Below are 114,246 nucleotides of genomic sequence, written 5' to 3' on the forward strand. Positions count from 1 at the left end.
TCATGCGCTCGATGGCCTTCTCGATCACGCGCTCGGGGAAGCGGCCCTCGAGGATCTGGCGCGCGGTGCGCTCCTTGACGTGGCCGACATAGCCGGTGTGCTTGTAGTACGTCTTCTGCTCGCGCTTGCGGCCGGTCAGCACGGCATGCGCGGCATTGACGATGATGACGTTGTCGCCGCAATCGACGTGCGGGGTATAGATCGGGAGGTGCTTGCCGCGCAGCCGCATCGCGACCAGCGTGGCGAGACGACCGACGACCAGACCCTTGGCGTCGATGACGACCCACTTCTTCTGGACCTCGGCCGGCTTTGCCGAAAAGGTTTTCATGAGAGATATCCGTGACAGGGAGAATGCGGCGCGGGTGACGCGCCGAACTGGTCGCAGCTTCTAGAGAAGCGGCCTGCATTCGTCAACGCCATCCACGCGAAATTAATACAATAAAAACAGCTACTTACAAATATGGTGCAATAATACCATCAAAAACCCTACGCATTCGGAATGGAATAGGTCGCCGTGACATGGGCGATCGGATCAGGCGATTCCCCTGACAACAGCGTGACTTCGCCGACCGCAAGCCGCTTGCCGAGCTTGAGCAGCCGCGCCTCCGCCAGCACGTCGGCGCCGGCCGCGCCCTTGCGCAGGAAGTTGATGTTGAGATTCGTGGTCACGGCGAGCCCGACCGGGCCGATCGCCGACAAGAGCACCACGTACATCGCGAAATCGGCCAGCGCCATCAGTGTCGGCCCGGAGACGGTGCCGCCTGGGCGCAACATGCGCTCGTTGAAGCGCTGGCGCATCCGGCAGCTCTTGCCATCGGCGCTCTCGATCGAAATGTCGCCGCCGGTGCGGAACGCCTGGGGAAATTCCGCGTGCAGGAACGCTTCCAGCTCCGCGATGGTCATCTTCGCCGTCATGTCTCCCCCTGCTCTCGTCGTCGCTCATCTGTTACATTAGCTGCATCGACGCGCCCATATGGAAATCGCAATGTCCGCCCCTGCCCTCGCCGACGCCGCCGATACGCCGATTTTGTTGCGCGAGATGGCGGGCGCCGTCGCCGTGCTCACGCTCAACCGCCCGGCACAGCGCAACAGCCTGTCGGAGCCGCTGATCGCAGAGCTGCATCAGGCCCTGGCCGAGATCGGCGCCGACAAGGCCGTGCGCGCCGTGGTGATCGCAGCAAATGGCCCGGCGTTCTGCGCCGGCCATGACCTCAAGGAACTCACCGCGCATCGCGGCGACGCCGACCGCGGCCGCGCCTTCTTCGCCAAACTGATGAATGCCTGCAGTGCGATGATGCAGGCGATCGTGCATCTGCCGAAGCCCGTTGTCGCGTCCGTGCAGGGCATCGCCACCGCCGCCGGCTGCCAACTGGTCGCGAGCTGCGATCTCGCCGTCGCCTCCGAGCGCGCCTCGTTCGCCACGCCCGGCGTCGACATCGGCCTGTTCTGCTCGACGCCGATGGTGGCGCTGTCGCGCAACGTGCCCCGCAAGCAGGCGATGGAGATGCTGCTGACCGGCGAGCCGGTTCCCGCCCCGCGCGCCCGCGAATTGGGCCTCGTCAACCGCGTGGTCACGGCCGGCACGGAGCGCGACACCGCGGTTGCGCTGGCACAACAAGTGGCGCGCAAATCGGCCTATACGATCAAGCTCGGCAAGGAGGCATTCTACCGCCAGGCCGAGATGAGCCTTGCCGACGCCTATCGCTATGCGGCAGAGGTGATGACGCAGAACATGCTCGCCCGCGACGCGGAGGAAGGCATCGGCGCCTTCATCGAAAAGCGGACGCCGACGTGGCGGGATGAGTAGTTGACCCTGCTCTTTCCTGCGCCATTGCAAGCGAAGCGAAGCAATCCAGGGTCCCACCCGAGCCCCTGGATTGCTTCGTCGCAAGTGCTCCTCGCAATGACGCGTCACAGTAACCTTGTCATTCCGGGGCGCGCGGAGCGCGAGCCCGGAATCCATACTCCCGATCGTGGTTATGGATTCCGGGCTCGCCCTTACGGGCGGCCCGGAATGACGGCAACTAACAGATTGCACCGATCATGAATCACGATACCTATCCCGACGACTATATCCGCGGCATTCTCAACGGCGTGAAGGTGATCGCGATGGTCGGCGCCTCGCCGTCCGAGATCCGGCCGAGCTTCTTCGCCTTCAAATATCTGGTGCAGCGCGGCTACGACATGATCCCGGTGAATCCCGGCCATGTCGGCAAGAGCCTGATGGGCCGCCCCTTCGTCGCCTCGCTCGCCGACATCGGCCGCCCGATCGACATGGTCGACATCTTCCGGAGCTCGCAGCACATCATGCCCGTCGTCGACGAGGCGCTGAAGCTCTCACCTTTGCCGAAGGTGATCTGGATGCAGCTCGGCGCGCGTGACGATGCGGCGGCCGGAAAGGCCGAGGCTGCCGGGCTGAAGGTCGTGATGAACCGCTGCCCCAAGATCGAATATGGCCGGCTGTCGTCGGAGATCTCCTGGATGGGCGTCAACTCGCGCACCATCAGCGCAAAGCGCGCGCCAATCCCGACCCAGGGCATGCGCCTGTCGCTGAACCGCACCAGCGTCGGCGGCGGCGCGACGGCCGCGGCCGACCGCGCCGCGAAGGACAGAAGCGATCCGACCTGACGCATCTGCGAAAGGAACGTATCGCGACGACGGCGCGACACAGCAGCGCATTTCAAATCGGAGCGATCGGCGCCGGCAGCCTTGACGCCATCCTGGCCGCTGGCAAATGTCCTCCGCCGGGATGACGCGGAGGCGCACGATGCGCGCTATCGACACCGTCTCCCATCATCGATCCCTGCGCCAGCCGGCGCCGGCGCGCAACGGATCAAGCCAAGAGGAAACACCATGACCGAACGTCCCCCGGGATTTGCCACCCTCGCCATTCACGCCGGCGCCCAGCCCGACCCGACCACGGGCGCGCGAGCGACGCCGATCTACCAGACCACGTCCTTCGTGTTCAACGACGCCGACCATGCCGCCTCGCTGTTCGGGCTGCAGGCGTTCGGCAACATCTACACCCGCATCGGCAACCCGACCAATGCGGTGCTGGAGGAGCGCGTCGCCGCGCTCGAGGGCGGTACCGCCGCGCTTGCCGTTGCCTCGGGCCATGCCGCGCAGGTCGTGGCGCTGCAGCAGTTGCTGTCCCCCGGCGACGAATTCATTGCCGCGCGAAAACTCTATGGCGGCTCGATCAACCAGTTCACGCACGCGTTCAAGAGTTTCGGCTGGAACGTGGTGTGGGCCGACACCGATGACGTCGCGAGCTTCGAGGCCGCGGTGAGCCCGCGCACCAAGGCTGTATTCATCGAGTCGCTCGCCAATCCCGGCGGCACCATCACCGACATCGAGGCGGTCGCGCAGGTCGCGCGCAAGGCCGGCGTGCCGCTGATCGTCGACAACACCTTGGCCTCGCCCTACCTGATCCGCCCGATCGATCACGGCGCCGACATCGTGCTGCACTCGCTGACCAAGTTCCTCGGCGGCCACGGCAACTCGATCGGCGGCGTCATCGTCGATGCCGGCACCTTCGACTGGGCCGGCAGCGGCGACAAATATCCGATGCTGACGCAGCCGCGTCCCGAATATCACGGCATCCGCCTGCACGAGACGTTCGGCAATTTCGCCTTCGCGATCGCCTGCCGCGTGCTGGGCCTGCGCGACCTCGGCCCGGCGCTGTCGCCGTTCAACGCCTTCATGATCCTGACGGGCATCGAGACGCTGCCGCTGCGCATGCAGAAGCACTGCGACAACGCCAAGGCGGTCGCCGAATATCTCAGCAGGCATCCCGCCGTGGCATCGGTGAGTTACGCCGGCCTGCCCGAGGACAAGTATCACACGCTCGCCCGCAAATACTGCCCGAAAGGCGCCGGCGCCGTGTTCACCTTCTCGCTCAAGGGTGGCTACGATGCCGGGGTCAAGCTGGTGTCGAACCTGAAGCTGTTCTCGCATCTCGCCAATGTCGGCGACACCCGCTCGCTGGTGATCCACCCGGCCTCGACCACCCACAGCCAGCTCGACGATGCCGCCAAGATCAAGGCCGGCGCCGGCCCCGACATCGTCCGCATCTCCGTCGGCATCGAGGACAAGGAAGACCTGATCGCCGACCTCGAGCAGGCGCTGAGCGCGTAGGCGGGTCGGCGGCTGCGCTGAACGTGCGACGATCTCAGACGCGAGTTGCGCACGCACATCGCCATCGACGTCATGCCCGGGCATGACGAACGGCTGAGACCGAGATGGCGATCCGGCCTCGAAGACAAAGAGAGCGCGACAGGCCTCCCCTGGCCTTGCGCGCTCTCTTTCGTCCCACGGTCATGCCGTTGCCGGCTTCTCGGACCGCGCCCTCGTTAACTCCGGATCTAACTCAGCAGCACCAGAAGGCTCGCCTGCGCGGAGCTCGTCAGCGGAAGCGCGGCGGTCGCGATCGACCGGCGCACCGTCAGCGCCTCGCGACAGGCGGCGACCTCGTCGGCGATGGCAAGATGCGGTTGCGACGCTTCAGTCCTGGACAGCAGCCTGAGACGTGCGGACGCCGACATCACGATGACCGACATGCGCGAACCCTTCTGGTCTGACACTCTGATGGAAATGCAGCAGAGATTTTCATCCCGGACGCAGACAGTGCTGGTTTGCGTCCAGCCGGCCTTCAAAATCGCCGGCACCCGTAACCTTGCACCCGCAGAACTTAACGAAAGCTGAAAAAACCCGTCCTTCTACGGGTGATTGCAGCCCCGCTCCGCGCGCTGGAAGGTTTTCGTTAACCATACAGGGCCCATCCTGCCGGCCATGGAATCGCTCCGGTGCAGCCATCAGCGCCGATGCCGCATGGCATCACGCCGGCCGTCCCGGAGAGGCAAGGAGAGCAGAATGCGAACGTTGGTGATCATGATGCTGCTGGCGGCCATCGCGGCGAATGGCGTCGTGCTCGCAGCCGACCTGCCGGCCGTCCACGACAAGCTCGTCCACTACAAGGCCCGCCGCGCCGTCAAGGCGCCGCCCACAATCGTCGTCGTCAAGGACCAGGACTCGCTGATCTCCCCGATGTGGCCCTCGACCCCGCTCCTGCTCGGCCGCCAGGAACTCCCCGGCTACTACGGCCGCGCCTTTTCCTACGACTACCAGGGCGCGTATTACGGCGGCGAAGGCTACACCAACTACATGTTCCGCCTGCCTTATGCCTGCGGCGTGTACGGGTATTGTTGAGGGAGCACTACGCCACCGCACTCTCGTTGATCGCCTTGATGGTCTCGAACAGCTTGACCACCCTGTTCTCGTCGAACAGGTGCTCCGGCCCTGTCGGCGCGATGCCGGTGAACGGCGGCTCGTAGAGCAGCGCCGGGTCCATCACGCCCTGATCGGTCAGGTGCTCGATCACCATGTCGATGAACTCGATCTGGGCCGCTGACGCCGTGCCGCCGGCGATGAACTCGCCGAAGGCCGCGCTGACCGCGGCGCGGTCGAGCCCGACCAGCGAGCGCACGAAGCGGCCGAAGCCGTGGCTGACCTCTCTCGCCCGGGCGATGTCGCCGGCTTCGCCGATGCCGGCCTCGAGCAGCATCCGCTCCAGCTCGGTGAGGTCGTAGGCCGTCAACGGCTTGCCCTGGCGCAGCTTGGCAAGCGCCAGATTGTCCTGATGCGCGCGCAGGAAGTGTCGCGCCTTGGCTTTGAAGCGGGCGAAGTCAGCCTCGCCCACCTGCGGCAATTGCAGCTCGACCCCCTCGCCGATCTCGTCGGCGAAGTTCGAATAGACGACGGTCTTGCGTCCCTTCTCGATGTGCTGGATCAGGTCGCGCAGTCGCAGGCGCACCAGCTCCAAGAGCGGCACGGTGACGCCCTCCCACCATTGCTCTGTCTGGATCTCCTCGATCAGCTCGGCATGCCTGGCAATGGCCGGAATGCCGGTCTGGTCCTCAAGGGCTGACGCGATCTCCAGGAGCTGCTTGCGGAGATTGTCGAAGCGCTTGGAGCCCTTGAGCAGCGCCAGCTCGAGCTGGAACATCAAGAGGTCGAAGCGCTTGGCGTCCTCGGTGCCGAGCATGTGGCTCGACGGCAGCGGCGCGATCTCCTCGACCAACTCCTCGCGCTTGTGCTCGTCGATCGCGTCCCACTCCTTGGGCTCGCGATACTTCTCGACCGCGCGGCGATGCTTCCGGACGATGAAATTGTCGGTGTTGAGGCCGCCGACGATCGCCTGCAGGGTCGCGGCAGCGGACGCCCGAATCTCCGGCTCGCTCGGCGGTTCGTCTTGGTCACCCTCATAAGGCGCTTGCTCGCCGGCCGAAAAACCGCCGCCAGCCGCCTTCGACAGCTTCTCATCCAGCGCCCGCACCAGGTCGAGCCGGCCGGCGAACAGCCGCTCCGAAAGCGACTTCGCTGCAGAAGCTTCCTTCAGCTCCGGGTTGGCACCGAAGAACTCGATGTTCTGGCAGTAGTCGAAGACGCAAAACTCCTCCTTGTCCTGCCCCGGACCGAACAGGTCCGGACACAGCCGCGTACCGCGCCCGATCATCTGCCAGAACTTGGTCTTCGAGCGCACCGGCTTGAAGAACACGAGATTGACCACCTCGGGCACGTCGATGCCGGTGTCGAGCATATCGACCGAAATCGCGATATGCGGCACCTTGGTCTTGATCGAGAAGTCGTCGATCAAGGTCTGCGCATAGGCGCCGGTCTTATGGGTGATGACGCGGGCGAAATGCCCGGCCAGCGCCGGATAGGCCACGTTGAAGCGGGTCTCGATATATTTGGCGTGGTCCTCGTTCTTGGCGAAGATGATGGTCTTGCCGAGCCGGTCGCCGCCTTCGACCTTGATGCCGTTCTGCATCAGATGCGCGATGACGAGATCGACCGTCTCCTCATTGAACAGCCGCTTGTTGACCTCCGCCGCTTCGACCGTATCGGGGACGTCGTCCTCGCCCCATTCCAGCATGTCCCACTGGTCTTTTTCCTCCGCCGAGAGGTCGTCATAGCGCAGGCCGGAGCGGACGATTTTCAGCGGCACGGAGATCGTCTTCGGCGGCACGAGGTGCCCCTCGGCCACCGCCTCCTCCAGCGAATAGGCATCGGTCGGCACGCCGTCTTCGAGATCGAACAGCGAATAGGTGTTGCGGTCGATCTCGTCCTTCGGCGTCGCCGTCAGCCCGACCAGGAAGGAATCGAAATACTCGAAGATGGCGCGATAGCGCTGGTAGACCGAGCGGTGCGCCTCATCGATCACGATCAGGTCGAAATGGCCGGGGCCAAATCTGAGCTTGCCCTCCTGGCGTCCGTCGATCAGCCCCATCATGGTCGGATAGGTGCAGATGAACACGCGCCCATCGGCGGTGCGCTCGGTCACCAGATTGACCGGTGCGGCGTCCGGCAGATGCGTCTTGAACGCGCCGGCCGCCTGGTTCACCAGCGCGACGCGGTCGGCCAGGAACAGCACCCGTTTGACCCAGCCGGCGCGCATCAGGAGGTCAACCAGCGCGATCACGGTGCGGGTCTTGCCGGAGCCGGTCGCCATCACCAGCAGCGCCTTGCGCTCGCGGTCGTCCTCGAAATGCTTGGCGATCGAGCGGATCGCCCGGTGCTGATAGGGCCGCTCCACGATCTTGCGGCTGATCGCCTCCGCGGCCAGCGACTTGCGGCCGGTGCGGCGCTGAATCAAGAGCTCCAGCTCGTCGCGCTTGTAGAAGCCGCCGATCTGCCGCGGCGGATAGCGCGTATCGTCCCAGATCCAGTGCTCGTAGCCGTTGGAATAGAAGATCACCGGCCGCTGGCCGTAGCGCGCCTCCAGACGGTCGGCATAGAGCTTGGCCTGCTGCTGGCCGGATCGCGCATCCTTGCGCGTGCGCTTGGCCTCGACCAGGCCGAGCGGCTTGCCGTCCGCGCCCCAAAGCACGTAGTCGACAAAGCCCACGCCCTCATTGTTCGGCATGCCCTCGACGCGAAACTCGCGATCATCAGATTTGTCCAGCGCCCAGCCGGCCTCGCGCAGCAGAAGATCGATGAAACGGTCGCGGGTCTCGGCCTCGTCGTAATTGTGCCGGTCCGGCGTCGCCTCGGCTGCCTTGCGCGCGGCGGCGACCTCGGCGCGCAGCTTCTTCAGCTCCGCATCGAGGTTGTCCTTGTCGAGCAACAGTTTCGTCAGCTCGCCGTCCTTGGCGTCGAGCTCGGCCTGCTGGGTCTTGAGCTGGACGAACGCCTTCTTCAACACCTCGTCGCGGCGCGACAGCACGGCCGGGTCGAAGCTCAGCCCGTCGGCCGGCTTGGCCTTGGCATAGGTCCGGGCGAACCAGAAGCAGACGTGGAACAATTCCTTGACCGCGCCGGTGGCATCGCCGGCGCTGATCCGGCGCGCCTCATGAACGGCCCGGTTGCGCAGCGTGTTGATGTATTTCGCCTTGGCAAACACCGCCTCGCCCGCGGCACGGCGGAAGCTCGGCTCGTGCAGCAGCGCCGCGATGTTGTCCTGATAGGGCAGCTTAAGCGCGGGATCGGACTTGAACGCCCATTTCACCGCGACCTCGACGGTCTTGCCGGCAAAGAACGCGGCCGCGGTCGGCGACACCGCCGCCTGGCGCTCGGCCTCGACCGCCGCCTCGTGCACGGCCGGAAATTCAGCGGCGAGAAAGGCGAAGTTGGACATTCAGCTCCTCTGGCGTTCCCCTCGCGTGACCGCCATCCTGCCGGATCATCCGCGTCTGCCCAGACCGATCCGGCCATACCGGATCACCTTCAACCATCGGATGCATTGCCCCGGTCCGTCAAGCCGCTCCGCGGCGTCACACGGGAAACCCACGCAGATTGCCGGCTGTGTCATAGGGTGGTACACTGCCTCAAACGGGGCCGCCCATGATCGTGAGCTTCCGAGACGATTGGCTGCACCGGTTCTTCGTCGACGACATCAGATCGAAGAAGATCCCGGCGGACCTGGAGGACCGGCTGTTCCGCAAGCTGCAGCTGATCGACGACGCCACCACGGACGCGGATTTGCGGTCACCGCCCAGCAACCATTTCGAGAAGCTGCGCGGCCATCTGGACGGCTTCCATTGCATCCGCGTCAACAAGCGCTGGCGATTGGTCTTCCGCTGGCACGGCGGCCGCGGTGAGGCGACCGATCTCTATCTCGACGACCACAGCTACGAGTGAGGCACGTCCATGCTGATGACCAAACGCAAGCCGGCAACGGTGGCCGAAATCCTGGTCGAGGAGTTCATGCAGCCGCTCGGGCTGACGCAGACCGCGCTGGCCACCGCCATGGGCGTGCAGCGCAAGCACGTCAACGAGCTCTGCAACGGCAAGCGCAATGTCACCGCCTCCACGGCCCTCATCCTCGCCCGCGTCTTCGGCAACAGCCCGGAGTTCTGGCTCAACGTGCAGCGGCGCAGTGACCTGTGGGAGGCCCTGCATTCCCCGCGCGAGCGCAAGCGGATCGAGCGCGCGAAGCCGCTGAATTCGGCGGCGTGAGTCATTGCGAGTGACTACCACGTAGTAGGTAAAGCGTAAGGCGCCCAAGGTCCACGCGTAAGAGTCTTGCCCGGGGGCATACTGCACTTGGGCCAGTATACCTATTTTTGAAGCGTCGCCTCAACGGAATGTCGGCCATCAAAACCTTCCCGAAAAGGCGCGTTGCTGTAGAGACTTGAAAAGTGCATCCTGCCTCGTGGCGGCTGCGGCAGCGTCTTCTTGGAGCCCTCGTATGGTTTCGGCCTGCTGCACAAAGGCTTGCATTCGTGCTATCGGAGCAAGCGGAATTCTAGTTTCTGAAATCTGTTTGATATTCAGAGTTGGCTGGCTGACGGTACGCAGTTCCTTCCTGAAATACTCCTGAACCGACGATGATCGTAGATACTCTGCGACATAGTCCCGCAAGACGCGATCCTTAATAGGGACCCGGGCTACAGCTCGTGCAACGTTGAAGCCCTTTTCGGCTTCAGTTGCAACCGCAATCCCACCTGTCGATCCCACACAACTTATGAGAATCTCGTACCCTAGAAGCAACGACCGACGGTGTTTGTTACTAACCTCGCAAGCCACCTTCCGCAACTGCGCATGGCTCACCTTTCCATTCTGCAGGTCTGAGACACGAACCAAGAAAACGCCATCTGGATCATTATCTCCCGGCTGAACGACGCCGTAGTTAATTTTATCATCAGGGTCTATCAATTCTGCAAGCGACACTTCTGGCAGGCCAAGCGATCGTCCGAACATCTCTCGAAACGCGGAGCTAGAGAGACACTCGCCAATTTCGATCGCCCGTCTCCGCTGCCGCCGCAGTGCGTCGGCCTTGTCCAGGATCGCCGCGATCCGCCGCTGCTCGTCAAGCGGAGGAAGAGGGACTTCCAGGCGCTTTAGGAAGTCTGCTGGAACACGTTTCTGACCGGCGCTGCCGGTCATGTTTTTTGTCCCAAGCTCCCTCAGTTTCGAGTTCCAGATCAAGTGAAACAGGTAAGAAGAGTCGATCTCTCGTCCCGCCCGAAGCACATGAAATTCCGTTGAGCCAAATCCAATCGGATTGCTCAAATAAGTTGTCCGAGCAGCTTTTCCGTTCTCGAAACAAGGGGTGATCTTTGCAACGAGAACGTCACCTCGCTCAAAGTAGGTATATCCTTTTTTGACTTCTCCGGCCGCCCTCTCCTCCTCAAAGTTGATGCACCCGTTCTCAGAAACACCAGCCATTGGCAGAAAAGATACGAGCTCGTCATCCGCCAACACTTTGGGAGCGCGCGGATTCATCTCGCACACATCTCCCAGTCGAGCGACGCGCACACTCACAGCATGGCCTCCAGCTCGGCCAATCCGTCCGTAATCTCCTGCTCCAGCGCCTTTAACTCCGCAATAATCTCCTTCGGCGACCGGTGCTCGGCGGCCACGTGCACCACCTCCTTGTAGCGATTAATCGAGAGGTCGTAGCCAGCGGCCACGATCTCAGACTTCGGTACGCAAAAACTCTGCGCAGTGCGCGGGCGATCGCGTTCACTGCCATTACGCTCCTTCCAGCGTGCGGCAATGTCCGGAAGGTTGTTCTTGTCGTGCTCGCTTGCATCGAGCTTGGCCCGCGGTCCAAGCTTTTCCGCCGGCAGCAGCGGCGTGCGCTTGTCGTCCAGCGAGATGCCGTCGGCCTGGCAGTCGTAGAACCAGACGTGATCGGTGCCGCCGGAATTGGTCTTAGTGAATAGCAGGATCGCGGTGGAGACACCGGCGTAGGGCCTGAAGACGCCCGACGGCAGCTTGACGATGCCGTCGAGCCTGTGATCCTCGATCAGCATCTTGCGGATCGCCTTGTGCGCGGTCGAGGAGCCGAAAAGCACGCCGTCCGGCACGATCACGGCGGCGCGGCCGCCGGGCTTGAGCAGCCGCAGGAACAGCGCCAGGAACAACAGCTCTGTCTTCTTGGTCTTGACGATCGCGAGCAGATCCTTGGCCGTGGTCTCGTAGTCGAGCGAGCCGGCGAACGGCGGATTGGCGAGCACGAGGCTGTAGCGGTCGGAATCGGCGGCATGGTCCTGCGATAGCGAGTCCTTGTAACGGATGTCGGGGTCGTCGACGCCATGCAGGGTCATGTTCATCGAGCCGATGCGCAGCATCGTGCCGTCGAAATCGAAGCCGTGGAACATCTCCTCGTTGAAATGGTCGCGGCTCTCCTTGTCGTGGAACAGCTTCGGGTCGTTCTCGCGCAGATACTCGCCGGCCTGGACCAGGAAGCCGCAGGTGCCGCAGGCGGGATCGCAGATCACGTCCTTGCGCGTCGGCGCCGTCATCTCGACCATCAGCGCGATGATGTGGCGCGGGGTGCGGAACTGGCCGTTCTGGCCGGCGCTGGCGATCTTGCCCAGCATGTATTCATAGAGGTCGCCCTTGGTGTCGCGGTCCTCCATCGGGATGTCGGCCAGCAGGTCGACCACCTTGGCCAGCAGCGCGGGCGTCGGAATCGTGAAGCGCGCGCCCTTCATGTGGGTGGCGTGCGCGGTGTCCGCGTCGGCCATCTTGCGCAGGAACGGGAAGACGTGCTCCGAGACGATGTCGAACATCGTCGCCGGATCCTTGTTCTTCAGCCGCGACCAGCGCATCTCCTCGTAAGCAACGCCGCCGCCCTTGCCGATGCCGTCCTTGCCTTCAGGGAAGATGCGCCGCTCCATCGGCTTGCCCAGCCGGGTCGCGCGGTTCTCCTCGCGCGTATGCGCCTCGTCCAGCCCGCGGATGAACAGCAGATAGGTGATCTGTTCGATCACCTCGATCGGATTGGCGATGCCGCCTGACCAGAACGCATTCCAGACATTGTCGATCTTGGACCGAAGTTCGCCCGTCAGCATGTTCACCCCATTCCGCACATCTTGCTGAACCGGCATAGCAAATTCAGCGGGGCGTGAAACGGATTCGGTACGATCATCCCCTGACAAGTCTGGGCACGCGGCGCTTCACCAAAGCGGCGCGACAGCGCCCTTGCATCTTTCGGCAAATCAGCATATTCTGCGTTTGTTCCTGTCCAGCCGAGGGGCGCTTCCGGATCGTCCAGTTGCGTGGGATTGGGAATGCGGTGGACGTGGCGGGCCGTGCGCGGGCTTCAAGCTTGCGCGGACGAGCGGCTTGTCACGGACGGCGAAATCGCGTGGTCCTGGCGCCCCGACGCTGGCGCTAAGTCTCGCAGCGGTGCTCACACATCGCGCGAGATGACGGGGGCAAGAGAGCCCGGTCCCCGGGGAGATCGCGTATAAGCGTTAAAACCATCGCGCGGGGAAGGCCGGGTGTTTTCGGCCGTACCTGTGGTGACCGCCGCGTGCTTTTTTCTTTGCACGCGGGCCATGGGTGCCGGCCAGGCATCCGGCCTTCCCTGCGCCCTCGCGTTTTTCGGGGGCGAGACGATCGGCATGGCTCGGCGCACAAGCGCGCGAGGATGAGGGTGTATGTCTTGGCGAGATCGGGAGTTGCACGCAAAGGCGCTCATTGGCTCGCGCCGAACGTCCCAGTCGTCATTCCCGGGCGTGCGAAGCACGAGCCCGGAATCCATTTTCCAGCGTGTCTCGCGGCTCAATGGATTCCGGGCTCGCCCTGCGGGCGCCCCGGAATGACGGCGGAGGTCGCTGCAACAGCGAGCGCGAGAACGCCCTACCCCGCCTGCCCGGCCGCCACGGCCGCCTGCGGCACGGCGACAACAGCGACACGCCGCGGCGACAGGCGTTCGGCCTGCAGCACGGCGAGCGTCAACACGATGATGGCCGTGCCCTGATGCAGCAGCGCCAGCGAGATCGGCACCAGCGCGAGCAGGGTGAGAATGCCGAGCACCGCCTGCACCAGGATCGCCGCCAGCAGCCGGTGCGCGCCGCGCACGACGTTGCGGCCGGCGCCGGCACGCATCACGTCGAAGGCGTGCCACGCCGCCAGCGCCAACAACGTGTAGGCGGTCATGCGATGCATGAACTGCACCGTCAAATCGTTCTCGAACAGATTGATCCACCACGGCGAATGGATCCACAGATTGGCCGCCTTCGGGATCAGGCCGCCGTCGATCTCGGGCCAGGTGTTGTAGACGAGGCCGGCGCGCAGGCCCGCGACCAGCGCCCCGAGATAGAGCTGCACGAAGGTGATTCCGACCAGCACCCAGGCCGTCAGCCGCAGCCGCGCCGGCACTTCGGCCTCCTCGCGCGGCGCGAGCCGCCGCAGGGTCCAGACGATCGACGCGTAGATCAGCAGCGCCAGCGCGAGATGCGTCGCCAGCCGGACCGGCGCCACCTCGGTGCGCTCGGTGAGGCCGGAGGCCACCATCCACCAGCCGACCGCGCCCTGCAGCGCGCCGAGGCCGAAGATCAGCCACAGCCTGCGGCCGAGCGGCCCGGAGACGGCGCCGCGCCACAGGAACCACAGGAAGGGCAGCAGGTAGACCATGCCGATGACGCGGCCGAGCAACCGGTGGCTCCACTCCCACCAGAAGATGGTCTTGAACTCGTGCAGGGTCATGCCGGCGTTCATCTGCCGGTACTGCGGAATGGTCTTGTAGGCTTCGAACGCATCGCTCCAGGCCTGCTCGGACAGCGGCGGCAGGGTGCCGGTGACCGGCTTCCATTCGACGATCGACAGCCCGGATTCGGTCAGCCGCGTCGCGCCGCCGACCAGCACCATCAGCGCGATCAGGCCGGCCACGACGAGGAGCCAGATGCGGATCGCAGCGAGATCGCGGGTAGCGGGAACCGTGGTCATGGACGTTGAACGCTCGATTGAACCGGGGCTGACAGGCCCTTATAATCCCGGGGAAATCGCGCGCAAGCCGCGCCGCCCCCAGCCGAGGCTGACAATCCCGTCATGACGATCCGCACCCGCAAACTGATCGGCGCTGTCGCGCTGCTGCTGCTCGCCTTCGCCTGGTCGATGATGGGCATGGTGATGGCGCAATTCCCCCTGATCGCCAATTCCGGCTGGCTGCAGGCGGTGTATTACGTCGTTGTCGGCATGGGATGGGTGCTGCCGGCGATGCCGATCGTCAGTTGGATGCTGCGCCCCGATCGGGAGCAACAGCAGGGCTGATCAGCCGAGATCGAGCTTCGGCGGCTGCGCGGCTTTCTCCCGCGGCAGGGTCACCCCGGCCATCAGCACCTTCAAGGCGCGCAGCGAGCGCGAGCGGCCGTCCCAGGCGATGCGCGGCAGCATGTGCAGATGGGTGCGGCCCTCGCTCTGCACCACGCCTGGCATCGTCGAGGCCGCGCTGACGAAACCCGCCTGCTCGGCGAGCACGACATCGCTGCGGCGGAAGCTGTCGCGGTCGCCGAACGGATACGCCATGTGCCGGACCGGGCGGCGCAGCGCCGTCTCCAGCACCGCCCTGCCCATCGTGATCTCGCGCTGGGCGTCGGCATCCCTGAGATTGGCGAGCACGGGATAATGCACGGTGGCACTGCCGATCGTGACGTTGGGGTCGGCGGCGAGCCGGGCGATGTCGGCCCAGTCCATCGCGGACTCGCGGCTCAGCGCGGTGAGATCGACCGAGTGGCGCGAGCAGAGGTCGCGGATCGCGATCGACAACTCGGCTGGCGGCAGCTTGCGCAGCCACGCCGAAAGATACGCGAACAGCTCGTATTTTTCCGCCGGCGTAAACACGTTGAAGCGCTGCTCACGATGATCGATCACGAGGCTGATGCGGGCCTCGCGCGCGATCACGGCCTCCAGCGCCAGCCACCAGGCTTCGCCGAGCCCGTCAGGAAAGGCCGAGGGCACGTAGACGGTGAACGGCACGCCGTGGCGGGCGAGCACCGGATAGGCGTGCGTGATCAGGTCCTTCGCGGCACCGTCGAAGCTCAGGCAGGCGAAGCGACGGCTGTCGGGCAGCCGGACCGACCGGCCGCAGGCCTCGTCGAGCGAGACGATCTCGTAGCCCCAGCGCTTCAGCGCCCGGATCACCTTGTCGAGGAAGACGGGCGTGATCTCCGCGCATGTCAGCGGCTGGAACGCGCCCTTGCGCCGCGGCCGCACCCGCTCGAACCGCAGCACGGCACCGGCGCCGCCCGTGGCGCGCGAGGCGAGCAGCGTGCGACCGCTGAAATAGGCCAATTCGAGCCGGGCGCTGCGCAGCCACCTGTTGTCCGACGACAATTCCCGCGCCCCTTCCGAAAATCCCACTTGAAACCAGATCGTCCGCGCCCACCTGATGCGGACAGACCATGGCGCGATCGCGTCATGATCACCGCCATCCGATGATAGCGACCATCCGCCGTCAAGATCGCGTGGGCGCTGCCGATTTGAACAGATCTTTGTTTGTGTCATTCCCGATTTGGGACGAAGTCATTGCCATTACCTTTTGTTGAGACTTCTTTGCGAGGGTCTCCGGACGTCAAGCAACAAAATTCCACGACAACGCGAGCTGCGCGATGACCATGGCCGCCGTGATCGAGAGCCGGACGGCGCAGGCGCCCGCGCGGCGGCTGCCGTCGGGGCTCGCGCGGGTCGACATCGTGTCCGATCTGGCGGCCGCCGAGCCGGTCTGGCGCGCGCTCGAAGATCCCGCCCATGTCTCGACGCCGTACCAGCGCTTCGATCTGCTCGGCGCATGGCAGCGCGACGTCGGCGCACGCGAGCATGCTACGCCGTTCATCGTCATCGGGCGTGATGCCGAGCAACGTCCGCTGCTGCTGTTGCCTTTGACGTTGCGGCACGCTTGCGGCATGCGCATCGCCAGCTTCATGGGCGGCAAGCATACGACCTTCAACATGCCACTGATGGATGGCGAATTCGCCGCGCGCGCCGGCGCCGGCGATCTCGACGTCCTGCTCGCAGGGCTGCGCGACCGCGGCGGTGTCGACGTGCTCGCCTTGACGCAGCAGCCGCAGCGCTGGGGCGATGTCGCCAATCCGCTGGCGCAATGGCCGCACCAGCCGTCGGTGAACGACTGCCCGGTGCTGCTGATGCCGCCGGGCGCCGCGCCGACGGCGCTGCTGTCGAATTCATTCCGCAAGCGGCTCAAGAGCAAGGAAAAGAAGCTGCAGGCGCTGCCCGGCTATCGCTACATGGTCGCGGGCAGCGACGCCGAGATTGCCGAGCTGCTCGACTGGTTCTTCCGCACCAAGCCGATCCGCATGGCCGAGCAGAAGCTTCCGAACGTGTTCGCGGAAGCAGGTGTCGAGGCCTTCGTGCGCAGCGCCTGCATGGCCAAGCTCGGTTGCGGACATCGCGCCATCGATATCCATGCGCTGCGCTGCGATGCCGAGATCATCGCGCTGTTTGCCGGCGTCGCCGACGGGGCGCGCTTCTCGATGATGTTCAACACCTATACGCTATCGGAGAATGCGCGCTGGAGCCCCGGGCTGATCCTGATGCGCTCGATCATCGATCACTACGCGCAACAGGATTTTCGCGCCCTCGATCTCGGCATCGGATCGGACGACTACAAGCGGATGTTCTGCAAGGACGACGAGCCGATCTTCGACAGCTTCATGCCGTTGACCGCGCGGGGCCGCGTTGCCGCAACGACGATGGCTGCGGTCAGCCGGGCCAAGCATGCCGTCAAGCACAGCCCTGCCCTGCTCCGTCTGGCGCAGCGCCTGCGCGGCGCGCTGCAATCGCGTGGCGGCGTCGCCAAGGCCAACGAGAACGAGAAGGCCGAAGACTAGGCGGCGACGCCGCGCGGCCCCGGCTGGTTGCGGTTCGCGCCTCCGCCCGGTGCCTTCAGCATCGTGACGGCACCGAAGCCGACCTCGCGCAGCTGCTCGCTCATCTGGCTGCGCGCCTCGGCGGCCATGATGGGATCGGGCACGACGACGGCGCGCGCGCCCGCGGTCAACAGCTCGGCCGGCAGGTCGGAGGCATTGCCGGCGTCGAGCAGGACGTGGTCGTAGACCCGCAGCAGCGCGTCGATGGCGAGCGCGAGCCGCGGCGATTGCAGTTGGCTGCGGTCCGCGCCCGGGCGGCCGGCGTTGACGATGTGCAGCCGCGAGGTCTGGTCCTTGGTGATGATGGACGCGAACGACGCCTCGCCCAGCATCAGCTCGATCAGGCCGGGCGCGGCCGGATCGACCGAGACGCCTGCAAGCAATTGCGGGCTGCCGGCGAGGTCGACCAGCACCACGCGCGCCTGCGCCGCCATGGTGCGGGCGATCGCGAGCGCGGTGGACGTGACGGCATCGCCGCCGGCCGTGCCGAGCACGGTGACCTTGCGGGCGCCCTCGCCCGCGGCGAGCAGATCGGATGCGAGCTGCTCGAGCTCGTTCATCGGCGCTGGCTTGATCGGCTCGGCCGACGGCGCCTCGGCCGCCTGCATGGCCGTGACGGGCGGCGGTACGAAAGCCGGATGCGTGGCCTCAACCGGCGCCGGCGTCGAAGGTGGTGCAACGGCCGGCGATGCGGAAACCGTCCGCGGGGCGATCATCGGCTCGACCCGCGCCGCGAGCACCATGACGTCGGCCATGCTGCCCATGGCCGGGGCGGTGGGGCCCGCCGCGCGCGGCGCCGTGAGGCGCAGCAGCTCTCCGGTGATGACCACGCCTGAGGTCAGCATCAGGGTCGCCAGGGTCGCGATCAGCACGATCGGCAGCTTCTTCGGATAGGCCGGCGTATTCGACACCACCGCCCGCGAGATGATCCGTCCATCCGCCGGCGGCGTGTCGAGCGTTTCGCGGGTGTTCGCCTCGCGGTATTTGGCGAGATACGATTCCAGCAGGTCGCGCTGCGATTTGGCATCGCGCTCCAGCGCCCTCAGCTGGACATCGAGGCCATTGGTGGAGGTGGCCTGCTTCTTGGCCTGCTCGAGGCTCTGGCTCAGCATCTGCACCCGCCCGTCGGCGATGCGCGCGTCGCTGTCGAGCGAGCGGGAGATCTTGCCGGCCTCGTCACGGATCTGGCGGTCGAGATCAGCCAGTTGCGCCTTCAGTTCCTTGATGCGCGGATGATTGTCGAGCAGTGTCGACGACTGCTCGGCGAGCTGCGCACGCAGGCTCACGCGCTGCTCCGACAAGCGTCGCATCAGTTCCGAATTGAGCACCTCGGATGCCTCGATCGGCTGGCCGCTCTGCAGCATCTCGCGGATCAGCCGCGCCTTGGTCTCGGCGTCCGATTTCAAGGCGCGGGCGTTGTTGAGCTGGGTGTTGACCTCGCCCATCTGCTGGTTGGACAGCGAGGTGTTGTTGGTCCCCATGAACGAATTCGACTTGGCGCGGAACTCCTCGACCCGCGATTCCGCTTCCTCGACCTTCTTGCGCAGCCCCTGGATCTCCCCGGCCAGCCACTGGCTGGCCGACTTCGCCTGCGCCTGGCGGGCGTTCTGCTGAACCACGAGATAGCCGTCCGCGATCGAATTCGCGACCTGTGCCGCGAGCGCCGGATCCTGCGACTGGAACTCGACGACGAGGACGCGCGATTTGTCGACGGCGTAGACCGTCAGGCGCTCGTAATAGGCATCCATGACGCGCTCGTCCGGCGTCATGGCAAGCGGATCCTTCACGAGCCCGACCATCGCCAAGACCGACTTCAGCGGCGACACGCCGCGCAGGACTGGATCGAACTCGGGCAGCTCACCAAGCTTGTTCTTCCTGATGATGTCGCGCGCCAGATCGCGCGACAGCACCAGTTGCACCTGGCTGGTGACCGCCTCGGGATCGAGTGCCGTTCGCTCCTCGGTACGCTCGCCGTTCGGCCGCACGAACACGTTTTCGCGGCCGTCGATCAGGATCCGCGCTTCGGACTTGTACCGCGGCGTGATCATGTTGACTGCGGTGATCGACAGAACGAGAGCGAGCAGCGTCGGCAAAAGAATGAAGCCGCGCTTTCGTGCCAAGGCGCGGCCGACCAGCCGGAGATCGAGATCGCCGGCTGGGCCCGGCTCGGCCGACGATGACGAGCCTGTCACGGGTCGGACGGAAGCTCCGTCAACCTGTGTCGTCTTGCCGGCACGCCAGAACGCCAACCGCATCATCCACTCCCGCGAGACCTACGCCACGCCGCTACCATACGTGGTACAATTACACTCAATTAAGGTTGCTGACGGGTTAACCGGAGCGCCTGCAACCTCGCCCTATAGAACAATCGTCATCCTTCGCCATATGCTGCTCGCTACAAGTAGGCTTGCGCCAGATCGTCACAATGTTGGAGCGAGCTCGCCCGGCAGCGACGACAAGTGAGACTTTGTTAACCATCAAGCCTCTATCGAGGTTGGAGCTATCAATATTCAGCCGACGAGAGGCGCCCGTGCTTCCTCTATCCGCCAGTCGTCAGATCAGCACCCTCGGCGGAGCCTGGCGAAACCACGCGCAACCCGATGGCGCGGGCGAGTTCGACATGGCACCGTCGCAGACCAAACCTCTCAAAATCCTTCACGCCGTCAGAGCTCCCGTCGGCGGCATCTTTCGGCACATCCTTGACCTTGCCAACGGTCAAGTGGATCACGGGCATGACGTCGGCATCATTGCGGACAGCCTGACCGGCGGCGAACGCGCCGATGCCGCGCTGGCCCAGATCGCGCCCCGCCTGACACTCGGCGTGCACCGCATTCCCATTCACCGGGAGCCTTGGCCGAGCGACATTCTGGCACTCAGCCGGTTCCATCGCCTCTCCCGCGCGCTCGCCCCCGACGTGCTGCATGGCCACGGCGCGAAGGCCGGCGCGTTCGTCCGCCTGCTGCCGCATCGGCCAGGAACGATCCGTATCTACACGCCTCACGGCGGCTCGCTGCACTACCCGCTCGACACGCTCAAAGGCGCGCTGTACGGGCGGCTTGAACGTGCGCTGATGAACCGGACGGACCTCTTCCTGTTCGAGAGCGCCTTCGCCCGCGATACCTATGAGCGCATGATCGGCCATCCCAGGGGATTGGTGAATTGCGTCTTCAACGGCGTCACTGCAGGCGAATTCGACCCGGTCACGCCGGCTCAGGACCAGACCGACCTGGCCTATGTCGGCGAATTCCGGCACATCAAGGGCACGGATCTGCTGATCGACGCCGTCGCGCTGTTGCGCTCCCGTGGCCGGCCGCTGACGCTGACGTTGGGCGGCGACGGCGAAGAGATGTCGAAGCTCAAGGCTCAGGTCGAACGCCTCGGTCTTACGGCCGCGGTGCGCTTCATCGGCCATGTGAAGGCGCGCGACGGATTTTCCAAGGGAAGCCTGCTCGTCGTTCCCTCGCGTGGCGATTCCATGCCTTATGTCGTGATCGAAGCGGGTGCCGCCGGGGTTCCGATGATCGCGGCCAGAGTCGGCGGCATTCCGGAAATCTTCGGACCGCATAACGACGCGCTGTTCATGCCGGGCAACGCGACCGCGCTGGCCGACGCAATTGCAGCCGCACTGGACGATCCGGCCACCGCGCAGCTCCGCGCCAAGGCGCTGCGCGAGCGCGTCTTCCAGCATTTCTCGCAGAAGGCGATGGTCGAGGGCGTGCTCGACAGCTACCGCGAGGCGTTTACCAAGACCTGACGTCATTTACCATCGCTAACCGTTTCTTCCGATTTGGCTCGTAATCCCGCCGGTAGGGAATTTCCCCCGGCGCTATCAGCGCTTACATGACCACAAATACTAACAAACATAATCCGGGCTTGTACGACTGTGGAACCGATCAACGCTCGCTCGATGTTGGATGCCGCTGCGGCCGCGGCCGCATCCACGGCCGCGGCAGGCAAGCCGGCCGTTGAACGCCGTCGCCGCCTGTCGCCGGCGGCCCTGGCGGTCGCCAATCAGAAGGTTCACCGCGCCTATTCTCCGATCGTCCTCGCCGGCATCGTCCGCATCACCGATTTCGTGCTGTTGAGTGTCGTCGGTAGCGCCGTCTATTTCGGCTACGTGGTTCCGCTCAGCGGCTTCCATTGGGAGTATCTCGTTGCCATCGTCGGCCTCGCCGTGAGCGCGGTGGTGTGCTTCCAGGCCGCCGACATCTACCAGATCCAGGTCTTCCGCGCCCAGGTGAGGCAGATGACTCGGATGATCTCGTCCTACTGCTTCGTGTTCCTGCTGTTCATCGGACTGTCCTTCTTCGCCAAGATCGGCAGCGAAGTTTCCCGTCTCTGGCTCGCCGCGTTCTTCTTCGTGGGACTCGGCGCGTTGATCGCGAGCCGCGTCGTACTGCGCAACCTGATCCGCAGCTGGGCCCGACAAGGGCGCCTCGATCGACGGACCATCATCGTCGGCTCCGACCAGAGCGGCGAAGATCTGGTACGTGCGCTGAAGGCGCAGGACGACTCCGAGATCGAGATCCTCGGCGTGTTCGACGACCGCAACGACTCCCGTTCGCTCGAGACCTGTGCCGGCGCGCCGAAGCTCGGCAAGGTCGATGATATCGTGGAGTTCGCGCGCCGAACCCGCGTCGACCTCGTGCTGTTCGCGCTGCCGATCTCGGCGGAGACCCGCATCCTCGACATGCTGAAGAAGCTGTGGGTGCTGCCGGTCGACATCCGCCTCTCGGCCCATACCAACAAATTGCGTTTTCGCCCGCGCTCCTATTCCTATCTCGGTGCGGTCCCGACGCTCGACGTGTTCGAGGCGCCGATCACCGACTGGGATCTGGTGATGAAGATGCTGTTTGACCGATTGGTCGGCGGCCTCATCCTGCTGCTCGCACTGCCGGTGATGGCGCTGGTCGCGCTCGCGATCAAGCTCGACAGCCCGGGACCGGTGCTGTTCCGGCAGAAGCGGTTCGGCTTCAACAACGAGCGCATCGACGTGTTCAAGTTCCGGTCGCTCTATCACCACCAGGCTGATCCCACGGCGTCCAAGGTCGTCACCAAGAACGATCCGCGCGTGACCCGCGTCGGCCGCTTCATCCGCAAGACCAGCCTCGATGAGCTGCCGCAGCTGTTCAACGTGGTGTTCAAGGGCAACCTGTCGCTGGTCGGCCCGCGGCCCCACGCGGTTCAGGGCAAGCTGCAGAACCGGATGTTCGACGAGGCCGTCGACGGCTATTTCGCGCGCCACCGCGTGAAGCCCGGCATCACCGGATGGGCGCAGATCAACGGCTGGCGCGGCGAGATCGACAACCAGGAGAAGATCCAGAAGCGAGTCGAGTTCGACCTCTACTACATCGAGAACTGGTCCGTGCTGTTCGACGTCTACATCCTGCTCAAGACGCCGCTGGCGTTGATGACCAAGAGCGAGAACGCCTATTGATTGCGGGGATCCGGAGCGGACCCACGTCCGCTTCGCGCGTGTGTCCGGCCGATCCCGCCCTGCGTTGCGTATGAGTGTGAGTTCGCGATGGCCATGACGGCGGCAGCCGGAGAGTTCGCGTCCAGACCGATGGCCCCGCCCGGCGTCGTCGCCCTGCAGCGTGCGCTGGTCTGGTTGGTCGGCGCCTCCGGCGCCATCGTGTTCATCGAACCGAGCCCCTACGAGCTCGTGACGCTCGCGTCCGCCGCGGTGTTCATTGCGACCGGCATGAGGCTGCGCCTCGTCTTCGTGCCGCTCCTGCTGCTGCTGGTCCTGGTCAATCTCGGCTACACGATCAGCGCCATACCGCTGCTCGACGATTCCAAGATCTCGACCTGGATCGCCACCTCCTGGTACATGGCGTTCACGGCCATCTTCATCGCCATGCTCATTTCGGACGACACCGAAGCGCGGCTCGACATGCTCCGGCGCGGCCTCGTCATGGGCGGCGCGATCGCAGCCCTTGCAGGTGTCGCCGGCTACTTCCATCTGGTGCCCGGCGGATACGATCTCCTCACCTTGTATGGCCGCGCGCGCGGCACGTTCAAGGACCCGAACGTGCTCGGCGCATTCCTGATCCTGCCGGCGCTGCTCGCGCTGCAGAACGTCGTCACCGCCCGCTTCGCAGCGACGCTGCGCGCCAGCTTCGCCCTCGGCGTGATGGCGCTCGCCATCCTGCTCGCCTTCTCGCGCGCGGCCTGGGGCGGCCTCGTTCTCACGGCGGCCTTCATGCTGGCGCTGATGGTACTGACCAGCACCTCGCCCCGCGAGCGCTCCCGCATCATCGTCATGACGCTCGCGGCTGCCGTGGCCGGCCTCGTCCTGATCGGCGTACTGCTCTCGATCGATTCCATCGCCGACATGTTCAAGCAGCGGGCGAGCTTCGACCAGAGCTACGACGAAGGCCGGTTCGGCCGGTTCGGCCGCCACATCCTCGGCGCCGACATGGCGCTCGACCTGCCGTTCGGGATCGGGCCGCTGCAATTCCACAACTACTTCCCCGAGGACACCCACAACTCCTATCTGAACGCCTTCATGTCGGGCGGCTGGCTGTCCGGCATCTGCTATCCCGCTCTGGTCTTCACCACCGTCGTCCTCGGCTTCCGCTATCTGCTCGTGCGCGTGCCCTGGCAGCGCACCTACATCGCAATCTTCGCAGCCTTCCTCGGCACCGTCGGCGAAAGCTTCATCATCGATACCGATCACTGGCGGCACTTCTTCCTGATGCTCGGCACGATGTGGGGCATGATCGCCGCCACCCGCGCCCACCAGGTCGACGCGGGCTGATCCGCAGGGATCGGTCCGCACATCGCAGCCTCCTAGTCCTCCACCGCGAACGTCAGGCCGGCATGGTCGACCAGCCGCTTGATCAGGCTGTCCTGGAGCGCCGCGCCCGGAGTCCAGAAACCGCCCTTCACGCCAGCTCCGTCGCGCAACAGGCCGACGGCACATTCGCTGATCATCTTCGAGGTCGAGCCGTAGCCGGGGTCGCGGTTGCCCTTCACGGATGCGCGGACCTGGCGGCCGTCGGGGGCGATCGCGACAAAAAGAAGATTGTAGTAGCCGTTCTCGCGCTCTTCCTTGGAAGGCCCCTCGCCCGGCTTCGGCGCGTTCGGGCCGGTCTTCTCGGCATTGGCGGCCATCACCTTCTTGGCGTTGGCCTCGCCCTTCTCGCCCGGACCGGTCAGCACCATCTCGTCATAGACGAAGTCCTGGCCGTACGGGAAACCCATCAGCATGTTGGAGCGGTGGACGTTGCGGGTGTTGATCAGCGCCATCATGAACGGCGCCGTCCAGGACTGCAGATCCTCCTCATAGACGGGCTTGTTGCCTGACGGCTGCTTCGGCCCCTTGAAGCCGGGCGTCAGGGCGAACGCGTCCTTGAGGATCGCTACCAGGCTCAGATCCTTGGCGACCGCATCGAATGTCGCCTTGGCGCTGGCCGCCGTCCCGCCCGACAAGGTCCCGCTCATGCCACGGACGCGGCCCTTCACGCGCGCGACCGGCGCGCCGAGCACGCGTCTCGCCTGCTGCTGCACGAAGTAGACGCCGAGCTCGAACGGTACGGAATCGAAGCCGCAGGAGAACACGATGCGCGCGCCGCTCTTCTCGGCGGTCGCCTGATGCTTGTCGATCATCTGCCGCATCCACACCGGCTCGCCACAGAGATCGACGTAGTCGGTGCCGGTTTCGGCGCAGGCGGCGACGAGCTCGTTGCCGTAGAGCTGATACGGACCGACGGTGGTCAGCACGAGCTTCGTCTGCGCCACCATCGCCTGCAGCGACGCCGGATCGGAGGCGTCGGCGGCAATGAGAGGCGTGTCGGTGGGCGCGCCGATCTCGTCCCGCACGGAAGCGAGCTTGTCCAGGCTCCGGCCGGCCATCGCCCAGTGCAGCGAGGCGTCGCCGCGATATTGCGTGGCGAGATATTCAGCCACGAGCTTGCCCGTGAAGCCGGTGGCGCCGTAGACGACGAGATCGAATTTCGGTGAGGTCATTGGTGTTCCCTGGAGATCAGCTGCAAATCAGTTGCTCCGTCATTGCGAGCGAAGCGAAGCAATCCAGGGCTGCGGACAGGACTCTGGATTGCTTCGCTTCGCTCGCAATGACGGCGGATGTGGTTCTATTTCTTTCCATAAGACACGCTCATGCCGGCGCGGACGTCGTTCTGAATGCCGTAAGGGGCGATCGGGTAGCGCAAGCCATTCCTGGCGAGCTGCTTCATGCCGGCGATCGCCTTGGCGAGATCGGACGGCTTCAGCGCCATCAGCATCTCCTCGTCCGGCACGCCGCCATAGCGGCGCTCGGCGAAGCAGGGCAGCGACAGGCTCGGCTCGCCGGTCTTCAGCGCGCGGCCCCAGGAATCGGCGCAGGCGGTCTCGCCGACGACGCCCCACTCGAACTTCTTGTAGCCGACATATTGCAGGCCGTTGATCAGGATGATCATCTGTCCCGGCGTCGCATAGACCAGGCAGATGTCCGGCGGATCCAGGCGGCCGCTCGACAGCGGGCTCACCGCCATCGCCTGGTAGCGGCCGAACGGCACGACATCGAGCGCCTCCTGCCGCTTGCGCGCATCCTCCGCCGTGCCGTGCCAGACGCCGACATAGTTCGCGCCCTCGAGCCAGGCCTCGTCCTGCGGGCCGAGCCCGATCACCGCGCGGCACTGCGCGCCGACCAGATCATCTCCGGTGATGCCGACGGTCCAGCCGAGCCGCGAAGCCATGCTGACGATCTGGTCGGTGGTGTGCACCGCGTTGGGACGGCGGATCTTCTCGATCGCTTCCATGTCCTCGACGCGGGCGAACATCTTGATGCCGATCACGGTCGTCTTCAGCCGCAGCAGGCTGTTGAGATCGGCGACCATGGCCGCCAGGTCCAGCCTGTCTGCCGCGTTCGGCTGTTGCATGTGGCGTTCCCTCCCTGCCGCACCGGGCGTCCGCGCCGCGTGTGGTTCGGCTTCGGGCGGCTTGTTAGACCGTCGCACCTGATGATGCCAGTATTTCCGCCGTCCGGGCTCACCCGCCATACCGTGATCCTTCTCGATATCGCGGGAATCACTTATGAATTTTCGATCCTCGGACAGGACCAGACGATGACCCGCAGCGACCGGAAGGAAGGCGCCGAGAGCGCAACGGCCGGCCCCGGCGGAACGCCCGCGCTGTCGCCCGCCGCGCTCTACGAGGCGGGACTGCATCACCTCGGCGGAGGACGTCTGCTCGATGCCCAGATGTGCTGCGAGCAGGCGCTGGCCGCCGACCCGACCCATGCCGACAGCCTTGCGCTGATGGGCATTATTGCGCTGCAAACCGGTCAGCACGATCATGCCGTGGCGTGGTTCTCGCGCGCGATCCGGCAGACGCCGAAGATCGACTATCTCACCAGCCTGGGCTTCACCCTGAAGCAGATGGGCCGGCTCGACGACGCCCTCGCGGTGTTCGACAAGGCGATCCAGCTCAAGCCCGACGACGCCGAGCTGTGGAAGCACATGGGCGGCGTACTGCTGGCGCTCGACCGCGGCGCCGAGGCGTTGTTGAGCTATCAGCACGCGCTGACGATCGATCCTTCGCATCATGAGGCCGCGTTCCAGAGCGGCCTGCTGCTGCATCAGCAGCAGCGCTATGAGGAAGCCGCCCAGGCCTTCACGATCTGCCTGACTCAGCGGCCGGGCGACCTGCAGTCGCTGCAGATGCGCGCCCGATGCTTCCGCGAGCTCAAACGCTACGACGCGTATCTCGCCGATTGCGAACGCGCGCATGCGCTGGCGCCAGCCGAGGCGATGGTCTGCAACAATCTCGGCGATGCATTCGTCTGTCTCGGCCGCAGCGCGGAGGCGCTGCCGTGGTTCGACCAGGCGCTGAGCCTGCGCCCGAACTTCGTCGAGGTGCTGCTGAACAAGGGCTTTGCGCTGCTTCAATTGCTGCGCTTCGAGGACGCCGCGGCCGTCTACCGGCAGATCCTCGTGCTCGAGCCGAGTCACGCCAAGGCGGCCTGGCAGCTTGCCCATGTCGAGCTGCAATGTGGCGACTACGCCGCTGGCTGGGCACGGCGCGAAGCGCGCTGGAACATGCCGGATTTCTCGCCCGAGTATCCGCGCTTTGCGGAGCCGAAATGGCTGGGCAAAGAGGATATCGCCGGGAAGACCGTCCTGATCGAGGAGGACGAGGGTTTCGGCGACACCATCCAGTTCGCGCGCTACCTGCCGATGCTCGCCGCGCGCGGCGCCAGGGTGATCCTGGTGGTCCGCGAGGCGCTGCGGCCGCTGCTGGCCGGTGTCGAAGGCGTGTCGCAATGTCTTGCGTACGCGCCGGAGCTGCAGCGGCCCGCCTTCGACATGCACTGCCCGGTGATGAGCCTGCCGTTCGCTTTCGGCACCACGCTCGCCACCATCCCGCCCGCTGGCTATCTGCCGCCGCTCCCGGCCGAGCGCAGCGCGGCCTGGGAGCAGCGGCTGGGGTCGCATGACCGGCTGCGCGTCGGGCTGGTCTGGTCCGGCAACCCGCACCAGGGCAATGACCGCAACCGCTCGATGCCGCTGTCGACCTTGCTGCCGCTGCTCGATGTCGACGCGGACTTCATCAGCCTGCAAAAGGAGCTGCGGCCCGCGGACAGGACGATGCTGGCGCAGCAGAGCGGCATCCGCGACCTCACCGCCGAGCTGACCGACTTCGTCGAGACGGCGGCCCTGATCTCCTGCCTCGACGTCGTCGTCACCGTCTGCACCAGCGTCGCGCATCTCGCCGCGACGCTCGGACGTCCGACCTGGATCATGCTGCCCTACCTGGCCGACTGGCGCTGGCTCAGGGATCGCGACGACAGCCCGTGGTATCCGAGCGCGCGGCTGTTCCGGCAGGATTCGAGCTGCCGCTACGAGCCGGTCGTCGCGCGCGTGCGCGGCGAGCTGGCAGCGAAAGCGGCGGGCTTCGGCACAACAACCGCCTAGGCCGGCCCGGGAAACAGATCGTCGATGCGGCCGCGGAGGCGGTAGGCTACGAGCCCGACCCATTCGCGCACGGCGATGTCGGCGCGGCGCAGGCCGAGCAGCGAGATGCCGTCGAAATCCAGCACGCGGCCGACGCGCCAGTCCACCGGATAGGGCTCGACCGGAAAGCCCGCTTTTCGAAACAGCCCGACCGAGCGCGGCATGTGATACGCGGAGGTCACCAGCAGCCAGCGTTCGCCCGGCTTCGGGGAGATCATCGCCTTGGAGAAGATCGCATTCTCGTAGGTGTTGCGCGACTGCCGCTCCAGCAGCAGCCGCTCCCTGGGCACGCCGAGGCTGAGCAGGATCTCGGCGCCGACATCGGCCTCCTTGGCCTCGGTCGCGATCAGATTGGCGCTGCCGCCGGTGAACAGGATGCGTGCAGTCGGGTAGCGCCGCGCCAGCGCGGCGGCCTGGATCACACGGTCCGCGCCCGCCACCGTCACCGGCATGCCGTACATCACCGAGAGATCGGAATCGACGGGACCGCCGAGCACGATGATGCCGTCCGGGGCGCCGTTCGCCGGGTCCCATTTCGGAAACCGGCTCTCCAGCGGATACAGCATCAGGCTGCCGAGCGGCGTCAGGCCGACGATCGCCAGTAGCAGCATGGCCGAGACGACCAGCCTGCGCCCCAGCACGGCAAACCGGGTCAGCATCAGGATGGCGCCGACGAGGCCGAGCGCGATCATGAAATTGGTCGGCAGTGCCAGCAAGCCGAGCGTCTTCGACAGGACAAAGAACATTGCGAGCTCCGGCGCGGGGTGAATGGCCACGGCCGCCCTCATACACGACAGCCGCCATGCGTTGCCATCTCTCTGCGAACGGCATGGGATGCGTTATGCTCAGGCCCGAACAGGGATGAATGAGAGGATCATGGCCCATCACCATCTGCACGCCAGCCCCGAGACCTGCCATTGGGGCTTCTTCGAATCCCGGCTGAAGCCGGTGCTCACGGTCGACAGCGGTGACGAGGTCACGATCGATTCGATCAGCGGCGGACCCGACGTGGTGCCGGATACCAGCAAGTTCCACGTGCCGCCGGAGCTGTTCGACGTCCACGCCCGCAGCGAGCGCATGGTGCCCGGCCACATCCTGACCGGGCCGATCGCGGTCAACGGCGCCGAAATCGGCGACGTGCTCGAGGTCGACATCCTCGACGTCCAGCTGCGGCAGGACTGGGGCTACAATTTCATCCGCCCGCTGGCCGGCACCCTGCCCGACGATTTCCATGAGAGCCGGCTGATGAACATCCCGCTCGACAAGGAACGGATGGTCGGCAAGCTGCCGTGGGGGCTCGAGCTGCCGCTGGCGCCGTTCTTCGGCGTGATGGGTGTGGCGCCGCCGCCGGCCTGGGGCCGCATCACCTCGCTGATCCCGCGCGCGATGGGCGGCAATCTCGACAACAAGGAGCTCGGTGCCGGCGCCAAGCTGTATCTGCCGGTGTTCGTGCCGGGCGCGCTGTTCTCCTGCGGCGACGGCCATGGTGTGCAGGGAGACGGCGAGGTCTGCGTCACGGCGATCGAGACCGCGCTGCAGGGCCGCTTCCGCCTCACCGTGCGCAAGGATCTCAAGTTCGACTATCCACGCGCCGAGACCGCCACGCACTACATGACGATGGCGATGGACCCCGATCTCGACCAATGCGCGGTGCGGGCACTGCGCGACATGATCGTGCTGCTCGGCGAGAAGCGCAATTTGTCGCGCGAGGACGCCTACACGCTGTGCAGCCTCGCCGCCGACCTGCGGGTGACCCAGACCGTCAACGGCTCCAAGGGCATTCATTGCATGATCGCGAAGGCCGTCGTGCACGGGTGAGGTTGTGTCGGGCACGCTGGCGCGGCTCGCCCCGCTGTCGTCGCCCGGCTCGACCGGGCGACCCAGTATCCAGAGGCAGGCGTCAGTCCTCGACAGGCCGCGGCGTACTGGATCCCCCGCGTTCGCGGGGATGACGACCGAATTTGAAGTGCAACCCTCGTTCACTCCAAGAGACACGATCTATCATCCTCGCGCGCCGCTCGCGCCGAGTCATGCCATCATCTCACCCTCTCAAAAGTCGGAGGGCGCAGGGAAGGCCAGGCGCCGGCTGGCGCCTGCGGCCCGCCTGCGAGAAAAATGCAGGCGGCAGGTACCACAGGTGCAGCCGAGAACGCCCGGCCTTCCCTGCGCGATGGTGTTCACGCTTATACGCAGTCTGCCTGGTGCGCCGGGCTTGTTGGCCACCATGATCCGCGCGGCGCGTCAGCGCCGTCGCGAACGTAACACCAGCGTCGGGGTGTCAGCACGCTGCGACTTCACGTCCGCGCCGAGCCGTTCGTCCGCGCATCCTTGAAGGACACGCTGCGGCTCCATCGCGGCCATCGCTCCCCGCCTCGCGTGTCGTGACGATCGCGCGCAACGCCCCTTCCGAGTGAGGCGGGATGGCGGCACTAAAGCACAGTTTCCGGAAAAGCGAAAGCGTTATTTCTGGAATGGCGAATTTTCTCGCACCGACCGGAAAAGCCGCGAGCGACCGTCCGCCTCTTCAGCCGACAATTCCACCAGGGCTCCCCGATCAGGTGCCCCGCGGCACGGCGGCGGTTGAAGAAACCATCGGACACCGCGGCCCACGCGAATCTTCCCGGCCCGTGCTTCCCGTACCATTCCGGGCCCGGACTCGCCGAGCGGGCGGAGAGTCATCGCCGCGACCAGCCCGATTCGTCATATTTCCATAAAATTCAATATCTTAACCAGTTATCCCCAAGCCGCTGTACAACCAATCCGATTCCTAATAGAGTCTAAAAAGTTACTTTTCTGTACATCGGTTACGGACTAGCTTTTAGGCATGGCGACGGAAAAAGCCGAAACTGACCGCATCCCCGTAACCCTAGCCCTGGCAACCATCGGCTATCTCGAAAAGCTCGTGAAACAGGGAACCCACGGCACCAGCGTTCCGGGTGTCTGCAGAACGTTGATTGAAGAAGGCATCCGGCTCGCCATCAAGGATGGGCTGCTGTCGATTCGCGACAACGGACGGGCGTAAGCTAGGGACACGCAGCGCGGAAAACAGTTTCGGTGCAGCCGTCGGCCAGGACGATCCAGGACGGATCAAACTTGGAAGCGACAACAATGCCCGCCGAACGACAGACACTCCCCACCTGGACCGAGGAACGGCTCCAGGCCCTGAAGCAGCACTTTGAGGCCGGGCTGACCTGCCGAGAGATCGCCGCCGAGCTCGGCGTCAGCCGCAACGCCGTGATCGGCAAGATCTCCCGCCTGGCGCTGACGCGCGACAATGGCGGCGACACCAGGCGCGTCGTTCGCGCCGAGACGACACGCGATGGCGCCCGCCGTCCCGTGCCGAAGCTGCGCCGCCGTATCCTGCGCGCGGTCCAGAACGATCCGCCGCCGATCGTTGTCGAGGAGCCGGTCGGCACGGTCGAGAACGGCTGCTCGCTGTTCGAACTCTCCAAGGAGCGCTGCCGCTGGCCGATCTCCACCCCCGGCGCCGACGATTTCTGCTTCTGCGGCTCCAAGCCGATCGAGGGCCTGCCCTATTGCCCGAGCCACACGCGGATGGCGTACCGGGTGGCGTCGTCGCGGTAAAACTCAGCCGCCGACTAATTAGTTGAAAATCGTGTCTCGCCGCGCGGACGGTGCACCCTCTCCCCTTGTGGGAGAGGGTGGATTCGATGCGTAGCATCGAAGCCGGGTGAGGGGTATTTCTCCATACGGGCGGCGATTCTGTGGATACAAACCCCTCACCCGAGCTGATATGACGCTGATACCAGCGTAGCCCTCTCCCACAAGGGGAGAGGGCGCAATCACTGGCGCCGTACAGTCGTGCGTATGCCGACGCCCCTACCCCAGCTTCCAGCCCGCCTCCTGCGCAAAGCGCTGGAAGAACTCCGGCTCGTAGGCCTGCTCCGGCGACTGCCGGACGCGCATGTCGAGCAGCTTGGCGTCCTCGCCGACGAGGATGCGCCACTGGTCGGCCTTGACGCCGTCGAGGATGATCTTCGCGGCCTGCGCCGCCGTCGTCGGCGCGTCTTCGAGGAAACTGCGGGCGCGCTCGCGGGCGGCGGCCTGGATGTCCTGGTCGCTCATGGCGGAGACGTCGATGCCCATGCCCTTCATGCGCTGGCGCGCTAGCCCGATCTCGGTCTCGCTGAGCTCGTCGGACTCGGTGCCGCTCTGCACCTTGCGCGAGTTCGACACGATCGACGTGCCGATATGGCCGGGCATCACGACCGAGCATTTGATGTGCGGCGCGTTGAGGCGGAGGTCGTTGATCAGCGCTTCGGTAAATCCCTTCACCGCGAACTTCGCGGCGCTGTAGGCGGTGTGCGAGACGCCCATGCCGACCGAGGCCCAGAAGCCGTTGACGCTCGAGGTGTTGACGATATGAGCCTCGTCCGCCTTCAGCAGCATCGGCAGGAAGGTGCGGACGCCGAGATAGACGCCGCCCCAGCAGATGTTGAAGGTACGCTCCCATTGCTCTCTTGAATTGGTGAACAGGCTGCCGCCACCGCCGATGCCGGCATTGTTGAACAGCAGATGGATCTTGTCGGTGGCCTGCTGCTCGGCGAGCTCATCGCGAAAACGCTGGAGCTGCGCCTCGATCGAGACGTCGGCGACATGGGTGGTGACGCGCAGGCCCTGCGGCAGCTTCTCGGCCTCGCACAGCCGCTTGGTTTCGGCCATCGCCTCGGTCGAGACGTCGCACATGGCGACGTTGCAGCCTTCGGCGACGAGCTGGCGCGCGAGCTCGCGGCCCATGCCCGTGCCGCCCCCGGTGATCACGGCGATCCTGCCGGCGAAATCCTTCATCGGATGGTCTTCCTTCCCTGCTGCGGGACGGCCATGCCGCCCCGGCGACTTGCTCGTTCTCTTCGTGGAACGCGTTTGCGAGCTTAGGACGTTTCGCCGGCCTGACCAGAGGGGATGTCGGAGATTTGCGTTGCAGCGCATGCAACGAAGATTTCAGCTTGGGGTTGAACCTTCTCGACAGGCGTCCGACTTATTCCGTGGGGAGGCAGGCTCGAGGAGGTTCGCATGGCGTACCAACAGGGGCACTGGCAGGACGAAGGCTGGCGCGACACGATGGTCGATCCCGCGGGATCGGACGACGGCGCCTATGTGACGGGGTGGACGATCAGCGGGCTCGCCGTGATCGGCACCATCGTCGCGGTCTGGCTGCTCGGGATCTGAGAGCAGCGCGACGAATTCTCATGCAATAGGACGCCATGCAAAGCGTGGCCTCTGAGCCCTGCTGCGTTCTGCGCTCTCATCCGTCATTGCGAGCGCAGCGCAGCAATCCAGCGCTGTGGACGGGACACTGGATTGCTTCGTCGCTGCGCTCCTCGCAATGACGTGGAGAGAGCCGACTGTTTCCCAGAGAGCCTGGCGCCTCCCCAAGACGTCGGCATTCACGCCCTGGATCTGGCAGCCGCGTTTCGCGAAGGCGCGCGGCTGACCGTCTGGGGGTCCCGCGTGGCCGAACTCATTGCATACAATTGCAGTCGATTGATCAATTAATAGGCTAATGATTGCCGTGTCACGCTACTGCCCAGTTTGCAGTCAGCCACAAAACATCAACACTTCAGTGACTTAGCTCCTCGGCCGCGCTGAAAGCCGCTGGCACAAAGCTTGCGATCACTCCCTTTCGAGGCTCCGCCGTGTGGCGGTGAAGCCGAGATGACAGCGCGGGCGGATCGACCCGCCGAGGGAGCTCACCAATGGACTTTGGCAGGATTTCACGACGGCATCTGTTGCAGGGTGGCGCGGCGCTGACGCTCGGCGCGGCCGCGGGCCTGCGGCCGGCCTTCGCCGCGGAGACAACGATCGGCTTCATCTATGTCGGCTCGCGCGACGACTACGGCTACAACCAGGCGCATGCGCAGGGTGCGGCGGCGCTGAAGAAGCTGCCCGGGCTGAAGGTGATCGAAGAGGAGAAGGTGCCGGAGACCGACGCGGTCGAGAAGACGATCGAGTCCATGATCAATCTCGACGGCGCCACGCTGCTGTTTCCGACCTCGTTCGGCTACTACAATCCGCACATGATCAAGATGGCGGCGAAGTACCCGAAGCTGCGCTTCGAGCACTGCGGCGGCCTCTGGAGCGAGAAGGACCCGAAGAACGCTGGCTCCTATTTCGGCTATATCGACGAGGCGCAGTACATCGCCGGCATCGTCGCGGGCTACACCTCCAAGAGCGGCAAGCTCGGCTTCGTCGCCGCCAAGCCGATCCCACAGGTCCTGCGCAACATCAACGCCTTCACGCTCGGCGCGCAGCTTGCCAATCCCAAGGCCACCACGCAGGTGATCTTCACCGGCGATTGGTCGATGCCGGTCAAGGAGGCCGAGGCGACCAACAGCCTGATCGACCAGGGCGTCGACGTCCTGACCTGCCATGTCGACGGTCCGAAGACGATGGTCGAGAACGCCGCGCGCCGCGGCGCGTTCGTCACCGGCTATCACGTCAACCAGTCGCCGCTGGCGCCGAAGGCCTATCTGACGGGCGCCGAGTGGAATTGGGAAGCGCTGTATCCGAAGTTCGTCAAGATGCTCCAGGCCGGCGAGAGCATTCCGAACTTCTATCGCGGCGGCCTCAAGGAAGAGGTGGTCAAGATCTCGCCCTATGGCGAGGCGGTGTCCGAGCAGGCGCGCAAGCACGCCGACGAGATCAAGAGCAAGTTCCTCGGCGAGGGCTATACGATCTTCAAGGGCCCGATCAAGGACAACAAGGGCAACACCGTGATCACCGCCGGCACCGAGCGCGGCCAGAAGGATCCGGAGCTCGAGAAGATGGACTATCTGGTCGAGGGCGTGATCGGAGCGACGTCGTGACCACGGAGGCGGCCGATCCGGTTGATGCGGCCGCCATCGCGCCGGCCGCCGACGCAGGCTTCCTGCAACGCCATGGCGCGAGCATCGAATACATCCTCATCCCGGGCGCGGCGCTGGTCGCCGCGCTCCTGGTGTTCGGCATCTTCGTCGCGCTGTTCGGCAAGAACCCGCTCGACCTCTATTGGTACATGTATTACGGCGCCTTCGGCACCTGGTTCTCCTGGCAGAACACGCTGACGCGCGCGGCTCCCTTGATCCTCACCGCGCTGTGCACCGCCCTGCCCGCTCAGCTTGGCATGGTGATCATCGGCGGCGAGGGCGCGCTGCTGATCGGCGCGCTGTCGGCAACCTCGGCGGCGCTGGCCTTGCAGGGCATGCCGCCGCTCGTCGTGCAGATCGCGATGGTGATCGCGGGCATGACCGGCGGCGGATTGTGGATCCTGCTGTCGGGCGGCTTGCGCCAGTATCGCGGCGTCAACGAGACCATCTCCAGCCTGCTGCTGGTCTACATCGCGCTCGCGATCCTCAACCATCTCGTCGAGGGCCCGATGCGTGACCCGGCGAGCCTCAACAAGCCGTCGACGCGCGAGATCGGCGCCGCCAACATGATCGGCAGCATCCCAGGCACCGACGTGCATTGGGGCCTGGTGTTCGGGCTGATCGCGGCAATCGCGTCCTACGTGCTGATCTATCACACCACGTTCGGCTTCGCCGCGCGCGTCGCCGGCGGCAACATCCGGGCCGCAAAGATCGTTGGCCTCTCCGTGGGCAAATTGATCCTGACGGTCTGCTTCCTCGCCGGCGCCTGCGCTGGCCTGGCCGGCATGGTCGAGGTCGCCGCGGTCCAGGGGCGCACCAATGCCAATCTCGCCGTCGGCTACGGCTTCACAGGCATCCTCGTCGCCTTCCTCGCGCGGCAGAATCCACTGGCAATCATTCCGGTCGCGATCCTGCTCGGCGGCATCAATGCCTCGGGCGGCCTCTTGCAGCGAAGGCTCGGCCTGCCCGACGCCTCGGTGCTGGTGCTGCAGGGCATCATCTTCATCTCGGTGCTGGCGAGCGACGCGCTCTATGGCCGCATCGGTGTCCTCAAGGGAAAGTCCTGATCCATGGCTGACGGCAATATCGGGCTCTGGACCGTGCCGCTGGCGGTGCTCGGCGGCGCCATCCGCGTCTCCACGCCGTTCCTGTTCGTGAGCCTAGGGGAATGCATCACCGAGCGCTCCGGTCGCATCAATCTCGGCCTTGAGGGCACGCTGGTGATGGGCGCGATGAGCGCCTATGGCATCTCCTATCTCACGGGATCGCCGTGGGCAGGCGTGCTCGCCGCCGGCCTCACCGGCGCGCTGCTCGGCGCCCTGCATGCCGGCATCTGCTCGCTGCCGCGCGTCAACGACGTCGCGGTGGGAATCTCCTTGATGCTGTTCGGCACCGGGCTCGCCTTCTTCCTCGGCAAGCCGCTGATCGAGCCGACGGCGGCGCGGCTTCCGGCGATCGATTTCGGCTGGTGGAGCGACGTGCCGCAGGTGCGCGCGGCCTTGCGCATCAACGTCCTCTTCCTGCTCGGCGTCGTGCTCGCGCCGCTGTTGCTGTGGGCATTCCGAACCACCCGCTGGGGCCTGCTGATCCGCACCGCCGGCGAGAGCGCGGATGCGGCGCGCGCGATGGGCCACTCGGTGCTGATGATCCGGCTGCGCGCCACCATGGCCGGCGGCTTCCTCGCCGGCATCGGCGGCTCGTTTTTGTCGCTGTTCTATCCCGGCAGCTGGAACGAGGGCCTCTCCTCGGGCCAAGGCATCACCGCGGTGGCGCTCGTGATTTTCGCGCGCTGGGACCCGATGCTGTGCCTGTGGGCCTCGCTCGCCTTCGGCGGTGCCGCAGCGCTCGGACCGGCGCTGCAATCGGTCGGCGTCACCTCCGGCTATCATCTGTTCAACGCTGCGCCCTACATCCTGACGCTCTTGATCATGATCATCACCTGCTCGCCGAAACGCACCCTGAGCGGCGCGCCGGCCGAGCTGTCCATCACCCGCTGATTTCGGAGTCCCACCATGACCGCGCGCACCATCCGCTCCGAGCCCTATGCCTGGCCGTACAACGGCGATCTCAGGCCAGAGAACACCGCCCTGATCGTGATCGACATGCAGACCGATTTCTGCGGCGTCGGCGGCTATGTCGACAAGATGGGCTATGATCTGTCGCTGACGCGCGCGCCGATCGAGCCGATCAAGACCCTGCTCGGCGTCATGCGCGCGCAGGGCTTCTGCATCATCCACACCCGCGAAGGCCACCGCACCGACCTGTCCGACCTGCCCGCCAACAAGCGCTGGCGCTCGCAGCAGATCGGCGCCGGCATCGGTGATCCCGGCCCGTGCGGCCGCATCCTGGTGCGCGGCGAGCCAGGCTGGGAGATCATCCCCGAGCTGGCGCCGCTACCTGGCGAGATCGTCATCGACAAGCCCGGCAAGGGCTCGTTCTGCGCCACCGACCTCGAGCTGATCCTGCGCCTGAAGGGCATCCAGAACATCGTGCTGACCGGCATCACCACCGACGTCTGCGTCCACACCACGATGCGCGAGGCCAACGACCGCGGCTTCGAATGCGTGCTGCTGTCGGACTGCTGCGGTGCCACCGACAAGGGCAACCACGATCACGCGCTGAAGATGATCAAGATGCAGGGCGGCGTGTTCGGCGCGGTCGCGACCTCCGCGGCGCTGATCGAGGCGCTGTCGTGATCGGCGACGATCCGACGCCATCAGGCGCGTTCGGCGTCGAGGCCATCGCGATGACGATGCGCTTCGGCGCGTTCACCGCGCTCGACAATGTCGAGCTGAAGGTCAGGCCTGGCTCGTTCCACGCGCTGCTCGGCGAGAACGGCGCCGGCAAGTCGACGCTGGTCAAATGCATCATGGGCTACTACCGCCCGACCGAGGGCGACGTGCTGATCGCCGAGCGCGAGCGCGCCATCAACAATCCCAGGGACGCGCACGCGCTCGGCCTCGGGATGGTCTATCAGCACTTCACCCTGGTGCCGGCGATGACGGTCGCGGAAAACCTGGTGCTGGCGCGCGACGACGTGCCGGCGGTGGTCAACTGGGCGAAGGAGAAGAAGGAGCTGGAGGCCTTCCTGGCGCGGATGCCGTTCCGCGTGCCGCTCGACGCCAAGGTCTCCGACATCTCCGCGGGCGAACGGCAGAAATGCGAGATCCTCAAGCAGCTCTATCTCAAGCGCCGCTTCCTGATCCTGGACGAGCCGACCTCGGTGCTGACGCCGGGCGAGGCCGACGAGGTCCTGGGCATGCTGCGCAAGATGGTCGAGGCCGGCGAGCTGACCATCCTGATGATCACGCATAAATTCCGCGAGGTGATGGCGTTCGCAGACGACGTCACCATCCTCCGGCGCGGCAAGCTCGCCGGCCGCGGCAAGGTCACCGAACTGACGCCCGACGACATGGCACGGATGATGATCGGCGCCGAGCAGCTCACGGTGCAGCCGTCGCGCACCGGCGAGGCCGGCAACGTCAGGCTCGAGGTCGAGAAGCTGGTGGCGCGCGACGATTCCGGCGGCCTCGCTGTGCACAACCTGTCACTCACCGTGCGCGCCGGCGAGATCGTCGGCATTGCCGGGGTCTCCGGCAACGGCCAGCGCCAATTGGTCGAGGTGCTGGCCGGCCAGCGCGAGGCCGAGAGCGGCGCAATCCGGGTCTCCGGCGAGGCCTATGTGGCGAGCCGCGAGGAGATGCGCCGGCACAAGATGTCGCTGCTGCCGGAGGAGCCGCTGAAGAACGCCTGCGTCGGCGGCATGAGCGTCGCCGACAACATCGCGCTGCGTGAGTTCGACCGCGCGCCGTTCGCCCGCGGCGGCTGGTGGCTGAACAAGGCTGCCTTCCGCCAGGGCGCGACAACCAAGATCAACCGCTACAAGATCAAGACCCGCACGCCGGATACGCCGATCTCGGCACTGTCGGGCGGCAACGTGCAGCGCGCCGTGCTGGCGCGCGAGCTCGGCCACGACGTCGAGGTGCTGATCGCCGCCAATCCCTGCTTCGGTCTCGACTTCGCGGCAGTGGCGCAGATCCACGCCGAGATCATGGCCGCCCGCAACCGCGGCGCCGCGGTGCTATTGGTCAGCGAGGATCTCGACGAGCTGCTCGAACTCTCCGACCGCCTGGTGGTGATGTTCCACGGCCAGCTGGTCTACGAGACCCGCGCAGGCGACGCCGACCTGACGGAGATCGGCCGGCACATGGCGGGGCATTGAGCCGGCCCCGCTAGACGACTTCAAGATGTTGACGACCAATTCATCGCGCCGGGGTAACATGGCTCCCGGCGGGCCTTGATCGGCCGGCATTTCGTCATTGTGCTTCAAACCCTTGGATTGCAGGTCGATGTCATGAAGGCCTATTTCATCGGTGGTGGCATCGCTTCGCTCTCGGGCGCAGCATTGATGATCCGCGACGGCGGCGTCTCCGGATCGGACATCACCATCTTCGAGAAGCGCGTGCCCTATGGCGGCAGCCTGGACGGCGCCAGGCTTCCCGACGGCTCCTACTCGATGCGCGGCGGGCGCATGCTGACGACCGAGCAATACGAGTGCACCTGGGACCTGTTGTCGACCATTCCGTGCGAGACAAGTGCCCAGGAGACCATCCTCCAGGAGACGGTCGCGTTCAACAAGCTCCACGTCACCCACGCACAGGCGCGGCTGGTCGATGGCAACAGGCACAAGGTCGACGTCTCCTCCATGGGCTTCTCGATGCAGGATCGCATCGAGATGACCAGGCTCACCGAGGCCTCGGAGGAGAAGCTCGGCAAGTCCTTGATCTCGGACTGGCTGTCGCCGCCGTTCTTCACGACGAACTTCTGGTACATGTGGCAGACGACCTTCGCCTTCCAGCCCTGGCACAGCGCGGTCGAGTTCAGGCGCTATCTGCGCCGCTTCATCAACGAATTCCCGATGATGGATACGCTCGGCGGCGTCAAGCGGACGGTGCACAACCAGAATGACTCGATCGTCAAGCCGCTGATGCGCTGGCTGAAAGGCCACGGTGTCAACTTCGTCGGCGGCGCCGACGTCACTGACATCGCGCTCGTCACCGGGAACGGCAAGCATCGCGCCACGCGCCTCGACCTGGAGCATGACTTCGTCGGCCGCAGCATCGATCTCGCGGCGGATGACCTCGTGTTCTACACTGCCGGCTCGATGACGGACGCGACCAGCCTCGGCAGCCACGACAGTCCGCCCAAGCAGCTCACCAAGGAGGACAGCCAAGGCTGGACTCTCTGGGAGAAGCTCGCACAGGGCCGCCCGGAATTCGGCAATCCGGCCGCGTTCAACTCATCGGTTCCGGAGTCGAGCTTCGAATCTTTCACGGTCACCTGCCGCAATGCGCGCTTCTTCGACGCGATGCAGACTTTCACCGGCAACGTCGCCGGCACCGGCGGGCTCGTCACGTTCAAGGATTCGAACTGGCGGATGTCGATCGTGCTCTACAGCCAGCCATACTTTCCGGACCAGCCCGGCACCATCAAGATCTTCTGGGGCTATGGGCTCCATCCCGATCGCGTCGGCAATTTCGTGGGGAAGCCGATGTCCGAGTGCAGCGGCGCCGAAATCCTGAAGGAGCTGTGCGGGCATCTGCGCTTTCCGCTCAACGTGTTCGACGAGGCGACCTGCGTGCCGTGCTGGATGCCCTACATCATGAGCATGTTCATGCCGCGCAGCTATGGCGACCGGCCGTTGCCGGTGCCGCTCACCTCGCAGAATCTCGCCTTCATCGGCCAATATGTCGAGCTGCCCGAGGATGCCGTGTTCACGATCGAATATTCGGTGCGCGCGGCCATGCATGCGGTCTATCAGCTCTTGAAGATCGACCGCGCCATTCCGCCGGTCACGCCGTATGACAAATCGCTGAAAATGCTGCTGCAGTCGGTGGTGAAATCATTCGCTTGACGGACCACGCGAGATCGTGATCACCGCGCGCCGCAGCGCTTGACCTGGATCAGTTCCGCGAGGGAACACAGCAGCTAAGCCCCGGATCGTAACACACGATCCGGGTGAACCATCATGAAGGCGTATTTCATCGGCAGCGGCATCGGCGCATTGGCCGGCGCGGCGTTCCTGATCCGCGACGGCGGCGTCGCGGGCCGCGACATCACGATCTACGAGAAGCATCTGCCCTATGGCGGCAGTCTCGATGGCGCGCGGCTGCCCGACGGCTCCTATTCGCTGCGCGGCGGCCGCATGCTGACGACCGATCACTACGAGTGCACGTGGGACCTGCTCTCCACCATCCCCGATGCCAGCGATCCCCGCCGCACCGTGCGCGACGAGACGATTGCCTTCAACAAGGCCCATGTCGCGCATTCGCAGGCGCGCCTCGTCGATCGCAACCGGCACAAGATCGACGTCTCCACCATGGGCTTCACCATGCAGGACCGGCTCGAACTGGTGCGGCTGACCGAGGCGTCCGAGGAGAAGCTCGGCAACTCCCGCATCACCGACTGGCTGTCGCCGCCGTTCTTCACCACGAATTTCTGGTTCATGTGGCAGACGACGTTCGCGTTCCAGCCCTGGCACAGCGCGGTCGAGTTCAAGCGCTATCTGCATCGCTTCACGAACGAGTTTCCTCGCATCGAGACGCTGGCCGGCGTCAAGCGCACCGTGTTCAACCAGTATGATGCGATCGTGGTGCCGCTCGTCAAATGGCTGGAAGGCCACGGCGTGAATTTCGCCGGCGGCGTCGATGTCACCGACATGGAGATCGCGACGGAAGCCGGCAAGCACGTGGTCAAGCGCCTGACGCTGGATCGCAGCGGAAAGCCGGAGACGGTCGCGCTGTCGAGCGACGATCTCGTCTTCCTGCAGAACGGCTCGATGACGGACGCGACCAGCCTGGGCACGCAGGATGCGCCGCCGCCGCGGCTCACCAAGCAGGACAGCCAGGGCTGGACGCTGTGGGAGACAATCGCGAAGGGCCGTCCCGAATTCGGCAATCCCGCCGCGTTCAACTCATCGATCCCGGAATCCTGCTGGGAGTCGTTCACCGTCACCTGCCGCAATCCGCGGTTCTTCGACGCGATGGAAGCGTTCAGCGGCAACGCCGCGGGCACCGGCGGGCTCGTCACCTTCACCGAGTCGAACTGGCTGATGTCCGTCGTGCTGTATCACCAGCCGCATTTCGCCGGCCAGCCCGCCGACGTACAGGTGTTCTGGGGCTATGCGCTGCATCCCGACCGCATCGGCAATTTCGTCGGCAAGGCGATGGCCGATTGCGGCGGCGCCGACATCCTCAAAGAACTATGCGGCCACCTCAACTTCGATCTTGCGGTGTTCGACCAGGCGACCTGCGTGCCGTGCCGCCTGCCCTACATCACCAGCATGTTCATGCCGCGCAACAAGGCCGACCGGCCGCTGCCGGTGCCGGCGAATTCGAAGAACCTCGCCTTCGTCAGCCAGTTCGTCGAGATCCCCGACGACGTCGTGTTCACGGTGGAATATTCAGTGCGTGCCGCGCAGATGGCGATCTATCAGTTGCTCGGTATCACCAGGGCGATCCCACCGATCACGCGGCACGACAAGTCGTTCCGCGTGCTGATCGAGACGATGGAGAAGGCCTTCGCCTGACGCCTCTCGCATCCGCAAAAACGAACGCGCCCGGATCAGGCTCGATCCGGGCGCGCTTTCCGTCTCGCGAGGCACAGATGGCGCCTCCATGCGTCTTGCGTGAGTTGTCAGTAGCCGAGCAGCGCGAGACCAACCCAGCTGACGGCAAACAGCGATACGACCGAGGTTGCAGCGGCAAAAACGGACAGCGAAACTTTCAAAGTCCTGAGGACCATACGCGCCTCCTTCAACGACAATGAACAGCACATCGAGGTGAACCCCGATGTCAGTCTGAAATTTCCTGGAACCGGCTCCACAACGAGCCGAACACAGGTTTGGTGCGCGCCTGCGCGCAAAGGTTCAATGTCAGGGTGTGGGGCCCTGATCGAGCGGCTTGATCGTTAACGGACACGGCCGCTCGTGGTTCCCGGATGGGAACTGGAACTGCTCCAAAGGAGGCTGCTCTCCCCCTCAGAGCCCCTTCCTGGCGGAACTCAAGGTTGAGAAGGCTCCTGGCTGCATGTTTTAGGATGGATCCGGCCGCCGGGCGCTATTTCAGCGGCAGGAACAGGTCCGCAGCCGTCTCGTGCTCGGGAACCTCCGGGAAGAAATTCAGCCGCTGGCAATAGATCGGGAAGTCACGCACCTCCTCGCCGCTGGCTGGAAGCCAGTCGCGATAGAGGAACAGCGCGGCGGGCTCCAGATTGTGGGTGTTGCCGACGACGCGCAGCACGGCGCAGCGTCCTCCGGGGATCACGTCGGCTCTGATCGTCGCGTCGTCCGTCTCGACCGGCTGATCGGTCCCGACACAGAGATCCACGCTGTAGTCGGCAGGCGAAGCGGGGCGCCGCTCGGAGCGCCAGACCGTGAAGGTCGGATGGGTCCTGGGGTGCAGGCCGGCCGCCTTGCGCCAGGCGATGAAGCGCTGGATGGTCGCGCCGAGCGTCGCCGGGTCGCCGCGATGCTCCATGATCGCCACCGGCGTGGCCGGCACCTCGCGAATCGTCACGTCGTCAGGGGTATAGGTCGTCCGCATCAGCTTGCTCCTCGCGTCGTCGAGAGGCCCGAAGGCCGCAAGCCACGGCTCCCAGTCGGGAGATTTCCGGAACGAAGACGGCGATTGCCCGAACCGTTGCCGAAAGGCGCGGGCGAAGGCATCGGGCGCATCGTAGCCGGCCTCCATCGCGACCTCGGTGACGCTTTGGGCATCGCTGTAGGCCAGCTGATAGGACGCCCGCTTCATGCGGGTGAGCTGGATGTAGCGATGCACGGATAGACCGAAGGTCGCCGTGAACTGCCGGTGGAAATGATATTTCGAGTAGGCCGCGATGCTGCTCAGCGCGTCCAGATCGAGATCATCCTCCAGATGCCGGTCGATATGATCCAGCACCCGCTGCATCCGCGCATGGTAGTTTCGCAGCGCCGCCTTCATCGTTCCTTGCTCCGTGGCGGCATCAGCTAAGCGCAGGCGGACATGACGCGCTCGACCGATCTTGCGGCTTTGTCACGGGGTTCAGCGATCAAGACCGCCTTTCACGGATCGACGGCCGTCACTGTCCAGAACGAGGCGGGCACCATGACGCCCGCGCCTCTGGCGTAGCGCGCCAGCGCCTTCCTCACCGCGGCCGTCGCGGCCTCCATGGCCTCGGTCGGCTGCCCCGCCACCGCACGGCCGGCGGGCCCGATCGCGAGCGCCGTCTGCACCGCGCTGTCGAGGCCGGCGCCCGCGCCGACGTCGAGCGCGATGTCGTGGCGCTCCAGCCGGATGCGGCGCAGCCCGGCATCGGTCGTCACCTTCTCCATCCACTCGGGAGCGCCGAATGCGAAATCGTCCGGCGCGTGCGGCGGCAATCCCGGTAGCTTCGGCACGTGATCATAGGCCGCCTGCAGCGGCTCCAGCGCCCACGGGTTGTCGCGCAGCTCGCCCCAGCAGGCGAACGCGACGCGCCCTTCCGAATGCAGCGCATTGCGGATGTTGAGCACGGCGCGCACCGGATTGGCGAAGTACATGACGCCGAGCCGCGAGATCACGAGATCGGCGCTGGCGGCCTTGAAGTGGTGCACCATGGCGTCGCCCTGCACGAAGCTCACCGGCGCCTCGGCCGGGGCGAGTTCGTGGGCCGCGGTCAGCATGGCCGCGGAGACGTCGAGGCCGAGCACGCTGCCGCCTGGGCCGACCTTCTCGGCCGCCGCGATCAAGGTCGCGCCGCAGCCGCAGCCGATGTCCAGCACCCGCTCGCCCGCCTGGATCGCCGCGCGCTCCAGCAACGCCTCCTGCACCGGCACCAGCATCGCATCGATCTCGGCGCGGCGTGCGACCCAGCGCCCGCCGCCGGCGCCATTCCAGAAGGCGATCTGCTCGGCATTCTCGAAATGCCCAAAGGAGGCGTCAAAAGTATCCGTCATCTCGGTCAGCCGACTCGCCTCGATCTCGAATTGATGACGCAGATGCGCCCAGGCACCACACTGCGCTGCATGATAGTAGAAAGCGGTCGTCGGATTTGGAAGTCATAGGCAGGGACGAGTTCGCCCTGTGCCGAAACACGAACTCTATGAGACTGGGCGCCAGCCGCACGACCAGGTTGCTCGCCACGCGTTCGCTGCATCGCGAAGTATAGAGCAGGACTAGGATTTCACCGATACTCGGATCTCAACATGCAAAAGCCTCCGCTCGTTGCGGAGGCCTTCTTGCGCCGGGCATCAATAATACCATACCTGCTCAGCCAGCAGAACGCCGTTTGCGCCGAATCTCTTCCCGAGCGCTCTCGCGCTCCTTTTGCAGCTTGCCAATGATCCGCCCCGACGCCTTGTCAGCTTCTTCCTCGGGGCTGCCCACGGCCCGTGTGCCACGCAAATAGTCAAGCACGGTGCGGCGGATGCGAATGGCTCTGTGCTCAGACCGATGTTCCATCAGAATTCACCTTCTGAAGCTGGAGTGCCTTACGGATACCAAAGTCGGGATTCAACGACGAGTCGAAATAATGTTTCCGCTTTGCCCAGACGAGACCATCACCTTTCGAGATCACCGCAACATCGGTTGGCCCTCCGACTGATTCCAACGGTGAATCAACGCGTCGTCGAAGGGACGTTAGTTCCACGAGAGCCTCGGCCATATCAGCCATCTCTTCTTTTGGAAGAGTCGCAACCACTTTCATAACCGGCTGAACCAAGCTCTTGTCGCGATACTCTTCAAACTCTTTATCGAGATCCCGTACGATTTTAGAATTTTCTCTTCTTTGCAAGCCGCGCTCCACGGTTTTTTCATCCTGATCCGATACGTATGTCCCGATCAGAGTGTCGGATTTGTCGTCCAGGAGACGCTTCAGGGCTCGACGCAACCAGCGCGTGTGTTGCGACAATACGCCTTCGAGAAAAAGGATGGCTATGTCATCTTGCCCGAAGGGAATGATTACCCCGTTAGACTCATCTTCACCGTTACAGTTGTGGCTATTGGTTTCATCTTGCCAAGCCCTGAGTTGCCCTTTGTGTTTGCCATCGACAACGTAAGACACGAGTGATGGAAAGAATTCGCTTGAGCCGAAACCAGCAACGACCACGCCTGTATAGAAGTCAGAGCTAAACCTCCGTCGAAACCCCGCGTAGAAGAGTTCAACTAGATTGTTTATTATCTTCTTCGGTACATGTTCGTGGATTTCCTGTTTCACCAAGCCCGCTATCGTCGCCTGATATTGAGCGCGAAAGTCCTTCAAACTTAGATCAACAGCGATCTCCGGAAGGCTTTGCATCTGCTCCTTGCCTCTCGCTATTCTGGCCGAAAGCGCCTCTCGAAATTCCTTTCTGGTTTTGCATTCCGGCATCTGTTTCTTGATGAGTTCAAGATGCTTCACGAACCCGATTACAATGCTGATCTCTTCTTCGGCACTCGCGGAGAATCTTGGATCCCTCAAGTAGCCGATGAAGTCGTCCGCACATTCCTGAACAGTATTGAACGTTTTTTGTCCCACCGCGAGACGATACGTTTTTACGATTGTTTCCCAAGGGTAGCCGATCAAATCACCGGCGCCGTAGGCCATGATTGCAATGTCATTGTAGGGGGATAGAGAAAAAAGCTTATTTGCGGTTTTCCAAACCTTGCGGCGACCGACCGTAACCGCGCTGTCGGCCGCGAGAACAAGCGCCTGCTTGTTCATGATGGCTATCTCGGTGGTCATTGGAGGACCTTCAGCAGCGGTGCAGCGCTATAGTCCGAATCTTCAACGATTCTCCCCGATCCTAGGGAGATTTGGGCAATCATGGATTGATAGCAACACCAAAATCACTTGAAGCGCCAGCATCAGCGCTCGGATTCAAAGAACATACAACAAATCCGGGCCCCTCAAACACCCGGTCAAAAAAATGGTCGGAGCGGCGGGATTCGAACCCACGACCCCTAGTCCCCCAGACTAGTGCGCTAACCGGGCTGCGCCACGCTCCGATGGCCGTTCCTGTAGCCGTGATCAGAGCGCGATGCAAGGCACGCTGGGAGGGTTTCATGGGGGCGATGGCCCCGAATCCGCCCCTGATCGCCGGGGTGTCCCGCCTCAGACGTCCTTCATCGCGCGGTCGAGCAGCGCGCGGCAGTCGAGCAGGTCCTTGAGCACGCCCTGGAGCTTGTCGCGCTCCTCCGGCTTCATGCCGGCGCGGGTGGGCGGGCCGACGCGGAAGGTGTCGAGGATGTCGTCCTCGGTGTCGACGAAGCGGAAGTCGATGCCCTCCTCGTCGGACGCCTCCTCCTCCTCGTCCTCCGATTCGACCTCGGCCTCGCCGATCGGCTCCTCTTCCATCATCGCCTGGCCGAGGGTCTCCTCCATCGCGCCGAACGAGACCGCGGCGGAGCTGTCGGCCAGTCCCTGGACCGACTTGACGCCGTGCTCCTTGAGGATCCGCTGCACACCCTTGATGGTGTAGCCTTCGCCGTACAGCAGGCGGCGGATGCCCTTGAGCAAATCGACGTCGTCGGGCCGGTAATAGCGCCGGCCGCCGCTTCGCTTCATCGGCTTGATCTGGACGAACCGCGTCTCCCAAAACCGCAGCACGTGCTGCGGGATGTCGAGCTCCTGCGCGACCTCGCTGATCGTCCGAAACGCATCCGGCGCCTTGTCCAAATGCCCGTTCCCCTTCGACCGTGCTGCCAAGAAAGTGGGAGACTACGCTGATTCGACTGGACGAACTGCACGCGGGACGAAGGTGACGCGTCGATACGGCCTCGCCGGACGATGCGGCGGGCTAGCCCGGCCCTATTCCGGCTCGGCGCCGAACTCGGCGCTAGCCTCGCCGTTCATCTTGCCGTTGCCCTGCTGGCCGTTGATGCGCTGCTTGAGGATCGCGGACGGCTTGAACACCATGACCCGCCGCGGCGAGATCGGCACTTCCGTGCCCGTCTTCGGGTTACGTCCGATGCGCTGACCCTTCTTGCGCACCATGAACGACCCGAACGACGACAGCTTCACCGTCTCGCCGCGCTCGAGGCAGTCGGTGATCTCCTTCAAGACCAGCTCGACGAACGCGGACGACTCCGTCCGCGACAGCCCCACCTTCTGGTAGACTGCCTCGCAGAGATCGACGCGTGTGACTGTTTTTCCGGTTCCCGCCATCGCCTGCCCCAAACTCTCGGCGAATAATTCGCTCCGGAAATTAAGAGGTTAAGCGGCGGTGGTCAACAGCAGCGTGAATAGAAGTACAGGCCGTAGTGCCAATCTCAGGCGTAATCCCGCCGCGCGGCAGGCTCACCAGCGCACCAAAGCCGAGCCCCAGGTGAAGCCGCCGCCCATCGCCTCCAGCAGAACCACGTCACCCTTCTTGATGCGGCCGTCCTTGACGGCCACGTCGAGCGCCAGCGGGATCGAGGCAGCGGAGGTATTTCCATGCCGATCGACCGTCAGCACCACCTTCTCCGGCGCGATGTGCAGCTTGTGCGCCGAAGCATCGATGATTCGCTTGTTGGCCTGGTGCGGCACGAACCAGTCGATGGTCTCGGCCGACAGGCCGGTGGCATCGAAGGCGTCGACGATCACGTCGGTGATCATGCCGACCGCGTGCTTGAACACCTCGCGGCCTTCCATCCGCAGATGCCCGACGGTCTGGGTCGAGGATGGTCCGCCGTCGACATAGAGCTTGGCCTTGTGGCGACCATCGGACCGCAGGTGAGTCGTGAGCACGCCGCGATCGGCCGAGGTCCCCCCCTGCTCCTGAGCGTCGAGGACCAGCGCGCCGGCGCCGTCGCCGAACAGCACACAGGTGGTGCGGTCGTTCCAGTCGAGGATGCGCGAGAAGGTCTCGGCGCCGATCACCAGCGCGCGCTTGAACGAGCGGCTGCGCAGGAAATTGTCCGCGGTCGCGAGCGCATAGACGAAGCCCGAGCACACCGCCTGCAGGTCGAACGCCGCGCCATGATGGATGCCGAGGCCGTTCTGCACCGCCACGGCCGTCGCCGGAAAGGTGTTGTCCGGGGTCGAGGTGCCCAACACGATCAGATCGATTGACTGCGGATCGACATCGGCCGCGGCCAGCGCGGCACGGGCCGCATTGATCGCCAGATGCGAGGTGAATTCGCCGTCGGCTGCGACGTGGCGCTCACGGATGCCGGTGCGCTGCACGATCCACTCGTCGGAGGTCTCGATGCGGCTTGCCAGCTCGGCATTGGTCACGACCCGCTGCGGGAGGTAGGAGCCACAGCCGAGCACGACCGAACGAATTGTCACGAGACAGCCTCCTGGGCGACGGGTTCGGACGCCGGTGCGCCGCCGTCGGGATTGAGTGTTTGATTGATCTTGGTCAGGAGATCGTAGCGGGCCATCTCATAGCCAACCCTGACCGCCGAGGCAAAGCCCTCGGCATCGGTTCCGCCGTGGCTCTTGACCACCATCCCCTTGAGCCCGAGCACCACGCTGCCGTTGGATTTGCGCGGGTCGAGCCGGGCCCGCAGGGCGGCGAACGCGCCGCGTGCCAACACGTAGCCGATCCGGGCCAGCAGACTGGCCTGGATCGCGCCGCGCAGGAAATCCGTGACCTGGCGCACCGTGCCCTCGGCCGTCTTCAGCGCGATGTTGCCGCTGAAGCCCTCGGTCACGACCACGTCGGCGGCGCCCTTGCCGATGCCGTCGCCCTCGACGAAGCCGATATAGTCGAGCTGCGGCAGGTTCATCGCGCGGAGCTGCTCGGCCGCCTCGCGGATCTCCTCATGGCCCTTGATCTCCTCGACACCGATGTTGAGGAGGCCGACGGTCGGCCTGGGCTTGTTGAACAGCACGCTCGCCAGCGCGCCGCCCATCACTGCCAGCGCGACGAGGTGGTGGGCGTCGCCGCCGATCGTCGCGCCGAGGTCGAGCACCACCGATTCGCCGCGCGCGGTCGGCCAGATCGCGGCCAGAGCCGGCCGGTCGATCCCGTCCAGCGTGCGCAGGCAGAAGCGCGCCATCGCCACCAGCGCGCCGGTGTTGCCTGCGGACACGGCGACGTCGGCCTCTCCCTTCTTCACCGCCTCGAGCGCGAGCCACATCGACGACGTCTTGCGGCCGCGCCGGAGCGCCTGGCTCGGCTTGTCCTCCATGCTGACGGCGACATCGGTGTGAACGACGCGCGAGACTGCCTTCAGCCGCGGATGCCGGTCGAGCTCGGGAACGATCTTGGCACTGTCGCCGAACAGCAGAAACTCCGCATCCGGATGGCGGCTCAGCGCGATCGCGGCACCGGGGATGACGACGGCCGCGCCGAAATCCCCGCCCATGGCGTCCAGCGCGATTCGAACCTTTTGAGGCATGACGTCCCGGAAACCTGATCTCGAGCTTTGTCTCGTCTTGGCCGTGATTTGGTTGGCCGTGTTTGGCGGTCGTTCAGAGGCATTGCGCGGCCGATGGACAGGCCAGAGGCCGTCCGGGCCTTTTCGTCGCACCCCGACCCGGGCGCGACAATAGCGTCTCTCCGTGTCGAAACAACCTCCCGGGAGCGATGCATTTTGCAACCGCCGCGCCGGTCCGGGACCGGTAGCACCCCGTCTTTTCGTTCGAAATCAGCGGCTTGAGAGAATTTTGACAAGCTTTGTGACAGGATCGCGCGGCAGCGGCCTGCACAATTGCGCGTCAATCCTCACCCGTTTTCTTCGCTTTGACCGCGCCCGGCCCGACGGCATCTGCCGGCTTCAGCGCCTTCAGCGCGGCGAAGGGATGGTCCGCCGGATCGGAGGCCTCGGCGGGCTGCTCGAACACCGCGCCCGGTTTGCGCGGATACGGATCGATCCCCAGGAACAGCGCGTCGGCGGCGAGCCGGCCGAGGTCGATCTGCCCACCGACGATCGGCTCGGGCGGATCGGCCGTCTCGACCTCGCTGTTCGGGTCGTCCTCGACCAGGTCGGCAAGCTCCGGAATCTGCTCCGGCGGGGCAAACATCTGGTCGATCGGCTCGTCGATCTCGGTCTCGATCGGATCGAGCGTGACGACGCAGGTCTGGCCGATCCGGGCGCGCACCCGGCCCTCGACATGCACCTTGCCGTCACGCTTCAGGGCCACGTCGAACGAGGCTTTGGCCGAAAGCACCTCGCGCAGATCGGCGATCTCTGCCAACGCCCGGCGCGTGGCCGGATCGGCCTCGATCTCGCGATGCAGGCCGGCGTCCGGGATTTGCGCCACGATCACCGGCGGCGCGCGCCAGGGGTCCTTGGAAGGGTCTCGCGCCGTTTCGCGCGACGTGTCTCTGTCTCTGGTCATGTCGCTAGTCCTGCTGAACCGGCCGCGGGAAGCTCCAGCCGGCGCCGAGCAGCCTGTTGTCGTCGAGGGCGGCGAGGTCGGCCGCCACCCGGGCCGCATAGGCGGCAAGTCCGGCCGCGCTGTCGGGATGCTCGCCGTTCAAGATATTCTTCTGCAGCGCCTCCGCCAGCCGGGCCTCGCTCTCCGACCAGGCCAGATCATAGGCGGCGGTGCGGCCATAGAACGCCTCGCCGAACTTCTGCATGCGCTTCGGAACGGTCAGATCACCCACCCCCATCTCGCGGAGATTGTCGTCCATGTCGTCGCAGAACCGGTCGAACAGGGCCTGCGACAGCGCCGACCCCACCCCGCGCAGCCGCCGCAGCACCAGCCAGAGGTGCAGAATCAGCAGATCGAACCGTCCTTCCACCGTGTCAGGGACATTCAAGTGTCTATAAAACAACGGGTCTCGGGTTTGTGCCACGATCGCGCCATAGATCGGCTCGATGGTCCCGCGCGGGGACGGTCGGGATTTCCTGAGATGGTTGAATGGCCAGAGCATGACGGTTCCGCGGTCGAGTTTCCCTGACCCTGTTCAGGGGCATGTTGCAATCCGCAAGTTTGCCCGGTACGTCAACGCCCTGCCCGACGCAAGGGGACGGGATCCGATCTGAAGAAGATGACCCAGACAATGCGAACGACTGCCCGCCTGCTCACCCGTGGCCTGAGCCCCCGTCTGCGCACCCTTGGTGCGATCGCGCTGACCTGTCTGGCGCTCGGCGCCTGCACCGGCGAGCAGTTCCAGAAGGGCTACATCATGCCGCCGGGCGCGCTGGAGCAGATCCCGATCGGCGCCAGCCAGGACCAGGTGCTGATCGTGATGGGCACGCCATCGACGGTGGCGACGCTCGACGGCGAGGTGTTCTACTACATCTCGCAGCGCGCCGAGCGCCCGGTCGCCTTCATGAACCAGAAGGTGGTCGATCAGCGCGTCATCGCGATCTATTTCGACAAGAACCGCCAGGTCCGCCGGCTCGCCAATTACGGCATGAAGGACGGCAAGATCTTCGACTTCGTCAGCCGCACCACGCCGACCTCCGGCCAGGAGCTCAGCTACCTGACGCCGCTGTTCAAGCTGCTCAGCTTCAACTGATCCCGACCCGATCGCCGCAGCCCGGAATATGATTCCGGGCCACGGCACAAAGCCGGTCCGCTGCGCTGATTGGCGCAGCCCGTGCGCAATTCGCCGGCTTGCTCTGGCGCTACAATCTTCCCTACCCTGCCGCAAAACAAGAGCAGGGAGGAATCATTGGCTCATCGCATCGCGCTGTCGCGCCGCAAGCTGTTGTCGGGCGCCGCGGCGCTCTCGACCGCCGCCATTCTGCCGCGCACCAGTCTCGCCGATTGGCGCCCCACGGAGACGGTGAAGCTGATCGTGCCGGCCGCGCCCGGCGGCAGCACCGACGTCATGGGCCGGCTGCTCGCGGCGCATCTGCAGACCGCCTGGGGACAGTCGGCCGTGGTCGAGAATCGCTCCGGCGGTGGCGGCACGATCGGCGCCGCCGAGGTCGCGCGCAACACCAAGGGCGACGGCCATACGGTCCTGATCGGCAACCCCGGTCCGAACGCGATCGCCTATTCGATCTTCCGCAACCTCGCCTACAAGCCGGATCAGTTGCAGGCGGTCTCCAACATGATCCGCATCCCCAACATCGTCTCGGCGCATCCCTCCACCGGCATCAAGTCGATTCCCGAGCTGATCGCCTATCTCAAGGCCAATCCCGATAAGCTCAACTACGCCTCGTCCGGCGTCGGCCAGAGCCCGCACCTCACCGGCGCATGGTTCCTGCAGCTCACCGGGCTGAAGATGACGCACATCCCGTTCCGCGGCGCCGGCCCGGCGCTGCAGGCTGCGCTGGCGGGCGACGTCCAGATCCTGTTCGACAATCTGTTTCCATCGCTGCCGCAGGTCCAGGAGGGCAAGCTCACCGGCTTGTGCGTAACCACACCGGAGCGGAGCGCCAATGCGCCGGAGCTGCCGACGATGCGCGAGAGCGCGCCGGAGCTCGCCAAGTTCGACGTGTCGTCCTGGTTCGGCGTATTCCTGCCCAAGGCCTGCCCGCCGGAGATCGTCAGCGCGCTCAACCTGCAGGTCAAGGCGATGCTGGAGCGCGAGGACATCGCCAAGAACATCGCGGCCATGGGCGCGCGGGCGGACTACGGCACGCCGCAGCAGTTCGGCGACTTCGTCCAGGCCGAGACAGCCAAATTCGCCTCGATCATCCAGAAGGAAGGCCTGCAGATGGATGTGCAGTAGCCCTCGGAGCCCGGCCGGCCACGTCGCAGCGGAGTATTGCAACACGGCTCGTGGTGTAACGGCACCTTAAGCGGGATGGTGCGATAGATGGTGGCCGCGCGCCTTTGATCTGGTCCTGAGATACCGTCAAGCGGATGCTTGGCCGACCACCTTCGCGTGGATGCGGTCCGAGCACCGTCCGAGGGGCAGGCGCCGGCGATGTCCATCGCATGAGCCGTGCCTTGCCCAACGACGTCCTCCACCAACTCGAAGACATTCTCGCCAGCCGCTACGTCTCGCGGCGCGCGGAGATTCTGGAGCGCGTCACCGACCTGTTCGTCTTCGGTTCGGGCAAGTTCAACGAAGAGCATGTCGATCTGTTCGACCACGTGCTGTTCAAGCTGCTCGACAACGTCGCCATTGCGGCGCGGGCGCAGCTCGGCAGCCGGCTCGCGGGGCTGCCCGACGCACCGCTACGCCTGCTCCGACTGCTCGCGAGCGACGAGACGATCGCGGTGGCAGGTCCCGTGCTGCGCCAGAGCGATCGGCTCGACGAGGAGACCCTGGTCGCGACCGCGCAGACCCGGGGCCAGGAGCATCTGCTCGCGATCTCCGACCGCAAGATCCTGACCGAGTCCGTCACCGATGTTCTGGTCGATCGCGGCAATCAGGCCGTGGTGTCGAACACCGCCAACAATGGCGGCGCGCGCTTTTCCGATCACGGCTTCTACGGCCTGGTGACGAAGGCGTCCGACGATCCCAACCTCGCCTTGAAACTCTGGAGCCGGCCCGACAGTCCGCGCGAGGTGCTGGTGCGGCTGTTCGTCGAAGCCTCCGACGCGGTGCGCAGCCAGCTCGCCAGCGCCGACGCGGCGCGCGCCGAGATCGTCGAACGCGCCGTTGCGCAGGCGTCGGACCAACTGCAGGCGGCAGCGCGGACGCGCTCGGCCGATTTCGTCACCGCCAAGGACTATGTCGAGCTGCTGCACGCGACCGGCCAGCTCCACGAGGCGCAACTGCACGGTTTCGCCAAGGAAGGCAGCTTCGACAAGGTCACGCTGGCGCTGGCGCTGATGTGCAAGCTGCCGCTCGACGTGGTCGAGCGCGCCTTCGTGCGCAAGCAGCCGGACCAGCTCCTGGTGCTCGCCAAGGCGCTGGACCTGTCCTGGGTTACGACGACGACGCTGCTGTTCATGCAGGCCGGCGCCAGCGGCAGCGCACGCCCACAGCTCGATCAGCATCTGGCGAGCTTCTCGCAGATGCAGCCGCGAACCGCTCAGAGCACGTTGCAGTCGTATCGCACGCGGCAGCGCGCAGCCGAGTAGCAAACAACACAGTCTCATGAAAAACCCCGCGGCTCACGCCGCGGGGTCTTTATTCGTCAGGACAATTGCTCCGCTCAATGCGCGAGGATCGCCAGCAGCAGCAGGGCCACGATGTTGGTGATCTTGATCATCGGGTTCACGGCAGGGCCGGCCGTGTCCTTGTAGGGGTCGCCGACGGTGTCACCCGTCACCGCCGCCTTGTGGGCATCCGAGCCCTTGCCGCCGAAGTGGCCGTCCTCGATGTACTTCTTGGCGTTGTCCCAGGCGCCGCCGCCCGAGGTCATCGAGATCGCCACGAACAGGCCGGTGACGATGACGCCGAGCAGCATGGCGCCGACGGCGGAGAACGCCGCCGACTTACCGGCCGCGCCGCCGCCCGCGATCGCGTAGATCAGGAAGTAGACGACGATCGGCGACAGCACCGGCAGCAGCGAGGGGATGATCATCTCCTTGATCGCCGCCTTGGTCAGCAGGTCGACAGCCTTGCCGTAGTCCGGCTTGTCGGTGCCCTGCATGATGCCCGGCTTCTCGCGGAACTGCCGGCGCACCTCCTCGACGATCGCGCCGGCGGCACGGCCGACCGCGGTCATGCCCATCGCGCCGAACAGATATGGCAGCAGGCCGCCGAACAGCAGGCCAACCACGACGTAGGGGTTGTTCAGCGAGAAGTCCGGCTTGATGCCGGCGAAGTAAGGATGCTTCGCGGAGTCGGCGATGAAGAACTGCAGGTCCTGGTTATAGGCCGCAAACAGCACCAGCGCGCCGAGACCGGCGGAGCCGATCGCGTAGCCCTTGGTGACCGCCTTGGTGGTGTTGCCGACCGCGTCGAGCGCGTCGGTCGACTTGCGGACCTCCTTCGGCAGGCCGGCCATTTCGGCAATGCCGCCGGCATTGTCCGTGACCGGGCCGAAGGCGTCGAGCGCGACGATCATGCCGGCCAGCGCCAGCATCGTCGTGGTCGCGATCGCGATGCCGAACAGGCCGGCGAGGCTGTAGGTGACCAGGATGCCGGCGATGATCACGATCGCGGGCAGCGCGGTCGATTCCATCGAGATCGCGAGGCCCTGGATCACGTTGGTGCCGTGACCCGTGACCGAGGCCGAAGCGATCGACTTCACCGGGCGGAAGTCGGTGCCGGTGTAGTATTCGGTGATCCAGATGATCAGGCCGGTCACGACGAGGCCGACGACACCACAGACGAACAGCGCGGTGCCGGTGTAGTCGACGCCATCGAGCTTGCCGAAGCCGATCAGCCACGCAATGGCAATCGCGACGCCGGCGAGCGAGAGCACGCCGGTCGCGATCAGGCCCTTGTACAGCGCGCCCATGATCGACTGGCTGGCGCCGAGCTTGACGAAGAAGGTGCCGGCGATCGAGGTGATGATGCAGATGCCGCCGATGGCGAGCGGCAGGGTCATCATGTTGGCGAGCAGCGATGACTTGGCGAAGAAGATCGCAGCCAGCACCATGGTGGCGACCGCGGTCACCGCGTAGGTCTCGAACAGGTCGGCGGCCATGCCGGCGCAGTCACCGACGTTGTCGCCGACGTTGTCGGCGATGGTCGCGGGGTTGCGCGGATCGTCCTCGGGAATGCCGGCTTCGACCTTGCCGACGAGGTCACCGCCGACGTCGGCGCCCTTGGTGAAGATGCCGCCGCCGAGACGGGCGAAGATCGAGATCAGCGATGCGCCGAAGCCGAGCGCGACCAGCGCGTCGATCACGGTGCGGCTGTCGGGCGCGAGCTTCATGAAGCCGGTGAGGATGCCGAAGTAGATGGTGACGCCGAGAAGCGCGAGACCGGCCACCAGCAGACCGGTAATGGCGCCGGCCTTGAAGGCAAGCTCGAGCCCGCCGGCGAGCGAGGTGGTCGCCGCCTGTGCCGTGCGGACGTTGGCGCGCACCGACACGTTCATGCCGATGAAGCCGGCGGCGCCGGAGAGGATCGCGCCGATCGCAAAGCCGACCGCCACGAGCATGCCGAGGAAATACGCAAGGAGCACGAAGATCACGACGCCGACGATTCCGATCGTCGTGTATTGGCGGCGGAGATAGGCCTGCGCGCCCTCACGCACGGCCGCCGCGATTTCCTGCATGCGCGCATTGCCGGCGTCCGCACCCAGGACCGATGAAGTGGCCCAGATCGCATAGACGATCGACAGCGCTCCGCAGAGCACGATCACCCATAAAGCTGACATTTAGTTTCCTCGGCTCTTTGCTTTTTTGAACTACGTCACGCCGCGATGGTGCGACGCACGCCCCCTATCAGGCCGCTCCGGGCGGAGCCGCCTCGAACATCATGAAGCTTGCCAAAATCGCCATGATGACGCAACGCCGCGACGCCTGAACCGCTCCAAATTCAGACGCTTCTTTGGTCGCATTGTGCGGTGCAAATAGGTGTCAGAAGTGGCTGAAGGACAAACGCGTCAGTGTGACGGGACGGCCCTGCCCGTCCAGGAAGCGCGGGGCTCGCGCCCCTTCGACGATGGCGCCGATGTCCGTGACGGCAACGCCCGCCGTCTCGGCTGCAGCACGGAACGCTTCGCATCGCGCTGCGGGAACAGTGCAGAGGATCTCGTAATCGTCGCCGCCCGAGATCATGCTTTCAAGCTGCGCGGCCCCGACAGCAAGCAGCTTCGCCGCTGCCGGCGATCGTGGAATGTGGGACAGCGCGATGTCGGCGCTCACGGAAGAGGCGGCGCAGAGCTTGGTCAGGTCGCCTGCGAGGCCATCAGAGACGTCCATCGAGGCGGTCGCACAGTCTCTCACGGCCGCCGCCAGTGCATTGCGCGGCTGCGGCGTGCGATAACGACCGATCAGCATATCCCGCGCGGCGGGATCGTCGGCCAGCGCCGTAGCCTCGGCTGTGCCCGTCAGCATGCGCAGACCGAGCGCGGCATCACCGATCGTCCCGGTGACCATGACCCGGTCGCCGGGACGCGCGCCGAAGCGATGCACCATCCGGCCCCTGGGCACCCGCCCCCAGGCCGCAATCGAGATCATCACGGGACCGGGCGTCGACACGGTGTCGCCGCCGAGCAACGGACAGCCGAACGCGGCGGCGTCCTCGCCGAGGCCACGCGCGAACTGCGACAGCCAGGCGTCGTCCTTCTCGCGCAGCGCGAGCGTCAGGACGAAGCCAGCGGGCACGGCGCCCTTGGCGGCGAGATCGGACAGGTTCACCCGCAGCGCCTTGCGCGCGATGGTGTCGGGGGGATCGTCGGCGAGATAATGGACGCCTTCGACGATGGCGTCGGTCTTGACGACGATGTCGTCCCCATCGGCGGGAATGATCGCAGCGTCGTCGACGAGACCGAACGCGCCGGGGTCGGTCGCCAGCGGCTTGAAATAGCGGGCAATGAGGGAGTCTTCGCCGGAGGGGTTTTGGGTCACAGCCCCCCTCCCCGCTCTCCGCTGTCATCGCCCGGCTTGCGGCCTTCGCTAAAGCTTCGGCGCGCCCTTGCATTCGTCGCCGCGCCGGAGCCGATAGACGAAGGCGGGACCGGGCGATCCAGTACGCCGCGCTCGTCTCTGGAATGCTGGATCACCCGCTTTGGCGGGTGATGACAGTCGAGGAAAGAGACTGGCATCGCGCCGGTTCGCAGCGATCGTGCTCCGGCGCCCCCCATCGCTACTTCGGCCCCATCTCGTCGCCGCGGTATTGCCGGGCGAGTTGCTCCAGCACGGCGTTGACCATGCCGGTCTCGTCGCGCTCGACGAAGGCATGGGCGATGTCGACATATTCGGACACGACGACCTTGGCCGGCACGTCCTTGCGCCGCTCCAGCTCATAGGCGCCGGCGCGCAGCACGGCGCGCAGGATCGCCTCGATCCGCTGCAGCGGCCAGCCGCGCTCCAGCGCCGCGTCGAGCACCGGATCGATCTTGGTCTGGTCGCGCACCACGCCGGAGACGATGTCACGGAAGAAGGCAGCCTCCGCCGGCAGATACTGCTCGCCCTCGACCTCGTTGCCGAGCCAATGGCTCTCGAACTCGGCCAGCACGTCGTTGATGCCGGCGCCAGCAATGTCCATCTGGTAGAGCGCCTGGACGGCGGCGAGCCGCGCCGCGCCACGGCGGTTGGCCTTGCGGTCGCCGGCACGGACCGGGCCCTTGAACGGTCTGTTGCTGCTCTCGGCCATGTCAGCCTCGCGCCAGACGGCGTTTGATGCGCAGCACGGCAAGCGCGGCGCGGGCGGCATCACCGCCCTTGTTCATCTCGGAGAGGCGGGCGCGCGCCCACGCCTGGTCCTCGTTGTTGACGGTGAGGATGCCGTTGCCGAGCGGCAGGCCGCGCGCCACCGACAGATCCATCAGGGCTCGCGAGGACTCCTGCGACACGATCTCGAAATGGATGGTGTCGCCGCGGATGACGCAGCCGAGCGCGATCGCCGCATCATAAGGCTTGCCGTTCTTGGCGGCAGCATCGAGCGCAATGGCAATAGTCGCCGGAATCTCCAACGAGCCGGTGACGGTGAGAACATCATAGCCCACGCCCGCCGCCTTCAGCTCGGCGGTGGCGCCCTCCAGCAGGGCGTCCTGGAGGTCGTCGTAGAAGCGGGCCTCGACGATCAGCGCCCGGGCGCCGGAGATGTCGGTCTGGTCTTTGAGCGGCGCGCGCCGTGCGTCTGCCATGGTTCTGTTTCCATTGTCTTCAGGTGCCTCGCCCCAAGGGAGCGGCGATCCGGCCGCGTCGCGAAGGGCGAGATGAAATCGGCCTCATGCCGCGAGACGACACATCGGCGCCTCCTCGCCACGAGGGCTGGCCTTGTAGGCGCGGGCGCCCGCAAAGCCAAGACGGAAAGCCCCCTTCGAGGCTACTTCATTTCCGTGAGGCGCGCGGCATAGCGCGCCATCAGGTCGACCTCGAGATTGACCTCGCTGCCGGCCTGCCAGGACGACAGCGTCGTGACCGACAGCGTATGCGGAATGATCAGCACCGAGAAGGCCAGTTCGTCGACGGTGTTGACCGTGAGCGAGACGCCGTCGAGGGTGACTGAGCCCTTGGTGGCGATGAAGCGCGCCAGATCCCGCGTTGTCTTCAGCACGAACCGCGCCATATCCGGCAGGTCGTCGCGGCTGACGATGGTCGCGATGCCGTCGACATGGCCTGCGACGATGTGGCCACCGAGCTCGTCGCCGATCTTCAGGGCCCGCTCGAGGTTCAGTTTTGTGCCGACGCGCCAGTGCTTGGCCGTGGTCAGTGCCAGCGTCTCCGCGGCGGCGTCGACCTCGAACCAGGTCTTCCCATCGGTGACGCCGGACTGCACGACCGTGAGGCAGACGCCATTGTTGGCGATGGATGCGCCATCGGCGATGCTGGCCTGGTCATAATGGCAGGCAATGCGCAGCCGGTGCAGCTTGCCCTCGGTCCGCGGCGTCAGGCTGGCGATCTCGCCGATGTCGGTGACGATGCCGGTAAACATTACGCGCGCTCGTAAATCGTAAGGGTGTCGGGATCGAGCGTTTCGCTAGCACGAACGCGATAGGCCGGCGACTGCGTGATTGCGGTCAGCGGCAATGCGTCCAGCGCAGCGATGCCGTCGGCCCCGATCTCGCCGGGACCGCGCAGCAGCCAGATTTCATCGACCAGGCCACTCGCCATGAAGGATGAGGCGACGCGGCTGCCGCCCTCGATCATCAGGCGGGTGATGCCCTTCTCAGCCAGCGCCTTGAGCACGGCGGGGGGCTCCAGCGCCGAGGGCTCGGCCTGCGGCGGCACGCGGATCACCTGGGCACCGGCAGCACCGAGCTTGGTCGCCGCCGCGGGCTCGGCAAGCGCTGACGCGACCATCCAGAGCGGCGTGGTTCGCGCTGATTGCACCAAACGGCTGGTCATGGGCAGCCGCAGCATCGGATCGAGCACCACGCGCACCGGCGAGCGGGCCTCCATGCCGGGCAGCCGGCAGGTCAGCAGCGGATCATCGGCGATCGCGGTGCGCACGCCGATCAGGATCGCGTCACTCTGGGCACGCAACATATGCACGCGCGTCCGCGCCGCCTCGCGGGTGATCGCGACCGGCTTGTTGCCCGCGGCTGCAATCTTGTCGTCGGCCGAGACCGCAAGCTTCAGGATCACATGCGGCCGGCCATCGCGGATACGCCGGAAATGGCCAGCATGGTCGCGCTTGGCGTCCGCCGAGCAGAGGCCGACTTCAACCTGGATGCCGGCAGCGCGGAGCTTGGCATGCCCCTGCCCTGCGACCTCCGGATTGGGATCCTCGATCGCCGACACGACGCGGCTGATTCCGGCTGCGATGACGGCGTCCACGCAAGGCGGCGATTTGCCGAAATGCGAGCATGGCTCCAGCGTCACATAGAGTGTGGCGCCCTTCGCGGCCTTGCCGGCGCGATTCAAGGCCTCGGGCTCGCCATGAGGGCGTCCACCGGGCTGGGTCCAGCCGCGGCCGATGATGACGCCGTCCTTGACCACGACGGCGCCGACCGCCGGGTTAGGCCAGGTCCGCCCCTGCCCGCGACGGCCGAGCGACAGCGCGAGCTGCATGAAGCGGCGGTCGGCGTCCTTCTGCGCCTTCAGCTTCTCGCCGACCTGATCGACCAGGACCCGGAAGATCATTTGCGGACCGGCGCCAGCCGCGGCGTCTCGTCCTCGGCCGAGAGCTCGCCGAGCACGGCCTCGAAGTCCTTGGCCTCCCGGAAATTGCGGTACACCGAGGCGAAGCGGACATAAGCGACGTCGTCGAGATCGCGCAGATGCTCCATCACGATCTCGCCGATCGCCTCCGAGGACACCTCGGACTCGCCGCCGCTCTCGAGCTCGCGCACGATCGCCGAGACCATCTTCTCGACCCTTTCAGGATCGACCGAGCGCTTGCGCAGCGAGATCTGCACCGAGCGCATCAGCTTGTCGCGATCGAACGGCACGCGGCGGCCATTGCGCTTGATGACGGTGAGTTCGCGCAGCTGCACCCGCTCGAAGGTCGTGAAGCGGAAGTTGCAGGTGACGCAGACCCGCCGCCGCCGGATCACCGAGGAATCCTCGGTGGGGCGGGAGTCCTTCACCTGCGTATCGAGGCTGTTGCAGCTCGGGCAGCGCATCGTGGCTTCAAGCCTTACTGATAGATCGGGAACCGGTCGGTCAGCGCCTTCACCTTCGCCTTGACCGCAGCTTCCACCAGCGGCGCGCTGCCGTCCGGCGCCTGCGCGATCGCGTTCAGCACCTCGGCGATCAGGCTGCCGACCTGCTGGAATTCAGCGACGCCGAAGCCACGGGTGGTCGCGGCAGGCGTGCCGAGTCGCAGGCCGGAGGTGACGAACGGCTTCTCGGGGTCGAACGGAATGCCGTTCTTGTTGCAGGTGATGCCGGCGCGGACCAGCGCCTTCTCCGAGACGTTGCCCTTCAGGCTCTTCGGCCGGAGGTCGACCAGCATCAGATGGTTGTCGGTGCCGCCGGAGACGATGTCGAAGCCCTGGGCGCGCAGCGATTCCGCCAGCGCCTTCGCGTTCTCGACGATGTTCTTCGCGTAGACCTTGAACTCGGGCCGCAGCGCCTCGGCAAAGGCCACCGCCTTGGCCGCGATCACGTGCATCAGCGGGCCGCCCTGCAGGCCCGGGAAGATCGCCGAGTTGAATTTCTTGGTGAACTGCTCGTCGTTCCACAGGATGAGGCCGCCGCGCGGACCGCGCAGCGACTTGTGCGTGGTGGTCGTGGTGACGTGAGCGTAGGGCACCGGGGAGGCATGGACGCCCCCCGCAACGAGACCGGCGAAGTGCGCCATGTCGACCAGCAGATAGGCGCCGACGCTGTCGGCGATCTCGCGGAAGCGCTTGAAATCCCACGGGCGCGAATAGGCGCTGCCGCCAGCGATGATCAGCTTCGGCTTCACTTCCTCGGCCTGCCTGGCGACCGCATCCATGTCGATCAGGTGGTCGTCGCGGCGCACGGTGTAGTGCGCGGCCTTGAACCACTTGCCGGACATGTTGACCGGCGAACCGTGGGTCAGATGGCCGCCGGCGGCGAGGTCGAGGCCCATGAAGGTGTCGCCGGGCTGCAGCAGCGCCAGGAACACCGCCTGGTTCATCTGGCTGCCCGAGTTCGGCTGGACGTTGGCGAAATTGGCGCCGAACAGCTTCTTGGCGCGGTCGATCGCGAGGTTCTCGGCGACGTCGACCCATTCGCAGCCGCCATAATAGCGCGCGCCCGGGTAGCCCTCGGCATACTTGTTGGTCATCACCGAGCCCTGGGCTTCCAGGACCGCGCGGCTGACGATGTTCTCCGAAGCGATCAGCTCGATCTCGTGTCGTTGTCGACCGAGTTCACCCTTGATGGCGGCAGCGATTTCGGGATCGGCCTCGGCCAGGGTGGCGGAGAAGAAGGAATCGACTGACGAGGCGGGCTTGGCGCTGGAAGCGGTCATCGGCGGAATATCTCCACGTCCGCAAGGCCTTGGGCGGCCGGCGGTCGGTTCAGTGAAGGCGGTCGGAAAAGACCCCTGCCCTTACCATACGGGCGGCGGCAGGCCAAGGGACAGACCAAGCGGTTGCGGGTCAAACCGGATATTTGCGCCAGATATGGTGGACGGCCGCTGGAGCAAGCCCCCTGCTCAGGCCCCGCCACAGGAGTGCCAGCTTTCCGACATCTGCCAGGTTTTCTTGGTCCGGAGATTGGTCGCCTTGTAGATTCGTCCCCGGTCATCGCCGGGCGGGCATTTCTTCGGCTTCCAGACGGTGCAGAGCCGCACGGGATCGCCCAGTTTGGAATGCGCGACGGCGGCATTCCATGCCGAGTCGATCTGCTCGGCGCCGTTCAGGTACAGCACGTGGACGCCCTGATCCATTATGGGCTCACCATACTCGTCGAGCTTCTCGCCGAGCTTGAACGGGGTCGGCGACAGCGGCTCATCGAACCGACCAGCAATTTTCGTGATCGTCGTCTCCGCGCAGGCTCCAACTCTGGCCAGCGCTTCTCGACTGTTCGGTCCCTTCTGGGGCCAGACCGTCTCAGCCATGCTCCTCGTGGGCAGACTCAGCTCGCCGCACGCGAAGGCCAAGAGTCCCACCGTGGCAATAACTCGGGACACCAAACGCATCGATCCCCCAAAAATAAACAACCTGCATGAAACCTGACGGTCTCATACAGGTTGTCGGTATCATGAGGCAAGCGCGCGAGCCATCGCGCGCCGATGACATCAGAGGCCGGTGTAGCCGGCCTTCACCGGATCGACGCGGCCGTCGAGCTGGCGCAGGTAGGTCAGGCCGCACACCGTGAGACGATGCGGGTCACGCTCGCCGGCTTCGAACAAGGTCTGGATGTAGGCGCTGACCTTGCGCCGCGCTTCCTCGCTGGCCGCCGCGGTGCGGTTCGCCAGCAGGTCGTAGGTATGCATGATCCGATCGATGGCAGCTTCCATATCATCCCCTCTTGATGGTCAGGCCGCAGAGGCCATCTCGAACATCGAGATCGCCTTGTTCGCGAGTCTGAGCTTGTTGAATTCTCCGCGGTGAATCAGCTGTACGATCATGTCGACGAGCTGCTCGTTCGGCGTGATGGTATCCGTCATCGCCCCCGACAGCCGCAGGTAGTTAGCCGCGATCGCATAGGCGTCGCTCACCAGCTCCACGTTCATGACCTGCATTCCGTAATCGTGCAGCATCACCGACCTCCGCGGGAGACAAGTCCGAGAGGCGATATTGGTTCCAGTTCGGAGTGGATGTTTTTCGCAACAGCGAACGAAGTGAGCCACGACAAAAGAAAAAAGCGCCGGCCCAGGAGGGGCCGACGCAAGGTCGAACTCAGAGGATCGAGGGCTGTCCGGTCTTGGCTCTCGATGTCTGAGGCCGGATCAGCCGAAACGATGAAGCCGGCTCAGAGACGATACAGGATCTGGTCGGTCCAGAACCGCTCGAGGCGGTGCAGCGACTTGTTGAGCGTTGAGAACTCCTCGCTCGAAATGCCGCCGACCTGCTCCACGGTCTTGACGTGCTTCTGATACAGCGAGTCGACGATGCGGCGGATCTCCTGGCCCTGGGGGGTCAGGCGGATGCGGACCGAGCGGCGATCGACGCGCGAGCGCTGGTGATCGAGGAAGCCGAGCTCGACGAGCTTCTTCAGGTTGTAGGAGACGTTGGAGCCGAGATAGTAGCCGCGCGTGCGCAGCTCGCCCGCGGTCAGCTCCTTGTCGCCGATGTTATAGAGCAGGAGCGCCTGGACCGAATTGATGTCGGAACGACCACGGCGGTCGAACTCGTCCTTGATGACGTCGAGCAGGCGGCGATGCAGCCGCTCCACCAGCGTCAGAGCTTCCAGATAGAGCGACTGGACGGTGCCGCCCTGGCCCGGCGCAGCAGTCTCCACGGCCGTCGCAACGGCTTTCATCATGACACTTCCCCTGTCGTCGTTTTTGTCGACTTATTCGACGAAACTTTTGTCCCGTCTGATAGAACGAACTTAAGGGGCGTGCTTTGAAGATCGCCTTAAATAAGAGCATAAAGAGAGAATGAATCGCGGAGAGTGAATCCTCTTTTAATCCAGTGATTACAGGGGCTTTTGCAAGGGTCCGTTGACGGACGACGGGCAATGTTCGCGCTCTGTTTCACCCCCCTGTCACATTCCAAAACAGGTGCAGTTCCCACCGCTAAGGTCTGTGTAACGGCTGTGGCAGGCGCTCTTAAGGTGTTCGAAACATTACTTCCATCGCGCTGAGAGGATTTACGGCGTGCAACGAATTTTCCTCACCACCTACGGTGGCCGCTCGCGGGCCGCCATCCAGGCCAGCACGAGGTAGGCGGCGAGCATGATCGCCTCGCCCGCGACCACCAGCAGATTGCCGCCATAGATGCCGGGGAACATCAGCTCGATGACCGCCATCGACACGACCGTGGTGAGCCACACCACCGCGCCCCACGGCGTCGCCAGCCACAGGCCGACCGCGGCGACGAGTTCGATCACCGCGAAATAGACCGTCGCCGCCTGCCAGGCCATCGCCTGGTTCTCGAACGCGTCGTCCTCGCCGCCGATGAAGCCGGTCACCTGGGCCCAATGATAAAGGCCCTTGGCGATCGACAGCATGGCCATGACCCGCAGGAACAGCACCAGCCGCCGCGTCCAGACATTATCGTCGCTCTCGCGCCGATCCGAGGACATGGCGGCAATCGACATGGCGGCGTTGTCACGTGCCAGATCTCGCGCCGAGGGAATCTCAGCCATGGCAGCTCGAGCAGAACAGGCAGGTCGTCATTGGGGCCTCTCAAGACCAGGAGCATGGCGATTCTTGGCCGGCCGGCACCGTGAAATCAACCGGGCCGGAAATCAACCGGGCCGCTTGCGTCAGGTCAAGTGACGGGCGGCGGCCGAAGTGCTACAGATTGTTGGAATTACAACAAATCAAATCCTCCGGCTCGCCGGCCAGCTCAAGGAGCCAGCACCCCATGGCGATCAAATTCGGGCGCCCGATCGACCTGCGCGACACCGCGCGCAACCCGGCCACTGCACCGACACCGGCGCTCGATCTCACCATCCGCCCCCGCCGCAACCGCAAGGCCGAGTGGGCGCGTCGGCTGGTGCGGGAGAACGTGCTCACGACGGACGATCTGATCTGGCCCCTGTTCGTGGTGCAGGGCGATCGGACCCGCAGCACGGTCGCATCGATGCCGGGCGTGGAAAGGCTCAGCGTCGACGAGATCGTCCGCGATGCCGAACGCGCCGCCAAGCTCGACATCCCCTGCATCGCCCTGTTCCCCTACACCGAGCCGTCGCTGCGCGACGAGCACGGCTCCGAGGCCTGCAACCCGGACAATCTGGTTTGCCAGGCGGTGCGCGCGATCAAGAAGGAGTTTCCGGAGATCGGCGTGCTCTGCGACGTCGCGCTCGATCCGTTCACCAGCCACGGCCATGACGGCTTGATCCGGGACGGCCGCATCCTCAACGACGAGACGGTCGCGGTGCTGGTGCGCCAGGCCCTCGTGCAGGCCGAGGCCGGTTGCGACATCATCGCGCCGTCGGACATGATGGACGGCCGGGTCGGCGCGATCCGCCAGGCGCTGGATCAGGCCGGCTTCCTCGACGTGCAGATCATGGCCTATGCGGCCAAATATGCCTCCGCCTTCTACGGCCCGTTCCGCGACGCGATCGGCTCGGCCAAGACGCTCACCGGCGACAAGCGCACCTACCAGATGGACAGCGCCAACTCCGACGAGGCGTTGCGCGAGGTCGAGCTCGACATCGCCGAGGGCGCCGACATGGTGATGGTGAAGCCGGGCATGCCCTATCTCGACGTCGTCAGGCGCGTGAAGGACACCTTCAGCATGCCGACCTTCGCCTATCAGGTGTCGGGCGAATACGCGATGATCGCGGCGGCCGCCAACAATGGCTGGATCGACGGCGACCGGGCGATGATGGAGAGCCTGCTCGCCTTCAAGCGCGCCGGCGCCGACGGTGTGCTCACCTATTTCGCCCCGCAGGCTGCCGAGCGGCTGCGGCAGCAGCGCTGAGCGGGCGCCTCGGGATCTGGGTCTGCGGCGGTCTTCCGGGCGCGCCGACTATGCGCGCGCGCCGGCTTACAAGCGGGCTTGCAAATCGCGAAATCGCCGGAAATTTGCCGCGCCCCATGCACGAACGGCTCTTGCAAGCGGAAGTGGGGTTCCCATGTCCTCTGAGCCAATCCGGAGGGCAGATTCATGGCGTATATGGGTTCAGGCGATAGCAATTGCGGTGCCGGTGCCCGGCCGCACGCCTACGACCCCTATCAGCAGCCGGAATTGTTTCGCGGTGTGCTGACGCGGCGGATGATTGCATTCCTGGTCGATCTCTTGGTGCTCTCCGTCCCGGTGATCCTGGCGGTGATCTTCATCGCCGTGTTCGGCCTGGTCACGCTGGGCCTCGGCTGGGCGTTGTTCTGGCTGGTGTCGCCGGCCTCGGTGATCTGGGCGATCGTCTACTACGGCGCCACGATCGGCGGCCCGAGCTCGGCGACGATCGGCATGCGGGTGATGGATCTGGAGCTCCGGACCTGGTACGGCGCGCCGGGCTACTTTGTGCTCGGTGCCGTGCATGCGGTCTGCTTCTGGATCTCGGTCTCGGTGTTGTCGCCGCTCGTGCTGCTGATCGGACTGTTCAACGGCCGCCGCCGGCTGCTGCACGACTTCGTGCTCGGCACCGTCGTGATCAACACGTCGGTGCGCTCGCAGCTGGTTGAACCGGCTCGCACGTGATGAGACGTCAGGTGGCGCAGCAAAAGCGATTGACCGGCCGCCTCCGGAGCGCAATTCTGTTGATGATCGCCTCGGAGGCTCACGACGTTCCTTGACCCAGCATTCGCGTGACACCCCGCAATTCTACCTGACCGCGCCATCGCCCTGCCCGTATCTGCCGGGCCGGCAGGAGCGCAAGGTGTTCACGCATCTGGTCGGCGACAAGGCGACCGATCTCAACGACCTCCTGACCCATGGCGGCTTCCGCCGCAGCCAGTCGATCGCCTACCGGCCGGCCTGCGACCAGTGCCGCGCCTGCGTGTCCGTCCGCGTGATCGCCAACGAATTCCGCCCCTCGCGCAACTTCCGCAAGGTGCTCGCGCGCAATTCCGATCTGGTCGGCGAGCAGCGCAGCGCGGTGCCGACGTCGGAGCAATATTCGATCTTCCGCGGCTATCTCGATCAGCGCCATCGCCATGGCGGCATGGCCGACATGACGGTGCTCGATTACGCAATGATGGTCGAGGACAGCCATGTCGAGACGCGAATCATCGAGTACCGCCGCCGCAATCTGAGCAACGGTCCGAACGCCCGCGGTGGCGAGCTGGTCGCGGTGGCGCTGACGGACGTGCTCAGCGACGGCCTGTCGATGGTGTACTCGTTCTTCGACCCGTCGGAGACCACGCGCTCGCTCGGCACCTTCATGATCCTCGACCACATCGCCCGGGCGCGGCGCCAGGGCCTGCCCTACGTCTATCTCGGCTACTGGATCGAGGGCTCGAAAAAGATGGACTACAAGAGCCGCTATCTGCCGCAGCAGCGGCTCGCGGCGGCCGGATGGCTCCGCGTGGATGCCGAGGGCGACACCGCGCCGGAGCCGCAGGAATGAAGAAGCGAATGGCGAATAGGGAGTAGCGAATAGGGATTTGAACGACCGCTATTCGCTACTCCCTATTCGCTACTCGCCTCCATCAACCTATCGCCAGATCCCACACCAGCTTGGCATTGAGCGCGATGATCACCACCGCGATCAGGCTCGCAATCGCCGTCAGCCAGCGCGGCGCCACGAACTGCCCCATCTTGGCGCGGCTCGCGGTGAGCAGCACCAGCGGCACGATGGCGAACGGCAGTTGCAGGCTGAGCACGACCTGACTGAGGATCAGGAGCTGCCCGGTCGCCTTCTCGCCGGCCCAGATCGTCACCACCACCGCCGGCACGATCGCGATCATGCGCGTGATCAGCCGGCGCAGCCAGGGCGCGATCCGCCAGTGGAGGAAGCCTTCCATCACGATCTGGCCGGACAGGGTCGCGGTGATCGTCGAGTTCAGGCCGCAACACAACAGCGCGATTGCAAACAGCGTCGGTGCCAGCGTCGATCCCAGGAGCGGCGCCAGGAAGGAATGCGCCTGGTCGAGCTCGGCCACGTCGCGCTGTCCGGTACGGTGGAACGTTGCCGCCGCCAGGATCAGGATCGAGGCGTTGATCGTCAGCGCCAGGCACAGCGCGATGGTGGAATCGATCGTGGAAAGCGTGATCGCCTCGCGCTTGTCCTCCGGGCTGTCGCCGTAGCCGCGCGTCTGGACCAGGCCCGAATGGAGATACAAATTGTGCGGCATCACGGTCGCGCCGAGAATGCCGAGCGCCAGATAGAGCATCTCCGGATTGGCGATCAGCTGACCGCTGGGCACGAAGCCCTTCACCACCTCGGCCCAGTCGGGCTCGGCCATCGCGATCTGGATCGCGAAGCACAGCGCGATGATGCCGAGCAGCGCGACCACGAAGGCCTCGATCCAGCGAAAGCCGAACGCCTGCAGCGCCAGGATCAGGAAGACATCGAGCGCGGTGACGCAGACGCCGATCGACAGCGGCAGCCCGAACAGCAGGCTGAGACCGATCGCCGTGCCGATCACCTCGGCGAGATCGGTGGCGGTGATCGCGATCTCCGCCGACAGCCACAGCGGCACCGAGACCCAACGCGGGGTGGAGTCGCGACAGGCCTGGGCGAGGTCGCGGCCGGTGGCGACGCCGAGCCGCGTGCACAGCGACTGCAGCACGATCGCCATCAGGTTGGACAGCAGCGCGACCGAGAGCAGGACGTAGCCGAATTTGGAACCGCCGGCGAGCGACGTCGCCCAATTGCCGGGGTCCATATAGCCGACGGCGACAAGGTAACCGGGTCCGAGAAAGGCCAGCAGCTTCCGCCAGAGCGACCCTTTTGTTGCGGTTCGTACCGTCGCGAACATGTCGCCGAGCGACGGATCGCCGCGCTCGCCGCGCCAGCCTGCGTTCATCAGGCGGTCGCTCGGCGGAACCATGGCGTGCAGTTGCGAAAGGTCTGACGATTTTGCGTCCATGACATCATCCTGGACGAAACCGAGCTTTAATGCAACTTATTTGCAAGTGCGTCTCCCGCCTATGGCTGCGCCTCGCAGAGAGGCTGGAAATCCTCCGATACCGCTTCATCATCGCGAGAGCCTGTTGCTGCCGATTCGCGCGCGGCCCTGGCGGCGTGCCGCCGGCGACGGGTGCCACTGCCCCACTGACGGGATCCAACATGCTCTCCCCCCAACTCGGTCTCCGACCGGTCACGAACGTGCCCGTGCCCTGCAAGATCTGTGACGGTCCTGCCTCTCTCTACGGCGTGGTCGACATGAACCGCCCCTGCCAGACGGCCCATGCACATCGCCCGCCGCTGGCCGGCGTGCCGATCTACTACCGGCGCTGCTCGGATTGCGGCTTCCTGTTTACGGACGCCTTCGACGACTGGGGCATCGAGCAGTTCAAGACCCACATTTACAACGACGGCTACGAAGCCGTGGATCCAGACTATCGGATCAAGCGGCCAACCGACAATGCGGCGGCCGTGGCCCGCTTCTGGGCGCCGCACAAGGCCGGGATGCGGGTGCTCGACTTCGGCGGCGGCAACGACCTGTTCTGCACCGGCCTGCGCGCTCAAGGCTTTGCCGAAGCGGTCACCTATGATCCGATGGTGGCCGAGCACGCGACCCGCCCCGATCGCAAGTTCGATCTCGTGACCTGCTTCGAGACCCTCGAGCACGTGCCCGATCCGCTGGCGACGATCGGAGCCATGGCGGCCTGCGTGGCCGAGCCCGGCGCGGTGTTCTACTCCACATTGACCCAGCCGGACGATTTCGACAGCCAGGGCATGTCCTGGTGGTACGTCGCGCCGCGCAACGGCCACATCTCGATCTACACCCAGCATGCGCTGGCGCTGGCCTGGCACCGGTTCGGCTTCAAGACGGCGCCGCTGAATGCGGGCACGCATCTGGCGTTCCGCACGCTGCCTCCGGAATGGGGATTGGCCGAGGCACCGACCGCGGCATAGGCCGTCCGCCGCGCGAGGGGCGATGCAGGAGATCAGGAAGCGGGTGGGCGCAAGGAGGCGGCGCAGTGATGATGGCCGCATCATCACAACAGGTTCCTGTTCATGTCTCCCTCCGCCCTGCCCGCCGCCTTCCACCGCCTCGCCTGGTCGAACCTCACCGCGCAATCGGCCGAGCAGATCGCGCTCGCCGCAGCACCGATCGTCGCGGTGCTCGCGCTCGGTGTCGGCGAGGGCGAGACCGGGTTGCTGCAGACGGCGCTGACCGCGCCCTTCGTGCTGTTCGCGATCCCTGCGGGGCTGCTCGCCGACCGGATGCCGAGACGGCTGCTGATGGCCATGGCCGAGACGCTTCGCGCGCTGGCGCTGCTCGCGATCCTCATCGCCTTGGCGGCCGGCGTGCTCACGCTGCCGCTGCTGGCGGCGCTCGGATTCGCAGCGGTGTGCGGCACGGTCGTGTTCAGCGTCGCCGCGCCGGCCGTGGTGCCGAGCCTCGTCGCCCCGGCCCAGTTGGCGCCTGCCAATGCGCGCATCGAGCTTGCCCGCACCATCGCCTTTGCGGCGGGGCCTGCGCTCGGCGGCGTGCTGGTCGGCTGGATCGGCGGCGCGCCCGCCTTCGGCTGCGCCGCGGCGCTCTCGCTGGTCGCAGCCATCTGCCTGGCCGGCATCGCCGAGCCCGCTCGCGCGCCCGTGCCGCGCCGCCATCCGCTCGCCGACATCAGGGAAGGCGCCGCCTTCGTGCTGCATCATCCGTTGCTGCGGCCGGTGTTCGTGACCCAATTCATCTTCAACACGGCGCATTTCCTGCTGCTGGCGGTGTTCGTGCCCTATGCCGTGCACCGGCTTGGCCTGTCGGCGGGAGGCGTCGGCACGGTGTTGTCGATGTTCGGCATCGGCATGGTGTGCGGCGCGCTGCTGGCGACGCGCATCATGCGGCTTCTGCCGTTCGGCACCGTCATCGGGCTCGGCCCCGTCACCGGCTTCACCGCAGCGCTGGTGATGGCGCTCACCACGGTCGTCCCTTCGCCTCTCCTGGCCGCGCTCAGCTTCTTCCTGCTCGGCGCCGGGCCGATCCTCTGGGTGATCTCGACCACGACGCTGCGGCAGTCGGTGACGCCGGCCGGCCTGCTCGGGCGGGTCTCGGCCATCAACATCCTGAGCTACGGCGCCCGTCCGCTGGGCTCGCTGCTCGGCGCGGTCGTCGGCGGCCGCTACGGCGCCGACATCTGTCTCTACCTCGTCGCCGCCATCTTCGGCCTGCAGGCGCTCGTCATCCTCGCCTCGCCGGTCGTCGCGATCGCGCGCCAGCCGGAGCCGCAGCCCGCCTAGCGATAGACCAGGATCGGCACGGTCGAATGCGTCAGCACCTTCAAGGTCTCGCTGCCCAGGATCGCCGACACGCCGCGCAGCCCGTGCGAGGCCATCAGCACCAGATCGCAATGCTGCTTGCGCGCGGTCTCGACGATCGCCTCATAGGGCTTGTCGTGCTCGACGCACAGCGTGGCGCAGGCCACGCCGGCCTGCTCGGCATCGTCCTTCACATGATCGAGATATTTCGCGGTCTGATCGGCCACCAACGACTTGTATTGCGCGAGCGCCTTGGTCGCAGCGTGGGGATCGACGACCAGCGAATGCAGCGGCGTCGACACCACCAGCGCCGTGACCTTGGCGCCGGTCGCCTTGGCGAGCGCGATGCCGTGCTTGATCGCGGCCTTGGACAGATCGGAGCCATCGGTCGGCAGCAGAATATGTTTGTACATGAGCTTTCATCTCCCGGCGGAGAATGCTGGGCAGACTCGCTTCTGCTGGGCATTGACGTGGGTCAAGGGTGCGACATCTCGTCCGCCAGGTAGTTCTCGTAGGCCCGCGTGGCCGAGGCGCTGCCGGCAATGTCCGGATCCAGCGTGAACAGATCCTGCGCGCGGCCGATGCCGCGCAGCGCGTAGCGCCCGGTCGACACCAGATAGCGCCGACCTTCGCCGTCGAGCCCCTCGCAGAATTCGGAGGATGCCAACAGTTCGCGATCGACCGAGCGGCACATCGAGGCGATGCGGCTGACCTCGTTGACGGCCGGTCCCACGACGGTGAAGTCGAGCCGGTCCTCGCTGCCGATATTGCCGTAGAACACCTCACCGACATGCAGGCCGACATAGGCCGAGGTGACAGGCCGTCCCTCGCCGGCGCGCCGTGCGTTCAGCTTCAGGATGTTCAGCCGAAAGCGATGCTCGGCGCGCAGCGCGGCGTGACGGGCCGAGGCCATGTCGCCGCCGGTGAAGATCGCCAGCACGCCATCGCCGATCAGCTTCAGCACGTCGCCACCGGACTCGTAGATCGCGTCGATCGACGCCTCCGCATAGTCGTTGAGCAGCGGGATGATCTCGTCCGGCGAGATGCTCTCGCTGATCGCGGTCGAGCTGCGCAGGTCGGAGAACCAAAGCACGGCATTGATGCGCTCGGTGACACCGCGGGAGATGCGGCCGCGCAGCACCTGCTCCGACGCATCGCGGCCGAGATAGACGCGGCCAAGGGTTCGCACGATGTCGACCTGCTGCGCGGATTTGATCGTCAGCGCGAGCAGCGGGACAAGGTCGCGCAACGCGCCGACCTGCGTGTCGGTGAAGCCGCCGTCACGCCGCGTCAGCCAGTTCGAATAGAAGCAGTCCATCTGGCCGAGCGTGCCCGCTTCGCCGAACCGGTGCACGAAAGCGAGATAGTGCCGGTGCCCCTGTGCGGTAAGCTCCTCGATGATCGGAAAATCGAGATGCGCACAATTCAGGAAGTCGATGCTGAACTCGTCATGGCCGTTCTCCAGCATGTGGTGGAAGACCGAGCGCCGCCAGTTCTGTGCCGCCTCTCCCTCATTGCTGGAGCCATATTCGAAGCTGTCGGCCTCGTTCGTGTCGAAATCGTTCCAGCGGAAGCCACGCCCCTCGAAGATCGGATGCAGCGTGTCGATGATCGCGAGGCTGCGTGACAATTCGAGTCCGGCCGCGCGGCAGCGCTCGCAGAAGCCGCGCAGGATCTCGTTTTCCGGCATGCCGGTCAGGCTCTGAGCCACGAGCCAGTTCGCCACTTCGAGACGGGTCGCCGTATCCATGGTTTCAACTCACCAACGCGTCACGATCCGGAAAGCTTCAGCCAGGCCGGCTCACCACCTCGCCGTCCTCCTTGGTGAAGGAGGAGACGGGATGATCGAGCAGGTCGAGCACGAGTTCGGACGGGCGGCAGAGCCGCGCGCCCTTGCTGGTCACCACGATCGGCCGGTTGATCAGGATGGGGTGCGCGAGCATCGCCTCGATCAGCTGGTCGTCGGTCCATTTGGGATCGCCCAGCCCAAGCTCGGCATAGGGCGTTCCCTTTTCGCGCAGCACGTCGCGCACCTTGACGCCCATCGCGTTGATCAGCGCGATCAGCTGCTCGCGGCTCGGCGGCGTCTTCAGATATTCGATCACCTCGGGCTCCTCACCCGAGGCGCGGATCATTGCGAGCGTGTTGCGCGACGTGCCGCAGGCGGGATTGTGGAAGATCGTCACGGGCATGGGCTGTCCAGTCGTTGCGTGCCGAGGGCACATTCGCGTACTGCTCACACCACGTCGGCGGGAGCGAGCTTGCAGGCGCAGCCATCGGCCTCGATCTGCAGGGTGGGATGCTGGATATTGAAGCGATGGGACAGCTCAGCGCAGACGCGATGCAGGAAGGCATCATCCGTTCCGCCTGCCCTTACCAGATGCGCCGTCAACGCGGTCTCGTTGGTGCTCATCGCCCAGACGTGGAGGTCGTGCACCTCGCTGACGCCGTCGAGGGAGGCGAGATAATCGCGTACCGCCGGCAGGGCGATGTCGCGCGGCACGGCGTCGAGCGCCAGATTGACGCTGTCGCGGGCGAGATCCCAGCCGCTCAGGAGCACCACGAGCGCGATGATCAGGCTGACCACCGGGTCGACCCACAGCCATCCGGTCCAGATCGTCACCAGCGCCGCGATGACCACGCCGAACGACACGGCGGCGTCGGCGGCCATGTGCAGGTAGGCGCCGCGAATATTGAGGTCGGTGTCGCGGCCACGCATGAACAGCATCGCGGTGGCGCCGTTGATGGCGATGCCGAGCGCAGCCACCCACAGCACGGTCGTGCCGGCGACCTCGCCCGGATTGCGCAGGCGGTCGAATGCCTCGACGGCGATGCCGCCGACCACCAGCAGCAGCAGCCCCGCATTGATCAGCGCGGCCAGGATCGAGGCGCGGCGATAGCCATAGGTGTGGCGGTCGGTCGGCCGCCGGCCCGACAGCCACAGGGCGCCCCAGGCCAGCAGCAGCGACATCACGTCGGACAGGTTGTGGACCGCGTCCGAGATCAGCGCCAGCGAATGCGCGGCATAGCCGAAGATGAGCTCGGCGATGACGAAGGCGGTGTTGAGCGACGCGCCGATCGCGAACGCCGTGCCGAAGGTGGCGGGCGCGTGGCTGTGGCCGGCGTGGCCATGGGCGTGCGGGGAGCCATGATCATGGGAATGATCATGGTCGGAATGATGAGAATGCGAGTGCGCCATCCAACATGTCTCCGGGCGATCGCGCACCTCGCGATCGCCCGCTGTCTGATATAGACGGCCGCCGGACGGATACTATTACGTCGCTACTCGATCGGCCGGTTGAACTTGTTCGACTTCGGCAGGCCCTGCGCGATGCGGCCGGCATCGGCGCGGTTGCCACGGTAGTCGGCCAATTCCTTCCAGCTCAGGCCCTGGTCGCGGCCGGCGGAATCCTTCCAGGCGAGCCCCTGCTTCTGCTCGAACGTCGTGACGTCGGACAGCTGCGCGCTGGTGTATTTCTGCAGCCGGACGCCGCGGCCACGCGCCATCTCCGGCACCTGGTCGAGCCCGAACACCACCATCTTGTGGTTGGTGCCGATGACCGCGACCTGATCGCCCTGGACGGTGGTGATCGCGCGCGCTTCCGCCGGTGCGGTCACGTTCAGCACCTGCTTGCCCTTGCGGGTGTTGCTGACGCAATCCTCTTCCTTGACGATGAAGCCCTGGCCGTCGGACGCCGCCACCAGGAACCTGCGCTCGCCCTTGGTGACGAACATCGACACGATCGAGGCATCCTGGTCGAGATCGATGAACATGCGGATCGGCTCGCCATGGCCGCGGCCGCCGGGCAGCTTGCCGACGTCGAGCGAGTAGAACTTGCCGTTGCTCGCAAACAGCAGCACCTTGGACGTATTCTCGGCAAAGAACGCCTGGCCGAGCTGGTCGTCGGTCTTGAACTGCAGGTTCGACAGATCGGCGACGTGGCCCTTCAGCGTGCGCACCCAGCCCTTGTCCGAGACGACGACCGTGACCGGCTCGCGCTCGATGAAGGCCTCCTCGATCGCGGCGAGGTCATGCTCCGGCGCGTCGGCAAAATTGGTGCGGCGCTTGCCGAGCGGCGTCTTCGGCCCGAACAGGTCGCGGACCGTCTTGACCTGCTCGCCGACCTTGGCCCATTGCAGTTGCTCAGAACCGAGCAGCGCATTGATGCCCTTGAGCTCGCCGCGCAGGTTCTTGTCCTCGGTGCGGATCTCCATTTCCTCGAGCTTGCGCAAGCTACGCAGGCGCATGTTGAGGATGGCCTCGGCCTGCACCTCGGTGAGCTTGAAGGTCTTCATCAGGACCGGCTTCGGCTCGTCCTCGGTGCGGATGATCCGGATCACCTCGTCGATGTTGAGATAGGCGATCAGATAGCCGCCGAGGATCTCCAGCCGGTTCTCTATCTGCTTCTTGCGGTAGTTCGAGCGGCGCAGCAGCACGTCGCGCAGATGATCGAGCCATTCGCGCAGGCACTCGGCGAGACCCACCACCTTCGGGATCTTGCCCTTGATCAGCACGTTGAGGTTCAGCGGAATCTTGCTCTCGAGATCGGTGAGCCGGAACAGCGATTCCATCATCAGCGCCGGATCGACGTTCTTCGACTTCGGCTCGATCACGAGCCGCACGTCCTCGGCGGATTCGTCGCGGACGTCGCCGACCAGCGGCAGCTTCTTCTCGTTGAGCAGCTCGGCGATCTTCTCGACCAGGCGCGACTTCTGCACGAGATAGGGAATCTCGGTGATGACGACGATCCAGGTGCCGCGGTTGCCCTCCTCCTGCTTCCACTTGGCGCGGACGCGGAACGAGCCGCGGCCGGTGGTGTAGGCCTCGATGATCGATTCCTTTGAATCGATCACGGTGCCGCCGGTCGGGAAGTCCGGGCCCTTCACCCAGCGCAGCAGCGCGCGCGACTTGGCGTCGGGCTTCTCGATCAGATGCAGCGCGGCGTCACACAGCTCGGCGGCGTTGTGCGGCGGGATCGAGGTCGCCATGCCCACCGCGATGCCCTGCGCGCCGTTGGCGAGCAGGTTCGGGAAGCCGCCGGGCAGCACCACCGGCTCCTTGGACTGGCCGTCATAGTTCGGCCGGAACTCGACGCCGTCCTCGTCGATGCCTTCGAGCAGCAGCCGCGCGACGTCGGTCATGCGCGCTTCGGTGTAGCGATAGGCCGCCGGATTATCGCCGTCGATGTTGCCGAAATTGCCCTGGCCGTCGACCAGCGGATAGCGCGAGGAAAAGTCCTGCGCGAGGCGGACCATCGCGTCGTAGATCGCCTGGTCGCCATGCGGATGGAACGAGCCCATCACGTCGCCGACGATCTTGGCGGACTTCTTGAACGCGGTGCCGGGATCGAGCCGCAGCAGCCGCATGCCGTAAAGGATGCGCCGGTGCACCGGCTTGAGGCCGTCGCGCGCGTCGGGCAGCGCCCTGTGCATGATGGTCGAGAGCGCGTAGGCGAGATAGCGCTCCTCCAGCGCCTCGCGCAGCGCGACCTCGTGAATCTCCGCCGGCTCCGGCGGAATCAGTGATTTTCCCATTAGCGTTGAGCTTTCAGTGGGTTAGCCCAGGAGCTTGAGCTGAATTGAACGATTTGGGAACACGCTTTATGCGATGACGCGCCGGGGCGCAATGACGGCCCTGCCCGGTTCCAGGAGGAAAAACCGGGTGTCCGGCCGCGGAACCGCAAAGCAGCCCGCAAATCATGCAGGTCATGCGCCGCCGACGCATGCCGCTACGCTAAGGATTGGGCAGCCATCGCGCGTCCCGTTGAGATGCAACGATGTCGCACACGAGTCTGTGTTGCTGAGATCGTCACCCTCCGTCGCTAAGGTAGCAGCGGACATCCTTGGTTGCGTATCGACGCGACGAGGAGCGCCATCACGCCGCGCCTTGAACGCGGCAGATTCCATCCAGTGAGAAAGGCAGACATCCCATGAGCTCAGGATTCGTGACGACATCGGACGGCACGCAGATCTTCTACAAGGATTGGGGCTCGGGCCGGCCCATCGTCTTTCATCATGGCTGGCCATTGTCGTCCGACGACTGGGACGCGCAGATGCTGTTCTTCCTCGACAAGGGCTTTCGCGTCATCGCGCATGACCGCCGCGGCCACGGCCGCTCGAGCCAGACCGAGACCGGCAACGAGATGGACACCTACGCGGCCGACGTTGCGGCGCTCGCCGCCAAGCTCGACCTCAGGGACGCGGTTCACGTCGGTCACTCCACCGGCGGCGGCGAGGTCGCGCGCTACGTGGCGAAGCACGGCAAAGGCCGCGTCGCCAAGGCCGCCCTGCTCGGCGCGGTGCCGCCGGTCATGGTCAAGTCCGACAAGAACCCCGGCGGACTGCCGATCGAGGTGTTCGACGGCTTCCGCGCCGCGCTCGCCGCCAATCGCGCACAGTTCTTCCTCGATATTCCGAGCGGCCCGTTCTACGGCTTCAACCGCGCCGGCGCCCAGGTCTCCGAAGGCGTGATCCGCAACTGGTGGCGGCAGGGCATGATGGGCGGCACCAAGGCGCACTATGATTGCATCAAGGCGTTCTCGGAAACCGACTTCACCGAGGATCTCAAGGCGATCGACGTGCCAGTGCTGCTGATGCATGGCGAGGACGACCAGATCGTCCCGATCGACGACTCCGCGCGCATCGGCATCAAGCTGCTGAAGCATGGGACCTTGAAGACCTATCCCGGTTTCCCGCACGGCATGGCGACGACGCATGCCGACGTGATCAATGCGGACCTGCTGGCGTTCATCAAGGGGTAGCTCGCGCTCTGGTGGATGAGCAGCCGGAGGCCGGTGAGGCGACAGACCTCACGTCTTGCACGTCATGGCCGGGCTTGTCCCGGCCATCCACGTTGCACCGCGCACGCCGAACGACGTGGATGCCCGGGACAAGCCCGGGCATGACGAGTGCGTGGCAGCTCCTCGTCCACCATCGCTTCAATGCCTTTGCTGAAGACATGGTCAAACCTTCTCGCGACGCGATCAGCGTCCGAGCTATCACATCGATCACCCTCTCCAATCAGAGGGCGCAGGGAAGGCCGGACCTCGACTGAGGCCCGTGGCCCGCCTGCGAAAAAAATGCAGGCGGCAGGTACCACAGGTCAGCCGGACGACCCGGCCCTCCCTGCGCGATGGGCTTACGATTTATACGCAGTCTCCCCGGTGTCCGGGCTTGTTAGTCACCGTCGTCAGCGCGATGCCTGAGGCATCCATCGCCGGCTTGACGCCAGCATCGGGGCGCCAGGACGCTGCGATTTCATCGTCCTGCCGGACTCGTTCGTCCACGCGCATAGAGCACGCTGCGATCCGACAGGCCACCGCTCCCCGCCTCGCGTATCGTGACGATCGCGCGTAACGCCCCTTCGGTGAGGCGGGATGGGCGGAAGCATCGTCCTGATTTGCCCGACGACACAAGCTGATCGGCCTGCGGCAGATTGGCTCGACGGGCAGTTTGCGCATGGCAGATCAGCGATTCTGCTGATCCGAAGCTCGGAAGAGCCGGAACCGGAGCCGCGGCTGGCGCGTTGCCGACAACATCAACACGCGTTGCGTCAACCGATTTTCGACTGAAGCCCCTGCTGCGGACAGTTCTGCATGAAGGATTTTTCAGACGCTGCGTTTTCGCCTGATGTCATCGTGCTGATGACGCAGGCCCTCGACAGTGCCATCGCCGCGCTGCCCGAGCCGGTGAGCTCGACCCATGTCACCCTGCTTGCCGAATCGGTGCTGCGTGCCGCCAAGACCGGAGAGCGGGATCCTGCCGCGATGCAACGACTGGCGCTGCTCGAATTGCAGATCATGCCGCGCGTGTAGCGCGCATCGCGCTCCCCAGCCGCCATCCGATATCCGCGACGACCTCCACAGTCGTTGTGCGCTGCATCGCACCCATTCGTAATTGACAAACTAATTCGTCAATGTCTAACTCGCTGCCACCGCCGACAGAGCGGGGCAAACGGGGAGGATCTTCATGCGACGGCAGTGGCTCGCCTGCGCGTTTCTGGCAACGACGACATTCATTTCGACCCACGCCTCGGCCCAGGTGTCCGACGACGTGGTGCGGATCGGCGTGCTCACCGATCTCTCGAGCTGGGGGCGCGACAACAGCGGGCCGGGCTCGGTCGAGGCGGCGAAGATGGCGGTCGAGGAATTCGGCCCCACCGTTCTCGGCAAGCCGATCGAGATCATCAGCGCCGATCACCAGATGAAGACCGACGTTGGAACGACGGTCGTGCGCGACTGGTTCGACAACGGCAAGGTCGACGCCGTGGTCGACATTCCCAATTCCGGCATCGCGATCGCCGTGCACAACATGGTGCGCGAGCGCAACAAGATCGCGCTGCTGTCCGGTCCGGGCGCGAGCTCGCTGACCGACGAGCTGTGCAGCCCGAACACCGTGCATTTCACCTATGATACGTATGCGCTGTCGAAGGTGACGACCTCCGCCGTGATCGGCCAGGGCGGCAAATCCTGGTACTTCATCACCGCGGACTATGCGTTCGGCCAGCAACTGGAGAAGGACGCGACGCGCTTCATCAAGGAGCTCGGCGGCACCATCCTGGGCGGCGTCAAGCATCCGACCAACACCGCCGATTTCTCCTCGTTCGCGCTGCAGGCGCAGAGCTCGAAGGCCGACGTCGTCGCCTTCGCCAATGCCGGCCAGGACACCGACAACGCCATCAAGCAGTCCGGCGAGTTCGGCCTGGTCAAGGGCGGCCAGAAGCTGGTCGGTCTCCTGATGTTCGACACCGACGTGCATGCGATCGGGCTCGAGGCGGCGCAAGGCACCTACATGACGACGGCGTCGTACTGGAACATGGACGATGCCACCCGCGCCTGGTCGAAGAAGTTCTACGCCCGCGCCAAGGTGATGCCGACGATGATCCAGACCGGCGTCTATGGCTCGGTGCTGCACTATCTCAAGGCGATCAAGGCGGCCGGTACAGACGATCCCAAGGCTGTCATGGCGAAGATGCGCGAGCTGCCGATCGAGGATACCTTCGTTCACGGCGGCAAGCTTCGCGAGGATGGTCGCGTCATCCGCGACATGTATCTCGCCCGCGTCAAGAAGCCGTCGGAGTCGAAGGAGCCGTGGGACTACCTGGAGATCGTCAAGACCGTAAAGGGCGAGGATGCGTTCCGGCCGGTCTCCGAATCCAAGTGCCCGCTGCTGAAGAAGTAGGAGCGCGCGCATGAGCGGAGCAGATCACCAGGCCGGCGAAACCCATGATTGCGACGTGCTGGTGGTCGGCTCGGGCTGCGCCGGGCTGTCGGCCGCGGTCACCGCCGCCCAGGCCGGGCTGAAGGTCGTCGTCACCGAGAAGGAGCCGCGCTTCGGCGGCACCACGGCGCGCTCCGGCGGCTGGCTGTGGATTCCCGGCACGTCGCTGGCCAAGGCCTGGGGCATCGACGAACCGCCCGAGCTGGCGCGCAGCTATCTGCGCCACGAGGCCGGCAACAGCTACGATGCGGCGCGGGTCGACGCGTTCCTGAGCAAGGGCCCGGAGGCGGTCGACTTCTTCACCAGCAAGACCGCGCTGAAGTTCGACATGCCGCTGACCTTTCCGGACTATCACGCCGAGGCACCGGGCGGCACGCAAGGCGGCCGCTCGATGGTCACGCGGCCGTTCGACGGTCGCGAACTCGGCGACCACATCAAGGATCTCGGCCAGCCGCTGCCCGAGCTCACCGTGTTCGGCATGATGCTCGGCTCCGGCAAGGAGATCATCCATTTCATGCGCGCGACCAAGTCGCTGGCGTCAGCGTTCTACGTCGCCAAGCGGCTGTCGAAGCATGCGCTGGACGTGCTGCGCCACGGCCGCGGCATGACCTTGACCAACGGCAATGCGCTGGCGGGGCGGCTCGCGAAGTCGGCATTCGATCTCGGAATTCCGCTGTGGCTGTCGTCGCCGGTGGCCGAGCTGATCCGCGACGGCGAGGCCGTGCGCGGCGCCGTGGTGATGCGCCAGGGCCGACGTATCCGCGTCAATGCGCGGCTCGGCGTGGTGCTGGCCTGCGGCGGCTTCCCGCATGACGTCGACAGGCGCAAGGCGATGTTTCCGCATGCGCCGACCGGACAGGAGCATGTGTCGCCCGGCCCTGTCGGCAACACCGGCGACGGCCTGCGGCTCGCGGAAGCCGTCGGCGGCCGGGTCGAGGATGGCCTGCCGCATGCGGCGGCCTGGGTGCCGGTCTCCGTCACCACGCGCAAGGACGGCAGCAAGGGCGTGATGCCGCACTTCATCGACCGCGCCAAGCCGGGCGTGATCGCGGTGACCGCGGATGGCGTGCGCTTCGCCAATGAAGGCAACTCCTACCACGACTTCGTGCAGGCGATGGTCAAGGCGGCCAAGCCGGGACGCGAGATCGCGGCCTGGCTGATCACCGACCACCGCTCCTTGCGCCGCTATGGCCTCGGCTGCGTGCCGCCGTTCCCGATGCCGCTCGGGCATCATCTGAGCACCGGCTATCTCAAGCGCGGCGCGACGCTGTCCGAACTGGCAAGCACGACGGGCATCGATCCGCGGGGGCTCGAAGCAACCGTCGCCGCGTTCAATGCCGATGCCGCGCTGGGCCAGGATCCGACCTTCGGCAAAGGCTCGCGCGCCTACAACCGCTATCAGGGCGACGCGCTGCACGGGCCGAACCCGTGCGTGGCGCCGATCAAGGACGGGCCGTTCTACGCGATCAAGATGGTGATCGGCGATCTCGGCACCTATGCCGGCATCCGCACCGACGCGCATGCCCGCGCGCTCGACGCCCAGGGCCAACCGATCGAGGGGCTCTATGCCGCCGGCAACGACATGGCGAGCATCATGGGCGGCAACTATCCGGGCGCCGGCATCACGCTGGGACCGGCGCTGACCTTCGGCTACATTGCCGGCCGGCACCTCGCCGAACGCGCGGGCCAAAGGAGCGCCGCATGAGCGACCATCAGATGTTGGCCGGAAAGCTGGCGCTGGTCACCGGCGGCGCCAACGGCAATGGCCGTGCGATTGCGCTGGGACTCGCGGGCCGCGGCGCCGATGTCGTGATCACCGACATCGACATCGAGGGTGCGGAGCGCTGCGCCGCCGAGATCCGCGGCCATGGCCGCAAGGCGTGGGCCTACAAGCTCGATGTCACCGACGCCGCAGGCTGCGCGGCATTGGCCGCGCAGCTACGCGGCGAGGTCGGACCGATTTCCATTCTCATCAACAATGCCGGCATCATCATCCGAGAGAATATCGACTCGCCGCGGGCCGCGCAGAACTGGCAGCGCGTGATCGACGTCAATCTCAACGGCGTGTTCAACGTCACCTACGCGTTTCTCGCCGCGCTGCGCAAGACGCGCGGCACCATCGTCAACATCGCATCCGTCGCGTCCTTCATCGGCATCAGCAACACGCTCGGCTATTCGCCCTCCAAGGGCGGCGTGAAGTCGCTGACCCAGGCGCTGGCGCGCGAGCTCGCCGCCGACGGCATCCGCGTCAACGCCATCGCGCCCGGCGTGATCGCCACCGCGATGACGGAGACGACCCGCAACGATCCGGAGCGGCTCGCCGGCTTCATGAGCCGCACGCCGCTCGGCCGCGTCGGCCAGCCGGAGGAGCTCGCCGGCCCCGTGGCGTTCCTGGTCTCGGACATGGCGTCCTACGTCAACGGCGTGACCCTGCCGGTCGACGGCGGCTTCCTGGCGGTGTAGGCACGGCGCCGAACCAGGGGCACAACAAGACATGGGACGAGAGAGCCGCGGCATCCAATCGATCGAGGTCGGCGGCACCTTGCTGCAGGCGCTGGCGCGCAGCGGCGAGCCGATGATGCTGCGCGACCTCGCGCGCGAGGCCGGGCTGCCGCCGGCCAAGGCGCATCCCTATCTCGTCAGCTTCTCGCGCATCGGTTTGATCGAGCAGGACGAAACCACCGGACGCTACGAGATCGGCCCGCTCGCGCTCGAGCTCGGACTGATCAGCCTGCGGCGGCTGTCGGCGGTACGGATCGCCACTCCGAAGATCGCGGCGCTCGCCGGCGCCATCGATCACGCGGTCTCGCTCGCGGTGTGGGGCACCAATGGCCCCACCGTGGTGCGGCTGGAGGAGCCGAGCCATCCGGTGCACATCGTGATGCGCGTCGGCTCGATCATGGCGCTGCTGGAGACCGCGACCGGCCGCGCCTTCGCGGCATTCCTGCCGCCGAAGACGGTGAAGGCCGCGCTCGACGCCGGCCTCGACCGTCTCGGCGTCGGCTACAATCCGAAGCGCGCGCCGAAGAACCCGAAGGTGGCGGAGATGCTGGCCGAGGTGCGCGCGCAAGGGCTCGCGCGCGCCGTCGGCGATCCCCTGCCCGGCGTCAACGCCTTCGCCGCGCCGGTGTTCGATCACGCCGGCCACGTCGCGCTGGTCATCACCGCGATGGGACCAGCCGGCACCTTCGATGCCGGCTGGCAGTCGCCGCTCGCGAACCGCCTGCGCGCCTGCGCGGCCGAGATCTCCAAGCAGCTCGGCCACGGCATCGCGCAGCCGTGAGCCTCAGGCCGCGACCGAGCGCTTCTCCGGCCACGGATCGGCCCACGCCGGCAGCCGCATCAGCCCGTCGAGCCAGCGCACGATGTTCGGAAACGTCTCCATCGGCATCTCGGCCTCGCGCCAGTCGGTCGCCATCGAAGCGGCCGCGAAATCGGCGATGGTGAGCCGGTCGCAAGCAATGTGGCTATGCGACCTGAGATGCGCGTCGAGCACGGCGGCGAACGTCTTCAGGTTCGGCACCTTCGCGACCAGCGCGGCACGGTCCGGCGCGCCGATCCCGAACGTCTTCTTCACGATGTGCTCGAAATAGAACGGCCCGACCGCGGGCGCCCAGTGGCAATCGGTCCACGCCAGCCAGCGCAGCACCTCGATCTGCTCCTGCGGATCGCGCGCGGGCCACATGTCGCAGCTCTCGCGGATGCAGAGGTGCGCCATGATGGCGGTCGACTCCCACAGCACGGTGTCGCCGTCGACCAGCACCGGCGCCTTCATGTTGGGATTGAGCGCGGCATAATCCGGCGTCTTCATTTGGCCGGTGATGTCGATGAACTCGGCCGGGACGCCGAGATGCTTCACCAGCGCCAGCACGCGGCGCGGCGCCTGAGCCTTGATCCAGTAGATCTTCATGACGGGTCTCCATCTCCTGTGCCTCGAAGACGAACGTAGCAGCACCGGATCGACAGTGACCGAGCAATAATTCAGCGGCGGTTCCGCGGACTCGTACGGTTCCCGTAGCCGTCACATCGCGCGCACCGCCGCCCGTGCGGTGAGAATGCAACCCGGCAGGAACGTGCCTTCCAGCGAGCGCTTGCCCGAGGCGCCACCGCCGCCGAAGCCGGCGGCTTCGCCGACCGCGTAGAGGCCGCCGATCGGCGCGCCCGTGGTGTCGAGGACCCGGCTCTGCAGATCGGTCTTGAGGCCGCCGAGGCTCTTGCGGGTGATGAGCTGCATGTGGATGGCGATGTACGGCCCTGCCCCGCGCATCTGCAGCGGCGCCGGCTTGCAGGTGCGGATCTTGTCGGGGCCCCATTGCCGCGCGTGCAGGATCCGGCGCAGCTGATCGTCATTGAAGAGCTTGTCGCCGTTCTTGAAGTTGGCGTCGAAGGCGTCGGCAGTGGCCTGCAGCACCTCCGGCTTCACGTCGCCGGTGCCGGTCAGCGCATTCATCTTGGCGGCGAGGCCGGCCAGCGTCTCGTCAACCAGGAAATGCCGGCTCTCGCGCTGCATCTGCCTGACCAGGCGATGATTGCCGAGCAGCGTCTCCTTGAGGAACATCGGCATCTGCCGGTCGCGGATGCGCGGATTGTGCTCGGCGCCGGAGATGGCGAACTCCTTGGCGGCGATGCGCCAGTTCAACAGATGCCACGTATACGGCTTCTCCTGCGCCGCGACGCGCTGGCACAGATCATGGGTGTCGAAGCCGGTCACCAGCGGCTCGGGCCCGATCCGCTCGCCGCGATGGTTGAGCCACAGCGCCGATTTGCATGGCACCAGCGACAGGCCATGGCCCTCGAAATGCGGAAACGGATGCGGGATTCCGGCGGCGTAGTTCCACATCTCGCCGGCATGCGTGATCTCGGCGCCCAGCGCCCCGGCCGCGTGGTGATGCAGCTTGCCGTCGGAGAACGGATGCGCGCCATTGAGCATCGCCTGCGGCAGCGGCCGGCCTTTGACCCAGTTGGCGCGAGCCTCCGCGTGGCTGCCATTGAGGCCGCCCATCGCCAGCACCGTCAACGGGGCCGCGATGCGGATTTCGGCGCCGGTCTCCTCGTTGACGGCAACGACGCCCGCCACGGCGCCGCCGGCGCGATCGAGGCCGACGACGCAATGGCGGTGCAGAACCGTCAGTCTGCCGCCACGATCGGCCGCGCGCATCGCCGCGATCATCACGCGCGTCAGCCGCTGCGAGGTGCCCCAGACGATGTGGTAGCGCGGCAGCGCATTGCCGTCGCCGTGCCGGCCGCGCTCGACCCAGTTCACGGCCGGCATGAAGGTCACGCCGTGCGCCAGCAGCCAGTCGTAGACCTCGGTGCGAGATTTTTCGACGTAGTAGCGCGCCCATTGCAGCGGCCAGTGCTCGGCCGCGTCGAGCTCGCCGAACCTGATCCAGTCGCGCAGCGCGATCTCCGGCGTATCCGGGATCTTCGTGCGCGCCTGCAACGGCGTGCCGATCAGCGCCATGCCGCCGAACGCCCACAACGCCAGCCCGCCGAACCGCTCCGGCGTGTCCCTGTCCACGATGGTCACCGACTTGCCGGCGCGCAGTGCCTCCAGCGCGGTGACGATGCCGGCGAGACCGCCGCCGGCGATGACGAGGTCGGATTGCAGCGTCGCGCTCATGTCACGGCGCGATCTTGCGCTTGAGCATCCGCGCCACCGGCAGCGGGACGCGGTCGAGCGATCCCAGGAGATGCGGCAGGAGCTTCAGCTTGAGGCCGGTCAGCGCCGGCGGCACCATCGCCTCGATCAGATGCGGCCCCGGCCGCGCCAGCGCCCCCTGCAACGCGCTGGTGAGTTCGTCCGGCGTGGCGACGCGGGTCGATCGCACGCCCATGCCGTCGGCGATCTGCGCGAATTTCAGGACCGGCCCGTGCAAATCGAGCTGCGCCCGCGCCTTCGGACCGATCTCCTCGGCGCCGACCCGCTCCAGCTCGACATTGAGCACGGAGTAGGAGGCGTTGTTGAAGATGATGGCGGTGACGTTGAGCCGCTCGCGCGCGATCGTCCACAGCGACTGGATCGTGTACATCGAGCTGCCGTCGCCGATCAGCGCGATCACCGGCCGGTCCGGACAGGCGATCGCCGCGCCGATCGCGTTCGGCAACCCCTGCCCGATGGCGCCGCCGGTCAAGGTGATCAGATCGTGGCGCGGCGCGCCCGCGGTGAACTTCGACAGCATCAGGCCGGAGCTGATCGCCTCGTCGATGATGATGGCGTTCTCGGGCAGGAGATGACCCACGGCCTTGCAGACCTTTTCCGCGGTGAGCTTCTTGCCGCGCGGACGCCCGGGCCGCGAGGCCGGTGACAATGCCGGCGTGGCGCTGTTGGCCTCCAGCGCGGCCGCAAGCTTGACCAGGCTGCCCGCGGCGCATTGCGCCGGCGTCGACAAGGTCAGCACCTTGCAGCCGTCATGCGGCAGATAGCTCTTCTTGCCGGGATAGGCGAAGAACGACACCGGCGCCTTGGCGTCGACCAGGATCAGGGTGTCGATCTCCTTGAGCTGGATCTGCGCCATCTCGGCGAGATAGGCGATGCGCTCGACAGCCGGCAGGCCCGCTCCCCGCTGCATGCGCGTCGGAAAGGTTTCGGCGAAGACCTTCACACCGCAGGCCGCGGCGATGCGCGCGGCCGCCAGCAGCGACTCCTCGTGCAGCGCCGTGCCACCAAGCAGAAAAGCGCTGCGACCGCCCGACTTGATCGCCTCGGCGACGGCCTGCACGGTGGCAGCGTCGGCGGGCGCCGGCGGCTCGATCGCCGGCGCCGGCTCGGCGACGCCGCCTTCCCCCCAGGACACGTCGGCGGGCAGGATCAACGTCGCGACCTGTCCGGGCCAGGAGCACGCCGCCTTCACGGCCGCCACCGCGTCGCGGCACAATTCCGACGTCACCTGCGAGGTCCAGACGAATTCCGGCGAGACGTTGCGCGCGACGGTCTCGATGTCGGACTGGAGCTGCGCGTCATACGGGACATGGTAGGTGGCGTGGTCGCCGACGATGTTCACGACGGGCACCTTGCCCTTGCGCGCATTGTGCAGATTGGCGAGGCCATTGCCGAGGCCGCAGCCGAGATGCAGCAGCGTTGCCGCCGGCGTGCCGGTCATGCGGGCGTAGCCGTCCGCCGCGCCGGTCGCCACGCCTTCGAACAGGCACAGCACGGCGCGCATCTCCGGCGCGGAATCCAGCGCCGCGACGAAATGCATCTCCGAGGTGCCGGGATTGGTGAAGCAGACCCGAATGCCGGAATTGACCAGGGTCCGTATCAGAGCTTGCGCGCCGTTGGGCATGAGAAGAGCCTGTTGCCGGGAGACTGCCGCAGCGCGGGGCGACTTGGCCAACCCCGCCATGGCATTTCCCCTGTTTGTATTTGCGCCATTTTGGAATTGACGGTCTCAGAAATCCAATGAATTGTTATGGCTGGATCAATGATTTCGGCTCATCGATGTACACCCCCACCCTGCGCCAGCTGCAGCAGTTGGTCTACCTCGCGGAAGAGCGGCATTTCGCCCGGGCGGCCCAGCGCGCCCACGTCACGCAGTCGGCGCTGAGCCGCAGCTTGCAGACCTTGGAGGACGCCGCCGGGATGCGGCTGTTCGACCGCAGCTCGCGCTCGGTGGAGATCACCCCGGTCGGCGAACGGCTGGTGGCACGGGCCCGGTCGCTGTTGTCTGGCGCCGACGATCTCGGCCGCGAGATGCGCCTGCTCCGCTCGGGAGATGCCGGCGAGGTGACGGTGGGCGTCGGCGCCTTCACCGGGCTGACGCTTCTGCCGGATGCCATGGCGCGGCTGTATTCGGAGCACCCGTCCGTGCGCATCATCGTGGTGCAGGACAATTGGCGCGCCCTGATGGAGGTGCTGCAGCAAGGCAAGCTCGATTTCTTCCTCGCGCACATCACCGACATCCGCGCCGACGACAGCCTCGACATCGAGCCGCTCGGCGGCCTTCCGGGATACTTCTACTGTCGGGCGACTCATCCGTTGGCGCGCCGACGGGAGCTTTCGGCACGCGAGCTTGCCGGCCAGCACTTCGCCTCCGTTGCGCTGCCGCCGGAATTCAGCAGGCGCCTGGAAGCGCTCATCGCTGCGCCGGAGGGCCGCGGCTTCGACGTCGCGCTCGAATCCGAGAACGCGAGCCTGCTGGTGCAAATGGCCATTCGCTCCGACATCGTGCTCGTCGCGGGCGACGCCGTTCTCACCCACGAGCTGGCCTCCGGTCAGTTGATCCGCCTCAACGTGGCCGAGCTGAAAGAGCCGCGCGCATCGGATCTGCTGATGGCGCAGTTCGGCATCCTGCGGCTGAAGGGGCGGACCCCGTCGCCCGCAGCGATGATGTTGATGGACCTGGTGCGCGCGCAGGCCGAGCGAACGCTGATCGCGCCACGCCGGCCTCCGGCCCCCCGCGCCGCGCGTGACACGAAGCGGTCGCCGGCCACGACACGCAAGAAACCGAGTGGACTCCGGCGAGGCCGATCGCATCACGTCGGCAGAAGCAAAGCCTGACTGATCGTCGTCCTGCCATCGCTAGGTGGCGGCGCTGCGAGACAGCTCATGCAAGAGTAGCACGGCTTCCTTGCCTCGTGCTTCCGGCACGAACAGATGATCGTGGTGAAACGCCGAGACCGCGTTGACGCTGATGCCGGCGGCCGCGAGCTTCGTCGTCACCGCGGCAAGGAAACCCACCGCATCAAGCGCTGATAGCACCGAGAGCGTGATCAGGCGCGAGGCGAACCGGCAGGGCAACCCTGCCCGCTCTGCTTCCTCGCGCCGCACGATGAGCGTGATCGCTTCGCGCTCCCGGAACAGCATGAGGGGCGTCAGCCCGGCCGGGATGTCCTGATGCGTGTCGACAGTGCAGAACACGAACACGCCGTCCTGCAGCTCGGGAGCCATCGTGCGCAGCAGCGTATCGAGGTTGCGTTCACCCGCCATGGATCCTCGTCAATTCGTCGCCAGGCGCTCGCGCCCATGCGGCGCGGTGAAATCCTGCCGCGGCCCGACCGGGACGATGCCGGTCGGATTGATGGTGCGATGGCTCTCGTAATAGTGCCGCTTGATGTGCTCGAAATTCACTGTCGCGGCGATTCCCGGCCATTGGTAGAGATCGCGCGTGTAGGCTGCGAGATGCGGATAGTCGGCGATGCGACGGATGTTGCACTTGAAGTGGCCGACATAGACGGCATCGAAGCGGATCAGGGTCGTGAACAGCCGGATGTCGGCCTCGGTCAAGGTGTTGCCGAGCAGGAAGCGGCGCGCCGACAGCCGCTCCTCCAGCCAGTCGAGCGTGGCGAACAGCGGGCCGATCGCCTCCTCATACGCCCCTTGCGTGGTCGCGAAGCCGCATTTGTAGACGCCGTTGTTCAGCGTGTCGTAGACGCGCGCATTGATGGCGTCGATCTCGTCACGCTGGGCTTGCGGATAATAGTCACCTTGACTGGCGCCGACGCCGTCGAACGCCGAGTTCAGCATGCGAATGATCTCGGACGACTCGTTGTTGACGATGGTGCGCTTCTGCTTGTCCCACAGCACGGGCACGGTGACGCGGCCGGAATAATGCGGCTCTGCGGCGGTGTAGACCTGGTGCAGAAGGCCGGCGTGATTGACGCTGTCGGCCACGACGCCCGGACCCTCGGCAAAGGTCCAGCCCTGCTCGCGCATCAGCCAGTGCACGACCGATACCGAAATCATGTCATCGAGCCCCTTCAGGGCACGCATGATCAGGGTGCGGTGAGCCCACGGGCAGGCCAGGCTGACATAGAGATGATAGCGGCCCGCTTCGGCCGCGAAGCCGCCGGTGCCGGACGGGCCCGGACGGCCGTCAGCCGTGACGAAGCTGCGGAATGCAGAATCCTTGCGGATGAAACGGCCGCCGGACGCCACCGTGTCGTACCAGACGTCGTGCCATTCGCCGTCGACCAGCACTCCCATGACGCTCTCCTCTCACGCCGTGACCTGCGCGGGGGCGCAGCAATGTGCCGCCCTCTTGCCTTGGCCCTTACGTGACAGGAGTACACGTCACCCCGCCTCTGCGCCAGCAGAGAGCCCACGCTTCGACGAGACGGCTCCGCCGCGCGACACGCGGTCACGACTGGAACGGGATGGTGCGGCCCGGCTGCGCCGCCTGTTCCCGCGTATAGGAGACGCCGTGCACCTTCACGCCTGCGGCATTCAACAGCGTGATGATGCCGCCCCGGTTCGACAGCGCGACCGGCGCGACGATGGACACCACCAAGGTGGCGCCGCGCGCGATCGTGCCGCTGAGCTGCATGGCGTTCTTCTGCTTGTCCTTGATCTGCCAGCCGGTGAGATCGACGTCGACATCGGCGGTGTTCAGCAGCGTGACCGTCTCGTGCTCCGGCGTGCGCACGTCGTTGACATAGGCCGCGATGATCCGCACCAGCCCGTCGGGCACGTCGAGCGGCGGAATGTGGTCGCGGTCGGGCGGCGTATGCGGCGCGTTCGGGTGATCGGGATCGGGCGGCAGGATGACCCCGCCGCTGACATCGTCCGAATGCCAGGCCTGGGTCTGGAACTTCAGGAAGATGGCGACCCATTGCTGCTGGTCGGGAAACTCGAAGATCAGTCCACCGTCCTGCCAGGGACCGTTGTCCCCGGCGTATTTGCCGGCCGGATTGCCCTGGTTGAAATGGATATCGTGGATACCGCGGCCGGGCTTGAAGCCGAAATAGCGGTCGGCCTTCTCCTCCGGTCCCCATGCGACGCCGAAGGCATAAATGAGAGCCGTCTCGTCGGACATGGCGCGCTGAACGTAGGCGTCGATTTTCTCGTTGAGATCGTTGTCGGGGCCCGCGGCCGACAGCGGCAGCGGCTTGAGCTCCCACGGCTGCATCAGATTGCCCCGGATGAAATCGAGCGCCACGCCGCCGGGCTTGCTCTCCAATGGATGCAGCCCCTCCGAAAACGCCTTCAGGCCGTCGACGATCGGATGTTCGAAGCGCGAGCGGACCAGGAACTCGACCTCGCTGCCGTCCTGGGAACGGACATTGATGGCGATGCGATAGAGCTCACCGTCGGCGGAGACCTGCACCTGATAGTGCGGACTGCTTCCCGACGCCAGACGATTGTTGATGGGCCGACCCTTGAGAAGCGAATAGTCGTTCAATGGCATGGTCGTCTCCAACTCTGTCCGTAACGATATCTAGGACGAGAACAGCAATCGATCGCGTTCGGCCTGCGAGCCGTCGACGTAGAAGCGCTCGAACCAGGCCGGCTTGCCGGACAACGCCGTCGGCTTGCGCAGCGTGATCGCCGCAGGCGCGGACGCGGAGCGCTGCCGCTCGGACTTGCCCTTGAACGCGTCGCGCATCCGGTTGCGAAACTGCAGGTGATCGAACACGCGGGTGGCCTCGATCGCATAGGAGGTGGCGATCTTTCGGTCCTCGATCATGATGAGGTGGTCGCCGTTGCCCTTCTCTCCGCTCGGCGAGAAGTTGCTCGATCCGGTGAACACTTTCGCGGTCGGCAGGCTGAAATCGGTCACCAGGAATTTGTGATGGATGTTGCGGCCCTTGCCGCCGGACCATTCGCTGCGGAACGGCTCCGGCGCCTTGCTCGCGAGATAGGCGAAATCGACGAGACCGATCGAGCCGTCGGGCTTGCGCAGCTCCAGGGCGCCGCGCTTGTCGACCGTGCCGTAGCTGAAGATCGGCCGCTCCATCACGCGGTCGAACGCGTCCTTGGTCGGACCGTCGCCGAGCTGGCTCAGAAACGCGACCGAGTAGAACACCGACGAGGTGGCCTGATCGATCGCGGCCCGGATCGGATTGAGCGAGAGATCGGTGGCCTGGTGCGGCGAGAAGCAGAGCTGTACGGTCGGCTTTCCCTCGGTATGGACGGCGTGCCACTTCTTGGAGAAATCATTCTTCCGGAAGACCGAGGGGTCCTCGAAGGCGATATCGAACATCTCGCCGAACAGCCCGGCGACATCAGGCGAGTGAAAGACCAGCATGTTGTTGGCCTGAATATAGAGGCCGCGGAAGGTGAAATTGGTCGAGCCGCACAGCACCTTCTCGGGCTTGCCGTCGCGGCGCGTGATCAGGACCTTGTTGTGCTGGAGGTTGCTGAAATGCGTGCGCAGCACGGCAGCACCCGCCTGCTTGAAGCGCTTGGCGCTGCGCGACTCCGCGCTGCCCGGCAGCTTGTGACTGTTATCCTTGGCATTGGAATCGTCGATGATCGCCCGCAGCCGCGGACCGAACTGCTCGAGCTGGCCGATCACATCGGGCTCGTTGAGGTCATAGGCCATCACGTCGAGCGTGAGCCCGGGATCCGCCAGGGCCTCTTTCAAGAAGCCGAACAGGAGGTCGTAGGCCTCGAACCCCAGCCACTCATAGACGCTGTCGCCGGCCTCGTTGGTGAGGTCGAGCTTGTCGAAGCCCGGCCCGTCGCGGCTCTCGACGGGAATGATCTCGGCATTGTTGCCGAACTGATCGCGATAGGCCTGAGACGAGGCGAAGTTGCGGGTGAAACCGACGTCGACCAGGCCGTCATAGGTCACGGCGCTCTGCGTGATGTCGAGCGCGAGGCTGGTCCCCGCCACCAGCGTGCCGTCGTTGCGCATGTGCTGCTTGGCGACACGATACGTATAGACTCCATCCTTGGGCCTGTAGGGAAAATGGATCCAGCGGAATTTCTGGAACGGCGCCTCGGTCGACGGGAAATTGCGGTTGCCGTCGACCGCCGCGCCGGCTCCGGCCGGGTAGGAAAACGCGATCCTGTTGCGCAACTGAGAAAAATCCCGTGCGCCCGGCGACTTCACTTCGATCGAGAATCCGACCAGGTCGGGTTCGGGCTCGGCAACGTCGAAGCCGATCATCGTCATGCGCTCGCCACGCCACAGCTTGGACGTGAACCCGTTGCTGGATTTGCGGTTCTCGAAATCGCTCATGATCGAAATGCCCCACGGTGATGAAAAAAGGCGCGCACGAAACGCATCTCGTCGAAGGGCTGCAATCTTCGCCAGGACCCGCGGCCGACGCAACCTCAAAATGATCTGAGAACTATCATCAACCAGGATTGTTGCACGATCCTGCGTCGGTCGTGTGAAGACGGATGTGAATGACGTCACAATCGGAGACGGTATCGGGATCAGCTTTGCCGCGATGCCCGCGGTGTCGTCAGTCTCGACGTTGGCGAACGAGCGCGCGGGCACATGACGACGAACGTCGAAAACGAGCCCTATCGCAAGGCGGGCCTTGCCCGCGTCACCGCGTTGATGAAGCCCTCGCGGGCGTCGGAATGGCCCTGCCCGCGCGGCTCCAGCACATGACGCAGAAGGAACAGGCCGGTCAGCCGGAAACCGTCGAGCAGATCCTGCTGCGACCAGCCATCGCCCTGCTCGCCCTCGCGCAGGAAGGGCGGCAACGGCAGCAGGCGGTCGGCCCATGGCGCGCCGGCCGTGCGCGACACCGCGCCGCCCGACTTCGGCGATACGTAGATCAGGTCCGAGGTCTCGCCGGTCGCAGCGCAGGAGTCGAGATCGAGCCCGAAGCCGAGTTCGGCGAGGATCGCCAGCTCGAAGCGCACGATGTGGACAGCGGCGCTGCCCACATCCTCGAAATCATCGAGCGCATGTTCGAGCCGCAGATACACGTCTTCGTGCGGATCGCGCTCCGGCAACAGCCGGGCCAGCGAGGCAAGATGCGTCACGCCGTAGGCGCCGTGTTGCGCGGAGATCAGCCCCGCCGCCCGCAAGGTCAGCGCGTCGATGGCGTACATGCCGAGGTGCTCGTCGAGCCGCGCGCGCCAGGTCGCGCGCACCGTGTTGCCCGGCTGCAGCACCGGCCGCATGCGCTTGCCGCTGGCCCCGCGCACGAGACCGAGATGCCGGCCATGCTCGCGGGTCAGCAGCTCGACGACAGCGGAGGATTCGCCGTGTCGCCGCACGCCCAGCACGATGCCATCGTCGGTCCATTCCATCTCACGAGCCGCCCAAATGATTCCACACGCGCTTGCCTCCTAGTGCCGGCCGCGGGTGGACAATCAACGTAGCTTGTGCGCGCTGCCGCCACAAAACTCGTCATTGCGAGCGCAGCGAAGCAATCCAGAGTCGGATCGCAGCCCTGGATTGCTTCGCTGCGCTCGCAATGACGTCTTGGTGGCCTTCTGCGCTAGCCCCCAACCTTGGTGGGCGCGCCGCGCTCTACGGCCCTTACGGTCAAAGCGTCACGCGTTGAACCAGCCGCGCGCATCGCCCGTGAACGAGTAGTAAAGACCCATCGTCGTCAGCGCGCAGGAGATGACCTCGATGCCGGCATCGAGCGTCATGCCCTTCTGGCCGATCACCTGCACCAGGGAGATGTCGGACAGCACCAGCGCCCCCAGCAGCACCCAGCGCGGCCAGTTCCTGCGGCGCTGCGCCGCCAGATAGACGAAATAGAACAGCAGCAGGATGACCACCCCGTTGAGCACGGTCTGCGCGGTGATCATGTCCTCGGTCATGTCGAAGGTCGGCGTCCGGTCCGACACCGCAACGGACAGCGCGTCCAGCATCAGCGAGATGTAGAGCAGCACTTCGAACCACAGCACGTTGCGCGGCACGCTCATTGTCATTCCCTGGGGAACTCGAGCCCCATCTCCCGGTAGCGGTCGGGATCGTCGCCCCAGTTCTCACGCACCTTCACGAACAGAAACAGGTGCACCGGCACGCCGGTGATCTCTGCGATTTCCTTGCGCGCCTGCGCGCCGATCGACTTGATCGTCGCGCCGCCCTTGCCGAGCACGATCTTGCGCTGGCTGTCGCGCTCCACGAAGATCGTCTGCTCGATGCGGATCGAGCCGTCCTTGCGCTCGGTCCAGCTGTCGGTCTCGACCGTGGACTGGTAGGGCAGCTCCTGATGCAGATGCGAATAGATCTTCTCGCGGGTGATCTCAGCCGCGAGGTGCCGCATCGGCGCGTCCGACATCTGGTCCTCGGGATAATGGAACGGACCGGGAGGCACCATCTCCGCCAAGGCCCGCCTGAGATCGTCGACGCCGTCGCCGGAGATCGCCGAGATCATGAAGGTGCGCGCGAACGACAGCTTCTCGTTGGCGGCCGCGACCAGCGCCAGCAGCTTCTCGCGCGGCACCAGGTCGACCTTGTTGACCACCAGGATCTTTTCGTGCGCGACCGCAGCCGCCTTGTCGATGATGGACTGCGCCTCGTCGTCGATGCCCTTCTTGGCATCGAGCAGCACGCAGACGACATCGGCGTCATGCGCCCCGCTCCAGGCCGTCGTGACCATGGCGCGGTCCAGCCTGCGCTTCGGCGTGAAGATGCCGGGGGTATCGACCAGGATGATCTGAGACGCCCCCTCGATGACGATGCCGCGGATCAGCGCCCGCGTCGTCTGCACCTTGCGCGAGACGATCGTGACCTTGGAGCCGACCAGGGCGTTGACGAGCGTCGACTTGCCGACATTGGGCGCGCCGATCAGCGCGACGAAACCGCAGCGGGTCCCGGCAGCCGGCACCGATTGTTGTTCAGCCGTCATTGCTGCCGCCGCTCACGCCTTCGCGCTCGATCATGACAGATGCCGCCACCTTTTCTGCCGCGCGCTTGGAGCCGCCGATGCCTTCGGCCGGCTCCAGCCCCGGCAGGTCGACGGCGACACGGAACTGCGGATCGTGATGCGGGCCGGTGCGCTCCACCTCCCGGTAGACCGGGGTCGGCAGGCCCTTGCCCTGCGCCCATTCCTGCAGCACCGTCTTCGGATCGCGCAGCGGGCGCCGCGGCTTGTGCATGCGCTCGGTCCAGTTGCGCTCGACGAAGCCCGCCGCGGCGGTGTAGCCGCCGTCGAGGAAGATCGCGCCGATCACCGCCTCGCAGACGTCACCCAGCACCGACTTGCGCAACCGCGCCCCGGCGCCGGCGCCGACCGCGCCGAGCTTGATGTCGTCGAGCAGGCCGAGCGACTTGGCGACGTCGGCGCAGCTCTCCTTGCGCACGAGATCGGCGAGCCGCTTCGACAACTCCCCCTCGTCCGCGCTCGGAAACGAGCGGTACAGCATGTCGGACACGATCAGGCCGAGCACGTGGTCGCCGAGAAATTCGAGCCGCTGATAGCTGTCGCCGCGCTTCTTGGACGATTTCAGCGCCGAGACGTGGGTGAAGGCGGTGCTGAGCAGCGACGGATCGGCAAAGTGATGGCCGATGCGCGCCTCGATCGCCGCATTGGCGGCCTTGTCCGCGGCCTTGGCGCCCTTGGCGGCGCCGGTCCCCGCGCTCTTGGCACGGCGGCTGCCCTTCGCCTTGCTGCGCGCTTTGCCGTCGGATTCGGCCTCGGCAACGAGCGCGGTCGGGTCGGCCCCATCGTCGGTCGGGCCAGCGGACCCCGATTCGGACTCGACGGTCTTCATGTCCGGCTTGGAGACCGGCTTCGCCTCGGTCCTGGAATCGGCCTTTGGCTCGGTCTTTGGCTCAGTCTTGGGCTCGCTCTTCTGCTCGGGCTTGATCTCAGACTTCGGCCGCGACACAGCCTTGGGCGACGCCTCCAGCGCACCCGTGCCGGGTTGCGGGCTCGATGCGGCAGCCTGCGTGGTCTGGATATCGGGTGAGTCGTCGATCATCGCACGAATTTGAAGATTCGATTCCAGCGCACCGATACCGGCCAGCGCCAGAACGCCCAGGCATGCTCGCCTTCGGCAATGGAAAAGAAGATCAGCTGCGCACGGCCGACGATGTTCTCGAACGGCACGTAGCCGACCTGGCTGAGGAAGCGGCTGTCGGTCGAGTTGTCGCGGTTGTCGCCCATCATGAAGAAGTTGCCGGCCGGCACGGTATACACCGCGGTGTTGTCGACATAGCCGTTGTCGACGCAGTCCAGCGTCTCATAGCTGACGCCGTTCGGCAGCGTCTCCTTCCAGCGCTTGACGCGCGCGGTCGAGTCCGGCTGCCCGCAGGGATCCTCGCCGATGAAGTCGGACAGCCGCTCGCGCTGCACCGGCTTGTCGTTGATGTAGAGCAGCCCTTCGCGCACCTGGATGCGGTCGCCAGGCAGGCCGATCACGCGCTTGATGTAGTCGGTGGTATCGTCCTTCGGCAGGCGAAACACGACGATGTCGCCGCGGTTCGGCTCCGAGCCGAAGATGCGGCCCGAGAACAGCGGCGGCGACAGCGGGATCGAGTAGTGGCTATAGCCGTACGAATATTTCGATACGAACAGATAGTCGCCGACCAGCAGGGTCGCCTTCATCGATCCCGACGGGATGTTGAACGGCTGGAACAGGAACGTACGGATCACCAGCGCGATCAGTAGCGCATGAACGACGACACGAACGGTTTCACCGAGGCCGCTCTCAGTCTTGGTTCCGGAGGTCACGCTCATCGCTCTTTCAATGTCCCTTGGCGAATGGTCCGACGATTCGCCAGCCGTTGCCGAACACCCCTCCGTCCGCGAACACCATACCGTTCCGCGGCTTAAGGGAGTCTGTCCTGATTCTGGTGGTTAAGGCCAACTCCGGTTTGACCCAGAATCCGCCCGTGATGCAGCCGGTTCGATCCCGGCGGGTTTTAGACGACTGCGCGGGGCCGCGCAATCAATCGCCGCATCAAAACTACATAACTCGCTGAAATCGATCGCATTTTTGTTTTTCCTGCTGGGGCGGCCGCCCGTCAGGATGTCTCGCGGCGCACCGCCGAAATTATGACGAAGGCTTGCGCCAGCGGCCAGTCGTCGGTGATCGATAGGTCGATGCGCGGCTCGTGGCCCTCGGGGGTCAGCGCCTTCAGCCGTTCGGCCGCGCCCCCCGTGAGCTGCATGGTCGGCCGGCCGCCGGGCAGATTGACGACGCCCATGTCGCGCCACCACACCCCCTGACGGATCCCGGTGCCGAGCGCCTTGGCGCAGGCCTCCTTGGCGGCGAACCGCTTGGCGTAGGTGGCGACCACCATCTTCTCGTTCTTGGCCCGCCGCTCCGCCTTGGCGCGCTCGGCCGCGGTGAAGATCCGGTTCAGGAAGCGCTCGCCGTGCCGGTCCATCACCTCGGCCACGCGGCGGATGTCGATCAGGTCGGAGCCGATGCCGATGATCATGCCGCCGTCCCCAACCGCGCACGGCCGCGATCCATCGCCGCGCGCATGGTGCGGACGGTCTCGGCGAGGCCCACGAACAGCGCCTCCCCCATCATGAAGTAGCCGATGTTGAGCTCGACGATCTCCGGCAGCGTCGCGATCCGCTCGGCGGTGGCATAGTCGAGCCCGTGGCCGGCATGGACCTCGAGCCCGGCTGCATAGGCCTGCCGGGTGCCGGTGACGATCCGCTCCCACTCCGCGTCCGCCTTGTCGTGGTGGCCGTCGGTGACGGCATCGCACCAGCCGCCGGTGTGGATCTCGATCACGGGCGCGCGCAGCCGCGCCGCCATCTCGATCTGCGCCGGGTCGGCGGCGATGAACAGCGAGACCCGGATGCCGGCATCGCTCAGCCGGGCGATCGCCGGCGCCAGCGCGTTGTGCTGGCCGACCACGTCGAGGCCGCCCTCGGTGGTCAGCTCCTCGCGCCGCTCCGGCACCAGGCAGCAGGCATGCGGGCGCGTCGCAAGCGCGATCCGCACCATCTCCTCGGTGGCCGCCATCTCGAAGTTCAGCGGCTTGGAGATCTCGGCCTTCAGCCGCGCCATGTCGTCGTCGCGGATGTGCCGGCGGTCCTCGCGCAGATGCGCCGTGATGCCGTCGGCCCCGGCCTCGATCGCAAGCAGCGCGGCGCGCACCGGATCGGGGCTGCGGCCGCCGCGGGCATTTCGCAAGGTGGCGATGTGGTCGACGTTGACGCCAAGGCGCAGCTTCGGAGGATGTGACTTCGACGGATCGGACATGGGCCGGCTCGCAGGACTTTCGAGTAGACTACGGCTTGTTTAGCGCATCCCGAAGCAGAACGCCGCAGCCATCCCCGCAGATTAGCCATTCACCCGGTCGACCCGCGCCACGATGGTCTTGGCGCGCAACTGGTTGATGATCGCCGAGAGATGCTTGAGGTCATAGACCTCGAGATCGATCGTGAGCTCGGTGAAGTCAGGCGAGCGGCGGCTCATGCTGATGTTGTCGATGTTGCCGTCATGCTCGGCGATCACGGTGGCGACCTGGGCGAGGCTGCCCGGCTCGTTGACGTTCTCGACGCGAATGCGCGCCGGAAAGCGCTGCGGCGAGGTCTCGTCGACGTCCCAGCGCACGTCGAGCCAGCGCTCTGGCTCCTCCTCGAAATCCTTCAGCGCCGGCGACTGGATCGGATAGATCGTGATCCCCTCGCCCGGCGTCACGATGCCGACGATGCGGTCGCCCGGCACGGCACCGCCGTTGGGCGCGAACTTCACCGGCAGGCCGGAATTGAGCCCGCTGATCGGGATGGCAAACGGGCCGCGGTGGGGCTCGGCCGCAGGCGCGGCAGCCTTGGCTGCCGGCGCGGCGGCCGTCTTCTTGGCGCCGTAGCGCACGACGCGCTCTTCCTTGTAGTCCGGATACATTGCGCGCGCGACGTCGGAGGCCTTGATCTCGCCGCGGCCGACCGCCGCCATCACGTCCTCGATCGAGGCGCGCGCCAGACGCGGCAGCGCGCCCTTGAGCTTGTCGTCGGCATATTCGAGCTTGGTCCGCTCGAACAGACGTTCGACGATGCGCCGGCCCAGCCCGGCATATTGATCGCGCACGGCGGTTCGGGTGGCGCGCCGGATGGCGGCGCGTGCCTTGCCGGTGATGGCGAGCGTCTCCCAGGCCGAGGGCGGCGCCGACTGCGCGTCCGAGGTCAGCACCTCGACCTCGTCGCCGTTCTGCAGCTCCGACGACAGCGCGGCGAACTTGCCGTTGATCTTGCAGCCGACGGCGCTGTTGCCGACGTCGGTATGCACGGCATAGGCGAAGTCGATCACGTTTGCGTGGCGTGGCAGCGCGATGAGCTTGCCCTTCGGCGTGAAGCAGAACACCTGATCGTGAAACAGCTCGAGCTTGGTGTGCTCGAGGAACTCCTCCGGATTCGCGCTCTCCGACAGGATGCCGATAGTGTGGCGCAGCCAGGCGAAGGCATTCGATTCGCGCTTCAGCCGCTCCGTCGGCGAGGCGATGTCGTCCTTGTAGAAGGCATGGGCCGCGATGCCGAGCTCGGCGATCTGATCCATGTCCTCGGTGCGGATCTGCAGCTCGACGCGCTGCTTGCCCGGGCCAATCACGGTCGTGTGGATCGAGCGATAGTCGTTCTGCTTCGGCGTCGAGATGTAGTCCTTGAACCGGCCGGGCACGACAGGCCACGTCGTATGCACGATACCGAGCGCACGATAGCAGGATTCGAGATCCGGCATGATGACGCGAAAGCCGAAGATGTCGGACAGCTGCTCGAACCCGATGGATTTGCGTTCCATCTTGGTCCAGATCGAGAATGGCCGCTTGCGGCGACCGAACACCCGCGCCGTCAGGCCATGCTCGCGAAACTTGCGGGCCAGCTGGCTCTCGATCTCGCCGATCAGGTTGCGATTGCGCTCCGCCAGCGCATCGAGCCGCTGCATCACCACGCTGTACGCCTGCGGGTCGAGCGTCCGGAACGAGAGATCCTCGAGCTCCTCGCGCATCTCCTGCATGCCCATGCGGCCCGCGAGCGGCGCGTAGATGTCGAGCGTCTCCTCAGCGATCCGCCGCCGGGATGCCTCCGGCACGAACTCCAGCGTGCGCATGTTGTGCAAGCGATCGGCGAGCTTGACCAGCAGCACACGCACGTCGTCGGCGATCGCCAGCAGGAGCTTGCGCAGATTCTCGGCCTGCTTGGCCTCGCGCGAAACCAGCTCGAGCCGTTTCAGCTTGGTCAATCCCTCGACGAGCGCACCGATCTCGGGGCCGAAGAAGCGGTCGATCTCGGCGCGGGTCGCCTCGGTGTCCTCGATCGTGTCGTGCAGCAGCGCCGCGACGATGGTGGCGTCGTCCAGCTTCAGGTCGGTCAAAATGGCCGCGACCTCGAGCGGATGCGTGAAATACGGGTCGCCGGACGCGCGGGTCTGCGACCCATGCGCCTTCATGGCGTACACATACGCGCGGTTGAGCAGATCCTCGTTCGTATCCGGATTGTAGGAGCGGACCCGTTCCACGAGATCGTACTGTCGCATCATGCGGGAGCGCGGCTTCGGCGGCCGCGGCCGCTCAGCCGGCGGCGAAGGCGCCAACGCGGCCGATTCGGCCGCCGCCTGCATCTGCTGAGGAGTGTGGCCCGAAACCACCATGGAAAATGACTAAACCTTTATCTTCGTGACCAAATCTGCCGGATGGCAGGCGTTTGTCGCAGCCCTATGGTAATCACGGAATCACGTTCAAATGCAAAGGCCCGGACGTGGTCCGGGCCTTCACATTCTCACAAGTTAGCTGGAGCTCGCGCTGACGGTGACGAGACCGTCACTCGTCCTCTTCCGGCTGCTCTTCCGGCGGAGCGAGGCCCTCGAGGCCCTTCAGCAATTCTTCCTCGGTCATGCGCTCGACGGCGACCTCGGTGTCGTCGGCATCGACGCTGGCACCGGCCGAGCCGATCAGCGGCACCGTGTCCGGCTCCGGCTCGTCGACCTCGACGAACTTCTGCAGCGAATGCACCAGTTCTTCCTTCAGATCCTCGGGAGAAATGGTCGAATCCGCAATTTCCCGGAGTGCGACGACGGGATTCTTGTCATTATCTCTATCAATTGTAAGTTGTGATCCCGACGAGATCATGCGCGCGCGATGCGCGGCCAGGAGAACCAGGTCGAACCGGTTGTCGACTTTATCGATACAATCTTCCACAGTGACGCGCGCCATTGTCGCTCCGGTCCTTTGTGTGCTTAATATGCTGATTATGCTGGGCTAGTTATAGAGGCTGGCTGGCTTTCGCAAGGCAAAACTGGCGTCAGGGTTCGGTAAGGGGCAAGGAGTACCGAATTCGGCAACCTTGACTGGCGCTCCGTCCAGACCCGCGGAATTCGGGCCTTGGACAAGAAAACGCTTCATTACGTCGTCACAAGTACGCCTTTGTTGCCCCGATCACTCCGGTTTGCGGTAACCTCACACCAGATGGACCGCCGACGCCTTGGCAGTATCTTGAAATGGAGTGCGCGACCGACTGGAGTCGCGCCCAAAATAGAATCTAACTGAACGCGAGACACTGAATGTCATCTTCGACCAACAAGATTGCGCTCTTCATTGACGGCGCCAACCTATACGCCACGGCCAAGACGCTCGGCTTCGACATCGACTACAAGCGCCTGCTCAAGGAATTTCAGAGCCGCGGCACGCTGCTCCGCGCATTCTATTACACCGCGATCATCGAGGATCAGGAGTACTCGTCGATTCGGCCCTTGATCGACTGGCTCGACTACAACGGCTATACCGTCGTCACCAAGGCGACGAAGGAGTTCATCGACGCCAGCGGCCGACGCAAGGTCAAGGGCAACATGGACATCGAGCTCGCCGTCGATGCCATGGAGCTCGCCGAGCATATCGACCAGATGGTGCTGTTCTCGGGCGACGGCGACTTCCGCTCGCTGGTCGAAGCGATGCAGCGCCGCGGCGTTCGCGTCACCGTGATCTCGACCATCTCCAGCCAGCCGCCGATGATCGCCGACGAGCTGCGCCGTCAGGCCGACGTCTTCACCGACCTCATGGAGTTGCAGTCCAAGCTCGGCCGCGACCCGTCGGAGCGCCCCGCCCCGCGCGAGCCGCGCCACCATTCCCCGCAATTCCTGCAGCGCTCCACCACGCCGGCCGCCCGCGCCACGACCACCGCCACCACCACGCCCAACGATGACGATTTCGAGGACTAGGCGGACGGGCACTCAGCCTGCGCCGCCTGCCCTGTCTTCGACCAATCCCGATCGAGACTGTCCGCTGTGCCCTCGCCTCGTGGAATTCCGCGAGGCGCAGCGCGCGCGCGAGCCGTCATGGTTCAACGCGCCTGTGCCGTCGTTCGGTGATCCCGATGCGCGGCTGTTGATCGTCGGGCTCGCGCCGGGGCTGCAGGGCGCCAATCGGACCGGGCGTCCCTTCACCGGCGACTATGCCGGCGAGCTGCTCTACGGGACGCTGCTGCACTACGGATTTGCGAAGGGCCGATTCGAGGCACGTCCCGACGACGGGCTGACGCTGGTGGATTGCCGAATCAGCAACGCGGTGCGCTGCGTGCCGCCGCAGAACAAGCCGCTGCCCGCCGAGATCAACCAGTGCCGGAGCTTCCTCGGCGCCACCATCGCCGCGATGCCGCGGCTGCGCAGCATCGTCGCGCTCGGCCGCATCTCCCACGACACGCTGCTGAAGCTGCTGGGCCTGCGCGCGGTCGCGGCGCCCTTCGCCCACGGCGCCGTGCACCAGGCCGGCGGGATCAGGCTGTACGACAGCTATCACTGCTCACGCTACAATACGAACACCGGCGTGCTCACGACCGAGATGTTCCACGCCGTGTTCGCGCGTGTGAAGGCGGATCTGGATTAGGTCGGTCCGCCCCATCCTCACGCGGCGACGCGGTTGTCCTTCAGCCACGCCAGCACGTCGCCCGCGTTCCTGTCCGGAGGAAACACCGGATAGAACACGTGGGTGATGCAGGCGTCGTCCACGATCATGGCAAGCCGCTTGATCATGGTCAGCCCGGCGATCTCCATCGTCGGCAACCGCAGGGCATTGGTCAGCTCGAGCTTTTCGTCCGACAGCACCGGAAACGGCAGGTGCAGGCGCGAGGCCATCTCGGTCTGATAGGCATTGCTCTGCGTCGACAGGCCGAACACATGCGCGGCGCCTGCCGATTTCAACTCGCCGAACAGGTCGCGGAAGCTGCAGGTCTGCGGCGTGCAGCCGCGCGCACCCGGGATCATGTCCCAGTCCTCGACCAGCGACACCTTGCCGGGTTCGCCGGTCCGCGGATAGGCGAACACGACGGTCCGTCCCGGCAGATCGGACAACGTGACCAGCGTGTCGTCGGTGGCACGCAGTCCGATCGCGGGAATGATCGTCCCGACCAGATGATCGGCTGCGCCGTCGTCGGTCGGAGCCGGAATCCGGCTCCAGTCGACATCCAAGAGGTTCTTCTGATTCATCGGATGCTGTCCCAAGGCTCAGGCGTGCCGCCGAGGAGCGCGCGGCAAAGGTCTCGTTAGCCGCGCGCCCGCAGCAGCCGGCCCTTCTCGCGGCCCCAATCGCGCTTCTTTTCGCTCTCGCGCTTGTCGTGCAGCTTCTTGCCCTTGGCGACGGCGAGCAGCAGCTTGGCGCGGCCACGCTCGTTGAAATAGAGCTTGAGCGGGATCAGCGTCATGCCTTCGCGCTCGACCGCGCCCATCAGCTTGTTGATCTGCTTGCGATGCAGCAGCAGCTTGCGCGGCCGCTTCGGCTCGTGATTGAAGCGGTTGGCCTGCAGATATTCGGGAATGTTGGCGTTGATCAGCCAGATCTCGCCGTCGCGCGAATCCGCATAGGATTCCGCGATCGTCGACTTGCCGCTGCGGACCGACTTCACCTCGGTGCCGGTCAGCGCGATGCCGGCCTCGATGGTGTCCTCGATCGCATAATTGAACCGCGCCTTGCGGTTCTCTGCGGCGACGGTGATCTTGGGCTCGTTCTTGTCTGCCACGTCAGGCCTTCTTCAGGAGATCCCTGATTTCGGTCAGAAGCTCGACCTCGGGTGTGGGCTTCGGCGGAGCGGCCGGCGCAGCCTCCTGCTTCCGCTTCAACGTGTTCATCAGCCGGATGACGATGAAAAGAACGAAGGCAACGATCACGAAGTTCAGCGTGATCGTCAGGAAGCTGCCATAGGCCAGCACCGCACCCTGCTTCTTCGCATCGGCAAGGTTGCCGGCATTTACCGCTTTGGACAGCGGGATAAAGTAGTTGGAGAAATCGAGGCCGCCGGTGACCGCGCCGATGATCGGCATGATGACGTCGCCGACCAGCGAGTTGACGATGGCGCCGAACGCCGCGCCGATGATGACGCCGACCGCGAGGTCGACGACGTTGCCCTTCATCGCGAATTCACGGAATTCCTTCAACATGCTCGCATCCCCCTCAAGATACGTCGGCTCAGTTGATCAGTCCGGCATGAACCATCGCCTCGCGCACCGCGACCCGGGTCGGCTCCGACACCGGCACCATCGGCAGCCGCAGCTTCTCCTCGATCTTGCCGAGCAGCGACAACGCGTATTTCACCGGCGCCGGGTTGGACTCGATGAACAGGTTGGTGTGCAGCGGCATCAGCTTGTCGTGGATCTTCAGCGCGGTGGCGACATCGCCCTTCTGCCAGGCCTGGTGGAATTCCGAGCACAGCCGCGGCGCGACGTTCGACGTGACGGAGATGCAGCCATGGCCGCCATGCGCCATGTAGCCGATGATCGTCGCATCCTCGCCCGAGAGCTGGTTGAACTCCTCGCCCATCGCGGCGCGCTGCTGCGACACCCGCACCATGCTGGCGGTGGCGTCCTTCACGCCGGCGATGTTCTTCAGCTCGAACAGGCGCTTCATGGTGTCGACGGACATGTCGATCACCGAGCGCGGCGGAATGTTGTAGATGATGATCGGAATGCCGATCGCGTCGTTGATCGCCTTGAAGTGCTGATACAGGCCTTCCTGCGTCGGCTTGTTGTAATAGGGCGTCACCACCAGCACCGCGTCCGCCCCCGCCTTCTCGGCGTGCTGGGCGAGCTCGACCGCCTCCTTGGTCGAATTGGAGCCGGCGCCGGCCACCACGGGGACCCGCCCCTTGGCCTCGGCAATGCACCACTCGACCACCCGCTTGTGCTCGTCATGACTGAGCGTCGGGCTCTCGCCCGTCGTGCCGACCGGCACGAGGCCGTTGGTGCCCTCGTCGATCTGCCAGTTCACCAGGCTGCGAAAAGCGGCTTCGTCGACGGACCCGTTCTTGAAAGGAGTGACCAAGGCGGTGAAAGAACCCCGGAAATTCGTCTTGGCTGCCATGAAACTCCCTCCCAAACGCCGTTTGGCCCCTGTGCGAGCCACTTCATACCGGGTCTACCGACGGGGCGGAAGGCCCGCCCGCGGTTGGGCTGCCTTCTCAACAGGCACACGAATCGCCCTGCCGCGCCCGCGACAGCCCGGCTCGCACACTCCGCACCGGGCAACCACGCTTCTCGGAACCCCCAGGCCGGCCACACGCCGCCCTTCGGTCGTGATTTCGCCGCGGTGTTGGCGCAGGTTGCAGTCCTTCCCAGTATATTTAGGATTTGTTCACCTTTTCGATAGACCCATGTTGGTCAGGGGATCGAAGTCATCCGCCGCAAAAGGAACGCCGTGCCCTTTTCTGCCCGCGCCACTGCATTGCGATCGACCGCCCTGTCGGTGTCACTCTCGGTGTCCTTGGCCGCCGGCCTGACATTCGGATGGGCTCTCGCCGGACATGGCGCCCTCGCCAAGGACCAGGCCGCCAAGTCCAAGGTTTCAGAGTCCAAGGTTGCGGGATCCAAGGCTCATACGGCCAAGGTTCCCGTGCCGAAGGCGCGTCCGATCGCGCGCGGCGCGGTCCCCAAGACGAACACCAACGAGGCGGCCGGGACGAAGAGCAAGGTCGACGCGCACGCCGAGGCGAAGGCCGAGATCAAGAACACTCCCAAAGGCGCCGGCGCGGCGCCAAGGGACATCACGCCCGGTGCCGCGGCTGCGGCCCTGCCGGTCCGCCAGCATGCCGCCCTGCCCGCCTCCCGCAAGCCCGTGGTGCCGGCTGCGATCGCTGCGACGTCCTCGACCTCGCAATCCGACAAGGAGGCGCTCGAAAACGTGATCGAGCTCGTCCGCAAGCGCAAGCCCGGCGACGCCAACGAGGTCGTGCAGGCGATCTCGGATCCCGTCGCGCGGAAGCTCGCCGAATGGGTGATCCTGCGCAGCGACAACAACAATGCCAGCGTCGAGCGCTATCGCGCATTCATCACCGCCAATCCGTCCTGGCCGTCGCAGACCTTCCTTCGCCGCCGGCTCGAGGCCGCGTTGTGGGACGACAAGCGCGACGATTCCGTGGTCTGGTCGTGGTTCGAGAACGAATCGCCGCTGTCGGCGAAGGGCAAGTTCGCGCTGGCCCGGGTGATGCTCAATCGCGGCGACCGCGCCAACGCCGAGCGCCTGGTGCGCGACGCCTGGCGCAACGACGCGATGTCCGAGGAGACCGAGAACAACATCCTGGACCAGTACGGCGCCCTTCTATCGGGCGGCGATCACAAGGCGCGGATGGACACACTGCTGTATGGCAGCGAGCACGAGGCGGCGATGCGCGCTGCACGGCGGCTCGGCTCGGGCCACGTGGCGCTCGCAAAGGCGCGAATCGCGACCTACCGCAAAGCCTCCAACAGCCAGAGCCTGCTCGATGCCGTGCCGCGCGAGCTGCACGGCGATGCCGGCTACATCTTCAGCCGCATCCAGGTGCTGCGGCGCGACGAGAAGTTCGCCGAGGCGGCGCAGTTGATGCTCAGCGCGCCCAGGGATCCCGGCCGCCTGCACAATCTGGACGAATGGTGGATCGAGCGCCGGCTGCTGGCGCGCAAGATGATCGACACCGGCGAATATAAGAGCGCCTATCTGATCGCCCGCGACGCGGCGCTGCCGAACCGCGACATCTACAAGACCGAGCAGGAATTCACCGCCGGCTGGATCGCGTTGCGCTTCCTCAACGATCCGGCCACGGCGGCCCAGCACTTCGCGCGCATCGGCGTCGGCAGCGTCAATCCGACCACCCTGGCCCGGGCCGGCTATTGGCAGGGCCGCGCGGCCGAGGCAATGGGGCGCATGCAGGAGGCGCGCGCGGCCTATATGTCGGCGGCCGAGCAGTCCACGAGCTATTACGGCCAGTTGGCGCGGGCGAAGCTCGGCCTGCCGCAGCTCGGCCTCAATGCCGCGCCAAGCGGCCGCGGGCGCGGCGTCGAGCGGCTCGAGGTGGTGCGCGCGGTGCAACTGCTGTACGAGCTCGACGAGGGCGAGGTCGCGATCCCGATCTTCGCCGACATGGGCGACAACGGCGACCCCGACGTCCTGGTCGGAATCGCGGAAGCCGCCGCGCGAAACAGCGATGCGCGGGCGATGCTGCTGGTCGGCAAGGCCGCGCTCAATCGCGGGCTGCCGTTCGATCATTACGCCTATCCGGTCACCGGCATTCCTGCGTTCCGCTCGCTCGGACCGGAGGTCGAGCCGAGCGTGGTCTTCTCGATCGCGCGTCAGGAGAGTGCCTTCAACCAGGCGGTGGTCTCGCCGGCCCAGGCCTATGGGCTGATGCAGGTCACGCCGGATGCCGGCCGCTACGTCTGCAAGCGCGCGGGCGTCAGCTTCGATCTGAACCGGATGAAGACCGATCCGGTCTACAACGCGCAGCTCGGCGCGGCCGAGCTCGGCGGCCTGCTCGAGGACTATCGCGGCTCGTACATCATGACGTTCGCGGCCTACAATGCCGGCCGCGGCAGCGTGAGGAAGTGGGTCGAACGCTATGGCGACCCGCGCGATCCGAAGGTGGACGCGGTGGATTGGGTCGAGCTGATCCCCTTCGCGGAGACCCGCAACTACGTGCAGCGGGTGATGGAGAACCTGCAGGTCTATCGCGCCCGCTTCGGCGGCGGCTCGCGGCTACAGATCGAGGCCGATCTGCGCCGCGGCGCTGTGATGGAGTAGCGAAACCGACATCGGATCGTCGTCAATCGCTATTCGCTACTCCCTGCTCCCTATTCGCCTCTCATCACCAGTTGCGCTGAGCGCGCAGCAGCAGCGAGACCGAATCCTGGTCCTTCAGCTGATAGGTCGTGGCCGGTTTGGCAACCGCCGCAACCGCCGGCGCATTGGCGACGCCCGCGAACTTCTGATCCAGCCGGGTCCAGGCGACGTCAGCCGAGAAGGTCAGATTCTTGACCGGCGTCCAGCGCGTGATCACACCCAGAGTCGAGATGTTGAAGTCCGGGTTGCAGTTCGCACCGACGATGCCGAGAGCGACCATACCCGCACCGTTGCAGATCAGGCCCTTCGCTGTCGCATTATAGCGCACGGCGCTCCATGAGCCGTACACCGCGGTGTTCCAAGCCGGATCCCAGTTGTGGGTGAAGGCGCCGCGGACGCCGTAGGTCGTCGTCAGCTGCTGCTGGGTATTCGCCCCGAACACCGAATCCGACACGCCCGCGAAGCCCAGGCTCTGGAAAGCGCCGGCCATGTTGCTGCCGCCGTACATCGCGTAGTTGATCGGCGCGAGGCTCTGGAAGTTGTAGCGGCTGGCACCGTTGGTGTAGACGCCCTGCAGATTGATGGTGTCGCCGGCGCCGGTCGGGATATTCTTGATCGACAGGGCGAGCTGACCGGCGTAGCCCCATTTGTCGGCGGGATGCCCGGTCGTCTCGTTGGCACCGAAGAAGGCGGCGTGGTTGTCGTGCGCCGCGAAGGACGCCTGGAACAGGCCCCAGGCCTGATCGACGCGCACCATGCCGACGATGTCGGGCGCGACGTTGCCGCCGAAATTCGACGTACCATAGCTGCCGGTGAGCACGCCAGCGGCCGTCTGTCCCGCCGTATTCCAGATCTGCGACTGCGAATACTGCGTCGCATCCTGGGCCGAGATCGCGGCCGTGATGCCCGAGCCGAAGTCCGCGGTATAGGTGAACTGGTTGACGCCGGTGATGGTGCCGCCGCCGCCGGTCAGACCGTCGAAATTGTTGCCGGGGTAGTTGGCCCAGGGTGCGTCGAACTGCGACACGGCCTTACCCATGGTGAAGCCGGCGAACTGGATGAAGGCATAGAAGACGCCGATCCCGCCTTGCGCGATGTTGCCGTCAGCCTGCGCTCCAGGCGCGCCCGCCGTCGAATAGGCGGTTGCGCCCGTGGGGGAGCCGGTCCCGGCATAGCTGCCCCCGGTCCACTGGAAGACACCGTCGAAGAAGGTGCGCACGACGCCATATTCGGTCGCGGTGCGGGTGTCGATGTTGAGGTCGGCACGCGAACGCGTCGTGTAGTAGTTGCTGAGACGATTTCGCCCGCCGGCGACGCCGTTCACGGCATTCTGGAAGATCGTATTCGTACCGAAGCCGGCCTCGGCACGCAGGTAGCCGCCGAGCTTGATGCAGGTGTCGGTACCCGGAATGTAGAAAAATCCGGCGCCGTACATCGAGCAGACCCTGACATACTCGACCGCTTTGGCCTTGATCGGAAGGTCGGCGGCCTGAGCCCCACCCATGGCGAGCAACGCCGCCCCTGAGCCCAGAACAAGGCTCCTCACAGTCTTCATACTAACCTCCAAATTGCTCAGTTCAGACCGGCCCGGCTCGACATCGAACGACCGCCCCAACGGTCAGCCCGTCTCCAGCTGCACCACAGTGCTCGCGCATAGCGTTGCAGTGGGAACGATCGCGAGGCAGAGTTGGTGCTTTATCGGACCATTCTCGTGACCGGCCGGATCACGCATGTGGCGCGGCCGCGGCACGGCACACGGTCGCCAGATCCCCAAGAGTAATGTGTCAGGGAAGACTTTCGCCGCCGAATGCGTGTCGCGCTCGTGGCGGGAATGCAGCAGGACGCGCGTCGAGAAGCGCGGCGAGCGCGAGGCTCCAATTTTCTGGCTCTGTCATCCCGGCGATCGTGACACGGGCCCTCGCCTGCCCGGGATCACGCAGGCCAAGCTTGGCTCAAACGTGCGGTCGAACCGAGCGCCCGCCGACCGCCTCTCACGCATGTTTGAGCCGGATGGCCACGAGGCGGTCGCGAAATTCCCTCCAGATCGCACTCCGTCGCGTGGCCGCGCGGTGTGGTTCTCGGGCGGGTCTGCAGCATGTTTGTCAGCGCCAGAGCGGAGCGGCGAGGAATGCGGATCTCGGCGCCGGAGCACGCGCTGGCGAGGCAAAGAAAAACCCCCGGCAGTTGCCTGCCGGGGGTTCGTCAAACCGTCGTCAGACGATCTGAATCAGAAGTTGCGCTGAGCGCGGAGCAGCAGCACAGCCGACTGCTGATCCTTCAGCTCGTACACCGCGGCCGGCTTCGCGACAGCAGCAGCAGCCGGAGCGGTGACCGAACCGGAGTGCTTCTGGTCGAGCCAGGAGTAGGCGAAGTCAGCCGAGAAGGTCAGGTTCTTGACCGGGGTCCAGCGCGTGATCAAGCCGAGGGTGGCCAGATCGAAGTCCGGATTACAGGTCGAACCCGCGTTGAAGGCCGCGACAACGCCCGGGCTGGTGCAGATCAGGCCCTTGGCCGTGCCGTTGTAGCGGACGGCAGCCCACGACCCGTAGATCGCAGTGTTCCAGGCCGGATTCCAGTTGTGGGTGTACGCACCGCGCATACCGTAGGTCGTGGTCAGCTGCTGCTCACCACCGGTCGTGAAGACCGAGTCGCCCACACCGGCAAAGCCGATGCTCTGGTAGGCGCCAGCCAGACCCGTGCTGCCGTACATCGCGTAGTTGTTCGGCATCAGGCTCTGGATGTTGTAGCGGCTCGCACCGTTGGTGTAGACGCCCTGCACGTTGATCGTGTCGCCAGGTCCGGTCGGGATGTTCTTGATCGACAGGGCCAGCTGAGCCGCCCAGCCCCACTTGTCGGCCGGGTGGCCGGAGGTCTCGGACGCGCCGTAGTAAGCGACGTGGTTGTCATGCGCCGCGAACGACGCCTGGAACAGACCCCAGGCCTGGTCGACACGGACCATGCCGACGAAGTCCGGAGAGACGTTGCCACCGTAGTTGCTGGTGCCGTAAGCACCACCGATCACGCCAGCCGCCGTCGAACCCGCCACGTTCCAGAGGTTGTTCTGGTAGTAGGCGCTCGCATCCTGAGCCGAGACCGAGGCCGTGATGCCGGAGCCGAAGTCAGCAGTGTAGCTGAACTGATTGACGCCGGTGACCGTGCCGCCGCCGCCGGCGAGACCGTCGAAGTTGTTGCCCGGATAGTTGACCCAGGGCGTGTCGAACTGCGACACAGCCTTACCCATGGTGAAGCCGGCGAACTGGATGAAGGCATAGTACACGCCGACCGAGCCCTGCGCGATATTGCCGTCGGCCTGTGCGCCCGGCGCACCAGCGGTCGAGTAAGCGGTCGCACCGGTGGCCGAACCCGTGCCGGCATAGCCGCCGGAGGTCCAGCTGAAGGTCAGGTCAGCGAAGGTACGGACCACGCCGTACTCGGTCGCCGTGCGCGTGTCGATGTTGATGTCCTGACGAGCGCGGGCCGTGTAGTAGTTGCTCAGGCGGTTATGCGCACCACCCTGGCCGCTGTACGTGCCGTTGAAGTCGCTGTTCGTGCCGATCGCCGTTTCAGCACGGAGATAGCCACCGAGCTTGATGCAGGTGTCGGTGCCGGGAATGTAGTAGAAGCCCGCACCATACAGGGAGCAAACCTTCACATACTCGACCGCTTTGGCCTTGATCGGAAGGTCGGCCGCCTGAGCCGCGGACATGGCGAGCAGAACTGCCGCCGAGCCGAGGACAAGGCTCTTAACCGTCTTCATTTAAAC

104 protein-coding genes and 1 tRNA gene (1 of these 105 only partly in view) are annotated in these 114,246 nt (G+C 65.5%); 41 read left to right on the plus strand and 64 right to left on the minus strand.

Features of this window, described 5'->3' with window-relative positions; all coding sequences use genetic code 11:
* A protein-coding gene (gene rplM, locus QX128_RS10580) for a 50S ribosomal protein L13 (protein WP_315799673.1) crosses the window boundary here: on the minus strand, positions 1-328 show its 5' portion. The gene continues 137 nt to the left of window position 1, outside the view; 328 of the gene's 465 nt are visible here — the first part of the coding sequence; its start codon is at positions 326-328; its stop codon lies off the left edge, out of view.
* A 158-nt stretch (positions 329-486) separates the two neighbouring features.
* The gene (locus tag QX128_RS10585) at positions 487-915 is read right to left on the minus strand and encodes a PaaI family thioesterase (RefSeq protein WP_315799672.1); all 429 of its coding nucleotides are present in this window, start codon (positions 913-915) and stop codon (positions 487-489) included.
* Positions 916-985: 70 nt separating this feature from the next.
* On the opposite strand from QX128_RS10585, the gene QX128_RS10590 reads away from it, so the two are divergent.
* The 3 genes from QX128_RS10590 to QX128_RS10600 all read left to right on the plus strand — a co-directional run bounded on the left by QX128_RS10590 (position 986) and on the right by QX128_RS10600 (position 4,137).
* Complete coding sequence (locus QX128_RS10590) at positions 986-1,807, plus strand: enoyl-CoA hydratase (protein ID WP_316237411.1); 822 nt, start codon at positions 986-988, stop codon at positions 1,805-1,807.
* 236 nt (positions 1,808-2,043) lie between these two features.
* Positions 2,044-2,628: a CoA-binding protein gene (locus QX128_RS10595; RefSeq protein WP_316237412.1), complete on the plus strand. Its 585-nt coding sequence runs from the start codon at positions 2,044-2,046 to the stop codon at positions 2,626-2,628.
* A gap of 225 nt (positions 2,629-2,853) precedes the next feature.
* Entirely contained in the window at positions 2,854-4,137 is a 1,284-nt protein-coding gene (locus QX128_RS10600; protein WP_316237413.1) for an O-acetylhomoserine aminocarboxypropyltransferase, read from the plus strand.
* Between the two features lie 227 nt (positions 4,138-4,364).
* On the opposite strand, the gene QX128_RS10605 is transcribed toward QX128_RS10600, so the two are convergent.
* Positions 4,365-4,559, minus strand: coding sequence for a hypothetical protein (locus tag QX128_RS10605; RefSeq protein ID WP_316237414.1), 195 nt, complete (start codon positions 4,557-4,559; stop codon positions 4,365-4,367).
* A gap of 313 nt (positions 4,560-4,872) precedes the next feature.
* Here QX128_RS10605 and QX128_RS10610 point away from each other — a divergent pair, with 313 nt between their 5' ends.
* A complete protein-coding gene (locus QX128_RS10610; protein WP_316237415.1) occupies positions 4,873-5,208 on the plus strand; it encodes a hypothetical protein in 336 nt (111 codons plus the stop codon).
* A gap of 7 nt (positions 5,209-5,215) precedes the next feature.
* On the opposite strand, the gene QX128_RS10615 is transcribed toward QX128_RS10610, so the two are convergent.
* Positions 5,216-8,635: a DEAD/DEAH box helicase family protein gene (locus QX128_RS10615; RefSeq protein WP_316237416.1), complete on the minus strand. Its 3,420-nt coding sequence runs from the start codon at positions 8,633-8,635 to the stop codon at positions 5,216-5,218.
* Positions 8,636-8,841: 206 nt separating this feature from the next.
* Between QX128_RS10615 and QX128_RS10620 the strand changes: the two genes are divergently transcribed.
* Together QX128_RS10620 and QX128_RS10625 are read left to right on the plus strand one after the other, a co-directional pair.
* Positions 8,842-9,138 (plus strand): type II toxin-antitoxin system RelE/ParE family toxin, encoded by a 297-nt coding sequence (locus QX128_RS10620; protein WP_316237417.1) that lies wholly within the window; start codon positions 8,842-8,844, stop codon positions 9,136-9,138.
* A gap of 9 nt (positions 9,139-9,147) precedes the next feature.
* Positions 9,148-9,456 carry a HigA family addiction module antitoxin gene (locus QX128_RS10625; RefSeq protein ID WP_316237418.1) on the plus strand — a complete coding sequence of 103 codons (309 nt, stop codon included), beginning with the start codon at positions 9,148-9,150 and terminating at the stop codon, positions 9,454-9,456.
* Positions 9,457-9,594: 138 nt separating this feature from the next.
* Here the strand turns inward: QX128_RS10625 and QX128_RS10630 are convergent, their stop codons facing one another.
* The 3 genes from QX128_RS10630 to QX128_RS10640 form a co-directional block, all read right to left on the minus strand.
* Positions 9,595-10,764 (minus strand): restriction endonuclease subunit S, encoded by a 1,170-nt coding sequence (locus QX128_RS10630; RefSeq protein WP_316237419.1) that lies wholly within the window; start codon positions 10,762-10,764, stop codon positions 9,595-9,597.
* The gene (locus tag QX128_RS10635; protein ID WP_316237420.1) at positions 10,761-12,302 is read right to left on the minus strand and encodes a class I SAM-dependent DNA methyltransferase; all 1,542 of its coding nucleotides are present in this window, start codon (positions 12,300-12,302) and stop codon (positions 10,761-10,763) included. The genes QX128_RS10630 and QX128_RS10635 overlap by 4 nt, the downstream gene beginning before the upstream one ends.
* Positions 12,303-13,095: 793 nt before the next feature.
* Positions 13,096-14,184 carry a COX15/CtaA family protein gene (locus QX128_RS10640; RefSeq protein ID WP_316237421.1) on the minus strand — a complete coding sequence of 363 codons (1,089 nt, stop codon included), beginning with the start codon at positions 14,182-14,184 and terminating at the stop codon, positions 13,096-13,098.
* A gap of 102 nt (positions 14,185-14,286) precedes the next feature.
* Between QX128_RS10640 and QX128_RS10645 the strand changes: the two genes are divergently transcribed.
* Positions 14,287-14,508, plus strand: coding sequence for a DUF2842 domain-containing protein (locus QX128_RS10645; RefSeq protein ID WP_315799662.1), 222 nt, complete (start codon positions 14,287-14,289; stop codon positions 14,506-14,508).
* Here the strand turns inward: QX128_RS10645 and QX128_RS10650 are convergent, their stop codons facing one another.
* On the minus strand, positions 14,509-15,570 hold the full coding sequence (locus tag QX128_RS10650) for a polysaccharide deacetylase family protein (protein WP_316237422.1): 1,062 nt from the start codon (positions 15,568-15,570) through the stop codon (positions 14,509-14,511).
* Between the two features lie 275 nt (positions 15,571-15,845).
* On the opposite strand from QX128_RS10650, the gene QX128_RS10655 reads away from it, so the two are divergent.
* Positions 15,846-17,084 carry a GNAT family N-acetyltransferase gene (locus tag QX128_RS10655; RefSeq protein WP_316237423.1) on the plus strand — a complete coding sequence of 413 codons (1,239 nt, stop codon included), beginning with the start codon at positions 15,846-15,848 and terminating at the stop codon, positions 17,082-17,084.
* On the opposite strand, the gene QX128_RS10660 is transcribed toward QX128_RS10655, so the two are convergent.
* Positions 17,081-19,378: a lipopolysaccharide biosynthesis protein gene (locus tag QX128_RS10660; RefSeq protein ID WP_316237424.1), complete on the minus strand. Its 2,298-nt coding sequence runs from the start codon at positions 19,376-19,378 to the stop codon at positions 17,081-17,083. The genes QX128_RS10655 and QX128_RS10660 overlap by 4 nt on opposite strands.
* Positions 19,379-19,743: 365 nt before the next feature.
* Here QX128_RS10660 and QX128_RS10665 point away from each other — a divergent pair, with 365 nt between their 5' ends.
* From QX128_RS10665 to QX128_RS10675, 3 genes are all read left to right on the plus strand, one after another.
* Complete coding sequence (locus QX128_RS10665) at positions 19,744-20,877, plus strand: glycosyltransferase family 4 protein (RefSeq protein WP_315799658.1); 1,134 nt, start codon at positions 19,744-19,746, stop codon at positions 20,875-20,877.
* A 153-nt stretch (positions 20,878-21,030) separates the two neighbouring features.
* Positions 21,031-22,560 (plus strand): undecaprenyl-phosphate glucose phosphotransferase, encoded by a 1,530-nt coding sequence (locus QX128_RS10670; protein WP_315799657.1) that lies wholly within the window; start codon positions 21,031-21,033, stop codon positions 22,558-22,560.
* A gap of 87 nt (positions 22,561-22,647) precedes the next feature.
* Positions 22,648-23,886, plus strand: a complete 1,239-nt coding sequence (locus tag QX128_RS10675) for an O-antigen ligase family protein (protein WP_315799656.1) — start codon at positions 22,648-22,650, stop codon at positions 23,884-23,886.
* Between the two features lie 32 nt (positions 23,887-23,918).
* Here the strand turns inward: QX128_RS10675 and QX128_RS10680 are convergent, their stop codons facing one another.
* On the minus strand, positions 23,919-25,097 hold the full coding sequence (locus QX128_RS10680; RefSeq protein WP_316181499.1) for a saccharopine dehydrogenase family protein: 1,179 nt from the start codon (positions 25,095-25,097) through the stop codon (positions 23,919-23,921).
* Positions 25,098-25,222: 125 nt separating this feature from the next.
* Complete coding sequence (locus tag QX128_RS10685; RefSeq protein ID WP_316237425.1) at positions 25,223-26,008, minus strand: DUF169 domain-containing protein; 786 nt, start codon at positions 26,006-26,008, stop codon at positions 25,223-25,225.
* Between the two features lie 186 nt (positions 26,009-26,194).
* Here QX128_RS10685 and QX128_RS10690 point away from each other — a divergent pair, with 186 nt between their 5' ends.
* Positions 26,195-28,042 (plus strand): tetratricopeptide repeat protein, encoded by a 1,848-nt coding sequence (locus tag QX128_RS10690; RefSeq protein ID WP_316237506.1) that lies wholly within the window; start codon positions 26,195-26,197, stop codon positions 28,040-28,042.
* Here QX128_RS10690 and QX128_RS10695 read toward each other — a convergent pair.
* Positions 28,039-28,827 (minus strand): YdcF family protein, encoded by a 789-nt coding sequence (locus tag QX128_RS10695; RefSeq protein WP_316237507.1) that lies wholly within the window; start codon positions 28,825-28,827, stop codon positions 28,039-28,041. The two genes, QX128_RS10690 and QX128_RS10695, sit on opposite strands and share 4 nt — an antisense overlap.
* Positions 28,828-28,957: 130 nt before the next feature.
* On the opposite strand from QX128_RS10695, the gene QX128_RS10700 reads away from it, so the two are divergent.
* The 3 genes from QX128_RS10700 to QX128_RS10710 all read left to right on the plus strand — a co-directional run bounded on the left by QX128_RS10700 (position 28,958) and on the right by QX128_RS10710 (position 31,666).
* The gene (locus QX128_RS10700) at positions 28,958-29,899 is read left to right on the plus strand and encodes an acetamidase/formamidase family protein (RefSeq protein ID WP_316181504.1); all 942 of its coding nucleotides are present in this window, start codon (positions 28,958-28,960) and stop codon (positions 29,897-29,899) included.
* A gap of 1,006 nt (positions 29,900-30,905) precedes the next feature.
* Entirely contained in the window at positions 30,906-31,103 is a 198-nt protein-coding gene (locus QX128_RS10705; protein ID WP_006614936.1) for a hypothetical protein, read from the plus strand.
* Between the two features lie 86 nt (positions 31,104-31,189).
* Positions 31,190-31,666 (plus strand): GcrA family cell cycle regulator, encoded by a 477-nt coding sequence (locus QX128_RS10710; RefSeq protein WP_315799652.1) that lies wholly within the window; start codon positions 31,190-31,192, stop codon positions 31,664-31,666.
* Positions 31,667-31,921: 255 nt separating this feature from the next.
* Here QX128_RS10710 and QX128_RS10715 read toward each other — a convergent pair whose 3' ends face one another.
* Positions 31,922-32,890 carry an SDR family NAD(P)-dependent oxidoreductase gene (locus tag QX128_RS10715; RefSeq protein WP_316217827.1) on the minus strand — a complete coding sequence of 323 codons (969 nt, stop codon included), beginning with the start codon at positions 32,888-32,890 and terminating at the stop codon, positions 31,922-31,924.
* 225 nt (positions 32,891-33,115) lie between these two features.
* Between QX128_RS10715 and QX128_RS10720 the strand changes: the two genes are divergently transcribed.
* From QX128_RS10720 to QX128_RS10755, 8 genes are all read left to right on the plus strand, one after another.
* On the plus strand, positions 33,116-33,271 hold the full coding sequence (locus tag QX128_RS10720; protein WP_315711478.1) for a hypothetical protein: 156 nt from the start codon (positions 33,116-33,118) through the stop codon (positions 33,269-33,271).
* A 527-nt stretch (positions 33,272-33,798) separates the two neighbouring features.
* Positions 33,799-34,908, plus strand: coding sequence for a BMP family ABC transporter substrate-binding protein (locus QX128_RS10725; RefSeq protein ID WP_315799650.1), 1,110 nt, complete (start codon positions 33,799-33,801; stop codon positions 34,906-34,908).
* The gene (locus tag QX128_RS10730; RefSeq protein WP_316181507.1) at positions 34,905-36,014 is read left to right on the plus strand and encodes an ABC transporter permease; all 1,110 of its coding nucleotides are present in this window, start codon (positions 34,905-34,907) and stop codon (positions 36,012-36,014) included. The genes QX128_RS10725 and QX128_RS10730 overlap by 4 nt, the downstream gene beginning before the upstream one ends.
* Before the next feature lie 3 nt (positions 36,015-36,017).
* Complete coding sequence (locus tag QX128_RS10735) at positions 36,018-36,944, plus strand: ABC transporter permease (protein WP_315775139.1); 927 nt, start codon at positions 36,018-36,020, stop codon at positions 36,942-36,944.
* Between the two features lie 15 nt (positions 36,945-36,959).
* On the plus strand, positions 36,960-37,643 hold the full coding sequence (locus QX128_RS10740; protein WP_316237426.1) for an isochorismatase family cysteine hydrolase: 684 nt from the start codon (positions 36,960-36,962) through the stop codon (positions 37,641-37,643).
* 50 nt (positions 37,644-37,693) lie between these two features.
* Positions 37,694-39,169, plus strand: coding sequence for an ABC transporter ATP-binding protein (locus QX128_RS10745; RefSeq protein WP_316237508.1), 1,476 nt, complete (start codon positions 37,694-37,696; stop codon positions 39,167-39,169).
* Positions 39,170-39,301: 132 nt separating this feature from the next.
* The gene (locus QX128_RS10750; protein WP_316237427.1) at positions 39,302-40,861 is read left to right on the plus strand and encodes an oleate hydratase; all 1,560 of its coding nucleotides are present in this window, start codon (positions 39,302-39,304) and stop codon (positions 40,859-40,861) included.
* Positions 40,862-40,975: 114 nt separating this feature from the next.
* Positions 40,976-42,535 (plus strand): oleate hydratase, encoded by a 1,560-nt coding sequence (locus QX128_RS10755; protein WP_316237428.1) that lies wholly within the window; start codon positions 40,976-40,978, stop codon positions 42,533-42,535.
* A gap of 529 nt (positions 42,536-43,064) precedes the next feature.
* On the opposite strand, the gene QX128_RS10760 is transcribed toward QX128_RS10755, so the two are convergent.
* The 10 genes from QX128_RS10760 to QX128_RS10805 form a co-directional block, all read right to left on the minus strand.
* Positions 43,065-43,946 carry an AraC family transcriptional regulator gene (locus tag QX128_RS10760; protein ID WP_316237429.1) on the minus strand — a complete coding sequence of 294 codons (882 nt, stop codon included), beginning with the start codon at positions 43,944-43,946 and terminating at the stop codon, positions 43,065-43,067.
* A 101-nt stretch (positions 43,947-44,047) separates the two neighbouring features.
* Positions 44,048-44,920, minus strand: coding sequence for a class I SAM-dependent methyltransferase (locus QX128_RS10765; protein WP_316237430.1), 873 nt, complete (start codon positions 44,918-44,920; stop codon positions 44,048-44,050).
* A 488-nt stretch (positions 44,921-45,408) separates the two neighbouring features.
* Entirely contained in the window at positions 45,409-46,686 is a 1,278-nt protein-coding gene (locus QX128_RS10770) for a hypothetical protein (RefSeq protein ID WP_315805815.1), read from the minus strand.
* A gap of 185 nt (positions 46,687-46,871) precedes the next feature.
* Positions 46,872-46,949, minus strand: a tRNA-Pro gene (locus QX128_RS10775).
* A gap of 106 nt (positions 46,950-47,055) precedes the next feature.
* A complete protein-coding gene (locus QX128_RS10780; protein WP_316237431.1) occupies positions 47,056-47,619 on the minus strand; it encodes a MerR family transcriptional regulator in 564 nt (187 codons plus the stop codon).
* Between the two features lie 132 nt (positions 47,620-47,751).
* Positions 47,752-48,108 (minus strand): integration host factor subunit alpha, encoded by a 357-nt coding sequence (locus QX128_RS10785; RefSeq protein ID WP_315740211.1) that lies wholly within the window; start codon positions 48,106-48,108, stop codon positions 47,752-47,754.
* Between the two features lie 132 nt (positions 48,109-48,240).
* Complete coding sequence (locus QX128_RS10790) at positions 48,241-49,215, minus strand: beta-ketoacyl-ACP synthase III (protein ID WP_316237432.1); 975 nt, start codon at positions 49,213-49,215, stop codon at positions 48,241-48,243.
* Positions 49,212-50,273, minus strand: coding sequence for a phosphate acyltransferase PlsX (gene plsX / locus QX128_RS10795; RefSeq protein ID WP_315805818.1), 1,062 nt, complete (start codon positions 50,271-50,273; stop codon positions 49,212-49,214). Before plsX ends, QX128_RS10790 begins: the two co-directional genes overlap by 4 nt.
* Before the next feature lie 319 nt (positions 50,274-50,592).
* The gene (locus tag QX128_RS10800; protein ID WP_316237433.1) at positions 50,593-51,216 is read right to left on the minus strand and encodes a DUF177 domain-containing protein; all 624 of its coding nucleotides are present in this window, start codon (positions 51,214-51,216) and stop codon (positions 50,593-50,595) included.
* Between the two features lie 4 nt (positions 51,217-51,220).
* Positions 51,221-51,757 (minus strand): ubiquinol-cytochrome C chaperone family protein, encoded by a 537-nt coding sequence (locus QX128_RS10805; protein ID WP_315805820.1) that lies wholly within the window; start codon positions 51,755-51,757, stop codon positions 51,221-51,223.
* 129 nt (positions 51,758-51,886) lie between these two features.
* Here QX128_RS10805 and QX128_RS10810 point away from each other — a divergent pair, with 129 nt between their 5' ends.
* The 3 genes from QX128_RS10810 to QX128_RS10820 all read left to right on the plus strand — a co-directional run bounded on the left by QX128_RS10810 (position 51,887) and on the right by QX128_RS10820 (position 54,816).
* Positions 51,887-52,348 carry an outer membrane protein assembly factor BamE gene (locus tag QX128_RS10810; RefSeq protein WP_315805821.1) on the plus strand — a complete coding sequence of 154 codons (462 nt, stop codon included), beginning with the start codon at positions 51,887-51,889 and terminating at the stop codon, positions 52,346-52,348.
* Positions 52,349-52,504: 156 nt separating this feature from the next.
* On the plus strand, positions 52,505-53,512 hold the full coding sequence (locus tag QX128_RS10815; RefSeq protein ID WP_316237434.1) for a tripartite tricarboxylate transporter substrate binding protein: 1,008 nt from the start codon (positions 52,505-52,507) through the stop codon (positions 53,510-53,512).
* 221 nt (positions 53,513-53,733) lie between these two features.
* Positions 53,734-54,816: a DUF2336 domain-containing protein gene (locus QX128_RS10820; protein WP_316237509.1), complete on the plus strand. Its 1,083-nt coding sequence runs from the start codon at positions 53,734-53,736 to the stop codon at positions 54,814-54,816.
* A gap of 74 nt (positions 54,817-54,890) precedes the next feature.
* Here QX128_RS10820 and QX128_RS10825 read toward each other — a convergent pair whose 3' ends face one another.
* From QX128_RS10825 to QX128_RS10885, 13 genes are all read right to left on the minus strand, one after another.
* Positions 54,891-57,011, minus strand: coding sequence for a sodium-translocating pyrophosphatase (locus QX128_RS10825; protein WP_316237435.1), 2,121 nt, complete (start codon positions 57,009-57,011; stop codon positions 54,891-54,893).
* 202 nt (positions 57,012-57,213) lie between these two features.
* Positions 57,214-58,206 (minus strand): thiamine-phosphate kinase, encoded by a 993-nt coding sequence (gene thiL, locus QX128_RS10830; protein WP_315805824.1) that lies wholly within the window; start codon positions 58,204-58,206, stop codon positions 57,214-57,216.
* 238 nt (positions 58,207-58,444) lie between these two features.
* Positions 58,445-58,954: a transcription antitermination factor NusB gene (gene nusB, locus QX128_RS10835; RefSeq protein ID WP_316217821.1), complete on the minus strand. Its 510-nt coding sequence runs from the start codon at positions 58,952-58,954 to the stop codon at positions 58,445-58,447.
* Between the two features lies 1 nt (position 58,955).
* Positions 58,956-59,447, minus strand: a complete 492-nt coding sequence (gene ribH / locus QX128_RS10840; protein ID WP_316181537.1) for a 6,7-dimethyl-8-ribityllumazine synthase — start codon at positions 59,445-59,447, stop codon at positions 58,956-58,958.
* Between the two features lie 182 nt (positions 59,448-59,629).
* Complete coding sequence (locus tag QX128_RS10845; RefSeq protein ID WP_316237436.1) at positions 59,630-60,238, minus strand: riboflavin synthase; 609 nt, start codon at positions 60,236-60,238, stop codon at positions 59,630-59,632.
* Positions 60,238-61,389 carry a bifunctional diaminohydroxyphosphoribosylaminopyrimidine deaminase/5-amino-6-(5-phosphoribosylamino)uracil reductase RibD gene (ribD, locus tag QX128_RS10850; protein WP_315805828.1) on the minus strand — a complete coding sequence of 384 codons (1,152 nt, stop codon included), beginning with the start codon at positions 61,387-61,389 and terminating at the stop codon, positions 60,238-60,240. Before ribD ends, QX128_RS10845 begins: the two co-directional genes overlap by 1 nt.
* On the minus strand, positions 61,386-61,871 hold the full coding sequence (gene nrdR / locus QX128_RS10855; protein WP_011927287.1) for a transcriptional regulator NrdR: 486 nt from the start codon (positions 61,869-61,871) through the stop codon (positions 61,386-61,388). The genes ribD and nrdR overlap by 4 nt, the downstream gene beginning before the upstream one ends.
* A gap of 14 nt (positions 61,872-61,885) precedes the next feature.
* Entirely contained in the window at positions 61,886-63,190 is a 1,305-nt protein-coding gene (gene glyA / locus QX128_RS10860) for a serine hydroxymethyltransferase (RefSeq protein WP_316181541.1), read from the minus strand.
* A gap of 186 nt (positions 63,191-63,376) precedes the next feature.
* Positions 63,377-63,781, minus strand: a complete 405-nt coding sequence (locus QX128_RS10865; protein WP_316237437.1) for a hypothetical protein — start codon at positions 63,779-63,781, stop codon at positions 63,377-63,379.
* Positions 63,782-63,961: 180 nt separating this feature from the next.
* Positions 63,962-64,183: a hypothetical protein gene (locus QX128_RS10870; protein ID WP_006612770.1), complete on the minus strand. Its 222-nt coding sequence runs from the start codon at positions 64,181-64,183 to the stop codon at positions 63,962-63,964.
* Positions 64,184-64,201: 18 nt separating this feature from the next.
* On the minus strand, positions 64,202-64,426 hold the full coding sequence (locus QX128_RS10875) for a hypothetical protein (RefSeq protein ID WP_315805831.1): 225 nt from the start codon (positions 64,424-64,426) through the stop codon (positions 64,202-64,204).
* A 212-nt stretch (positions 64,427-64,638) separates the two neighbouring features.
* Positions 64,639-65,151 carry a transcriptional regulator LdtR gene (gene ldtR, locus QX128_RS10880; RefSeq protein ID WP_008962376.1) on the minus strand — a complete coding sequence of 171 codons (513 nt, stop codon included), beginning with the start codon at positions 65,149-65,151 and terminating at the stop codon, positions 64,639-64,641.
* Between the two features lie 360 nt (positions 65,152-65,511).
* Positions 65,512-65,979 (minus strand): DUF6163 family protein, encoded by a 468-nt coding sequence (locus QX128_RS10885; protein ID WP_315711435.1) that lies wholly within the window; start codon positions 65,977-65,979, stop codon positions 65,512-65,514.
* 221 nt (positions 65,980-66,200) lie between these two features.
* On the opposite strand from QX128_RS10885, the gene hemB reads away from it, so the two are divergent.
* The 3 genes from hemB (at position 66,201) to QX128_RS10900 (ending at position 68,850) form a co-directional block, all read left to right on the plus strand.
* On the plus strand, positions 66,201-67,262 hold the full coding sequence (gene hemB / locus QX128_RS10890; RefSeq protein ID WP_315805832.1) for a porphobilinogen synthase: 1,062 nt from the start codon (positions 66,201-66,203) through the stop codon (positions 67,260-67,262).
* 186 nt (positions 67,263-67,448) lie between these two features.
* Complete coding sequence (locus QX128_RS10895; RefSeq protein ID WP_316237438.1) at positions 67,449-67,982, plus strand: RDD family protein; 534 nt, start codon at positions 67,449-67,451, stop codon at positions 67,980-67,982.
* A 91-nt stretch (positions 67,983-68,073) separates the two neighbouring features.
* Positions 68,074-68,850: an arginyltransferase gene (locus QX128_RS10900; protein WP_315720511.1), complete on the plus strand. Its 777-nt coding sequence runs from the start codon at positions 68,074-68,076 to the stop codon at positions 68,848-68,850.
* 82 nt (positions 68,851-68,932) lie between these two features.
* On the opposite strand, the gene QX128_RS10905 is transcribed toward QX128_RS10900, so the two are convergent.
* Entirely contained in the window at positions 68,933-70,315 is a 1,383-nt protein-coding gene (locus tag QX128_RS10905) for an Nramp family divalent metal transporter (RefSeq protein ID WP_316181545.1), read from the minus strand.
* A gap of 200 nt (positions 70,316-70,515) precedes the next feature.
* Here QX128_RS10905 and QX128_RS10910 point away from each other — a divergent pair, with 200 nt between their 5' ends.
* Both QX128_RS10910 and QX128_RS10915 read left to right on the plus strand, forming a co-directional pair.
* Entirely contained in the window at positions 70,516-71,307 is a 792-nt protein-coding gene (locus QX128_RS10910; protein ID WP_316237439.1) for a class I SAM-dependent methyltransferase, read from the plus strand.
* Positions 71,308-71,409: 102 nt separating this feature from the next.
* Positions 71,410-72,633: an MFS transporter gene (locus QX128_RS10915; protein ID WP_316181548.1), complete on the plus strand. Its 1,224-nt coding sequence runs from the start codon at positions 71,410-71,412 to the stop codon at positions 72,631-72,633.
* Here QX128_RS10915 and QX128_RS10920 read toward each other — a convergent pair.
* The 5 genes from QX128_RS10920 to parC form a co-directional block, all read right to left on the minus strand.
* Positions 72,630-73,064, minus strand: a complete 435-nt coding sequence (locus QX128_RS10920; protein WP_315805837.1) for a universal stress protein — start codon at positions 73,062-73,064, stop codon at positions 72,630-72,632. The genes QX128_RS10915 and QX128_RS10920 overlap by 4 nt on opposite strands.
* 62 nt (positions 73,065-73,126) lie before the next feature.
* Entirely contained in the window at positions 73,127-74,401 is a 1,275-nt protein-coding gene (locus QX128_RS10925) for an adenylate/guanylate cyclase domain-containing protein (RefSeq protein WP_316181550.1), read from the minus strand.
* 37 nt (positions 74,402-74,438) lie between these two features.
* Positions 74,439-74,843 carry an arsenate reductase (glutaredoxin) gene (gene arsC, locus QX128_RS10930; protein ID WP_315805839.1) on the minus strand — a complete coding sequence of 135 codons (405 nt, stop codon included), beginning with the start codon at positions 74,841-74,843 and terminating at the stop codon, positions 74,439-74,441.
* Between the two features lie 44 nt (positions 74,844-74,887).
* The gene (locus tag QX128_RS10935) at positions 74,888-75,850 is read right to left on the minus strand and encodes a cation diffusion facilitator family transporter (RefSeq protein WP_316237440.1); all 963 of its coding nucleotides are present in this window, start codon (positions 75,848-75,850) and stop codon (positions 74,888-74,890) included.
* An 83-nt stretch (positions 75,851-75,933) separates the two neighbouring features.
* Entirely contained in the window at positions 75,934-78,186 is a 2,253-nt protein-coding gene (gene parC, locus QX128_RS10940) for a DNA topoisomerase IV subunit A (RefSeq protein WP_315805841.1), read from the minus strand.
* 395 nt (positions 78,187-78,581) lie between these two features.
* Here parC and QX128_RS10945 point away from each other — a divergent pair, with 395 nt between their 5' ends.
* From QX128_RS10945 to QX128_RS10970, 6 genes are all read left to right on the plus strand, one after another.
* On the plus strand, positions 78,582-79,412 hold the full coding sequence (locus QX128_RS10945) for an alpha/beta hydrolase (protein WP_315805842.1): 831 nt from the start codon (positions 78,582-78,584) through the stop codon (positions 79,410-79,412).
* 834 nt (positions 79,413-80,246) lie between these two features.
* A complete protein-coding gene (locus tag QX128_RS10950; protein ID WP_315803983.1) occupies positions 80,247-80,465 on the plus strand; it encodes a hypothetical protein in 219 nt (72 codons plus the stop codon).
* A gap of 154 nt (positions 80,466-80,619) precedes the next feature.
* On the plus strand, positions 80,620-81,831 hold the full coding sequence (locus QX128_RS10955; RefSeq protein WP_315803984.1) for an ABC transporter substrate-binding protein: 1,212 nt from the start codon (positions 80,620-80,622) through the stop codon (positions 81,829-81,831).
* A 10-nt stretch (positions 81,832-81,841) separates the two neighbouring features.
* Positions 81,842-83,575, plus strand: coding sequence for an FAD-dependent oxidoreductase (locus QX128_RS10960; RefSeq protein WP_316237441.1), 1,734 nt, complete (start codon positions 81,842-81,844; stop codon positions 83,573-83,575).
* The gene (locus QX128_RS10965) at positions 83,572-84,333 is read left to right on the plus strand and encodes a glucose 1-dehydrogenase (protein WP_316237442.1); all 762 of its coding nucleotides are present in this window, start codon (positions 83,572-83,574) and stop codon (positions 84,331-84,333) included. The genes QX128_RS10960 and QX128_RS10965 overlap by 4 nt, the downstream gene beginning before the upstream one ends.
* A gap of 31 nt (positions 84,334-84,364) precedes the next feature.
* On the plus strand, positions 84,365-85,153 hold the full coding sequence (locus QX128_RS10970) for an IclR family transcriptional regulator (RefSeq protein ID WP_316237443.1): 789 nt from the start codon (positions 84,365-84,367) through the stop codon (positions 85,151-85,153).
* Between the two features lie 3 nt (positions 85,154-85,156).
* Here QX128_RS10970 and QX128_RS10975 read toward each other — a convergent pair whose 3' ends face one another.
* From QX128_RS10975 to QX128_RS10985, 3 genes are all read right to left on the minus strand, one after another.
* The gene (locus QX128_RS10975; RefSeq protein ID WP_316237444.1) at positions 85,157-85,780 is read right to left on the minus strand and encodes a glutathione S-transferase family protein; all 624 of its coding nucleotides are present in this window, start codon (positions 85,778-85,780) and stop codon (positions 85,157-85,159) included.
* A 111-nt stretch (positions 85,781-85,891) separates the two neighbouring features.
* On the minus strand, positions 85,892-87,493 hold the full coding sequence (locus QX128_RS10980; RefSeq protein ID WP_316237445.1) for an FAD-binding protein: 1,602 nt from the start codon (positions 87,491-87,493) through the stop codon (positions 85,892-85,894).
* Between the two features lies 1 nt (position 87,494).
* Positions 87,495-89,156 carry an acetolactate synthase large subunit gene (locus QX128_RS10985; protein WP_316237446.1) on the minus strand — a complete coding sequence of 554 codons (1,662 nt, stop codon included), beginning with the start codon at positions 89,154-89,156 and terminating at the stop codon, positions 87,495-87,497.
* 155 nt (positions 89,157-89,311) lie between these two features.
* On the opposite strand from QX128_RS10985, the gene QX128_RS10990 reads away from it, so the two are divergent.
* Positions 89,312-90,370 (plus strand): LysR family transcriptional regulator, encoded by a 1,059-nt coding sequence (locus QX128_RS10990; protein WP_316181916.1) that lies wholly within the window; start codon positions 89,312-89,314, stop codon positions 90,368-90,370.
* Positions 90,371-90,391: 21 nt separating this feature from the next.
* Here the strand turns inward: QX128_RS10990 and QX128_RS10995 are convergent, their stop codons facing one another.
* The 13 genes from QX128_RS10995 to rpoZ form a co-directional block, all read right to left on the minus strand.
* On the minus strand, positions 90,392-90,799 hold the full coding sequence (locus QX128_RS10995) for an ACT domain-containing protein (protein WP_315803992.1): 408 nt from the start codon (positions 90,797-90,799) through the stop codon (positions 90,392-90,394).
* 9 nt (positions 90,800-90,808) lie between these two features.
* Positions 90,809-91,795 carry a glutathione S-transferase family protein gene (locus QX128_RS11000; RefSeq protein ID WP_316237447.1) on the minus strand — a complete coding sequence of 329 codons (987 nt, stop codon included), beginning with the start codon at positions 91,793-91,795 and terminating at the stop codon, positions 90,809-90,811.
* Positions 91,796-91,949: 154 nt separating this feature from the next.
* Positions 91,950-92,996: a DUF2278 family protein gene (locus QX128_RS11005; RefSeq protein WP_316237448.1), complete on the minus strand. Its 1,047-nt coding sequence runs from the start codon at positions 92,994-92,996 to the stop codon at positions 91,950-91,952.
* Positions 92,997-93,026: 30 nt separating this feature from the next.
* The gene (locus tag QX128_RS11010) at positions 93,027-94,775 is read right to left on the minus strand and encodes a phospholipase D-like domain-containing protein (protein ID WP_316237449.1); all 1,749 of its coding nucleotides are present in this window, start codon (positions 94,773-94,775) and stop codon (positions 93,027-93,029) included.
* A 290-nt stretch (positions 94,776-95,065) separates the two neighbouring features.
* Positions 95,066-95,806 (minus strand): DNA repair protein RecO, encoded by a 741-nt coding sequence (gene recO, locus QX128_RS11015; protein ID WP_316237450.1) that lies wholly within the window; start codon positions 95,804-95,806, stop codon positions 95,066-95,068.
* A gap of 246 nt (positions 95,807-96,052) precedes the next feature.
* A complete protein-coding gene (locus tag QX128_RS11020; RefSeq protein ID WP_315803997.1) occupies positions 96,053-96,433 on the minus strand; it encodes a hypothetical protein in 381 nt (126 codons plus the stop codon).
* Between the two features lie 2 nt (positions 96,434-96,435).
* The gene (gene era / locus QX128_RS11025) at positions 96,436-97,362 is read right to left on the minus strand and encodes a GTPase Era (RefSeq protein WP_316237451.1); all 927 of its coding nucleotides are present in this window, start codon (positions 97,360-97,362) and stop codon (positions 96,436-96,438) included.
* Complete coding sequence (gene rnc, locus QX128_RS11030) at positions 97,352-98,437, minus strand: ribonuclease III (protein ID WP_316181908.1); 1,086 nt, start codon at positions 98,435-98,437, stop codon at positions 97,352-97,354. The genes era and rnc overlap by 11 nt, the downstream gene beginning before the upstream one ends.
* Positions 98,434-99,195 carry a signal peptidase I gene (lepB, locus tag QX128_RS11035; RefSeq protein ID WP_315804000.1) on the minus strand — a complete coding sequence of 254 codons (762 nt, stop codon included), beginning with the start codon at positions 99,193-99,195 and terminating at the stop codon, positions 98,434-98,436. The genes rnc and lepB overlap by 4 nt, the downstream gene beginning before the upstream one ends.
* A 287-nt stretch (positions 99,196-99,482) precedes the next feature.
* Complete coding sequence (gene acpS, locus QX128_RS11040; RefSeq protein WP_315804001.1) at positions 99,483-99,902, minus strand: holo-ACP synthase; 420 nt, start codon at positions 99,900-99,902, stop codon at positions 99,483-99,485.
* Positions 99,899-100,681, minus strand: a complete 783-nt coding sequence (locus QX128_RS11045; protein ID WP_316237452.1) for a pyridoxine 5'-phosphate synthase — start codon at positions 100,679-100,681, stop codon at positions 99,899-99,901. Before QX128_RS11045 ends, acpS begins: the two co-directional genes overlap by 4 nt.
* Positions 100,682-100,762: 81 nt before the next feature.
* The gene (locus tag QX128_RS11050) at positions 100,763-103,063 is read right to left on the minus strand and encodes a bifunctional (p)ppGpp synthetase/guanosine-3',5'-bis(diphosphate) 3'-pyrophosphohydrolase (RefSeq protein WP_316181904.1); all 2,301 of its coding nucleotides are present in this window, start codon (positions 103,061-103,063) and stop codon (positions 100,763-100,765) included.
* A 169-nt stretch (positions 103,064-103,232) separates the two neighbouring features.
* Positions 103,233-103,625 carry a DNA-directed RNA polymerase subunit omega gene (gene rpoZ, locus QX128_RS11055; protein ID WP_006612728.1) on the minus strand — a complete coding sequence of 131 codons (393 nt, stop codon included), beginning with the start codon at positions 103,623-103,625 and terminating at the stop codon, positions 103,233-103,235.
* 347 nt (positions 103,626-103,972) lie between these two features.
* Here rpoZ and QX128_RS11060 point away from each other — a divergent pair, with 347 nt between their 5' ends.
* Entirely contained in the window at positions 103,973-104,626 is a 654-nt protein-coding gene (locus tag QX128_RS11060; protein WP_315804003.1) for an NYN domain-containing protein, read from the plus strand.
* Positions 104,607-105,290: a uracil-DNA glycosylase gene (locus tag QX128_RS11065; protein ID WP_315804004.1), complete on the plus strand. Its 684-nt coding sequence runs from the start codon at positions 104,607-104,609 to the stop codon at positions 105,288-105,290. The genes QX128_RS11060 and QX128_RS11065 overlap by 20 nt, the downstream gene beginning before the upstream one ends.
* Before the next feature lie 17 nt (positions 105,291-105,307).
* On the opposite strand, the gene QX128_RS11070 is transcribed toward QX128_RS11065, so the two are convergent.
* Genes QX128_RS11070 through dapA form a run of 4 tightly spaced genes read right to left on the minus strand, consistent with a single transcriptional unit; the run spans position 105,308 to position 107,756 of the window.
* Positions 105,308-105,889: a peroxiredoxin gene (locus tag QX128_RS11070; protein ID WP_315804005.1), complete on the minus strand. Its 582-nt coding sequence runs from the start codon at positions 105,887-105,889 to the stop codon at positions 105,308-105,310.
* A 56-nt stretch (positions 105,890-105,945) separates the two neighbouring features.
* The gene (gene smpB / locus QX128_RS11075) at positions 105,946-106,419 is read right to left on the minus strand and encodes an SsrA-binding protein SmpB (RefSeq protein ID WP_315804006.1); all 474 of its coding nucleotides are present in this window, start codon (positions 106,417-106,419) and stop codon (positions 105,946-105,948) included.
* A gap of 1 nt (position 106,420) precedes the next feature.
* On the minus strand, positions 106,421-106,837 hold the full coding sequence (mscL, locus tag QX128_RS11080; RefSeq protein ID WP_316181903.1) for a large conductance mechanosensitive channel protein MscL: 417 nt from the start codon (positions 106,835-106,837) through the stop codon (positions 106,421-106,423).
* Between the two features lie 28 nt (positions 106,838-106,865).
* Complete coding sequence (gene dapA / locus QX128_RS11085) at positions 106,866-107,756, minus strand: 4-hydroxy-tetrahydrodipicolinate synthase (protein WP_316181901.1); 891 nt, start codon at positions 107,754-107,756, stop codon at positions 106,866-106,868.
* Between the two features lie 333 nt (positions 107,757-108,089).
* Here dapA and QX128_RS11090 point away from each other — a divergent pair, with 333 nt between their 5' ends.
* Positions 108,090-110,444 carry a lytic transglycosylase domain-containing protein gene (locus QX128_RS11090; RefSeq protein ID WP_316237453.1) on the plus strand — a complete coding sequence of 785 codons (2,355 nt, stop codon included), beginning with the start codon at positions 108,090-108,092 and terminating at the stop codon, positions 110,442-110,444.
* Positions 110,445-110,508: 64 nt separating this feature from the next.
* Here the strand turns inward: QX128_RS11090 and QX128_RS11095 are convergent, their stop codons facing one another.
* Positions 110,509-112,038, minus strand: a complete 1,530-nt coding sequence (locus QX128_RS11095) for a porin (RefSeq protein WP_316218310.1) — start codon at positions 112,036-112,038, stop codon at positions 110,509-110,511.
* Positions 112,039-112,710: 672 nt separating this feature from the next.
* Entirely contained in the window at positions 112,711-114,240 is a 1,530-nt protein-coding gene (locus QX128_RS11100; RefSeq protein WP_315804010.1) for a porin, read from the minus strand.
* Between the last annotated feature and the right edge of the window lie 6 nt (positions 114,241-114,246).

The organism is Bradyrhizobium sp. SZCCHNR1015, assembly GCF_032489875.1.
Classification (GTDB): domain Bacteria; phylum Pseudomonadota; class Alphaproteobacteria; order Rhizobiales; family Xanthobacteraceae; genus Bradyrhizobium.

Coding starts and splice junctions, on each gene's coding strand:
- QX128_RS10585 (WP_315799672.1), bottom strand. CDS start 915: ATGACGGCGAAGATGACCATCGCGGAGCTGGAAGCGTTCCTGCACGCG.
- QX128_RS10590 (WP_316237411.1), top strand. CDS start 986: ATGTCCGCCCCTGCCCTCGCCGACGCCGCCGATACGCCGATTTTGTTG.
- QX128_RS10595 (WP_316237412.1), top strand. CDS start 2,044: ATGAATCACGATACCTATCCCGACGACTATATCCGCGGCATTCTCAAC.
- QX128_RS10600 (WP_316237413.1), top strand. CDS start 2,854: ATGACCGAACGTCCCCCGGGATTTGCCACCCTCGCCATTCACGCCGGC.
- QX128_RS10605 (WP_316237414.1), bottom strand. CDS start 4,559: ATGTCGGTCATCGTGATGTCGGCGTCCGCACGTCTCAGGCTGCTGTCC.
- QX128_RS10610 (WP_316237415.1), top strand. CDS start 4,873: ATGCGAACGTTGGTGATCATGATGCTGCTGGCGGCCATCGCGGCGAAT.
- QX128_RS10615 (WP_316237416.1), bottom strand. CDS start 8,635: ATGTCCAACTTCGCCTTTCTCGCCGCTGAATTTCCGGCCGTGCACGAG.
- QX128_RS10620 (WP_316237417.1), top strand. CDS start 8,842: ATGATCGTGAGCTTCCGAGACGATTGGCTGCACCGGTTCTTCGTCGAC.
- QX128_RS10625 (WP_316237418.1), top strand. CDS start 9,148: ATGCTGATGACCAAACGCAAGCCGGCAACGGTGGCCGAAATCCTGGTC.
- QX128_RS10635 (WP_316237420.1), bottom strand. CDS start 12,302: ATGCTGACGGGCGAACTTCGGTCCAAGATCGACAATGTCTGGAATGCG.
- QX128_RS10640 (WP_316237421.1), bottom strand. CDS start 14,184: ATGACCACGGTTCCCGCTACCCGCGATCTCGCTGCGATCCGCATCTGG.
- QX128_RS10645 (WP_315799662.1), top strand. CDS start 14,287: ATGACGATCCGCACCCGCAAACTGATCGGCGCTGTCGCGCTGCTGCTG.
- QX128_RS10655 (WP_316237423.1), top strand. CDS start 15,846: ATGACCATGGCCGCCGTGATCGAGAGCCGGACGGCGCAGGCGCCCGCG.
- QX128_RS10660 (WP_316237424.1), bottom strand. CDS start 19,378: ATGCGGTTGGCGTTCTGGCGTGCCGGCAAGACGACACAGGTTGACGGA.
- QX128_RS10665 (WP_315799658.1), top strand. CDS start 19,744: ATGGCACCGTCGCAGACCAAACCTCTCAAAATCCTTCACGCCGTCAGA.
- QX128_RS10670 (WP_315799657.1), top strand. CDS start 21,031: ATGTTGGATGCCGCTGCGGCCGCGGCCGCATCCACGGCCGCGGCAGGC.
- QX128_RS10675 (WP_315799656.1), top strand. CDS start 22,648: ATGGCCATGACGGCGGCAGCCGGAGAGTTCGCGTCCAGACCGATGGCC.
- QX128_RS10680 (WP_316181499.1), bottom strand. CDS start 25,097: ATGACCTCACCGAAATTCGATCTCGTCGTCTACGGCGCCACCGGCTTC.
- QX128_RS10685 (WP_316237425.1), bottom strand. CDS start 26,008: ATGCAACAGCCGAACGCGGCAGACAGGCTGGACCTGGCGGCCATGGTC.
- QX128_RS10690 (WP_316237506.1), top strand. CDS start 26,195: ATGACCCGCAGCGACCGGAAGGAAGGCGCCGAGAGCGCAACGGCCGGC.
- QX128_RS10695 (WP_316237507.1), bottom strand. CDS start 28,827: ATGTTCTTTGTCCTGTCGAAGACGCTCGGCTTGCTGGCACTGCCGACC.
- QX128_RS10700 (WP_316181504.1), top strand. CDS start 28,958: ATGGCCCATCACCATCTGCACGCCAGCCCCGAGACCTGCCATTGGGGC.
- QX128_RS10705 (WP_006614936.1), top strand. CDS start 30,906: ATGGCGACGGAAAAAGCCGAAACTGACCGCATCCCCGTAACCCTAGCC.
- QX128_RS10710 (WP_315799652.1), top strand. CDS start 31,190: ATGCCCGCCGAACGACAGACACTCCCCACCTGGACCGAGGAACGGCTC.
- QX128_RS10715 (WP_316217827.1), bottom strand. CDS start 32,890: ATGAAGGATTTCGCCGGCAGGATCGCCGTGATCACCGGGGGCGGCACG.
- QX128_RS10720 (WP_315711478.1), top strand. CDS start 33,116: ATGGCGTACCAACAGGGGCACTGGCAGGACGAAGGCTGGCGCGACACG.
- QX128_RS10725 (WP_315799650.1), top strand. CDS start 33,799: ATGGACTTTGGCAGGATTTCACGACGGCATCTGTTGCAGGGTGGCGCG.
- QX128_RS10735 (WP_315775139.1), top strand. CDS start 36,018: ATGGCTGACGGCAATATCGGGCTCTGGACCGTGCCGCTGGCGGTGCTC.
- QX128_RS10740 (WP_316237426.1), top strand. CDS start 36,960: ATGACCGCGCGCACCATCCGCTCCGAGCCCTATGCCTGGCCGTACAAC.
- QX128_RS10745 (WP_316237508.1), top strand. CDS start 37,694: ATGACGATGCGCTTCGGCGCGTTCACCGCGCTCGACAATGTCGAGCTG.
- QX128_RS10750 (WP_316237427.1), top strand. CDS start 39,302: ATGAAGGCCTATTTCATCGGTGGTGGCATCGCTTCGCTCTCGGGCGCA.
- QX128_RS10755 (WP_316237428.1), top strand. CDS start 40,976: ATGAAGGCGTATTTCATCGGCAGCGGCATCGGCGCATTGGCCGGCGCG.
- QX128_RS10760 (WP_316237429.1), bottom strand. CDS start 43,946: ATGAAGGCGGCGCTGCGAAACTACCATGCGCGGATGCAGCGGGTGCTG.
- QX128_RS10765 (WP_316237430.1), bottom strand. CDS start 44,920: ATGACGGATACTTTTGACGCCTCCTTTGGGCATTTCGAGAATGCCGAG.
- QX128_RS10770 (WP_315805815.1), bottom strand. CDS start 46,686: ATGACCACCGAGATAGCCATCATGAACAAGCAGGCGCTTGTTCTCGCG.
- QX128_RS10785 (WP_315740211.1), bottom strand. CDS start 48,108: ATGGCGGGAACCGGAAAAACAGTCACACGCGTCGATCTCTGCGAGGCA.
- plsX (WP_315805818.1), bottom strand. CDS start 50,273: ATGCCTCAAAAGGTTCGAATCGCGCTGGACGCCATGGGCGGGGATTTC.
- QX128_RS10800 (WP_316237433.1), bottom strand. CDS start 51,216: ATGACCAGAGACAGAGACACGTCGCGCGAAACGGCGCGAGACCCTTCC.
- QX128_RS10805 (WP_315805820.1), bottom strand. CDS start 51,757: ATGCTCTGGCCATTCAACCATCTCAGGAAATCCCGACCGTCCCCGCGC.
- QX128_RS10810 (WP_315805821.1), top strand. CDS start 51,887: ATGCGAACGACTGCCCGCCTGCTCACCCGTGGCCTGAGCCCCCGTCTG.
- QX128_RS10825 (WP_316237435.1), bottom strand. CDS start 57,011: ATGTCAGCTTTATGGGTGATCGTGCTCTGCGGAGCGCTGTCGATCGTC.
- nusB (WP_316217821.1), bottom strand. CDS start 58,954: ATGGCCGAGAGCAGCAACAGACCGTTCAAGGGCCCGGTCCGTGCCGGC.
- ribH (WP_316181537.1), bottom strand. CDS start 59,447: ATGGCAGACGCACGGCGCGCGCCGCTCAAAGACCAGACCGACATCTCC.
- QX128_RS10845 (WP_316237436.1), bottom strand. CDS start 60,238: ATGTTTACCGGCATCGTCACCGACATCGGCGAGATCGCCAGCCTGACG.
- ribD (WP_315805828.1), bottom strand. CDS start 61,389: ATGATCTTCCGGGTCCTGGTCGATCAGGTCGGCGAGAAGCTGAAGGCG.
- nrdR (WP_011927287.1), bottom strand. CDS start 61,871: ATGCGCTGCCCGAGCTGCAACAGCCTCGATACGCAGGTGAAGGACTCC.
- glyA (WP_316181541.1), bottom strand. CDS start 63,190: ATGACCGCTTCCAGCGCCAAGCCCGCCTCGTCAGTCGATTCCTTCTTC.
- QX128_RS10865 (WP_316237437.1), bottom strand. CDS start 63,781: ATGGCTGAGACGGTCTGGCCCCAGAAGGGACCGAACAGTCGAGAAGCG.
- QX128_RS10870 (WP_006612770.1), bottom strand. CDS start 64,183: ATGGAAGCTGCCATCGATCGGATCATGCATACCTACGACCTGCTGGCG.
- QX128_RS10875 (WP_315805831.1), bottom strand. CDS start 64,426: ATGCTGCACGATTACGGAATGCAGGTCATGAACGTGGAGCTGGTGAGC.
- ldtR (WP_008962376.1), bottom strand. CDS start 65,151: ATGATGAAAGCCGTTGCGACGGCCGTGGAGACTGCTGCGCCGGGCCAG.
- QX128_RS10885 (WP_315711435.1), bottom strand. CDS start 65,979: ATGGCTGAGATTCCCTCGGCGCGAGATCTGGCACGTGACAACGCCGCC.
- hemB (WP_315805832.1), top strand. CDS start 66,201: ATGGCGATCAAATTCGGGCGCCCGATCGACCTGCGCGACACCGCGCGC.
- QX128_RS10895 (WP_316237438.1), top strand. CDS start 67,449: ATGGCGTATATGGGTTCAGGCGATAGCAATTGCGGTGCCGGTGCCCGG.
- QX128_RS10905 (WP_316181545.1), bottom strand. CDS start 70,315: ATGGACGCAAAATCGTCAGACCTTTCGCAACTGCACGCCATGGTTCCG.
- QX128_RS10910 (WP_316237439.1), top strand. CDS start 70,516: ATGCTCTCCCCCCAACTCGGTCTCCGACCGGTCACGAACGTGCCCGTG.
- QX128_RS10915 (WP_316181548.1), top strand. CDS start 71,410: ATGTCTCCCTCCGCCCTGCCCGCCGCCTTCCACCGCCTCGCCTGGTCG.
- QX128_RS10920 (WP_315805837.1), bottom strand. CDS start 73,064: ATGTACAAACATATTCTGCTGCCGACCGATGGCTCCGATCTGTCCAAG.
- QX128_RS10925 (WP_316181550.1), bottom strand. CDS start 74,401: ATGGATACGGCGACCCGTCTCGAAGTGGCGAACTGGCTCGTGGCTCAG.
- arsC (WP_315805839.1), bottom strand. CDS start 74,843: ATGCCCGTGACGATCTTCCACAATCCCGCCTGCGGCACGTCGCGCAAC.
- QX128_RS10935 (WP_316237440.1), bottom strand. CDS start 75,850: ATGGCGCACTCGCATTCTCATCATTCCGACCATGATCATTCCCATGAT.
- parC (WP_315805841.1), bottom strand. CDS start 78,186: ATGGGAAAATCACTGATTCCGCCGGAGCCGGCGGAGATTCACGAGGTC.
- QX128_RS10945 (WP_315805842.1), top strand. CDS start 78,582: ATGAGCTCAGGATTCGTGACGACATCGGACGGCACGCAGATCTTCTAC.
- QX128_RS10950 (WP_315803983.1), top strand. CDS start 80,247: ATGAAGGATTTTTCAGACGCTGCGTTTTCGCCTGATGTCATCGTGCTG.
- QX128_RS10955 (WP_315803984.1), top strand. CDS start 80,620: ATGCGACGGCAGTGGCTCGCCTGCGCGTTTCTGGCAACGACGACATTC.
- QX128_RS10960 (WP_316237441.1), top strand. CDS start 81,842: ATGAGCGGAGCAGATCACCAGGCCGGCGAAACCCATGATTGCGACGTG.
- QX128_RS10965 (WP_316237442.1), top strand. CDS start 83,572: ATGAGCGACCATCAGATGTTGGCCGGAAAGCTGGCGCTGGTCACCGGC.
- QX128_RS10970 (WP_316237443.1), top strand. CDS start 84,365: ATGGGACGAGAGAGCCGCGGCATCCAATCGATCGAGGTCGGCGGCACC.
- QX128_RS10975 (WP_316237444.1), bottom strand. CDS start 85,780: ATGAAGATCTACTGGATCAAGGCTCAGGCGCCGCGCCGCGTGCTGGCG.
- QX128_RS10980 (WP_316237445.1), bottom strand. CDS start 87,493: ATGAGCGCGACGCTGCAATCCGACCTCGTCATCGCCGGCGGCGGTCTC.
- QX128_RS10985 (WP_316237446.1), bottom strand. CDS start 89,156: ATGCCCAACGGCGCGCAAGCTCTGATACGGACCCTGGTCAATTCCGGC.
- QX128_RS10990 (WP_316181916.1), top strand. CDS start 89,312: ATGTACACCCCCACCCTGCGCCAGCTGCAGCAGTTGGTCTACCTCGCG.
- QX128_RS10995 (WP_315803992.1), bottom strand. CDS start 90,799: ATGGCGGGTGAACGCAACCTCGATACGCTGCTGCGCACGATGGCTCCC.
- QX128_RS11000 (WP_316237447.1), bottom strand. CDS start 91,795: ATGGGAGTGCTGGTCGACGGCGAATGGCACGACGTCTGGTACGACACG.
- QX128_RS11005 (WP_316237448.1), bottom strand. CDS start 92,996: ATGCCATTGAACGACTATTCGCTTCTCAAGGGTCGGCCCATCAACAAT.
- QX128_RS11010 (WP_316237449.1), bottom strand. CDS start 94,775: ATGAGCGATTTCGAGAACCGCAAATCCAGCAACGGGTTCACGTCCAAG.
- recO (WP_316237450.1), bottom strand. CDS start 95,806: ATGGAATGGACCGACGATGGCATCGTGCTGGGCGTGCGGCGACACGGC.
- QX128_RS11020 (WP_315803997.1), bottom strand. CDS start 96,433: ATGAGCGTGCCGCGCAACGTGCTGTGGTTCGAAGTGCTGCTCTACATC.
- era (WP_316237451.1), bottom strand. CDS start 97,362: ATGACGGCTGAACAACAATCGGTGCCGGCTGCCGGGACCCGCTGCGGT.
- rnc (WP_316181908.1), bottom strand. CDS start 98,437: ATGATCGACGACTCACCCGATATCCAGACCACGCAGGCTGCCGCATCG.
- lepB (WP_315804000.1), bottom strand. CDS start 99,195: ATGAGCGTGACCTCCGGAACCAAGACTGAGAGCGGCCTCGGTGAAACC.
- acpS (WP_315804001.1), bottom strand. CDS start 99,902: ATGATCATCGGCATCGGCTCCGACCTGATCGACATCCGCCGCGTGGCC.
- QX128_RS11045 (WP_316237452.1), bottom strand. CDS start 100,681: ATGTCCGATCCGTCGAAGTCACATCCTCCGAAGCTGCGCCTTGGCGTC.
- QX128_RS11050 (WP_316181904.1), bottom strand. CDS start 103,063: ATGGTGGTTTCGGGCCACACTCCTCAGCAGATGCAGGCGGCGGCCGAA.
- rpoZ (WP_006612728.1), bottom strand. CDS start 103,625: ATGGCGCGCGTCACTGTGGAAGATTGTATCGATAAAGTCGACAACCGG.
- QX128_RS11060 (WP_315804003.1), top strand. CDS start 103,973: ATGTCATCTTCGACCAACAAGATTGCGCTCTTCATTGACGGCGCCAAC.
- QX128_RS11065 (WP_315804004.1), top strand. CDS start 104,607: ATGACGATTTCGAGGACTAGGCGGACGGGCACTCAGCCTGCGCCGCCT.
- QX128_RS11070 (WP_315804005.1), bottom strand. CDS start 105,889: ATGAATCAGAAGAACCTCTTGGATGTCGACTGGAGCCGGATTCCGGCT.
- mscL (WP_316181903.1), bottom strand. CDS start 106,837: ATGTTGAAGGAATTCCGTGAATTCGCGATGAAGGGCAACGTCGTCGAC.
- dapA (WP_316181901.1), bottom strand. CDS start 107,756: ATGGCAGCCAAGACGAATTTCCGGGGTTCTTTCACCGCCTTGGTCACT.
- QX128_RS11095 (WP_316218310.1), bottom strand. CDS start 112,038: ATGAAGACTGTGAGGAGCCTTGTTCTGGGCTCAGGGGCGGCGTTGCTC.
- QX128_RS11100 (WP_315804010.1), bottom strand. CDS start 114,240: ATGAAGACGGTTAAGAGCCTTGTCCTCGGCTCGGCGGCAGTTCTGCTC.